This window comes from Paenibacillus athensensis, from assembly GCF_004514475.2.
Taxonomy (GTDB): Bacteria; Bacillota; Bacilli; order Paenibacillales; family NBRC-103111; genus Paenibacillus_AL; species Paenibacillus_AL athensensis.
In genome coordinates, this window is record NZ_MYFO02000010.1 from 115,344 (window position 1) to 209,478 (window position 94,135).

General features: G+C 56.5%; 111 protein-coding genes, 1 pseudogene, 1 CRISPR repeat array and 1 riboswitch (1 of these 114 running past the window's edge). Of the genes and pseudogenes, 88 read left to right on the forward strand and 24 right to left on the reverse strand.

What is annotated here, in order from left to right:
- The 4 genes in view from B5M42_RS17775 to B5M42_RS17790 are tightly spaced (at most 44 nt apart) and all read left to right on the forward strand, a layout consistent with a single transcriptional unit that may run on beyond the window.
- Window positions 1-806 carry the 3' portion of a metal ABC transporter substrate-binding protein gene (locus B5M42_RS17775; protein ID WP_209280714.1) on the forward strand. It extends 226 nt beyond the left edge of the window, so the window shows 806 of its 1,032 coding nt (coding positions 227-1,032); its start codon lies off the left edge, out of view; the stop codon is at window positions 804-806.
- 44 nt (window positions 807-850) lie between these two features.
- Window positions 851-1,627: a metal ABC transporter ATP-binding protein gene (locus tag B5M42_RS17780; RefSeq protein ID WP_134753016.1), complete on the forward strand. Its 777-nt coding sequence runs from the start codon at window positions 851-853 to the stop codon at window positions 1,625-1,627.
- 12 nt (window positions 1,628-1,639) lie between these two features.
- Entirely contained in the window at window positions 1,640-2,443 is an 804-nt protein-coding gene (locus B5M42_RS17785) for a metal ABC transporter permease (RefSeq protein ID WP_134753018.1), read from the forward strand.
- The gene (locus B5M42_RS17790; RefSeq protein WP_134753020.1) at window positions 2,440-3,144 is read left to right on the forward strand and encodes a cytochrome c biogenesis CcdA family protein; all 705 of its coding nucleotides are present in this window, start codon (window positions 2,440-2,442) and stop codon (window positions 3,142-3,144) included. Before B5M42_RS17785 ends, B5M42_RS17790 begins: the two co-directional genes overlap by 4 nt.
- A 46-nt stretch (window positions 3,145-3,190) precedes the next feature.
- On the opposite strand, the gene splB is transcribed toward B5M42_RS17790, so the two are convergent.
- Window positions 3,191-4,252, reverse strand: a complete 1,062-nt coding sequence (gene splB, locus B5M42_RS17795) for a spore photoproduct lyase (protein WP_134753022.1) — start codon at window positions 4,250-4,252, stop codon at window positions 3,191-3,193.
- Window positions 4,253-4,439: 187 nt separating this feature from the next.
- Between splB and mntR the strand changes: the two genes are divergently transcribed.
- From mntR to B5M42_RS17810, 3 genes are all read left to right on the forward strand, one after another.
- Entirely contained in the window at window positions 4,440-4,868 is a 429-nt protein-coding gene (gene mntR, locus B5M42_RS17800; protein ID WP_134753024.1) for a transcriptional regulator MntR, read from the forward strand.
- Between the two features lie 357 nt (window positions 4,869-5,225).
- A CRISPR array of direct repeats spans window positions 5,226-6,192; the repeat unit is 32 nt; unit sequence GTCGCTCCCCGTGCGGGAGCGTGGATTGAAAC.
- Between the two features lie 286 nt (window positions 6,193-6,478).
- Entirely contained in the window at window positions 6,479-6,904 is a 426-nt protein-coding gene (locus B5M42_RS17805) for a hypothetical protein (protein ID WP_134753026.1), read from the forward strand.
- 157 nt (window positions 6,905-7,061) lie between these two features.
- Window positions 7,062-8,033 carry a patatin-like phospholipase family protein gene (locus tag B5M42_RS17810; protein WP_134753028.1) on the forward strand — a complete coding sequence of 324 codons (972 nt, stop codon included), beginning with the start codon at window positions 7,062-7,064 and terminating at the stop codon, window positions 8,031-8,033.
- A 1-nt stretch (window position 8,034) separates the two neighbouring features.
- Here B5M42_RS17810 and B5M42_RS17815 read toward each other — a convergent pair whose 3' ends face one another.
- Both B5M42_RS17815 and B5M42_RS17820 read right to left on the reverse strand, forming a co-directional pair.
- Window positions 8,035-8,301 carry a hypothetical protein gene (locus B5M42_RS17815; protein ID WP_230632986.1) on the reverse strand — a complete coding sequence of 89 codons (267 nt, stop codon included), beginning with the start codon at window positions 8,299-8,301 and terminating at the stop codon, window positions 8,035-8,037.
- Window positions 8,298-9,191: a DUF1385 domain-containing protein gene (locus tag B5M42_RS17820; protein ID WP_268999264.1), complete on the reverse strand. Its 894-nt coding sequence runs from the start codon at window positions 9,189-9,191 to the stop codon at window positions 8,298-8,300. Before B5M42_RS17820 ends, B5M42_RS17815 begins: the two co-directional genes overlap by 4 nt.
- 206 nt (window positions 9,192-9,397) lie before the next feature.
- Here B5M42_RS17820 and B5M42_RS17825 point away from each other — a divergent pair, with 206 nt between their 5' ends.
- The 5 genes from B5M42_RS17825 to B5M42_RS17845 all read left to right on the forward strand — a co-directional run bounded on the left by B5M42_RS17825 (window position 9,398) and on the right by B5M42_RS17845 (window position 13,482).
- The gene (locus tag B5M42_RS17825; RefSeq protein WP_134753032.1) at window positions 9,398-9,886 is read left to right on the forward strand and encodes a YqhR family membrane protein; all 489 of its coding nucleotides are present in this window, start codon (window positions 9,398-9,400) and stop codon (window positions 9,884-9,886) included.
- Between the two features lie 48 nt (window positions 9,887-9,934).
- Window positions 9,935-10,366, forward strand: coding sequence for a type II 3-dehydroquinate dehydratase (aroQ, locus tag B5M42_RS17830; protein WP_134753034.1), 432 nt, complete (start codon window positions 9,935-9,937; stop codon window positions 10,364-10,366).
- 24 nt (window positions 10,367-10,390) lie between these two features.
- A complete protein-coding gene (locus tag B5M42_RS17835) occupies window positions 10,391-11,464 on the forward strand; it encodes a M24 family metallopeptidase (RefSeq protein ID WP_134753035.1) in 1,074 nt (357 codons plus the stop codon).
- A 15-nt stretch (window positions 11,465-11,479) separates the two neighbouring features.
- Window positions 11,480-12,037: an elongation factor P gene (gene efp, locus B5M42_RS17840; RefSeq protein WP_134753037.1), complete on the forward strand. Its 558-nt coding sequence runs from the start codon at window positions 11,480-11,482 to the stop codon at window positions 12,035-12,037.
- Window positions 12,038-12,225: 188 nt separating this feature from the next.
- A complete protein-coding gene (locus B5M42_RS17845) occupies window positions 12,226-13,482 on the forward strand; it encodes an aspartate kinase (protein ID WP_134753039.1) in 1,257 nt (418 codons plus the stop codon).
- A gap of 55 nt (window positions 13,483-13,537) precedes the next feature.
- Here B5M42_RS17845 and B5M42_RS17850 read toward each other — a convergent pair whose 3' ends face one another.
- The 3 genes from B5M42_RS17850 to comA all read right to left on the reverse strand — a co-directional run bounded on the left by B5M42_RS17850 (window position 13,538) and on the right by comA (window position 15,682).
- Window positions 13,538-14,002, reverse strand: a complete 465-nt coding sequence (locus B5M42_RS17850; RefSeq protein WP_134753041.1) for a DUF441 domain-containing protein — start codon at window positions 14,000-14,002, stop codon at window positions 13,538-13,540.
- A 134-nt stretch (window positions 14,003-14,136) separates the two neighbouring features.
- Window positions 14,137-14,871: a 2-phosphosulfolactate phosphatase gene (locus tag B5M42_RS17855; RefSeq protein WP_134753042.1), complete on the reverse strand. Its 735-nt coding sequence runs from the start codon at window positions 14,869-14,871 to the stop codon at window positions 14,137-14,139.
- Window positions 14,872-14,875: 4 nt separating this feature from the next.
- Complete coding sequence (gene comA / locus B5M42_RS17860; protein ID WP_134753045.1) at window positions 14,876-15,682, reverse strand: phosphosulfolactate synthase; 807 nt, start codon at window positions 15,680-15,682, stop codon at window positions 14,876-14,878.
- A 168-nt stretch (window positions 15,683-15,850) separates the two neighbouring features.
- Between comA and B5M42_RS17865 the strand changes: the two genes are divergently transcribed.
- The 27 genes from B5M42_RS17865 (at window position 15,851) to B5M42_RS17995 (ending at window position 39,382) form a co-directional block, all read left to right on the forward strand.
- Window positions 15,851-16,117 (forward strand): YqhV family protein, encoded by a 267-nt coding sequence (locus B5M42_RS17865; RefSeq protein WP_134753047.1) that lies wholly within the window; start codon window positions 15,851-15,853, stop codon window positions 16,115-16,117.
- Window positions 16,118-16,188: 71 nt separating this feature from the next.
- A complete protein-coding gene (locus B5M42_RS17870; RefSeq protein WP_230632988.1) occupies window positions 16,189-17,466 on the forward strand; it encodes a stage III sporulation protein AA in 1,278 nt (425 codons plus the stop codon).
- Window positions 17,467-17,469: 3 nt separating this feature from the next.
- Window positions 17,470-17,988, forward strand: coding sequence for a stage III sporulation protein SpoIIIAB (gene spoIIIAB / locus B5M42_RS17875; protein WP_134753049.1), 519 nt, complete (start codon window positions 17,470-17,472; stop codon window positions 17,986-17,988).
- 14 nt (window positions 17,989-18,002) lie between these two features.
- Window positions 18,003-18,206 (forward strand): stage III sporulation protein AC, encoded by a 204-nt coding sequence (spoIIIAC, locus tag B5M42_RS17880; RefSeq protein WP_029197158.1) that lies wholly within the window; start codon window positions 18,003-18,005, stop codon window positions 18,204-18,206.
- A 15-nt stretch (window positions 18,207-18,221) separates the two neighbouring features.
- Window positions 18,222-18,611, forward strand: coding sequence for a stage III sporulation protein AD (spoIIIAD, locus tag B5M42_RS17885; RefSeq protein ID WP_134753051.1), 390 nt, complete (start codon window positions 18,222-18,224; stop codon window positions 18,609-18,611).
- Window positions 18,612-18,630: 19 nt separating this feature from the next.
- Window positions 18,631-19,830, forward strand: a complete 1,200-nt coding sequence (gene spoIIIAE, locus B5M42_RS17890; RefSeq protein ID WP_134753053.1) for a stage III sporulation protein AE — start codon at window positions 18,631-18,633, stop codon at window positions 19,828-19,830.
- A gap of 441 nt (window positions 19,831-20,271) precedes the next feature.
- Complete coding sequence (gene spoIIIAF, locus B5M42_RS17895; protein ID WP_134753055.1) at window positions 20,272-21,138, forward strand: stage III sporulation protein AF; 867 nt, start codon at window positions 20,272-20,274, stop codon at window positions 21,136-21,138.
- Between the two features lie 50 nt (window positions 21,139-21,188).
- On the forward strand, window positions 21,189-21,827 hold the full coding sequence (spoIIIAG, locus tag B5M42_RS17900; protein WP_134753199.1) for a stage III sporulation protein AG: 639 nt from the start codon (window positions 21,189-21,191) through the stop codon (window positions 21,825-21,827).
- Between the two features lie 67 nt (window positions 21,828-21,894).
- Complete coding sequence (locus B5M42_RS17905; protein ID WP_134753057.1) at window positions 21,895-22,629, forward strand: SpoIIIAH-like family protein; 735 nt, start codon at window positions 21,895-21,897, stop codon at window positions 22,627-22,629.
- Window positions 22,630-22,790: 161 nt separating this feature from the next.
- Window positions 22,791-23,288: an acetyl-CoA carboxylase biotin carboxyl carrier protein gene (gene accB, locus B5M42_RS17910; RefSeq protein ID WP_134753059.1), complete on the forward strand. Its 498-nt coding sequence runs from the start codon at window positions 22,791-22,793 to the stop codon at window positions 23,286-23,288.
- 24 nt (window positions 23,289-23,312) lie between these two features.
- Window positions 23,313-24,671, forward strand: a complete 1,359-nt coding sequence (gene accC, locus B5M42_RS17915; protein WP_134753061.1) for an acetyl-CoA carboxylase biotin carboxylase subunit — start codon at window positions 23,313-23,315, stop codon at window positions 24,669-24,671.
- A gap of 101 nt (window positions 24,672-24,772) precedes the next feature.
- Entirely contained in the window at window positions 24,773-25,183 is a 411-nt protein-coding gene (locus B5M42_RS17920; RefSeq protein ID WP_134753063.1) for an Asp23/Gls24 family envelope stress response protein, read from the forward strand.
- Between the two features lie 79 nt (window positions 25,184-25,262).
- Window positions 25,263-25,823, forward strand: a complete 561-nt coding sequence (gene amaP, locus B5M42_RS17925; protein ID WP_134753065.1) for an alkaline shock response membrane anchor protein AmaP — start codon at window positions 25,263-25,265, stop codon at window positions 25,821-25,823.
- Between the two features lie 22 nt (window positions 25,824-25,845).
- Complete coding sequence (locus B5M42_RS17930) at window positions 25,846-26,073, forward strand: DUF2273 domain-containing protein (RefSeq protein WP_134753067.1); 228 nt, start codon at window positions 25,846-25,848, stop codon at window positions 26,071-26,073.
- A gap of 99 nt (window positions 26,074-26,172) precedes the next feature.
- On the forward strand, window positions 26,173-26,628 hold the full coding sequence (nusB, locus tag B5M42_RS17935; protein ID WP_134753069.1) for a transcription antitermination factor NusB: 456 nt from the start codon (window positions 26,173-26,175) through the stop codon (window positions 26,626-26,628).
- Between the two features lie 63 nt (window positions 26,629-26,691).
- On the forward strand, window positions 26,692-27,558 hold the full coding sequence (gene folD / locus B5M42_RS17940; protein ID WP_134753071.1) for a bifunctional methylenetetrahydrofolate dehydrogenase/methenyltetrahydrofolate cyclohydrolase FolD: 867 nt from the start codon (window positions 26,692-26,694) through the stop codon (window positions 27,556-27,558).
- Between the two features lie 9 nt (window positions 27,559-27,567).
- Window positions 27,568-28,950, forward strand: coding sequence for an exodeoxyribonuclease VII large subunit (gene xseA / locus B5M42_RS17945; RefSeq protein ID WP_134753073.1), 1,383 nt, complete (start codon window positions 27,568-27,570; stop codon window positions 28,948-28,950).
- On the forward strand, window positions 28,925-29,185 hold the full coding sequence (xseB, locus tag B5M42_RS17950; RefSeq protein WP_134753075.1) for an exodeoxyribonuclease VII small subunit: 261 nt from the start codon (window positions 28,925-28,927) through the stop codon (window positions 29,183-29,185). Before xseA ends, xseB begins: the two co-directional genes overlap by 26 nt.
- 22 nt (window positions 29,186-29,207) lie before the next feature.
- Window positions 29,208-30,083 carry a polyprenyl synthetase family protein gene (locus B5M42_RS17955; protein ID WP_134753201.1) on the forward strand — a complete coding sequence of 292 codons (876 nt, stop codon included), beginning with the start codon at window positions 29,208-29,210 and terminating at the stop codon, window positions 30,081-30,083.
- Window positions 30,084-30,165: 82 nt separating this feature from the next.
- Complete coding sequence (dxs, locus tag B5M42_RS17960; protein ID WP_134753077.1) at window positions 30,166-32,052, forward strand: 1-deoxy-D-xylulose-5-phosphate synthase; 1,887 nt, start codon at window positions 30,166-30,168, stop codon at window positions 32,050-32,052.
- A 41-nt stretch (window positions 32,053-32,093) separates the two neighbouring features.
- Entirely contained in the window at window positions 32,094-32,975 is an 882-nt protein-coding gene (locus B5M42_RS17965; RefSeq protein ID WP_134753079.1) for a TlyA family RNA methyltransferase, read from the forward strand.
- Window positions 32,976-33,080: 105 nt separating this feature from the next.
- Window positions 33,081-33,536, forward strand: a complete 456-nt coding sequence (locus B5M42_RS17970) for a hypothetical protein (protein ID WP_134753081.1) — start codon at window positions 33,081-33,083, stop codon at window positions 33,534-33,536.
- A gap of 1 nt (window position 33,537) precedes the next feature.
- Window positions 33,538-33,987, forward strand: a complete 450-nt coding sequence (gene ahrC / locus B5M42_RS17975) for a transcriptional regulator AhrC/ArgR (RefSeq protein WP_134753083.1) — start codon at window positions 33,538-33,540, stop codon at window positions 33,985-33,987.
- A gap of 16 nt (window positions 33,988-34,003) precedes the next feature.
- Window positions 34,004-35,743, forward strand: a complete 1,740-nt coding sequence (recN, locus tag B5M42_RS17980) for a DNA repair protein RecN (RefSeq protein ID WP_134753085.1) — start codon at window positions 34,004-34,006, stop codon at window positions 35,741-35,743.
- 103 nt (window positions 35,744-35,846) lie between these two features.
- Window positions 35,847-37,175, forward strand: coding sequence for a SpoIVB peptidase (spoIVB, locus tag B5M42_RS17985; protein WP_209280717.1), 1,329 nt, complete (start codon window positions 35,847-35,849; stop codon window positions 37,173-37,175).
- A 215-nt stretch (window positions 37,176-37,390) separates the two neighbouring features.
- A complete protein-coding gene (spo0A, locus tag B5M42_RS17990; protein WP_134753089.1) occupies window positions 37,391-38,188 on the forward strand; it encodes a sporulation transcription factor Spo0A in 798 nt (265 codons plus the stop codon).
- Window positions 38,189-38,425: 237 nt separating this feature from the next.
- Complete coding sequence (locus B5M42_RS17995) at window positions 38,426-39,382, forward strand: EcsC family protein (RefSeq protein WP_167689928.1); 957 nt, start codon at window positions 38,426-38,428, stop codon at window positions 39,380-39,382.
- A 10-nt stretch (window positions 39,383-39,392) separates the two neighbouring features.
- Here the strand turns inward: B5M42_RS17995 and B5M42_RS18000 are convergent, their stop codons facing one another.
- From B5M42_RS18000 to B5M42_RS18010, 3 genes are all read right to left on the reverse strand, one after another.
- The gene (locus B5M42_RS18000) at window positions 39,393-39,800 is read right to left on the reverse strand and encodes a DUF4183 domain-containing protein (RefSeq protein ID WP_134753093.1); all 408 of its coding nucleotides are present in this window, start codon (window positions 39,798-39,800) and stop codon (window positions 39,393-39,395) included.
- A gap of 186 nt (window positions 39,801-39,986) precedes the next feature.
- Entirely contained in the window at window positions 39,987-40,610 is a 624-nt protein-coding gene (locus tag B5M42_RS18005) for a glycoside hydrolase domain-containing protein (protein ID WP_167689930.1), read from the reverse strand.
- Window positions 40,611-40,636: 26 nt separating this feature from the next.
- On the reverse strand, window positions 40,637-42,178 hold the full coding sequence (locus B5M42_RS18010; RefSeq protein WP_134753097.1) for a hypothetical protein: 1,542 nt from the start codon (window positions 42,176-42,178) through the stop codon (window positions 40,637-40,639).
- A gap of 139 nt (window positions 42,179-42,317) precedes the next feature.
- Here B5M42_RS18010 and B5M42_RS18015 point away from each other — a divergent pair, with 139 nt between their 5' ends.
- Complete coding sequence (locus B5M42_RS18015) at window positions 42,318-43,055, forward strand: MBL fold metallo-hydrolase (protein ID WP_134753099.1); 738 nt, start codon at window positions 42,318-42,320, stop codon at window positions 43,053-43,055.
- A 70-nt stretch (window positions 43,056-43,125) separates the two neighbouring features.
- On the opposite strand, the gene B5M42_RS18020 is transcribed toward B5M42_RS18015, so the two are convergent.
- Entirely contained in the window at window positions 43,126-43,560 is a 435-nt protein-coding gene (locus tag B5M42_RS18020; RefSeq protein WP_134753101.1) for an Hsp20/alpha crystallin family protein, read from the reverse strand.
- Window positions 43,561-43,647: 87 nt separating this feature from the next.
- Complete coding sequence (locus B5M42_RS18025; RefSeq protein WP_134753103.1) at window positions 43,648-44,229, reverse strand: guanylate kinase; 582 nt, start codon at window positions 44,227-44,229, stop codon at window positions 43,648-43,650.
- 266 nt (window positions 44,230-44,495) lie between these two features.
- Between B5M42_RS18025 and B5M42_RS18030 the strand changes: the two genes are divergently transcribed.
- A complete protein-coding gene (locus B5M42_RS18030; RefSeq protein WP_134753105.1) occupies window positions 44,496-44,726 on the forward strand; it encodes a hypothetical protein in 231 nt (76 codons plus the stop codon).
- 254 nt (window positions 44,727-44,980) lie between these two features.
- Here the strand turns inward: B5M42_RS18030 and B5M42_RS18035 are convergent, their stop codons facing one another.
- Entirely contained in the window at window positions 44,981-45,250 is a 270-nt protein-coding gene (locus B5M42_RS18035; RefSeq protein ID WP_134753107.1) for a hypothetical protein, read from the reverse strand.
- A 104-nt stretch (window positions 45,251-45,354) separates the two neighbouring features.
- Here B5M42_RS18035 and B5M42_RS18040 point away from each other — a divergent pair, with 104 nt between their 5' ends.
- Window positions 45,355-45,612: a hypothetical protein gene (locus B5M42_RS18040; RefSeq protein ID WP_134753109.1), complete on the forward strand. Its 258-nt coding sequence runs from the start codon at window positions 45,355-45,357 to the stop codon at window positions 45,610-45,612.
- 409 nt (window positions 45,613-46,021) lie between these two features.
- Window positions 46,022-46,204 (forward strand): hypothetical protein, encoded by a 183-nt coding sequence (locus B5M42_RS18045; protein ID WP_134753111.1) that lies wholly within the window; start codon window positions 46,022-46,024, stop codon window positions 46,202-46,204.
- 136 nt (window positions 46,205-46,340) lie between these two features.
- Here the strand turns inward: B5M42_RS18045 and B5M42_RS18050 are convergent, their stop codons facing one another.
- Together B5M42_RS18050 and B5M42_RS18055 are read right to left on the reverse strand one after the other, a co-directional pair.
- Window positions 46,341-46,523, reverse strand: coding sequence for a hypothetical protein (locus tag B5M42_RS18050; protein WP_134753113.1), 183 nt, complete (start codon window positions 46,521-46,523; stop codon window positions 46,341-46,343).
- A 176-nt stretch (window positions 46,524-46,699) separates the two neighbouring features.
- Window positions 46,700-46,960, reverse strand: coding sequence for a DUF2627 domain-containing protein (locus B5M42_RS18055; RefSeq protein WP_134753115.1), 261 nt, complete (start codon window positions 46,958-46,960; stop codon window positions 46,700-46,702).
- 165 nt (window positions 46,961-47,125) lie between these two features.
- On the opposite strand from B5M42_RS18055, the gene lpdA reads away from it, so the two are divergent.
- The 4 genes from lpdA to B5M42_RS18075 all read left to right on the forward strand — a co-directional run bounded on the left by lpdA (window position 47,126) and on the right by B5M42_RS18075 (window position 52,211).
- A complete protein-coding gene (gene lpdA, locus B5M42_RS18060) occupies window positions 47,126-48,550 on the forward strand; it encodes a dihydrolipoyl dehydrogenase (protein WP_134753117.1) in 1,425 nt (474 codons plus the stop codon).
- Between the two features lie 151 nt (window positions 48,551-48,701).
- Complete coding sequence (locus tag B5M42_RS18065) at window positions 48,702-49,712, forward strand: thiamine pyrophosphate-dependent dehydrogenase E1 component subunit alpha (RefSeq protein ID WP_134753119.1); 1,011 nt, start codon at window positions 48,702-48,704, stop codon at window positions 49,710-49,712.
- Window positions 49,713-49,715: 3 nt separating this feature from the next.
- Complete coding sequence (locus B5M42_RS18070; protein ID WP_134753121.1) at window positions 49,716-50,696, forward strand: alpha-ketoacid dehydrogenase subunit beta; 981 nt, start codon at window positions 49,716-49,718, stop codon at window positions 50,694-50,696.
- 27 nt (window positions 50,697-50,723) lie between these two features.
- The gene (locus B5M42_RS18075; RefSeq protein WP_134753123.1) at window positions 50,724-52,211 is read left to right on the forward strand and encodes a dihydrolipoamide acetyltransferase family protein; all 1,488 of its coding nucleotides are present in this window, start codon (window positions 50,724-50,726) and stop codon (window positions 52,209-52,211) included.
- A gap of 8 nt (window positions 52,212-52,219) precedes the next feature.
- On the opposite strand, the gene prli42 is transcribed toward B5M42_RS18075, so the two are convergent.
- Window positions 52,220-52,318, reverse strand: a complete 99-nt coding sequence (gene prli42 / locus B5M42_RS18080) for a stressosome-associated protein Prli42 (RefSeq protein ID WP_167689932.1) — start codon at window positions 52,316-52,318, stop codon at window positions 52,220-52,222.
- 75 nt (window positions 52,319-52,393) lie between these two features.
- On the opposite strand from prli42, the gene B5M42_RS18085 reads away from it, so the two are divergent.
- The gene (locus tag B5M42_RS18085) at window positions 52,394-53,536 is read left to right on the forward strand and encodes a M20/M25/M40 family metallo-hydrolase (RefSeq protein ID WP_134753125.1); all 1,143 of its coding nucleotides are present in this window, start codon (window positions 52,394-52,396) and stop codon (window positions 53,534-53,536) included.
- A 202-nt stretch (window positions 53,537-53,738) separates the two neighbouring features.
- Here B5M42_RS18085 and B5M42_RS18090 read toward each other — a convergent pair whose 3' ends face one another.
- On the reverse strand, window positions 53,739-53,945 hold the full coding sequence (locus B5M42_RS18090) for a hypothetical protein (protein ID WP_134753127.1): 207 nt from the start codon (window positions 53,943-53,945) through the stop codon (window positions 53,739-53,741).
- A gap of 176 nt (window positions 53,946-54,121) precedes the next feature.
- Window positions 54,122-54,337 (reverse strand): Z-ring formation inhibitor MciZ, encoded by a 216-nt coding sequence (gene mciZ, locus B5M42_RS18095; RefSeq protein WP_134753129.1) that lies wholly within the window; start codon window positions 54,335-54,337, stop codon window positions 54,122-54,124.
- A 110-nt stretch (window positions 54,338-54,447) separates the two neighbouring features.
- On the opposite strand from mciZ, the gene B5M42_RS18100 reads away from it, so the two are divergent.
- From B5M42_RS18100 to B5M42_RS18150, 11 genes are all read left to right on the forward strand, one after another.
- Window positions 54,448-55,014 (forward strand): NUDIX domain-containing protein, encoded by a 567-nt coding sequence (locus tag B5M42_RS18100; protein WP_134753131.1) that lies wholly within the window; start codon window positions 54,448-54,450, stop codon window positions 55,012-55,014.
- Window positions 55,007-56,209 (forward strand): endonuclease Q family protein, encoded by a 1,203-nt coding sequence (locus B5M42_RS18105; RefSeq protein WP_134753133.1) that lies wholly within the window; start codon window positions 55,007-55,009, stop codon window positions 56,207-56,209. Before B5M42_RS18100 ends, B5M42_RS18105 begins: the two co-directional genes overlap by 8 nt.
- A gap of 75 nt (window positions 56,210-56,284) precedes the next feature.
- Entirely contained in the window at window positions 56,285-56,923 is a 639-nt protein-coding gene (spoIIM, locus tag B5M42_RS18110; RefSeq protein WP_134753135.1) for a stage II sporulation protein M, read from the forward strand.
- Between the two features lie 100 nt (window positions 56,924-57,023).
- Window positions 57,024-57,494: a ferric iron uptake transcriptional regulator gene (gene fur, locus B5M42_RS18115; protein ID WP_134753137.1), complete on the forward strand. Its 471-nt coding sequence runs from the start codon at window positions 57,024-57,026 to the stop codon at window positions 57,492-57,494.
- 333 nt (window positions 57,495-57,827) lie between these two features.
- A complete protein-coding gene (gene ald / locus B5M42_RS18120) occupies window positions 57,828-58,946 on the forward strand; it encodes an alanine dehydrogenase (protein WP_134753139.1) in 1,119 nt (372 codons plus the stop codon).
- 48 nt (window positions 58,947-58,994) lie between these two features.
- Window positions 58,995-59,228 (forward strand): DUF4227 family protein, encoded by a 234-nt coding sequence (locus B5M42_RS18125; RefSeq protein ID WP_134753141.1) that lies wholly within the window; start codon window positions 58,995-58,997, stop codon window positions 59,226-59,228.
- Window positions 59,229-59,309: 81 nt separating this feature from the next.
- Window positions 59,310-60,203 carry a site-specific tyrosine recombinase XerD gene (xerD, locus tag B5M42_RS18130; RefSeq protein WP_134753143.1) on the forward strand — a complete coding sequence of 298 codons (894 nt, stop codon included), beginning with the start codon at window positions 59,310-59,312 and terminating at the stop codon, window positions 60,201-60,203.
- Window positions 60,204-60,328: 125 nt separating this feature from the next.
- A complete protein-coding gene (gene deoB / locus B5M42_RS18135; protein ID WP_134753145.1) occupies window positions 60,329-61,504 on the forward strand; it encodes a phosphopentomutase in 1,176 nt (391 codons plus the stop codon).
- 30 nt (window positions 61,505-61,534) lie between these two features.
- The gene (locus B5M42_RS18140; RefSeq protein WP_134753147.1) at window positions 61,535-62,362 is read left to right on the forward strand and encodes a purine-nucleoside phosphorylase; all 828 of its coding nucleotides are present in this window, start codon (window positions 61,535-61,537) and stop codon (window positions 62,360-62,362) included.
- 15 nt (window positions 62,363-62,377) lie between these two features.
- Window positions 62,378-63,229, forward strand: coding sequence for a purine-nucleoside phosphorylase (locus B5M42_RS18145; protein WP_134753149.1), 852 nt, complete (start codon window positions 62,378-62,380; stop codon window positions 63,227-63,229).
- A 99-nt stretch (window positions 63,230-63,328) separates the two neighbouring features.
- A complete protein-coding gene (locus B5M42_RS18150; protein ID WP_134753151.1) occupies window positions 63,329-64,123 on the forward strand; it encodes a hypothetical protein in 795 nt (264 codons plus the stop codon).
- A 4-nt stretch (window positions 64,124-64,127) separates the two neighbouring features.
- Here B5M42_RS18150 and B5M42_RS18155 read toward each other — a convergent pair whose 3' ends face one another.
- Window positions 64,128-64,730, reverse strand: a complete 603-nt coding sequence (locus B5M42_RS18155; protein WP_134753153.1) for a hypothetical protein — start codon at window positions 64,728-64,730, stop codon at window positions 64,128-64,130.
- A 129-nt stretch (window positions 64,731-64,859) separates the two neighbouring features.
- On the opposite strand from B5M42_RS18155, the gene B5M42_RS18160 reads away from it, so the two are divergent.
- Together B5M42_RS18160 and B5M42_RS18165 are read left to right on the forward strand one after the other, a co-directional pair.
- On the forward strand, window positions 64,860-65,099 hold the full coding sequence (locus B5M42_RS18160; protein WP_134753155.1) for a hypothetical protein: 240 nt from the start codon (window positions 64,860-64,862) through the stop codon (window positions 65,097-65,099).
- Between the two features lie 42 nt (window positions 65,100-65,141).
- On the forward strand, window positions 65,142-65,888 hold the full coding sequence (locus tag B5M42_RS18165; RefSeq protein ID WP_134753157.1) for an NERD domain-containing protein: 747 nt from the start codon (window positions 65,142-65,144) through the stop codon (window positions 65,886-65,888).
- Window positions 65,889-66,132: 244 nt separating this feature from the next.
- On the opposite strand, the gene B5M42_RS18170 is transcribed toward B5M42_RS18165, so the two are convergent.
- Window positions 66,133-66,228 carry a YjcZ family sporulation protein gene (locus B5M42_RS18170; protein ID WP_134753159.1) on the reverse strand — a complete coding sequence of 32 codons (96 nt, stop codon included), beginning with the start codon at window positions 66,226-66,228 and terminating at the stop codon, window positions 66,133-66,135.
- Between the two features lie 121 nt (window positions 66,229-66,349).
- Entirely contained in the window at window positions 66,350-66,445 is a 96-nt protein-coding gene (locus B5M42_RS18175; RefSeq protein WP_209280715.1) for a YjcZ family sporulation protein, read from the reverse strand.
- A 467-nt stretch (window positions 66,446-66,912) separates the two neighbouring features.
- Here B5M42_RS18175 and B5M42_RS18180 point away from each other — a divergent pair, with 467 nt between their 5' ends.
- From B5M42_RS18180 to sigF, 7 genes are all read left to right on the forward strand, one after another.
- Window positions 66,913-67,230, forward strand: a complete 318-nt coding sequence (locus B5M42_RS18180; protein ID WP_134753161.1) for a hypothetical protein — start codon at window positions 66,913-66,915, stop codon at window positions 67,228-67,230.
- A gap of 177 nt (window positions 67,231-67,407) precedes the next feature.
- On the forward strand, window positions 67,408-67,788 hold the full coding sequence (locus tag B5M42_RS18185; protein ID WP_134753162.1) for a hypothetical protein: 381 nt from the start codon (window positions 67,408-67,410) through the stop codon (window positions 67,786-67,788).
- Between the two features lie 76 nt (window positions 67,789-67,864).
- A complete protein-coding gene (locus B5M42_RS18190) occupies window positions 67,865-69,166 on the forward strand; it encodes a pyrimidine-nucleoside phosphorylase (protein WP_134753164.1) in 1,302 nt (433 codons plus the stop codon).
- A 200-nt stretch (window positions 69,167-69,366) separates the two neighbouring features.
- Window positions 69,367-70,545: a D-alanyl-D-alanine carboxypeptidase family protein gene (locus B5M42_RS18195; RefSeq protein WP_134753166.1), complete on the forward strand. Its 1,179-nt coding sequence runs from the start codon at window positions 69,367-69,369 to the stop codon at window positions 70,543-70,545.
- A 128-nt stretch (window positions 70,546-70,673) separates the two neighbouring features.
- On the forward strand, window positions 70,674-71,027 hold the full coding sequence (spoIIAA, locus tag B5M42_RS18200; RefSeq protein WP_134753168.1) for an anti-sigma F factor antagonist: 354 nt from the start codon (window positions 70,674-70,676) through the stop codon (window positions 71,025-71,027).
- Window positions 71,024-71,470 carry an anti-sigma F factor gene (gene spoIIAB / locus B5M42_RS18205; protein WP_134753170.1) on the forward strand — a complete coding sequence of 149 codons (447 nt, stop codon included), beginning with the start codon at window positions 71,024-71,026 and terminating at the stop codon, window positions 71,468-71,470. Before spoIIAA ends, spoIIAB begins: the two co-directional genes overlap by 4 nt.
- Before the next feature lie 12 nt (window positions 71,471-71,482).
- Window positions 71,483-72,238 carry an RNA polymerase sporulation sigma factor SigF gene (gene sigF / locus B5M42_RS18210; RefSeq protein WP_134753172.1) on the forward strand — a complete coding sequence of 252 codons (756 nt, stop codon included), beginning with the start codon at window positions 71,483-71,485 and terminating at the stop codon, window positions 72,236-72,238.
- 125 nt (window positions 72,239-72,363) lie between these two features.
- Here the strand turns inward: sigF and B5M42_RS18215 are convergent, their stop codons facing one another.
- Window positions 72,364-72,573, reverse strand: coding sequence for a DUF378 domain-containing protein (locus tag B5M42_RS18215; protein WP_134753173.1), 210 nt, complete (start codon window positions 72,571-72,573; stop codon window positions 72,364-72,366).
- A 183-nt stretch (window positions 72,574-72,756) separates the two neighbouring features.
- Between B5M42_RS18215 and B5M42_RS18220 the strand changes: the two genes are divergently transcribed.
- From B5M42_RS18220 to ytfJ, 15 genes are all read left to right on the forward strand, one after another.
- The gene (locus B5M42_RS18220; RefSeq protein WP_134753175.1) at window positions 72,757-73,392 is read left to right on the forward strand and encodes a stage V sporulation protein AA; all 636 of its coding nucleotides are present in this window, start codon (window positions 72,757-72,759) and stop codon (window positions 73,390-73,392) included.
- Window positions 73,389-73,811, forward strand: a complete 423-nt coding sequence (locus B5M42_RS18225; RefSeq protein WP_134753177.1) for a stage V sporulation protein AB — start codon at window positions 73,389-73,391, stop codon at window positions 73,809-73,811. The genes B5M42_RS18220 and B5M42_RS18225 overlap by 4 nt, the downstream gene beginning before the upstream one ends.
- A gap of 18 nt (window positions 73,812-73,829) precedes the next feature.
- Window positions 73,830-75,536, forward strand: coding sequence for a spore germination protein (locus tag B5M42_RS18230; RefSeq protein WP_230632990.1), 1,707 nt, complete (start codon window positions 73,830-73,832; stop codon window positions 75,534-75,536).
- Window positions 75,537-75,598: 62 nt separating this feature from the next.
- On the forward strand, window positions 75,599-75,808 hold the full coding sequence (locus B5M42_RS18235; RefSeq protein WP_134753179.1) for a hypothetical protein: 210 nt from the start codon (window positions 75,599-75,601) through the stop codon (window positions 75,806-75,808).
- Window positions 75,781-77,106 carry a diaminopimelate decarboxylase gene (lysA, locus tag B5M42_RS18240; RefSeq protein WP_134753182.1) on the forward strand — a complete coding sequence of 442 codons (1,326 nt, stop codon included), beginning with the start codon at window positions 75,781-75,783 and terminating at the stop codon, window positions 77,104-77,106. Before B5M42_RS18235 ends, lysA begins: the two co-directional genes overlap by 28 nt.
- Before the next feature lie 125 nt (window positions 77,107-77,231).
- Window positions 77,232-77,405, forward strand: coding sequence for a hypothetical protein (locus B5M42_RS18245; protein ID WP_167689935.1), 174 nt, complete (start codon window positions 77,232-77,234; stop codon window positions 77,403-77,405).
- A 186-nt stretch (window positions 77,406-77,591) separates the two neighbouring features.
- On the forward strand, window positions 77,592-78,023 hold the full coding sequence (locus B5M42_RS18250) for a peptidylprolyl isomerase (RefSeq protein WP_134753184.1): 432 nt from the start codon (window positions 77,592-77,594) through the stop codon (window positions 78,021-78,023).
- A gap of 58 nt (window positions 78,024-78,081) precedes the next feature.
- A riboswitch (FMN riboswitch) is annotated at window positions 78,082-78,271 on the forward strand.
- A 229-nt stretch (window positions 78,272-78,500) separates the two neighbouring features.
- Window positions 78,501-79,625 carry a bifunctional diaminohydroxyphosphoribosylaminopyrimidine deaminase/5-amino-6-(5-phosphoribosylamino)uracil reductase RibD gene (gene ribD, locus B5M42_RS18255; RefSeq protein ID WP_230632992.1) on the forward strand — a complete coding sequence of 375 codons (1,125 nt, stop codon included), beginning with the start codon at window positions 78,501-78,503 and terminating at the stop codon, window positions 79,623-79,625.
- A 2-nt stretch (window positions 79,626-79,627) separates the two neighbouring features.
- The gene (gene ribE, locus B5M42_RS18260) at window positions 79,628-80,359 is read left to right on the forward strand and encodes a riboflavin synthase (protein ID WP_134757188.1); all 732 of its coding nucleotides are present in this window, start codon (window positions 79,628-79,630) and stop codon (window positions 80,357-80,359) included.
- A 23-nt stretch (window positions 80,360-80,382) separates the two neighbouring features.
- A complete protein-coding gene (locus B5M42_RS18265; protein ID WP_134757189.1) occupies window positions 80,383-81,615 on the forward strand; it encodes a bifunctional 3,4-dihydroxy-2-butanone-4-phosphate synthase/GTP cyclohydrolase II in 1,233 nt (410 codons plus the stop codon).
- Window positions 81,616-81,658: 43 nt separating this feature from the next.
- A complete protein-coding gene (gene ribH / locus B5M42_RS18270; protein WP_134757191.1) occupies window positions 81,659-82,126 on the forward strand; it encodes a 6,7-dimethyl-8-ribityllumazine synthase in 468 nt (155 codons plus the stop codon).
- A gap of 197 nt (window positions 82,127-82,323) precedes the next feature.
- The gene (locus tag B5M42_RS18275; protein ID WP_134757193.1) at window positions 82,324-83,112 is read left to right on the forward strand and encodes a segregation and condensation protein A; all 789 of its coding nucleotides are present in this window, start codon (window positions 82,324-82,326) and stop codon (window positions 83,110-83,112) included.
- Window positions 83,081-83,716 carry an SMC-Scp complex subunit ScpB gene (scpB, locus tag B5M42_RS18280; protein ID WP_134757227.1) on the forward strand — a complete coding sequence of 212 codons (636 nt, stop codon included), beginning with the start codon at window positions 83,081-83,083 and terminating at the stop codon, window positions 83,714-83,716. Before B5M42_RS18275 ends, scpB begins: the two co-directional genes overlap by 32 nt.
- 117 nt (window positions 83,717-83,833) lie before the next feature.
- Window positions 83,834-84,544: a DUF2953 domain-containing protein gene (locus tag B5M42_RS25610; RefSeq protein WP_134757195.1), complete on the forward strand. Its 711-nt coding sequence runs from the start codon at window positions 83,834-83,836 to the stop codon at window positions 84,542-84,544.
- Window positions 84,545-84,629: 85 nt separating this feature from the next.
- Entirely contained in the window at window positions 84,630-85,133 is a 504-nt protein-coding gene (ytfJ, locus tag B5M42_RS18290; RefSeq protein WP_134757197.1) for a GerW family sporulation protein, read from the forward strand.
- A gap of 257 nt (window positions 85,134-85,390) precedes the next feature.
- On the opposite strand, the gene B5M42_RS18295 is transcribed toward ytfJ, so the two are convergent.
- Window positions 85,391-86,791: an aminotransferase-like domain-containing protein gene (locus B5M42_RS18295; RefSeq protein ID WP_134757199.1), complete on the reverse strand. Its 1,401-nt coding sequence runs from the start codon at window positions 86,789-86,791 to the stop codon at window positions 85,391-85,393.
- 122 nt (window positions 86,792-86,913) lie between these two features.
- On the opposite strand from B5M42_RS18295, the gene B5M42_RS18300 reads away from it, so the two are divergent.
- Complete coding sequence (locus B5M42_RS18300) at window positions 86,914-87,327, forward strand: GNAT family N-acetyltransferase (RefSeq protein ID WP_134757201.1); 414 nt, start codon at window positions 86,914-86,916, stop codon at window positions 87,325-87,327.
- Between the two features lie 90 nt (window positions 87,328-87,417).
- On the opposite strand, the gene B5M42_RS18305 is transcribed toward B5M42_RS18300, so the two are convergent.
- Window positions 87,418-88,713: an ArsB/NhaD family transporter gene (locus B5M42_RS18305; protein ID WP_134757203.1), complete on the reverse strand. Its 1,296-nt coding sequence runs from the start codon at window positions 88,711-88,713 to the stop codon at window positions 87,418-87,420.
- 230 nt (window positions 88,714-88,943) lie between these two features.
- Here B5M42_RS18305 and B5M42_RS18310 point away from each other — a divergent pair, with 230 nt between their 5' ends.
- From B5M42_RS18310 to B5M42_RS18320, 3 genes are read left to right on the forward strand one after another with little or no spacing between them, the layout of a single operon-like run.
- Window positions 88,944-90,134: a D-alanyl-D-alanine carboxypeptidase family protein gene (locus tag B5M42_RS18310; protein ID WP_134757205.1), complete on the forward strand. Its 1,191-nt coding sequence runs from the start codon at window positions 88,944-88,946 to the stop codon at window positions 90,132-90,134.
- 17 nt (window positions 90,135-90,151) lie between these two features.
- Complete coding sequence (locus B5M42_RS18315; protein WP_134757207.1) at window positions 90,152-90,757, forward strand: nucleoside recognition domain-containing protein; 606 nt, start codon at window positions 90,152-90,154, stop codon at window positions 90,755-90,757.
- A gap of 7 nt (window positions 90,758-90,764) precedes the next feature.
- A complete protein-coding gene (locus B5M42_RS18320; protein ID WP_134757209.1) occupies window positions 90,765-91,298 on the forward strand; it encodes a spore maturation protein in 534 nt (177 codons plus the stop codon).
- 519 nt (window positions 91,299-91,817) lie between these two features.
- Here B5M42_RS18320 and B5M42_RS18325 read toward each other — a convergent pair.
- Window positions 91,818-92,966, reverse strand: a pseudogene (locus tag B5M42_RS18325) (IS3 family transposase).
- 281 nt (window positions 92,967-93,247) lie between these two features.
- On the opposite strand from B5M42_RS18325, the gene B5M42_RS18330 reads away from it, so the two are divergent.
- The coding region (locus B5M42_RS18330) for a LamG-like jellyroll fold domain-containing protein (RefSeq protein ID WP_230632994.1) at window positions 93,248-94,135 on the forward strand (888 nt) is incomplete at its 3' end.

Here is a 94,135-nt window from a genome sequence, read left to right on the forward strand (position 1 = left end):
ACGTCCATGCGATTAATCTCGTACCGGCCGGCGTGGAGCCGCACGACTGGTCGCCGAAAAGCCGCGACATGACCAATATGACTAAGGCGCAGCTATTCGTTTATCAAGGCGCGGGATTCGAAGGCTGGGTCGGCGATTTTCTGGACAGTTTGCCAAAAGATTCCCAACTGCAGGTGGTCGAGGCGGGCAAAAACGCTTCGCTGATCCGCACCGCTGACGAAGCCGGCAGCGAAACGGCTGAAACAGCCGACGGAACCGACGCGCATGACCACGACGAGTCACTGGAGTATGATCCGCATGCCTGGCTCAGCCCGGCCAATGCCCGGATCATGGCAGGCGCGATCAAGGATGCGCTGGTCAACGCCGACCCGGCGCATCAAGCCGATTACGAACGCAACTATGCGGCGTACAGCGCCAAGCTGGGCGAGTTGGATACGCGCTTTCGCCAGCAGCTCGCAGCGTTGCCCAAGAAGGAAATCGCCGTCTCGCATCAGGCGTTTGCGTATTTGTGCCGCGATTACGGTTTGACGCAAATGCCGATTATGGGCTTATCCCCCGACGCCGAGCCGACCGCACGCGACATTCAGCGGATGAATGCATTCATTAAAGCGCATGACGTGCAATATATATTTTTTGAGGAGCTTGTTTCCGATAAGCTGGCCAAGACGCTGGCGAAGGACGCGGGCGTCGGCACGATGGTGCTCAGTCCGGTGGAAGGGCTGACCGAAGAGGAGCAGGCAGCGGGCGACGATTATATTTCCGTGATGGACCGGAATTTGAAAAATCTCATGAAAGCTTTACAATAGAAACAGGAACGTTAATTTTGCAAGATACGATAGGGGCAACCGCTATGGAAACCACAAACGCCCAGTGCCATCGCAGCATCGTGTCGATGGACGGCATTTCCTTTGGATACGAGCATAAGAAGGTCGTCGACAACCTGCATTTCGAGGTGCTGGAACGCGACTTTGTCGGCTTGATCGGCGTCAACGGCGCGGGCAAAACGACGCTGCTGAAAATGCTGGTCGGGCTGCTCAAGCCGACACAAGGCGAGATTCGCCTGTTTGACGAGCCAATCGGCCAGTTCAAGGACTGGCAGCGGATCGGTTACGTGCCACAAAAAAACGCCTTCAACCCGCTGTTTCCCGCTACCGTGCGGGAAATTGTCATGTCCGGCCTGTATACGAACAAGCGGATTTATAAGCGGCTGACGAAGGCCGATCTCAAAAAAGCCGACGATGCGCTCTTGGCGCTTGGCATCGAGGATTTGGCCGACCGCCGCATCGGCCGGCTGTCCGGCGGGCAGCAGCAGCGCGCGTTTCTGGCGCGTGCGCTCGTGAACAACCCCGAGCTGCTCATTCTGGACGAGCCTACCGTCGGCATCGACGCCCAGACGCAGGCGGGCTTTTTCCATATGATCCAGCACATGCACCGACACCATCATATTACGTTTATTATGGTGTCGCACGACATGGACATGATGCATGCCTATCTCGGCTCCGAGCCGCAGATGACCAGCGGCGGCTTGAAGTTTTACGTCAAGCATACGCACGATCCCGAAGACTGCCGGGAAACGAATTTGACGCATTCGATCGGGCAGCTTCGCGAAATGATCGGCGTGCAATAAGGAGCGAACGTTGTGGATATATTTGCGGAATATTTTTTTCAGCGGGCGCTGCTCGGCGGCATTCTCATTGCGCTGACGGCTCCGCTGATGGGCATTTTTCTCGTGCTGCGGCGGTTATCGATGATCGGCGATACGCTGGCGCACGTCTCGATTGCGGGCGTGGCGCTCGGCTTTTTGCTGAATGTGTATCCGATTGGCGTCGGGCTGGTGTTTGCGCTGCTGGCGTCGTTTGGCATTGAATGGCTGCGCAGCGCGTACAAGACGTATGCGGAGCTGTCGATTGCGATTATTATGTCCGGCGGCGTGGCGCTCGCTACGCTTTTGTTTACACTGGGCAAAGGCTTTAACATCAACGTGATGAGCTATTTTTTCGGCAGTATTTATACGCTGGACAGCACCGATTTATGGGTTGTGTTTGGTGTATGCGTGCTGGTGGTCGCTGTGATCGCCGTGCATTTTAAAGAGCTGTTTCTGATGTTTTTTGATGAAGACGCAGCGAGCGTCAGCGGTTTGCCTTTGCGTTTTTATAACATTATGATTACGATGCTGACGGCGCTCGTTATTTCCGTGTCGATCAAAATTGTCGGCGCTTTGCTCGTCTCCGCACTGCTGACGATTCCGGTTGCTTGCAGCCTGCTGATTGCCCGCAGCTTCAAGCATTCCGTATTTTGGGCGGTGGTGTTCTCGGAAATTTCCGTCATCGGCGGCCTTGTTGCGGCCGGAGTCTGGGATTTGGCGCCGGGGGCGACCGTCGTGCTAACGTTGATTGCCCTGCTGGCCGTCATTATGATCGTGAAAAGAGGCTTGAAAGCATGAACATCTGGATTGCCCTGTGGGCCGGTATCGCTTCTTTTATTTCGCCCTGCTGCTTGCCCTTGTATCCTTCCTATCTGTCGTACATTTCGGGCATCTCCGTCAGCGAGCTGAAATCCGGTCAGACGACGGCTGCGGCGCGCCGGCAGACGATGCTGCATACGTTAAGCTTTATCGTCGGATTTTCGATCATTTTTTATGCGCTGGGGTTGACTGCGGGTTTTCTCGGCAATTTTTTCCTTGATTATCGCGGCTTGATCCGCCAGCTTGCAGCGATTCTGATTTTCATTATGGGCTTGTTCCTGCTCGGGATTTTTCAGCCGCAATGGCTGATGCGTGAGCGCAAGCTGCAATTGAAATGGCGTCCGGCGGGCTACATCGGATCGGTGCTGATCGGCATGGGCTTTGCGGCCGGCTGGTCGCCGTGCATCGGACCGATTCTTTCGGCCATTCTGGCCCTCGCCACGACGGAGCCGGGGACGTGGTTCCAACTGACGACCGCCTATTCGCTGGGCTTCGCGATTCCGTTTTTCGTCCTGTCGTTTTTCATCGGCTCGACGAAATGGATTTTGCGTTATTCCAACATCATTATGAAAATCGGCGGCGCTTTGATGGTGCTGATTGCGATTCTGCTGTATTCCGGCAAAATGACGCAAATTACGCTGTGGCTGAACGGCGTAACGCCCGATTGGCTAAAATTTTAGCGCCCGGCTGACCCGCGGCGCTTTTTTCTTTTCGATACATGGTGGCTCATGTAAAATATTCGATTTTCGCATCCGGGAATTTGTCAAAAATCCGTTCCGTAATAAACTCGCGCAGCGCGTTCGCCTGCTCGTCGGGATAGACGTATTTGCCTTGGCCCCAGCGGCCCCATTTGTACTTGCGTTTTTCCTCGTCCATTTCCAGCTTGGTTTTCGGGTAACGCTTCTGGATGACGTTTTTCGCCGTTTTTGTAAAGCGGTGCTGAATCATTTCGAAGGTCAGATCGGTGGTCGCCTCCGGCGGCAGCGAAGCGTACAGCTTGTCCAACAGCTCGGCGTAGCCTTGCTCCCAGCCTTCATGCCAGATGATCGGAGCAATGATGAAGCCCAGTGGGTAACCGGCCCGCGCGACTTTCCCCGCCGCCGCAATGCGTTCCTCGAAGCGCGAGGTGCCCGGCTCAAAATGCTTGATCACATAATCGGCGTTGACGCTGAAACGGAACCGGGTATGCTTGTTGTGCTTGGCGTCGAGCAGGGAGTCGACGTGATGGTATTTGGTGACAAAGCGAAGCCGGCCGAGCGGCTGCGTCCCCATAAATTCGATCAGCTCGCGCAACGAGCCGGAAATGTGCTCCAGTCCGACGGGATCGGACGTACATGCCGCTTCGAAGCGGGTAATCTCCGGCGCGCGTTCCTCGATATATTGCTTGGCAGCGCCGATAATATCGTCCGTGTTGACATAGACGCGGATATAGGGCTTGGCGCCAAGCGTGGTTTGCAGGTAGCAGTAATGACAGTGGCCCATGCAGCCCGTGGCGATCGGGATCGCATATTCGGCCGACGGCTTGGACGTATCGAACTTCAAGGTTTTGCGTATGCCGACGACGAGCGTGCGTTTGGCGATCCGGTATTTCTCCAGCTCCGATTCGCCGGGCAAATCGCGAATTTGATTGTGCGATGTGGTCATGTGAATGTCGAGCTTTTGCTCGCGGGCCCATTCGAGAATACGCTGCCCCTTGGGATAATTCAGCGCATCCGGTTCAAAATAAACCAGCTCCGGCACAAACACCAGGGTGCTTGGCGCGGCTGGCGTCAATAGCTGTGTGGACATCGGGCGGGCTCCTTTCGTCATGCGTCTGGAAGTGACGGTTTCCCGCTTAGTGTGCGCTGCGCCGCGCACGGCGAGCCGTGGCAATTATACACTTTGCCGGACAAGTCATTTGACCGCGTCCGTGCTAATGGATTATGATAGTAAGGATATATGGTGGAATAAAGGCTGGCAGGGGGACTTGACGAACATGGCTGCTACTCCTAGCATGGAGGATTATTTAGAGAGAATTTACAAGCTCATTGACGAGAAGGGCTATGCCCGCGTCTCCGACATTGCTGAAGGGCTTGAGGTACACCCCTCGTCCGTAACGAAAATGATTCAGAAGCTCGATAAGGACAACTATTTGATTTATGAAAAATATCGCGGGCTGATGCTCACCTCCAAAGGGAAGAAAATGGGCAAGCGTCTGGTAGACCGTCACCAGCTGCTGGAGGATTTTCTGAACATCATCGGTGTGCAAGCCGATAATATTTACAAGGACGTCGAGGGCATTGAGCATCACTTGAGCTGGGATTCCATCACCTGCATCGAGACGTTGCTCGAATATTTCCGCCGCGACGGCCAGCGGTTGGAGAATTTGCAGCAGCTGCGCCGGGAGTTGGATGCGGACAGCTAAGTCTGCCGTCATCTTGAGAACTGAATAGGGAAGTTGAAAACCTGCGCAAGCAGGTTTTTTGCTGTTTATCAGCTGGGGCTGGGCGGCGGATAAATACGCAGTTGCTGAACGGTTTAACGGTGTGATAGGGTAAGAGAGTAGTCCTGCGCGAACCCCAAGCGCACATGAAAATCCCGGGAGGTTCGCGCAAATGCTGCGGAAGCGGTGAAACGCTTGTCCCGCAAGGGATCATGCGATTGCAGGACGCTCGGAGCGAGAGTTTCGGGCGCGTGATGACCTGTCAAACGGCCCCTCATTGAGAGGTTCGCGCAAATGTCCTTACAAACCCTTGCTGGACAAGGGTTTGTAAGGGGTGCTGTCGCTCCCCGTGCGGGAGCGTGGATTGAAACTGCGCCGATGAGAGAAAACTATCGGCAGCACTTGGGGTCGCTCCCCGTGCGGGAGCGTGGATTGAAACCGTAAGGTTTTGCGTCGTTACCGAACCGTTGAAGTCGCTCCCCGTGCGGGAGCGTGGATTGAAACATGAACGTACGGTAGTTGGTTAAAGGAGTCATCCAGTCGCTCCCCGTGCGGGAGCGTGGATTGAAACGGGTTACAATCTGTAGGGTAACAGGTAATTCATGGTCGCTCCCCGTGCGGGAGCGTGGATTGAAACAATAATTTTGACGGTTTTGTCCCCATTGCTAAGCAGTCGCTCCCCGTGCGGGAGCGTGGATTGAAACTTGTTCGTGTATAATGGGATTCTATCCGTTGCGGGATTCGTCGCTCCCCGTGCGGGAGCGTGGATTGAAACCCCTTGACATTTTGAGTTGATTATGCATTGCGAACCGTCGCTCCCCGTGCGGGAGCGTGGATTGAAACCACGTGAAACATTTTATTTATGGGCAAAAAGATGAGTCGCTCCCCGTGCGGGAGCGTGGATTGAAACTTAGCGAGCTGTTGCGATGATTTGTCAATCGTGACGTCGCTCCCCGTGCGGGAGCGTGGATTGAAACATCGATCTGGACCGCATGACATCCGGCTTCCAGCGTCGCTCCCCGTGCGGGAGCGTGGATTGAAACATCGAAGATCAAACGGTGTTCAAAGGAACTGCGGTCGCTCCCCGTGCGGGAGCGTGGATTGAAACACCTGTAGAATATGACCACGCCGCCCATCTTGGCGTCGCTCCCCGTGCGGGAGCGTGGATTGAAACAGCGCATATCCGTCTGTAAAATAAATGCGCACATGTCGCTCCCCGTGCGGGAGCGTGGATTGAAACGTCCCTATCGACGTAATACGATGTGCTTTCTTTTGTCGCTCCCCGTGCGGGAGCGTGGATTGAAACAAAAACGATGCAGATATTCAGCGATTCATTAATTATCGCTTCCCACGCGGGAGCATGGATTGACCTTGCCCCGAGTGGAAGCTGGAGCGACACGTACACGCGCTGGCGTTTTTTACTATGTCGGTATCCAGTGTGAGCCTAGTCGTCAAGATTTTTATACTATCTAATCTAGCACTTATTTGGTTGGTGCAATTTGTATTTCAATTTACTTTTTTCTTTTTAATGTAATTTAATGAAAAAAGGAATGTGGAGGCGGGAATTATTAGTGAATTCATCAAGTTGTTAGATGGAAAATGGGGCCAGAGCAGATGGCAAACCAATTTCAGATTCGGACATTCCCCAATTAATCGAACTATCGAAAAGAAAGGCTATAGAAAAAGAAAGCAACAGCACAAACCCTAAATTCCATAGTACTAAGCAGGAACAAGAATCCAAGTTTCACTTTTCTCAAAAGTATAATCGAGAGGTCAGTTTTTATAATGATGCAATTTATTTAGAAACCAGTAGAACCAAAAAATTAAAGAACAATCAAGAGAAATTAGAACAATGCAGGAAAGCAGTTCAAATTTACGATGAATTCAAATCCTTTTGCTACAGTAAAGGATTGTATGGACAACTTTACTTTGATAATATGTGGGAGCATTGCCATAACTCCAAACAAGAATGTTACAAGTTTTATCCAGGCAACAAGGAAGCAACTGGATCAGCTTGAAAATAAAAAGACGTAAATGGAAACTTCACACAGTTGAAACGAAACTTACTGATCTCTCCCACAAACCCGACATACGTACAATCCCTTCCCGCATACATAACAAGGGAGCCCAAAAGGGGCGCTGCCAGATGACGGCTTCGGCGGGGAGAGTGGAGCGATGAAAATTAACGGCGTCTTTGAGGGCGGTGGGGTGAAGGGCATTGCGCTGGCCGGAGCGGTAAGCGCGGCGGAAGCGAAGGGATATACGTTTCATCAAGTAGCGGGGACGAGCGCAGGGGCGATCGTGGCCGCTTTTTTGGCTGCGGGCTATAGCGGTACAGAGCTGAAGACGCTGATCATGCAGATGCCATTCACCTCGTTTCTACAGCGCGCGCCGATTTTCAACACGCGGATTATTGGCCCGGCAGCGCGGCTGTGGCTCAAGAAAGGGCTGTATTCCGGCGAAGCGCTGGAGCATTGGGTGCAGCAAAAGCTGCTGCTTAAAGGCGTGCGCACTTTCGCCGATCTGAAGCTGAATCAGCTGCGCATTATCGCTTCTGATATCTCGCAGGGCAAGCTGCTCGTGCTGCCTGACGACATTGCGCAATACGGCATTGATCCGCTCAAGCTGTCGGTAGCCAAAGCGGTGCGGATGAGCACGAGCATTCCGTATTTTTTCGATCCCGTGATGATTCGCAAAGCGCCGATAGGCGCAGAAAAAGGCCCCGGCAAGCCGGAGCCCTTCAAGCAGCAATTCGTCTATATCGTCGACGGAGGATTGCTGAGCAACTTTCCTTTATGGGTGTTTGACCGCGAAACATACGTTGAACGCGTTCCCGTCGTCGGTTTTCAGCTCGTTGGCAAAAGCACGAATGCCATGCACGTAATCAACGGGCCGATTTCGATGTTCCAGGCATTGTTTGAGACGATGCTCAGCGCCCACGACGAACGTTACATCGAGCAGCAGAACCGCTTTCGGACGGTGAAAATTCCAACGTTAGGCGTGCGCAATACCGATTTCAATTTGTCGGAAGAAACCAGTCTGGCGCTGTACGAGTCGGGCTATGCCGCTTCCGATTACTACTTTCAGAAGTGGTCGCGCGAAATGTACGAAAAGCAGTATGAAAAATACGTGCTGCGCAGACCGTAGCTTAATGATATTTCGGGAAATCGTCCGGATCGTTGCCCTTGTTGCCGTTGATGACCCGGAACTTGCCATTTTTGCGCCGGCGCTTATCGCCAGGGGAGCTTCCCTTGAACAGCGAGCTGAGCTGCCAGCGGTTCGGCGGATATTTGTACAGCAGGTAAATCAAGCCTAGCACAAGAATCGGGATGAATATCGTGGCCCAACTGCGCAGCAACCCAATGATCATCAGGGCAAAAATGACGTAGCTGATCCCATTCATTCGCTTTCTCATGCGCGTCCCTCCATAATTCGTTGTTCGGCCTCCCGCATCCGGTTGAAGGAAGCAATGGATACTTCAACCTGTTCGTCGAAAGGCTCCTTGGTCGTCAGCTTTTGCAGCCACAAGCCGGGATAACCGAGATAACGCAGCACCGGCACCTCGCGGAGCGAGTTGGTAAATCGCAATACCTCGTAAGAAACGCCGATGACGACCGGCAGCAGGATCAAGCGCTGCACGACCCGCTCCAGCAAATTGTCATAATGCAGGAACGAATAAATCACGACGCCGATAATGACGGTAAAGACGATAAAGCTGCTGCCGCAGCGGTAATGCAGCGTGTTGAACTTTTGTACGTTCGGCACGGTCAGCTCGACGCCCGCTTCATAAGCGCTGATCACTTTATGCTCGGCGCCGTGGTATTGAAAAAGGCGTTTGATCATCGGCGTCAGCGAGATGAAGTAGATGTAGCCGACGAGCAAAATAATTTTGATCAGGCCCTCTATCAGATTATGAAGAATTTGATTGCTGAATGCATTTTTGAACAGAAATTGCTCAATAACCGCCGGGACAAGCGTAAACACGAATTTACCGAACAAAAACGACAGCACGCCGACCACCGCCACGCCAAGCAGCATCGAAATATTGCCGATCAGCCCTGGCTTCTCGTCTTTCGCCGCGCCTTCCGCGCCGTCTTCCTCCTGATCGGCAAACGCTTCCGCCGAAAAGTTCAAATGCTGCGCGCCTTTGGCGCTCGATTCGATAATGCCGACGATGCCGCGCACGAACGGAATTTTTTTCAATGCCTGGACCCACGGTATATCTTTTCTCGGCACCTCCAGAAAATCCAGAGATCCGTCTTTTTTGCGAACGGCCGTAACGTGTACATTCCTTCCCGCAAACATGACGCCCTCGATCACGGCTTGTCCGCCGTAAATGCTGTTTTGCTCCGACACAAATCCACCTTCTTCACATAAGTACTGTTCGATGAACAACGTTTCTCTATATATTGTAACGGATTCGCGGGTTGAATGCTACCGATAGCCGCAGAACATACTATTCCTGTTAAGGAAACAGCAAGCAGTCTGCGTAGAGAAAGGATAGCGATGCCATGAATGCGACAACCGCGAAACCGATGAAAACCAACCGTTTGCTTTTTGCGCTGTACATCGGCTTTTTTGCTGGCCTGATCTGGGGCGCACTGAAAATCGTTGAGCACTACCTCAAATTCACCGACATCGTCGTCGGCTTGTTCGTCGAACCGTTTTACCGGCACGATTATTTGTCCAACTGGCAGGGCGTGCTGATCGGCTGGGCCGCGTTTATTGGCTTTTCCGTGGTGGCGGCGTTTTTGTACGCGGTGACGATGTGGAAGCTGCCCGGGCCTTGGTGGGGGCTGGGATACGGTGCTTTCTGGTGGGCCGTCATTTATTTGTTCGTAGGGCCGCTGGCCGGGATGGTGTATTGGATTAACGCCTATGATTGGAATACAATTTTGACCGACGGGTGCCTGTTTTTGCTGTGGGGCATGTTTATCGGCTATTCGATTGCCGTGGAGTATACCGACGAAAGGTCAAGAGAACCTATACACAACACATGAAAGTTATGGTAAAATGGCTACGTTAAAATGCGCGTAGGGGGTTTTTTCGTGAAACAGGTGCTCGTCATTAACGGACCCAATCTCAACATGCTCGGTGTGCGCGAGCCGGGGGTATACGGCAGTCTGACGCTGGCGCAAATTACCGAGCGGCTGGAGAGGTTGGCCGGGGAGCTTGGCGTGGAGCTGGAATGTTTCCAGTCGAATCATGAGGGCGCGATCATCGATAAAATCCACGAGGCGTTTGGCGCGAAGAACGGGATTGTGTTCAATCCCGGCGCGTTTACGCATTACAGCTACGCGATCCGCGATGCCTTGGCCACGGTGCAATTGCCGTGCATCGAGGTGCATATTTCCAACATTCACAAACGCGAGGAATTTCGTCACAAATCGGTGATTGCGCCTGTGGTGATCGGGCAAATCGCGGGTCTGGGCGCGAGCGGCTACGAGCTTGCCCTCCGGGCTTTGCTGGAGCATATGTAAACCTGAAGGAACGGGGGGATTCGGATGCAGGAACAGCGCATTCAAAGGCTGCGTGAGCAGCTGTCGCAGCTGGATTTGCCGGCTTTACTTGTGACGAACGCCTACAACCGCCACTATGTGACCGGATTTACGGGAACGGCCGGTTATGTGCTGGTGACGCAGGAGCGGGCGATTCTACTCACCGATTTTCGTTATATGACGCAGGCGCCGCAGCAAGCGCCGTTGTTCGAGGTCATCGAACATAAGCCCAAAGTGCTGGAGACGGTGCTGGAACTGCTGCGCAGCATGGGTATAAGCCGGCTTGGCTTTGAGCAGACCGTCGTTTCGTATGCCGACTATGTCGCTTACGGCGAAGCGCTCCCCGGCATCGAGCTGGTCCCGACAGGCCGGATTGTCGACAAGCTGCGCCAGATCAAGGACGCGGCGGAAATCGCGATCCTGCAGGAAGCCGCCGATCTGGCCGATGCGACGTTCACGCATCTGCTCGGATTGCTGCGTCCAGGCGTGTCCGAACGCGAGCTGGCGCTGGAAATCGAGCTGTTCATTCGCAAAAACGGCGGCACGTCGACCTCGTTTGATACGATCGTTGCTTCGGGGGAACGCTCTGCGCTCCCGCACGGCGTAGCCAGCGACCGTTTGCTGCAAAAGGGCGAGTTTGTCAAAATGGATTTTGGAGCGTATTATAAAGGATATTGCTCCGATATTACCCGCACGGTCGTATTGGGGCAGCCGACGGACAAGCACCGGCTTATTTATGACATTGTGCTGGAAGCACAGCTGCGCTGTCTGGACGGGCTCAAACCCGGCATGACCGGAGCCGAAGGAGACGCTTTGGCCCGCGATGTCATTGCCCGCCACGGCTACGCCGACCATTTCGGTCACGGGACCGGCCACGGACTCGGCATGGAAATTCACGAGTCGCCGCGGCTGTCCCGGACGGACGATACGATTTTAACACCCGGCATGGTTGTAACTGTAGAACCTGGCATCTACCTCCCCGGCTTCGGCGGAGTGCGGATCGAAGACGATGTAGTGCTGACCGACACCGGAATTAAAATACTTACCCATTCTACCAAAGATTTCCTTATCATTGATTAGCGGAGGGACAAACCAGTGATTTCAGTTAACGATTTCAAAACAGGTCTTACCATCGAGGTCGAAGGCGACCTGTTCACGGTGATTGACTTTCAACACGTGAAACCGGGCAAGGGCGCGGCATTCGTGCGCACCAAGCTGAAAAACCTGCGCAACGGCAACACCGTAGAGCGCACATTCCGCGCTGGCGAGAACGTAGGCCGCGCACACATTGAGAACCGCGCGATGCAATACCTGTACGCTGCCGGCGACGAACACACGTTTATGGACAACGAAACGTATGATCAAATCGCGTTGTCGCAGGATCAGCTCAAATGGGAGCTGAACTTCCTGAAAGAAAACATGATGATTCAAATCATGAGCTATCAGGGCGAAATTCTTGGCATCAACCTGCCGAACAGCGTTGAGCTGAAGGTCGCTGAAACCGAGCCGGGCATTAAAGGCAACACGGCGCAAGGCGCAACCAAGAAAGCCAAAATGGAAACGGGCCTGAACGTTCAGGTTCCGCTGTTCATCAATGAAAACGACGTGCTCCTGATCGATACGAGCGACGGCAAATACATTTCCCGCGCGTAAGGTGCGGGCATCGCGAAACTCCGGCTGCGGGCAGCCGGAGTTTTTTTGCATAAACCTAATCAGTTGGGGAACGCGCCGCAAGCCGGACGGTTTGCGGACTGCCGCCGTATTTTGTTGCCAATTGCTGTGGCAAATGTGCTATAATACTGTATTGTTATGCACTAGTATGCGTAGGGAGTGAGTCAGCTTTGTCTCTTGTTGTGATGAAATTCGGCGGAAGCTCTGTTGGTGATGCGGAGCGGATGAAGCGTGTAGCGAAAAGAATTGTGGAACGAAAGCGTGATGGGCATTCGTGCGTCGTGGTCGTCTCGGCGATGGGAGATACAACCGACGACCTGATCGACTTGTCCAAGCAAATATACGACGGCGCTCCCCCGGCCCGCGAAATGGATATGCTGCTGACAACCGGCGAGCAGGTTTCCGTATCGCTGCTGTCGATGGCCATTCAAGCTTTGGGCGAGAAAGCCGTATCCTATACGGGCTGGCAAAGCGGTATTTATACCGAAGCGGTGCATGCGAAGGCGCGGATTACGAATATTCAGCCGCATCGCGTGCTCAAGTCGATTGAAGAAGGCAACGTTGTGATCGTCGCCGGTTTTCAGGGCATGACGGAGGAAGGCGAGATTACGACGCTCGGCCGCGGCGGCTCCGATACGACGGCTGTCGCGCTGGCGGCAGCAATCAAAGCCGATTTATGCGAAATTTATACCGACGTGGACGGCGTGTATTCCACCGACCCGCGCATTGTCAAGGTAGCGCGCAAGCTCAATGAGGTTTCGTATGACGAAATGCTGGAGCTGGCCAATCTGGGCGCAGCCGTGCTGCACCCGCGCGCTGTGGAATATGCCAAGAACTACAATGTCACCCTCGTGGTGCGTTCGAGCTTTACGTACAATGAAGGAACCCATGTCAAGGAGGAAGCTGTGATGGAGCAGGGAATCGTCGTTCGCGGCATTGCTTACGATAAAAATGTGGCGAGAATCAGTATTTTGGGAGTTCCGGAAAAGCCGGGCCAGCTGGCCAGCGTGTTCAGCGCATTGGCGAAAGCGCAAATCGACGTGGACATTATCGTGCAAAGCGGCGTCATCGCTGGCTCAGCCGACTTCTCGTTCACGACCTCCTTGTCCGATCTGGATAAAGCGCTGCAGGTGCTTGAAGGCATTCGCGAGTCGATCGGCTTCCGCGAAGTGACCTCTCAGGTCAATCTCGTGAAGGTGTCGATTGTCGGCGCAGGCATGGTCAGCACGCCGGGCGTCGCAGCTACGATGTTCGAAGTCATTTCCAAGCTGGGTATCAGCATCAGCTTGGTCAGCACGTCTGAAATCAAAATTTCCTGCGTTATCGACGGCTCCCAGCTGTCCGAAGTCGTGCGCGAGCTGCATACAGCGTACGGCCTGGACACCAGCGAGCAGGCGTTCGTCGGCGGACCGTCCGAGCGCCGCTAAGCGCTTGTTGGCATCCGCGGCTTGGCAGGAAACCGGCTATGCAGCAGGCAGGCGGTTAACGGATTTTATCGGCGACAAAATAGGCGAGCTTGAGCAAAAAAGCCGTGATGCCCGCCGCCATCAGCGGACCGACCGGAATGCCGCGCAGGAAGACGATGCCCAGGATCGAACCGATAACAAGACCCACAATTAATTGTGGGTCTATTTTTAGTAGCTCCAGTCCTTTGCCGTTCATATACGTGGCAATCGCTCCGCCGGTCAAGGCAATGATGCCGGGCCAGGTCGTAAATACCGAGACGATGTCTTTAAAAGAAATCCGTTCGCTGGCAAACGGCACAAGCACCCCGAGCGTCAGGAACAACAGCCCCAGCTCCAGACCGCGTCGCTCCATCGACGGCAAATAGCGGTCGAGACCGAGCAGCTTGACGGCCAGCAGCAAGCAGGCGGCGGTTGTAATAATGTGTGAGCGGCCCAGCAAGCCGACTACGATCAGAATGACGAGAACCATTTCGCCGTTCATGGTCCAACCCCTTGTCTCCCAGTATCCATCCTAGTTTATGAGCAGGGGGCTTGTTTAGAACCGCTGGAAAATGCGGTGACCAAGTGGCCGGCGCATCAATAGCGAGTTGGATCAGCGTCAGCGGTCACCAAGCTTTAGAACTGGGGAGCCGTGAACGGCACCATCACATGGCTGCGCAGCATCGGAACGAGCGCTGTGCTGTCGACTTGCGCGCAAAAGTCGACGTCGGAGCGAAAGCCAAGCTTGCACAGCCTTTTGCCGTTGGCGCAGCCGAGCAGCGCATCGAGCAGGCGATGCCGCTCCTGGAGGTAGCAGGCGCGCATGGCCAAGCCGAAGTCGTTGACGTTCGGCGTCGCGTCGCTGCTGCGGGCCGTCGCCAGCAGCGAATCGACGAGCAGTCCGGCGCAAAGGCCGTCCTCCAGCGCAAACACGTCCTGCGTGCCCGCGCAGATGATGACGACATCGCGTTTAAGCGAGACGGCGGCTGCCGCGCACGACGTAGCGTTGACAAGCGCGCCGGCAAGCACATGCTCGGCCTTTTGCGCCTTGTGGATGCCGCGCGTGCCGTTGGTCGTCGTCAGAATGACCCGGCGTCCGCCAACGGCTTGCGCGGTATAATCGGCTGGCGAGTTGCCGAGGTCGAAGTCGGGAATTTTTTTGCAATAACGCTCCCCTCCCAGCACCTCCGCGCCGGTCTGCTGCTCGCGGGCCTGCAATACCGTCTCGGCAGGCAGCACGCCGGTTGCGCCATTGGCCAGCGCCGCGACCATCGTCGTCGTTGCGCGCAGCACGTCAATGACGATCACGGTTTTGTGAAGCAGCTCGTCGGACCGGGCTTCGCCGATCGAGCCGATAACATCGATGTTCATGCGATTAATCCTTTCTTGCGCCAAAAGACAGCGTATCCGAACGCAGTCCTCTCCGTAAGGCTTCGAGAGAAATAATATCCTGCGAGCCGATATTCCCCAGATGTACGTCCGGACCCAGCGTGCGCAGCAAATGCACCTGCTGCTGCTTGAGCGGCGCTTCCCACAGCAGCAGCTGTGGCTTGGGCACCGATTGCAGCACTTGCTCCAGCTCCTCGTCCCGGCAGTTGCCGTTTTCGTCGAAGATGCCGACGCCGACGCCGGATTCCCGCGCTTCGATCGTCACCAGCTGTGCGCCAAGCTCGGCATCGAGCGTAACCGTCTCGATCAGCTCCTCCAGCTCGATCGTCGAGCCCCAGCCCTTTTTACCGTATTCCGTAAGGACCTCCAGCCCTTCCTCCAACCCGCGGCGAATCAGTTCGCTGCGCAAGCTTCGTCTGACTTCAATCGTCCCGTCCGACACCTCTACTCCGGTAAAACCCAGATTCGTGATCATATCGAAAAAAGCGTCAATCGCCTGCTGGGCAATCGCCACCTCCAAAAACGTTCCGCCCGGGTACACCGTGATCCCGAACGAATGGGCCATTTCGATTTTGCGCTTCAGCAGCGGCTGCGGATAGAGCGGCGACGTGCCGAAGCCGATTTTGATCAGATCCATATGCTCGCCGGACGTATGCAGCAAGTCCTCAAAGGCATTCAGACCCAAGCCCTTATCGATGACCATAGTTTTACCGGTCGATCTGGGCTTTGCTTGTCTTCGCCCTGTCGGATCGGCAAGCACGGGATTCCATTGTAAATGAGAGGTCAGTTCCATCGGGTATTCTCCTCGCTATCCCTCGTGGGTAATTTTCTGGATATCATATGCAATTTAGGCGGGCGTGGTGCCGTTATGCCTAAAACCAGACGAGTCCGCATAAGGTAGGGTAACGGCAAGCGGCAGCTTGGCTTGCGCCCGCAACGGCCGTCAAAGGAGGCGACTACCGTGATCAATAAAATTGTGCTCAGCATGGCCGCGCTGCGGCTGTTGTCGGGCAGTCTGGAGCTGCTGGCGGCTATTGTCATGCTGCGCTTCAATCAAATCGACAAAGCGCTGCTGATCAATACCGGGCTTGCCCTTGCAGGTCCGCTCATTCTATTAACTACCACTACCATCGGTTTGGTAGGCATTGCCGAGAAACTGTCATTTGGCAAAATGCTGTGGGTGCTGGTCGGCGTAAGCTGTATCTTTATCGGGATTTTGAAAAAGTAGCGGTCATATTTCTTTCTATCAGGCATACATTTGAAATATAGAAGACTGGACAACTTGGAGGCTTGGAACCCATGCTCATCTCGCTCGCGCCGATTTTACCCCCTTCACTCAAAAAGCTGCTGCTGGCGCTGCCTGAAGACGTACAGGCCGGTTTGGAAGAAATCCGCATCCGCGAGGAGCGGCCGCTGGAAATCGGCTTTGGCGGGGCCGGATTTGCTTTCGTGACTCCGCAGGGCGATCTGGCCGCCGACGCTGGTCAAGCATACCGGCCCGGTCGCGAGGAGTGCCGCGCGCTCCTTGAGCTGCTGACCAATCATTCCGTATATACCTTTGAAGAAGAGCTGCGTCGCGGCTACATTACGATTGCAGGCGGTCATCGGGTTGGACTGGCCGGTCGCACGGTGCTGGAGCATGGCGGCGTCAAGCTGATCCGCGACGTCGGCTCATTCAACATCCGGCTCGCCCGCGAGCTGCCCGGCGCAGCGCGCCCGGTACTGCCGCACCTGATGGACCCGGCGGCGCGCTCGGTGCACCACACGCTGATCATTGCGCCGCCACAAGCCGGCAAGACGACGCTGCTGCGCGACCTCGTCCGGCTGATCAGCCGCGGCGAATGGCCGCAGCCGCCCGCAGCCGCGGGCTTTGCAGGCGGCTTGGACGGCGCGTGGCGTGCGGGTGGAGCAGGCGGCGTGGCGGCGATAGCGTCGCAGGCGGCGGGCGCGGAAGCGGCGGCAGAGCGTCGCAGCGGCGTGCGGCTTGACGGCGACGCAGGCGGAGGCGGCTACGGGGCGGTCGCAAGCGGGCTGAGCGCAGACGGGGCGGTCCGCGTGGCGGTCGCAAGCGGGCTGAGCGCCCGCGTCCCGGCAGCGCCCGCGGCCCCCTTCGCCGGCGATTCCGGCGTGCTGCCCGGCTGGCCGGCGCGCAAGGTCGCCGTCGTCGACGAGCGCTCGGAGCTGGCCGCTTGCGTCAAGGGCGTGCCGCGCTTCGATCTCGGGCCGCGCACCGACGTCATGGACGGCTGTCCGAAGGCCGAGGGGATGATGATGATGATCCGCTCGTTATCGCCGGACGTGCTTGCCGTCGACGAGATCGGCCGCCGCGAGGACGCCGCCGCCGTGCAGGAGGCCGCGCACGCCGGCATCCGCGTCATCGCCACGGCGCACGGCGCAGACGCCGCCGACATCGGCCGCCGGCCCGCGCTGCGCGAGCTGCTCGACGAAGCGCTGTTCACGCGCCTCGTCGTGCTGGAGCGGCGCCGCGAAGGGCGCGCCCCGCTGCGCGTGTGCGACAGCGCCGGGCGGACGCTGTTTGCCGTCGATGCAGCCGTCGCCGCCGGAAGGGGAGGATAAGCGATGCTCAAGCTTATCGGAGCGCTGCTCGTCGTTGCAGCGGCCGCACTGGCCGGCTTCACCGTCGCGCTGCATTACAGCCGCCGGCCGCAGCAAATTCGCCAGCTCATGCACGCGCTGCAGCGGCTGGAGACCGAGATCGCCTACGGGCTCACGCCGCTGCCGGAGGCGTTCCAGTCGGTCGCCCGGCAAATCGCCGATCCGCTGGCTGCGCTGTTCCGGCTGGCCGCCGAGCGTCTGCTCGCTGCCGACGGCAAGCCGACCCGCGACGTCTGGAACGAGTCGGTACGCGAGGTCTGGAAGCGCACCTCACTTCGCGCTCCCGAGCGGGAAGCGGTGCTGCAGCTCGGCGGCGTGCTGGGCTTGTCCGATCGCGACGATCAGATCAAGCATCTGCGCCTGACGGTGAACCAGCTTGCCGCCGAGGAGGAAGAATCGCGCGAAGAACACCGCCGCTACGGCAAGATGTGGAAAAGCCTCGGCGTCCTCATCGGAGCATTGATCGTGATCCTGATGTATTAAGTGAGGTGCCCGGAATGAACGTAGACGTGAACGCCATTTTCCAAATTGCCGGCATCGGCATTATCATCGCGATGATTCATTCGGTGCTCAAGCAAATGGGCAAAGAGGATATGGCGCATTGGGTGACGGTCATCGGCTTTGTAGTCGTGCTGTTTATGGTCGTCAGCATGCTGGATCATTTATTTAAAGAAATCAAAACGATTTTTCTTTTTCAATAGACGGAGCTCTCACCTATGGAAATCATTCAAATTGTCGGTCTCGGGCTGATCGTCACCGTCCTGTCGCTGGTCATCAAAGAACAAAAACCGATGTTCGCTTTCCTGCTCGCCGCCTTCACCGGCATAATCATCTTCCTGTTTCTGATCGGCAAAATTTCCACGGTCATCCACGTGCTGGAAGACCTGGCGCAGCAGTCGGGCATCAACATGGTGTTTCTTAAAACGATTCTCAAAATCATCGGCATCGCCTACATCGCTGAGTTCGGCGCGCAGATCGTGCGCGACGCCGGTCAGGAATCGATTGCTTCAAAAATCGAGCTGTCCGGCAAAATTCTCATCATGGTGATGGCCATTCCGATCATCACGGTCATTATCGAGACGGTAGTCAAGCTGCTGCCGGCTTAACGAAGGAGCTGAAGCGCGCGTGCCGCTGCCACATTCGCACTATTCGCTGCGCCATCGCTGGTGGCTGCTGCTGCTGGTCGCAGCAGGACTGTGGATCGGCTGGAACGGCTCCAGCCAGGCCGAAGGTCCGACCGATGCGATCATCCGCGAGCAGGCCGGACATCTGGATACCGACCAGGTCGAGCAGTACTGGAACAAGCTGATGACCGATTACGGCGGGTATTTCCCGGAGAACCGCACGCCCGGGTTCATGGATTTGCTGCTTGGTAAAATGGGCTTCAGCATTTCCGGCATATTTCGCGGACTGCTCGGCTATTTCTTCCACGAAATATTGAACAACGGCAAGCTGCTCGCTTCCATCGTCGTGCTCACCGTATTCAGCATGATTCTCGAAACGCTGCAAAGCTCCTTTGAAAAAAATACCGTCAGCAAGCTCGGCTACTCGCTTACATACATGGTGCTGATCATCATTGCGATCAACAGCTTCAGCGTCGCTATCGGCTACGCCAAAGCAGCGATTACTTCCATGATCGAGTTCATGATGGCGGTCGTGCCGCTCCTGCTGACGCTGCTGGCGTCGATGGGCAACGTGACGTCGGTGGCGATCCTGCATCCGCTGATCGTCTTTATGGTCCATGCCACCGGCACAGCGATTTACATTTTCGTATTCCCGCTGCTGTTTTTCTCCGCCGTGCTGCACATCGTCAGCTCGCTCAGCGAGCGCTACAAGGTGACGCAGCTGGCGAATCTGCTGCGCACCGTCAGCCTGAGCCTGCTTGGCGTGTTCGTCACCGTGTTCCTCGGCGTGATCTCCGTGCAGGGAGCGGCCGGCTCGGTGCGCGACGGCGTGACGATCCGCACGGCCAAGTATGTGGCAGGCAATTTCGTTCCGGTCGTCGGCCGATTGTTCTCAGATGCGACGGAAACCGTCGTCGGCGCTTCGCTGCTGGTCAAAAACGCGATTGGCTTGACCGGCGTCGTCATCCTGATCCTGCTGTGCGCCTTTCCGGCGATCAAGATTTTGACGCTGGCGCTGATTTATAACGTTTCGGCAGCCATCATGCAGCCGCTGGGCGACAATCCGATCATTGCCTGCCTGCAGACGATCGGCAAAAGCATGGTATACGTGTTCGCTGCGCTGGCGGCTGTCGGATTGATGTTTTTTCTGGCGATTACGATTATGATCGCGGTCAGCAACGTGTCGGTGATGATGCGCTGACAGCGGACGGGCGGGCAAGCAAGGGACAACGGAGCAACGGACCAGACGAGCAAACCGGCAGGCCGGCAAGGAGCACAGAGGAACAATGGGCAGGCGGGTTCAAGTCGGATACCAAAGACTCGTTGGGCAAACCGCACAACGCGATTCCCGGCTGAAAAGCCCGGCAGCAAGCCTGTAAGCAAGTTAGGAAGCAACCTGACAAACTCGCTTGGCAGCAAGCCCGGAAAGCAAGCTCGGCAAGCAAGCTCGGAAAACAAGCCCGGAAAGCAAGTCCGGAAAGCAAGCTCGGCAAGCCGCATGCGGAAACAAAATCCCGCGGTCAGGTCGGGCGGATGAGTCCCGCCGTCACACGCAAAGAAAGAGTTGGACGAGGCGGACGCAGCACGCACAAAGACGGCAGCGGGCGATAAAGAAGCGACGTCGGAAAGGGGGAAGCTTGCGATGGAGTGGTTGGGCGGCTGGCTGCGCAATATCGTCCTGGTCATTATGCTGGCGACGTTCGTCGATATGCTGCTGCCGAGCAGCGCCATGCAGCGTTATGTGAAAACGGTCATGAGCCTGTTCATCCTGCTGACGTTGCTCTCGCCGGTCATCCAACTCCTGCAGCACGGCTGGAGCGTTGACTCGCTGCTGGCGGCAGCCGAGCGCAAGCAGGAGCCGGCAGCCGGCAGCGGCGCACAGGGCGCAGCCGGTTCGGGCAAAGGCGCGCCGCTGCCATCGCTCGCTGAGATCCAGCGCGCCGCCGACCGGCTGAAGGCCGAGGGCGCGAAGCAGTCGCAGCAGCTCGTCGAGACCCAACTGGCCGCCATGATCAAGGACGATTTGCAGGCGCAAACGTCCCTGGGCGTGGCCAGCGTGCAAGCGAGCGTGCAGCTCGCCGGCGACGGTACGCCGTCCGTCGCCGCTGTGCGGGTCGTGCTGCGCGACCCGCCGGATGGCGGCGGCTCCGCAGGCGCCGCTGACGGCGCCGCGCCCGCATCCGGCGGCGGCACGGCCAGCGCCGCCCGCACAGCGGCGGCTCCGCAGGCGCCGCCGCCAAGCCATCGCGTTGACATAGCCGCGATGGAGCCGGTTCGCCCGATCGAGCCGGTGCGGATCGGGCAAGCAGGCGGCGCCTCCGCAGGCGCCGCAAGCTCCGGCAGCGGCTCCGCCGGCGCTGCCGATGCCGCTGCTGCGGCGTCGGGCGCGTCGCTGACGCCGCAGCAGCAAGCCGAGCGCCGCAAGCTGGCCGAGCGGCTGGAGGTGCAGTGGCAGGTCGCGGCCGCAAAGATCGACATCCGCATCGAACGCGGAGCGAGCCGCTGGTAGGCGGGCCACGGCGGGCAACGACATAGCAAGCAGGAAACGGGGTGAACATGATGGGGAAATGGTGGCAATGGATGGAGCACAAGCTGGGCGGCGGCCCGGGTGGCGGCAAGCGCAAAAACACGTTCCTGTGGCTCGTGCTGCTGGGGCTGACGGGAGCGGCGCTGATGCTGATCAATTCGTTTATAACAATCAAGGATGTAGATCCCATCAATGAGGGCCGCGCTTCTCCGCCACCGGCCAGCTCGGCGGCATTCGCCGGGAGCGCGCCCAAGGAACAGTCCGCTTTTCACGATTATGAAGAAGCTTACCAGAACCAGCTCAAGGATATTTTGCAAAAAATCGTCGGCGTCGGCGAGGTCGAGGTGCTGGTCACCATCGAATCGACGGAGGAAGTTACCGTGGACAAAAACTACAACGATCACCAGCAGATGACCACGGAGCGGGACAATAACGGAGCCAACCGCAGCATTTCCGAAGTGACGCGCAGCGGCGAAGTTGTGCTGTACCAGGTATCGGGCGACCAAAAGCCGCTCGTGCTCAAATATATCAAGCCGAAAATTCGGGGAGTCGTCGTCGTCGCCAAAGGCGCCGAGAATCTGACGGTCAAAAAGATGATTACCGAGGCCGTCGAGCGCGGACTGGACGTTGCGCCGCACCGCATTTCCATTTTGCCGCGAAAAACGGGGTAATGCATATTCTAGCCATATCCTACATATGTAATCTATAAATCTCTCATTTTTAAGGAGGAACAAGAAGATGAATGCAAAAAGACAAACGATTTGGCTGGTATCGATGCTTAGCTTGATGGTGGTGCTGTCCGCCTATTATTTGTTTACGGAGGATGTGAATAAGCTGGATCTGGCTTCGACAGAAGCCGTCAGCAATCCGCAAGAAGTGAAAATCGATATGAGCCAGGACGCCGCACTTACAGCCGGCAAAGATGCCGCTTCGGCCGACGCTCAAGCGGGCGCGAAGACCGACGTCAAAGCCACCGACGCGCAAGCCAAAGACCGCCAAGCGACCGACACCCAGGCAGCGGATGCTCCGACGACAGCCAAAGCCGATTCCGACGCGCATGCGAAGGCCGACGCCAAAGCCGACGCTCAGGTGCTGTCCAAGGTGGAAGCGCAAATGACGTCGTCCAGCGACTACTTTACGAATGCCCAAATGCAGCGCCATGAGGATCTGCGCAAGAAAACCGAAGAGCTGATGACGACGATCACCGATCCCAAGCAAAAACCGGAAGCCGTCGCCGCAGCCAATAACGAGCTGGAGCAAATCTCCGGCAATCAAGAGAAAATCGAGCGTCTGGAAGAGGTGCTCTCGCAGGATTTCGACCAAGCCATCATTACGCAGGATGGGAACAAATGGAAAATTACCGTACAAAGCGACAAGCTGGACAAAAGCCAAGGTGTGACAATTGTCGACATGGTGATGAAAGAGCTGGGCGCCGCGCCGGAAAATATCAAAATCCAATACGTGCGTCCTTAAAGGGAAACGAGCCCGCAAAGCGGCGCAAAAAAAGCATGGCGCAAGAAAGAGTCCGGCAAAACTGGACTCTTTCCATTTCTTGCGTTTATGGTTATAATACTAACGTTGCGGGTGTATGAACCGTTACAAGCGGTTCACCAACTTTGAAGGAGTGACTTTGGATGTTCAAATTAAGTGAGATCAAAGAACTGATCAAACTGGTGGATCAGTCTTCTTTACAAGAGCTAGAGATTGAGAATGAAGGCGCTCGCCTGATGATTCGCAAACCGAACAAAACGGAATCCGTGCTGGTGACCTCTGCGCCGGTTCAGCATGCCTATGCGCCTGCGCCAGTTGCCGCGCCAACGCCGCAAGCAGCTGTCGCTGCGGAAGCGCCTGCCGCGCCTGCGGCTGCAGCGTCCAAGCCGGTCGACGCTTCTTTACATACGATCACTTCGCCGATGGTAGGCACATTCTATCAATCCGCTTCGCCTGGCGCTGCTCCTTTCGTGAGCGTGGGCTCCCGGGTGAACGACAAAACCGTCGTCTGCATCGTGGAAGCGATGAAGCTGATGAACGAAATCGAAGCCGAAATCAAAGGAGAGATCGTGGAAATTCTCGTAGACAACGGTCAGCTCGTCGAGTACGGCCAGCCCCTCTTCTTGGTAAAGCCGGAATAAGCTTGTTGACTGGGAGGGACAATCATGAACTTTCATAAAATTCTCGTTGCGAACCGCGGCGAAATCGCCGTTCGCATCATCCGTGCCTGCCGCGAGCTCGGCATCTACTCGGTAGCCGTGTATTCCGAAGCGGACCGCGACGCGCTGCACGTCAGACTTGCCGACGAAGCGTATTGCATCGGACCGACGGCGTCCAAGGACAGCTACCTGAACTTTACGAACCTGATGAGCGTCGCGACGCTGACCGAATGCGACGCCGTTCATCCAGGCTACGGCTTCTTGGCGGAAAACGCCGACTTCGCGGAAATTTGCGAAAGCTGCAACATCACCTTCATCGGCCCTTCGCCGGACGCGATCAGCCGCATGGGGGACAAGTCGGTCGCCAAACAGACGATGAAGGAAGCGCGGGTGCCGATCATTCCCGGCTCCGATGGTCTGGTCGAAAGCGTGGAAGACGCCATGTCGATCGCCCGCGACATCGGCTATCCGGTGATCATCAAAGCAACGGCCGGCGGCGGGGGCAAGGGCATCCGCATTGCCGACAACGAAGAAATGCTCGTTCAGCAGATCACGACGGCGCAGCAAGAGGCGCAGAACGCCTTCGGCAATTCCGGCGTCTATCTGGAGAAGTATTTGACCGGCATGAAGCACGTTGAAATTCAGATCATCGCCGACAAGCACGGCAACGTGGTCCATTTGGGCGAACGCGACTGTTCGGTGCAGCGACGCCGCCAGAAGCTGGTCGAAGAAGCGCCGTGTCCGATTCTGACGCCGGAGATTCGCGCAGCGATGGGACAGGCCGCCGTACGCGCGGCGCAAGCCGTCAATTACTCCGGGGCCGGCACGCTGGAATTTCTGCTCGGACCGGACGGCAACTTTTACTTCATGGAGATGAACACGCGGATCCAAGTTGAGCATCCGGTTACGGAAATGATCACGGGCGTGGATATCATCAAGGAAATGATCCGTGTCGCTGAAGGGCAGCCGCTTTCTTTTACGCAAGATGACGTCAAGATCAACGGCTGGGCCATCGAATGCCGGGTGAATGCCGAAGACCCGAACCGCAATTTCATGCCTTCTGCGGGCCAGATCAAGTTTTACCTGCCTCCGGGCGGCTTTGGCGTTCGCGTCGACAGCGCCGCTTATCAGGGCTATACGATTCCGCCGCATTACGATTCGATGGTGGCCAAGCTGATCGTGTGGGGCAAGGACCGCGAAGACGCGATTGCGCGCACGAAGCGGGCACTAAGCGAATTTGCCGTCGAAGGCGTCCATACGACGATCCCGTTCCATTTGAAGCTGCTGGAGCACAAAGTGTTTATTTCCGGCCAGCATGATATCAAATTCCTCGAAGAACACGACGTGAACGATCCGGAATCGTAAAGACAATCATTTGTCATATTTTCAGCCAAATGGTATAGTAATAAATTAAGACGGCTTATCCCACGTGTGAACAAGCGCGTGAAACTCTAGGGAGGTGCCACATGAGCACAATCGCACCGGATTACGTGAAAACCGATATGGGCAGCATCCAGATCGCACCCGAAGTGATCGAAATCATCGCCGGTCTGGCTACCGTCGAGGTTCAGGGCGTAGCGGGCATGAGCGGCGGATTCGCAGGCGGCATTGCCGAGCTGCTGGGACGCAAGAATTTGTCCAAGGGCGTGAAGGTGGAAGTGGGACACCGTGAAGCGGCGATTGACGTTTCCATTATCGTCGACTACGGACATCGCATCCCGGAGGTAGCCAGCGATATTCAACAGAATGTCAAGCAAGCCATCGAATCGATGACCGGACTGAGCGTGGTGGAAGTGAATGTACACATCCATGACGTGCATTTCAAAGGTCTCGACAAACCGGTTGAAGAAGAAGCGGCCGCACATCGCGTCAAGTAAGCCGCCGGCATAAGAATCCTCAGAAACCCCCTACAGGTTGCAGGGGGTTTCCTCTAATATAGGAAGGGGACGAGCATTCGTGATAAAAATTGTTGACCGTTTCTTGCTGCTTATTTACAGCTTGATCGTCTTCGCTGCTTCCATTGTGGTGCTGTTCGCTACTTTCGGATGGATCGACAAATCGGATGCCGACAGCGTCTTGAGCGATTTGTATACGGATGATCGGGTTGCAGTAACGGCGATTATCATCGCTGCCGTCATTCTGCTGATCAGCGTTCGTTTTCTGTATGTCAGCTTGCGCCGCAGCCGCTCGCAGACGCCTTCGATCGATCAGCGCACCGATTACGGCGATATTCGCATTTCGCTGGAGACGGTGGAGAACCTGTCGCTGAAGGCGGCGGGACGTACGAAGGGCGTCAAGGACCTGCGCGCCCGCGTCAAGGTCAGTCCGGCCGGACTGGAAATTTTGATCCGCACGGTTGTCGACGGCGAAAGCTCGATTCCCGATATGACCGAGGAGATGCAAAACGGAGTCAAGCGTTATATCGAAGACATTACCGGCATTCCGGTCGCGTCTGTTACCGTATACGTCGCCAATATCGTGCAGTCGGCGCCCACCTTTCGAAGCCGGGTTGAATAAGGGGTAAGGGGTGAACCCACTCATGGGAAATGAGCTGTGGGAGCAGCATAAGGGGAAGCTGATCGGGGTCGCAGCGGGGCTTTTATGCGGCGTCATTTATTTGATTTGCGGATTTTGGGATATGCTGGTGTTTGCCGGCATCGTCCTGCTCGGTTATTACATCGGCGGCAAGCTGGATCGCCGCGAGCGTTTTCTGCTGCTGGAGGATATCTGGCGCTATGTGACGCACAAATGGAGAATGTTCCGCTGAAATCCCTGGTTCGTCCAAGGATTTTTTTGTTTGGAGGTCGCCTGCGGCTACAGGAAGGAATAAGCGATTAGCGGGCGCAGCACAATGAGGAGGACCACAATGAAACGCAGAGTCGCCAGGGAACTGGCCATACAGAGCTTGTATCAAATGGAAATGAACGAGGTGGCTGCGCGCGAAGCGGCGCTGACCGTCATCCACGAAGCGGAGAACGACAATGAAGCCCAGCTTGCCGTCGGAGACGAGAAAATTACGCCGGACTACGTCGTCGAGCTGGTGGAAGGGACAAGCGCCCGCAAGGAGCAAATCGACCAGCTGCTCGCCGAATATTTGAAGGGCTGGCAGATCGACAGGCTGTCGCGGGTCGACCGCGAGGTGCTGCGGCTGGCTGCTTATGAAATGATTTTCCGCGATGATGTGCCTCCCAAGGTGGTCGTCAACGAAGCGATTGAGCTGGCCAAGCATTTTGGCACCGAGGATTCCGGCAAGTTCGTGAACGGCGTGCTGGGCAAAATGATCAAGGAACTCGACGTCCTCAAGGAGCGGGCGGCCCGTTAAGATACGGTCCGGCCGACGTTTGGACTCGTTGTTATTTTTATATTACAAAAGGAGGTCGTCCTTATGAGCGGACAAATTATTAATGGCAAGGAAATCGTCGCGTCGATTCGCGCGGAAATTACGGAGCAGGTGCGCGAGCTGACGGAACAAGGCACGCAGCCGGGCCTTGTGGTTATTATCGTCGGAGAAGATCCCGCTTCGCAGGTGTATGTGCGCAATAAAGCGAAGTCATGCGAGCAGGTCGGCATTTATTCCGAGGTGCACGCGCTGCCTGCCAGCACAACCCAGCAGGAGCTGATTGCGCTGATTCATCTGTTTAACAAGGACCAGCGGATTCACGGGATTCTCGTGCAATCGCCGCTGCCCAAGCATATTAACGAGGAAGCGGTCGTCGACGAAATCGATCCGGCCAAGGATGTCGACTGCTTCCATCCGGTGAACGTCGGCAACCTGATGATCGGCAAGGACGGCATGAAGCCTTGCACGCCGGCGGGCGTTATCGAAGTGCTCAAGCGCACGGGCGTAGACATTGCGGGCAAGCACGCCGTCGTTGTCGGCCGCAGCAATATCGTCGGCAAGCCGATGGCTATGCTGCTGCTGCGCGAGCACGCCACGGTCACGGTCTGTCATTCGCGCACGCCGAACATGGCCGAAATTACGCGCCAAGCGGACATTCTGGTCGTTGCCGTCGGCAAAGCGCATTTGATCAAAGCCGAGCACGTCAAGCCGGGCGCTGTGGTCATCGACGTTGGTATGAACCGTCCGGCGGACGGCAAGCTGACCGGCGATGTCGACTTCGAAGCGGTGAAGGAAGTGGCCGGAGCGATTACGCCGGTGCCCGGTACGGTGGGCCCGATGACGATTACGATGCTGCTGCAAAACACGGTTGATTCCGCGCGCCGCGCTTCGCAGGCCAGCGTTCGCGTGTAATAACTGCTTATGGCGCGCAACGACACAAGAATTTTATCCGTCAAGGAACTGAACCGTTATATCAAGTCGCTGCTTGAAGGCGAGCCGCGGCTGCAGGACGTGTGGGTGCGCGGCGAGATTTCCAACTTTACGCATCATTCCAGCGGCCATATGTATTTCACGCTCAAGGATGCGGACGGACGGCTCAAAAGCATCATGTTCGCTTCCTACAACCAGCGGCTCGGCTTTATGCCCAAGGAAGGGACGCGGGTTATTGCCCGCGGCAATATCTCGGTCTACGAGCGGGACGGCGCGTACCAGTTTTATATCACGCACATGCAGCCCGACGGCATCGGCAGCTTGTATCTGGCTTATGAACAGCTGAAAAAGAAGCTCGAAGCCGAAGGCTTGTTCGCGGCCGAGCGCAAAAAGCCGATCCCCCGCTTCCCGCGGGCGATCGGCGTTATTACGTCTCCGACGGGCGCGGCGGTGCGCGACATCATCATCACCCTGCAGCGGCGCTTTCCGTCGGTGCCGGTGCTGCTGTACCCCGTGCTTGTGCAAGGGGCGCAAGCGGCGCCGTCGATCGTCAAGGCGATTGAGGCGATGAACCGGCTCGGCGAAGCCGATGTGCTGATCGTCGGGCGCGGCGGCGGCTCGCTGGAGGAGCTGTGGGCGTTTAACGAGGAAGCGGTCGCGCGGAGCATTGCCGGCTCCGCGATTCCCGTGATCTCGGCCGTCGGCCACGAGACCGACTTCACGATCGCCGACTTCGTCGCCGATCTGCGGGCGGCGACGCCGACCGCGGCAGCCGAGCTCGCTGTGCCCAGCCGCGCCGAGCTGCTGCAGCGCCTGGCGTCGCAGACGCAGCGGCTGCACCGCGGGCTGCGCCAGCAGCTGCGCCGCCAGGAGGAGCGTCTTGCGCGGCTGCGCCGCTCGCCGCTCCTCATGAACCCGCGCCGGCAGCTCCTGCAGGAGCCGGCGCAGCGGCTTGATCGGCTCGCGGAGCAGCTCGGTTACCGCATGCGGCAGCAGCTCGCTCGCGCTGCCGAACGGCGGATGAAGCTGGACCGCAAGCTGTCCGCTTTCAATCCCGCCGAGCAGGCGGCGTTTGCGCGGCATCGGCTCGATGCCGGACAGCGCCGCCTGCTTGCGGCCATGCAAGGACTGACGCGCGGCAAAAAGCAGGAGTGGCAGGCAGCGGTCCGCCACCTCGACGCGCTCAGTCCGCTCAAGGTCATGCAGCGCGGCTACAGCCTCGCTTACGATGAAAGCGAGCGCAAGCTGATCCGCTCGGTCCATGAAGCGCAGATCGGCGATGTCGTCAAGATCCGGCTGCAGGACGGCCGGTTGAATTGTCACGTATGGGGGATGGAGGAGAATCGCAATGGCGAAGAAGGAGACGGAAATTAGCTTCGAACAGGCCATCGAGCTGCTGGAGCGCATCGTCAGCCAGTTGGAAAGCGGTGACGTGCCGCTGGAGCAGGCGATCGAGCTGTATCAGGAAGGCGTGCGTCTGTCGCACCTGTGCGGCGTCAAGCTGGAGCAGGTCGAGAAAAAAATCGAAATGCTGGTCGAAGGCGACGCGGGCGTCATCCGTAAGCCGTTCCAGCCGGCTGGAGAAGATAAGGGGAATTCGTTTGAATAAGACAGACGTTATTCGGGATTATATGGGACAGGAGGCGCAAGCGGTGGAAGCGGCTCTGCGGCTGGCGCTGCCGGCGGCGTGGGACGTGCCGGGCAAGCTGCGCGAGGCGATGGATTATTCGCTGCTGGCCGGCGGCAAGCGACTGCGGCCGATCATGGTGCTCGCTGCGGCCGAAGCGCTCGGCGGATCGCGGGAAGCGGCGCTGCCTGTCGCTTGCGCGATTGAAATGGTGCATACGTATTCGTTGATCCACGACGACTTGCCGGCCATGGACAACGACGATTTCCGCCGGGGCAAGCCGACCAGCCATAAGGTGTTTGGCGAAGCGATGGCGATTCTGGCCGGCGACGCTTTGCTCACCCATGCCTTCCACAGCGTGGCGCAAGCGCATAAGCAACACGGCGTGCCTGCCGACCGGGTGCTGGCGATCAGCGAGGAGCTGGCCGCTTATGCCGGTGCGAAGGGCATGGTGGGCGGACAAGCCGCCGACATGCTCGGCGAGCAGGGCATGACGAAGCTCGAGGAATTGACGTACATCCATACGCACAAGACGAGCGATCTGATCGTCTTCTCGCTGCGTGCCGGAGCGCGCATTGCCGGAGCGGACGAAGCGCAGCTCGAAGCCTTGTCCAGATTCGGTCATAACATCGGACTTGCTTTTCAAATCCAGGACGATATTCTGGATGTGACGGGCGACGAGCGGAAGCTCGGCAAGCCGCTTAACAGCGACGAAAAGCAAATGAAGGTCACCTATCCGTATTTCATCGGGCTGGAGGCGTCGGAGGCCAAGGTGCGCGAGTTGACCGAAGCAGGCAAACAGGCGCTGCTGGCGGCTGGTCTGCCCAAGCCGGAGCGGCTGCTGGAGCTGGCCGATTTCTTGATGGGACGGGACCATTAGCGGCAATTTTACGCGTTGCCCCTCTTTTATGGTATAATGGTGCAAACTCAAGCATTTTACAACGGAAAGCGAGGAAAACAGCGTGCTGCTCGAACAAATCAAACAGCCTGAAGATCTGAAGAGGTTAAGCTCGGCTGACCTTGAGGCGCTGGCCGGAGAAATCCGCCAATTTTTGATCGAAAAGCTGTCCGTGACCGGCGGGCACCTCGCCCCGAATCTGGGTGTCGTCGAGCTGACGATCGCACTGCATGCCCATTTTCACAGCCCCTACGATAAATTGATTTTCGACGTCGGCCATCAGGCTTACGTACATAAAATATTGACCGGCCGCATGGCCCAATTCGATACGCTCCGCAAGTACAAGGGACTTTGCGGGTTCGTCAAGCGCGCGGAAAGCGAGCATGACGTCTGGGAGGCCGGGCACAGCAGCACCTCGCTGTCGGCGGCGATGGGCATGGCGATGGCCCGCGATCTGAAAGGCGAGCATTACAAGGTCGTCGCAGTGATCGGCGACGGTGCCATGACCGGCGGTATGGCGCTGGAAGCGATGAACCATATCGGACACGAGAAAAAGAACCTGATTGTCATTCTCAACGATAATGAAATGTCGATTGCTCCGAACGTGGGGGCGATTCACAACTATTTAAGCAAAATTCGCTCCGACCGCCACTACCTGAAAGCGAAGGAAGAGGTCGAGCACCTGCTCAAGAAAATTCCTGCCATCGGCGACACGCTGGCCAAAACGGCCGAAAAGCTGAAGGACAGTCTCAAATATTTGCTCGTTTCCGGCGTCTGGTTCGAGGAGCTTGGCTTTACGTACATCGGGCCGGTGGACGGCCACAACCTGCCGCTGCTGCTCGATACGCTCAAGCAGGCGGAGAAGGTCAACGGTCCGGTGCTTGTGCACGTGGTTACGACGAAGGGCAAGGGCTACTCCCCGGCAGAGCGGGACTCGCATACGTGGCATGGCCTTGGTCCTTACAAAATCGAATCGGGCCAAGTGCTCAAATCGGTAGGTCCGCCGATGTACACCGAGGTGTTCGGTCGCACGCTGATTGAATTGGCCGAGCAGGACCGGCGCATCGTCGCTGTTACGCCGGCGATGCCGGGCGGCTCCGGACTGTTGAAATTCGCCGAGCGCTTCCCGCAGCGGATGATCGACGTGGGCATTGCCGAGCAGCACGCCGCTACGCTGTGCGCGGGACTGGCCAGCGAAGGGCTGAAGCCCGTGTATGCCGTGTACTCGACGTTCCTGCAGCGCGCCTACGACCAGATCGTACACGATATTTGCCGGCCTAAGCTGAACGTGACGTTTGCCATCGACCGCGCCGGATTCGTCGGACCTGACGGGGAAACGCACCAAGGCGTGTACGATATCGCCTTTCTGCGCACGCTGCCGAACATGGTGCTGATGATGCCAAAGGACGAGCGCGAGCTGCGCGATATGATGCTGACGGCGCACCTGTATAACGACGGGCCGATTGCTTACCGCTACCCGCGCATTAACGGAACGGGCGTCAAGCTGGACGAAGCGCCGCAGCCGATTCCGATCGGCACATGGGAAATCGTGCGCGAGGGCGATCATGCCGCTGTGCTGGCTGTCGGGCCGATGGTGCAGGTGGCGGAGGAAGCCGCTGAGCTGCTTGCCAAGGACGGCATCAACCTGAGGATCGTCAACGCCCGCTTTATCAAGCCGCTGGACGAAGCGTATTTGCTACAGCTGGCCAAGGAGGGCATTCCGGTCATCACGATGGAGGAAGGCTCGATCCAGGGCGGTATGGGCAGCGCTGTGCTGGAGTTTTTTGCGGCGCAAAGCGTGTTTGGTCTTGAAATCAAACAGTTGGGCGTTCCCGACTATTTCGTCGAGCACGGCTCCGTGAAGGAGCAACGTCAAGAGGTCGGGCTGACCGCGCATAATCTCGCCGCCGAGGTGCAGGCGCTGATGCCGCGCAAGCGTCAACGGGCGTAAGCCCGGGGCGAGCAAGCAGGATGAGGAGTTAATGAATACGTATGTCTTCAGATAAAGAACGATTGGATATCCTGCTGGTCGAGATGGGCTATTTCGACAGCAGGGAGAAAGCCAAGGCCGCCATTATGGCTGGCCTTGTTTTTGCCGACGAGGAGCCGGTCGACAAAGCCGGCACCAAGATCAGCCGCAAAGCCGCGCTGAAGGTCAAGGGGGCGATTCACCCTTATGTCAGCCGAGGCGGGCTCAAGCTGGAGAAGGCGATCAGGCAGTTCGGCCTTGATCTGCGGGGAGCGACCATGCTGGATATCGGCGCGTCGACCGGCGGCTTCACCGACTGCGCGCTGCAAAACGGCGCGGCTTACGTTTATGCCATCGATGTCGGCTACAACCAGCTGGACTGGTCCTTGCGCAACGATCCGCGGGTTAACGTGATGGAGCGGACGAATTTCCGCTTCACCAAATCGGAGGATTTGTCGGGGCCGGCACCGGATTTTGCCACCATCGACGTTTCGTTCATTTCGCTGCGGATCATCCTGCCGCCGCTGCGCGCGCTTTTGCCCGAGCACGGGCGCGTCGTTGCCCTGATCAAGCCGCAGTTTGAAGCCGGACGCGAGAAGGTCGGCAAATCCGGCGTCGTTCGCGATTCGGCGGTACACGAAGAGGTGCTGCAGGCGGTGCTCACCTTTGCTGACGAGCTGGGCTTCCGGCTGGAGGGACTGACCTATTCGCCGATCACGGGCGGTGAAGGCAACATCGAGTTTCTGGCCTATTGGTCGTGCGAGACGCGGGCGGAGCCGGCGGAAACGGGCAAATCCGCTGAAAGCGCGGGCGAGGCTGGTGCCGGCTTGCGGCCCGGCGCTGCGGAGCGTTCGGCAACGATCCGCGCCGTCGTGCGCGAATCGGGCAAGCTGCAAGGGAAATAAAGCTCACTTTGCCTTTAGCGCGGCACGCGGAGGCAAAGTGAGTTTTTTGCTGGAAAAAAAGGATTTTCCCGCTAAACCCGCGAAATATTCAAGCGGGGTGAGGGCGTGGAAAAAGGAAATGGCTGGATTGTCCTGATACTTTTTATCGTCTTGATCATGGTCGCGCTGGGACGCTTTGGGCGTTGGCTGGAGAAACCGCCGAAACGCCGCTTGCCGGTGCCCGCCGCTGGTGACATTCCGCAAACCGACGTTGTCGAGCTGCTGGAGGGCGCGGGCTTTGACGTGCTGGCCGGCAAAACAAAGCTGCCGATCACCATCGCGGTCAATGGCGAGGCCACACTCGCCAGCCAGCTGTATATCGATTACCTGGCCGCGAGGGAAGAGAAGCTCTACGTCGTCCGCTTGGCCCGCGAGCGGGTGCCGATCGACTGGGCGGCGGGCAGCTCGGTTCGCGAGAAGCTGCTGCCTTACAGCCTGATTTATCCCGAAACCGAAGGCGTATTATATGTAGATATGGAACAGCGCAAAATCAAAATCATAACGTTTCAAATAGAGGTGTAGCATGAAGGGACAACGACATGTGAAAATCAGAGAAATCATTACGAATCACGAGATCGAAACCCAGGACGAGCTCGTGGAATCTTTGCGCGCCGCGGGCTTCCACGTGACTCAGGCCACGGTGTCGCGCGACATCAAGGAGCTGCATCTGATGAAGGTGCCGCTGGACGACGGGCGGTACAAATACGCGATGCCGGCCGATCAGCGCTACAATCCGATGCAGCGGCTGCGCCGCGCATTAAGCGACCATTTTGTTAGCGTCGATTATACGGACAACCTGGTCGTGATGAAATGCTTGCCCGGCACGGCCAATACGATTTGTGCGCTCGTCGACAATCTCGAATGGAGCGAAGTGATGGGGACGATCGGCGGGGACGATACGATTCTCGTCATCTGCCGCGGCAAGGAGCAAAGCGTATCGTTCGTCAATCAGGTCATGTCGTTACTGTCCTGACCACAAGGAGGCATCCATGTTAACCGAATTGTCCATCCGCAATCTGGCGGTTATTGAACAGGTGCATATTCGCTTCAAGATGGGATTTCATGTGCTGACAGGGGAAACCGGCGCGGGCAAATCGATTATTATCGACGCGCTGTCGCTGATTGTAGGCGGTCGCGGCTCGGCGGAGCTGGTGCGCTACGGCTGCGACAAGGCGGAAATCGAAGCGCTTTTCGAGCTGCCGGCTGAGCATCCGGTCTGGAGCACGCTTGCGGGACTGGGCATCGCCGCCGATCCGGCCGAGCATCTGGTCATTCGCAGGGAAATCACCGCTGCGGGTAAAAGCTCCAGCCGCATCAACGGCCAGCTCGTCAACCTGACGATGCTGCGCGGCGCCGGCGATTGGCTCGTCAACATTCACGGCCAGCACGAGCACCAGTCGCTGCTGAAAATCGACGAGCACGTCCATTGGCTTGACCTGTTCGGCGAAGCGGAAATTCGCGGCGCCAAAGCCGCCTACCACGCGTCCTACGACGCTTACGTCAAGCTGCAAAAGGAGCTGCGCGAGCTGCAGGAGACGAGCAAGCAGTCGCTGCACATGCTCGATTTGTACCGCTTTCAGATCGAAGAGCTGTCTTCGGCTGCGCTGAAGCCGGGCGAAGACGAGACGCTGAGCGACGAGAAGCGCAAGCTCGCGAACGCCGAGAAGCTGTATCAGAACGCCAACGACGCCTATGAGCTGCTGTACGGAGGCAACCGCGCGCTCGATACCGCTGGCAAGGCGCTTTCGCGGCTGCAGGATATCGCCGCGCTGGATCCGTCGCGGCTGCAGCCGCTGCTGGAGCAGGCCCAGTCGGCGTATTACCAGCTGGAGGATGCCGCTTTCCAGCTCCGCGATTACCGCGACGATATCGAATTCAATCCGCTGCGGCTGGACGAGATCGAGCAGCGGCTCGATCTGTTGTCGTCGCTGCGGCGCAAATACGGCGAGTCGATTCCCGACATGCTGGCGTATCTGGAGCAAATCCTTCGCGAGACGGATTTGATCGAGAACAAGGACGAGCATATTCGCAAGCTTGAAGACGCGCTGCGGCTGGAAGAGCAGCGTCTTGGCGCCGCCGCCGCCGAGCTGTCCGCGCTGCGCCGTCAGGTGGCCGAACGGCTCGCCGCGGCCATCGAAACCGAGCTGCGCGACTTGCAGATGGAGCGGACGATGTTCCGCGTCCAGCTGCAGCGCACAGCCGACGAGCGCGGCATCGAGGTCGAAGGCAGCCGCGTGCGCTTTGGCCGGTCCGGCGTCGATCAGGTGGAATTCCTGATGGCTCCGAATCCCGGCGAGCCGCTGCGCGGCTTGAGCCGGATCGCCTCCGGCGGCGAGCTGTCGCGGATCATGCTGGCGATGAAGACGATTTTTGCCCGCATCGACCAGATTCCGGTGCTCGTCTTCGACGAAGTCGATACCGGCGTCAGCGGCCGGGCCGCGCAGGCGATTGCCGAAAAGCTGTCGGTGCTTTCCCGCAGCTGCCAAGTATTTTCGATCACGCATTTGCCGCAGGTGGCCTGCATGGCCGATGTTCATTTTGCCATCCATAAGGAAGTGGATCGCGAGCGGACGTATACGCGGGTAACGGATTTGGACGAGCAGGGACGGATTGCGGAGCTGGCGCGCATGCTCGGCGGAGTGGAAGTAACGGAAACCACGCTGCATCACGCCGGGGAAATGCTCAATCTGGCCCGCGACAAAAAGTCCGAGCTGCAGACACAGATTTAGATATCATTTTCAGTTATAAAACGACGGGAGAGGGGTTAAGTTATAGGTACGCATTTGACGATGCTGTTCGTCAGGGCCAAGGAAGCAAAGGAGCGTGAAGGTATTGCAATCCAACAAAAGAAAAAGATTGATTGGTTTACTGCTCGTCTTCTTCGTTTGTATGGTTAGTTTGTCCGCGCCTTTCCAAAGCTTTGCCTCGTTCCCCCAGGAATTGCGCTTGTTTAGCGGTCAAGGGAAGCAGCTTCAACTCGCTATGCCCGTCAGCGCCCAGGTTACAGTAAGCGATACGGATATTGTGAAGGTGAACGGCAACGCACAGCACTCATTTCAGGTCAATTTGAACGAACCTATTTCCCTCCAGTCGAACCATTCCGGCCAGACGGAAATGAAGCTCAAGCTGTTTGGAGCCATTCCGCTGAAAACCGTGAAGGTCAACGTCGTTCCTGATCTCAAAGTGATACCTGGCGGCCAGACCATCGGCGTCAAAATCAAATCGGCCGGCATTCTCGTAGTCGGACATCATCTGGTCACCGTCGCTTCCGATCAGAAGCTGTCTCCGGGCGAGGAAGCCAAGGTGCAGGTTGGCGATTTAATTACGCAAATCAACGGTAAAGAATCGCGCGATGTCAGCAAAGTGGCCGAGCTGGTAGCCAAAGCCGGCGAAAGCCAAACTCCGCTTGCGCTGACCATCGTCCGCAACAACACCGAGCTTCAAGTCAAGCTGCAGCCCGCTTACGATATCGTGGACAAGTCATACCGTCTTGGCTTGTACATCCGCGATTCCGCAGCAGGCGTAGGCACGCTAACGTTTTATGCTCCCGATCAGGGCGTGTACGGTGCGCTTGGTCACGTGATTACCGACATGGACACCCAGACGCCGATTGCGGTTGGCGACGGCGAGGTCGTTTATTCCAACGTCACCTCGATTTCCAAGAGCCACAACGGCGAGCCCGGCGAGAAGCGGGCGACGTTCTTCAAGGACAGCAAGGTGATCGGCAACATTGAGCGCAATACCGCCTTCGGCATCTTCGGCAAAATGTTTACAGCGCCCGATCACAGTCTGGAAAAGGATACCATTCCCGTTGCTTTTGCTGAAGAGGTCAAGGAAGGTCCGGCGCAGATTTACACCGTCGTCGACGGCCAGAAGGTTGAGAAATTCGATATTGAAGTCGTGCATGTGGCCAAGCAGGATTACCCCGCAACCAAGGGCATGATAATTAAAATTACCGATCCGCGACTCATTGAAAAAACCGGGGGCATCGTGCAGGGCATGAGCGGAAGTCCGATTATTCAGAACGGCAAAATGATCGGCGCCGTCACGCACGTTTTCGTGAACGACCCGACGAGCGGTTACGGCTGCTTCATCGAATGGATGCTGCAGGATGCCGGTATTATGCTGCGGCCTGCAACGGAACAATCAAAGGCAAGCTAACGAGCTGCCTTTGATTTTTTTTGCCCATGAGGAATTATACAAGCTTTTGTCGAATAGTGTAGGATGAACGAGATAAATATACTATTATATAAGATTACGAAAAAAAAGAAAAGAAAAACAATTTTCGACAGAAGGAATTTGAATTGCAATGTCGAATACAGAACGAGGGAAATAAATACCAACTTGTGATAAGTAGCTAAAAGGAGGATATCAAGTTGCAAAAAATTCAGGTGTTGTTAGCAGATGATAATCGGGAGTTTACCCACTTATTATCCGAGTTCATCGGTGAGCAGGAAGATATGGAGATTGTCGGGGTGGCTTATAATGGAAACGAAGTGCTGCGTTTTATCGAACAGCAGCGCGACGTGCCGGATGTCCTGATCCTGGACATCATTATGCCGCATTTGGACGGCCTCGGCGTTCTGGAACGCCTGCGCGAGATGAACCTTAACCCGCAGCCCAAAATCATCATGCTGACCGCCTTCGGTCAAGAAAATATCACCCAGAAGGCCGTGCAGCTCGGCGCGTCCTATTACATACTCAAGCCGTTTGATATGGAGGTTCTGACGAATCGGATCCGTCAGCTTGTGTCCAACTCGACAACCGCCACAACGAGCAGCGCTATGCCGAAAGCCAATGTCGTGCACATGCCCAAGGGGAAAAACCTTGACGCGAACATTACAACGATCATACATGAAATCGGCGTACCTGCGCATATTAAAGGATATCAGTACTTGCGCGAAGCGATCACAATGGTATATAACAATATCGAAATTTTGGGCGCGATTACCAAGACGTTGTACCCGGCCATCGCCGAGAAATACAAAACGACGCCAAGCCGCGTCGAGCGGGCGATTCGTCATGCCATTGAAGTGGCGTGGACGCGCGGCAACATCGACTCGATTTCGTTTATTTTCGGCTACACGATCAATATTTCCAAATCCAAGCCAACCAACTCCGAATTCATCGCGATGGTCGCCGACAAGCTGCGGATCGAGCACAAGGTTTCTTGAAAGGGTAAGGAGTAGTGAGTTCTTCATCACGTATGCGGGATAGACCGATAAGCGGATGATAACACGCATGGATAAACACCTGATCTTTTTTGGGTTGTATAAACTCAATTGAGGGAAGGTGTTTTTATTATTTTGGCATTTCTTGCCTCAATAAAACGTCGCATATATACTAAGAAGTAACGCATCCTCACGTTAGTCGCTGCACCTTACTTGACCACAAGGATGAAAGGAGCCCCTATGCCCGCTCAATTTGAAGAGGACGACTTGCAAATCATCAAGGAAATGGCCCAGCATGAGGCTGAACCCGGCTTTGTTCAAAAGGCGTTGCAAACGATCGGCAAACCGATAGATAAACTGATGGGTTATGTCCAATCGGCCGACAACAAATATATCAAAAAAGCGCTGCAAAAAATCGATTCGGCGATTGTCGAAGCCCTGCGGGGAACGGTAAAAATGGCCAATCAGCTTACGAGCGAAGATAAGGTAAGAAAGGAATACCGCAAGCAATTCGGCATTGAGGTCGGCGATATCCGCGATATTCGCCAGTTGCCGCTCAAGCAAATGGATCGGGTGGCCGATGCTTATGAGGTGAGCAACGGCGTGCTCGTAGCAACCGAAGGAGCGGTGCTCGGCATAGCCTCGACGCTGGCCGAAGGTATTCCGTTTGCACAATTGGCGATACCGGCCATTGTTACGGCCGATGTGACGGCGTCCATGACGCTAATGTCCCGCCACGTGTGCCAAATCGCCACGTCCTACGGGTATTCGTCCTATGATCCGCTCAATATGCCGGATATTCTGTCGGCAATGGCGCCGGTTGCGACTTCGGCGGATGAAGGCTTTTTGATTCTTAAAGCCGGAGCCGTTTATGAGATCCGCGAAGCGGGTAAATTTGCCGCCAAGCATGCCGGCGCACTGCTGGATGACGTGGCAGCGCCGCAATTGATCGCACTGATCAGAGCGGTTGCACAAAGACTCGGCGTCGTTATTACGGAAAAAGAGCTCGGCCTGCTAGTGCCGATTGCCGGAGCTGCCCTGAACGGCGGGCTCAATCTGGCGTTCCAGCAAACGAATCATACGAATGCCAAGGACTATTTCAGACGATTAATTCTGATCGACAGGTACGGCCGCGAAGCGGTATGGAGCGCTTTGGAGGCTGAACGAAATCTTTTGATGAACAAACGGCTCCAATAAAACCGCTCGTTTACGTCTGCACCACATTCAAATTAAAGGTTGTCGTCGAGTTGGACACCGCGGACAACGACACCACCTCCAGCGAGACGGTGGCTCCGATGGCCAGCCCCAGATTGATCGCCAGGCTTGCGGCAGTGAGCGTCGTTAAGCCTCCCATCTGCAGGTTGCCGTTCACAAAAACGTTATAATAACCGTTGCTTCCCGGAGCGGTCAAGCCGTTGGACGCAACAGAGGTACCGGCGTCATTTTTAAAGCTGGTGGCCGGTATGGTTGTCACCCCGCTCAAAATATTGCCAAGCACAACGGTCGCCGTATATCGCCAAACCGTCGGCGTTACGCTGGTCGTTGTTGTCGTCGTAATCGTCCCGGTAATCGCAAAGTTGTCCGGGCAAATCCATTCAAAATAATCCACGCTCATCGCTGCTCCCCCTTGCGCTGAAAGTCGGCAAATAGCCGTCCCGCGGAACGTTTGTACTGCACCCTATGCGCTACAGGATCAGGTTGTCCCGCCATTTGCCGCTCCGTTTGCCAAAAAAGGCTGAAGCCCGTCTCATTCATTCGCCGTCCGTAACCGGGCGGCCGTGAATTGTGGCTTCAGCCTTTGTTATCCGATTTTAAAACCGCCGCCATTGCCGTTGGAAACCACGGTTTCTATATCAATGCCGCTGACGGTTGTACCCGGGCCTTGCTTTAAATTCCATTTTTCGAATTCGCGCGAATCACTCCATCCCGGCGAGGCGGACAGCCAGGCATAGGTAATGTCGGTGAACTGGTTCATCACGGTCTCACACACGGAAGCCGAGCCGTAAATTCCGATGTCGTATTGAACGCCGTGTCGTTCCGTTGCGGCTTTTATGCCTTCGACGATCCCGCGGAAATATTCGCTGATGCAGCCACGGGCATCCTCCAGCGGAGCATCGTAATCGACCGCAAAATAGATCGGGGTAGCCGCCGGCTGACCGATGATCATTTTGGCATAGTTATAAGCCATTTGAGCGTCTTCAAGTCCGGTGTGATACGTAAAATATCCGCTGCTCGACGGGTACCCGTTTTTCCATAAGGCTACGATGTATACGCCGGCTGCGCTGATGGCGCGAGCTTCGGAAGGGGTTAAGAGCTTGGGGTGATCCGTCTGGCAGTAATATCTGCCGGCAAAATGATAGCCTTCTTGAACAATTTGCTTGATGACGCGCTCCAGATTGACGGAGCTGTCCAGTCCGACTGCCATGCGCATTCTCCTTTGCTAATAGGACACTACTTGACGAGATTGACGGTAGCTGTTTTTTTCGCTTCGGTGGCGGCTTTGCGCGGAATGGCCGCTTTGCTGCGCGGTTTCGCCGCTCCGCCTGCAATGCCGATGCTGATGCCCATAATTTCCAGTGAGAAGGTGGTCAGGACGCCTTCCAGACCGGCTGTTTCGTTCAATTGACGGATTGCTTTGTTCCACGTTTGCAGCTGGGTAACCGGCTCTCCGTTCAGGTTGTGCATACTAAAATCGGGATCGGTCAGCACATCGCGGTGGATGTCGCCAATATTCGGAATAATAATGCGCAGCGCTTGCTTCACCCCGTCTTGCGTGAACGTATCCAAAGCGTCAAGTCGCGTGCGGATCATCTGCATCGTATTGCGCAAGCTTGGCTTCAGCTCCAGCGGTTGCGTAGGATCGCCTTTGGAAGTTGACCATTCCACTTTAGAAGGGTCAAAGCCAGGATCTACCGCGCCAAACATGGCAGCCCCGCCTTCAGCGGCAACCGCTGCCGAAGCAGGTGCATTGCCGCCGCCAAAACGCGACTCGATGGTGTGTGTAGTGCCTGTGGTCCGTTTGCCGGTGGCGTCAAGCTTGGCAAGCGTGGTCACGATATCAGCATTGACATAACGGTCATCCAGCGCGGTCGTTGGTTTCAAATCTTCGGTGATGTTCTGGATTTCGACCTCGTAGTACACCCAGTAACCTTTTTCGTTCACCCATTCCTTGGCCCAGCTTTCGACGAATTGCTCGTGCTGCTTGTTCGCTTCGGCCGTAATCGGGAACAGGTTCGCCGCTGTCCCCGGACCGCCGAGATTGTCATTGAGCAGATGGCCTTTGATAAACTTGTCGGTGTTGGCATAGGTCGGGTCTGTCGGCAGCTGGCCCATAATGGTCCTCAGCGCAGCGCCTTGTGGCGGCCCCCCCTGCGGATGGTTCGGGCCGAGCCGCGTAGCGACCATTTTCATCCCGACCGTATCGCCGCCAAGCGCCCCCGTTGTAAAATCGACCTGCTGCGTCAGCATGGTGGAATGGCTCAAATCGCCTGTATTCAGTTCCAGCGTATTAATATCGATTTGTGCGGCAGGGTTGATCTTGATATCAAGTGCCGCCGAAGGCGTACCCAGCCCGGTCCAGCCGATATGCGTCAAGCCGAAATCCTTGGTAAGCTGGGGGAAAAAGGACTCAACCTCGGCAATCGAGGAAGCGCTTTTGACGATTTCGTTCGCTTCGTTAACGGCTTCTGCCAAATCGGCTTCTTTTTGTTCCTTGGTGCGCGTATCCTCGCCGCTGGCAGCAACGGGCGCGGTAGCGGCGTTCTCCGGTTCCTCTTGCTCCGTCTGCTCGCCGGTCGTTTCCTCACGTTGTACGGAGGACGATGCGGCAGAGGACGTATGACTGCGCACGAGCTGCGCGACGCCGCGATTGCCCAGGCTCCGTTGAATGGCAGCAAGCGAATTCGGCGGCGCAGCCTGCTTCACGGCAGGAGCTGCGACTTGTTCGGCAGGCTGAACGGCCGTCTTGAGCTGTGAAGTTTCATTCTGTTTCATGGTGCCACCTCGATCATGATACAATACAAGCAGGAAATAAGCTCTTCCAGGAACGAATCCATATTGTCATAAATGATTCGACGTGATTCACCAGAATCCTCCAAAAAGGAGGATGCATATTCCATAGGAGGTCGTACATATGCACATCACGATCCTTGGCCCCTGGGGCGCTTACCCGCAGGCGGGAGAAGCGACTGCGGGCTATTTGCTGGAGACGGACGACAATCGCGTGCTGCTCGACTGCGGCAGCGGCGTGCTTGCCGGACTGCAAAAGCGGCTGAGCCTTGACGAGCTGACTCATGTAATGATTACTCATGCCCATTACGATCATATCGCCGATCTGGGCTGCTTGCAGTATGCCTGTCTGATCGACAAGGACTTGGAGCGGCGTCAAGCCGATCTGCCAATCTATATGGCCTGCGAGTCGGGACATGCGGAAGCGCTGGGGCACAAGGCGATGCCCGGAACGATTATGGTGCCGGTGGCTGCAGATGATACACTGGAGCTGGGCGGAATGACTTGCTCGTTCATGCGCACCTTGCACGGTGTTTATTGCTTGGCAGTCAAAGTGCGCTGCGGCGGCCGGACGCTTGTGTTTACAGCGGATACCAGCTTCGATGAAGCGCTGATTCCGTTTTGCGCGGGAGCGGATCTGTTGCTTGCGGAAACGTCGTTTTATGCCGATCAGGATGCGCGGCGCTACGGGCATATGAACGCGCGAGAGGTAGGCATGCTGGCGGCGCGGGCCGGGGTGGGCAAGCTGGTGCTGACGCATTTGCCGCATTTTGGCGAGCTGGAGAAGCTCGTGGAGGAAGCGACGGCCGAATTTGACGGAGAAATAACGCTCGCAAGCTGCGGCATGGAGCTTGAGCTTTAGCCGGCGGACATAGAAAAACCGCTTCGCGCGGCAGGCGGCGAAGCGGCGGGTGACGGGCGCGAGCGCCCAATCAATGAAATTCGACATCGATATGCTTTTGCGAATCCTTCCACATCTTGGGCATTCTCACTTCGAGGATGCCGTTTTTGTAAGTAGCTGACGTGCCCTCTACGCTAACGGGCGAAGGCAGCGTGACGGATCGCTGGAATTTGCCGGCAAACCGTTCCCGGCGATGCAGACGTTCCTCTTGAATTTCGTTGCTGCGATGCACAACGCCGTGAATCGTCAGCGTCTGGTCGTCGACGTGCAGGTGCACGTCTTCTTTTTTCTCCAGACCGGGAATTTCGCAATGGGCAATCACTTCATGATCATTTTCAAAAACATCAATGCGGTTGTTAAATTCAGATAAAAAGCCGAAGCTGCCGTGCGGGTCGTTGAAAAACTTGTCGAGGCTCGTTTTCCAATTCTCCAGATTGCGGAACGGCTCATAAGGAATCAGCGGCATGCGGATGTCCCTCCTAGTGGAATAGTTTCGTGGATAGATTTTCCGAAAAGGAGGGCTGTTATGCACCGTTCCAACGGGAAACGGGCTTTAACTGGTCGTCGTTGGCATATGCGACAGCACGGCCTTGCGCACGCCATCGAGCGTATGCGACAATTCCATATTTTCAAACACATGCTCGCATTGCTTGCGATAGGACACTTCCTCGATATAGTGATTCATGTAATGGTCGATCACATCCATCGGCATGCCGCGCGCTTGCAGCCGCTCGACAATCGTCTGCTTGCTGGCGTAAATGAAAATGCGCACGGCTCTATCGCCGTATTCGAATTTAAAACGGTTGGCCGCATAGCGGTTGACGATCACGTAGACGTTGTGATGCGTTGCGAGCGCTCTCTCAATATCGGCTTTGCGGATACCGTAAAAATGGCCGTCGATTTCCACTGTTTGAAAAAACTCCCCGGCAATATCGGCGTCAATGAACGCCCGACGGGACAGAAACCTGTAATCCACGCCTTCAACCTCACGCGGCCGCGGCGTGCGGGTGGTGCAGGACACGATCGGGACGAAACCGAGCTCCTTGGCGATCTGCTTGGCCACGGTTTTGCGTCCGGAGCCGCTGGTGCCGGTAAACACAAAAATCGTTCCTTGTCCTTGGTCGGTGTTCATCATCCATTCCTCCTCGAATACAGCGGATTGAAACGCTTACTTCCTACTTTCATTATAGTACGAAAATTCAGATAATTAAATAGCGATTCCTTAGGGGAAACGTTTTCCGCGTAAACTTTTTAGATCGGCTTGTCCGCTGCCGCTTCGGGATTTGACTTCATCGCTGGAAGGCTGGTATCGTGGGTGCAGCAAGCTCGGGAGGCAGACGTGATCCGCGTTGCGGAACTGCGGTTTTCAGAGCTTCATCGCGAAGCGGGAGGTGAGCTGATATGCCGAGGTTTGCCCATCCAAGCGTGGAGGCAACGGCGTTTTTGCGTCAAAAAACCGGCAGCACCGTGCTGGAATGCTACACGTTTATCGATCCGGACCGGCCGGAGAAGAGCTTCTTTGCCGTCCGTACCGCCAATAATCTGATCCGCGTCGATTTTGCGGAGATTGACTATGATCCGTCCAGCTATGCGAGCCTGCTGGAAGGTCTGTATCGGGCGATTTACGAATAAGCGGGCTTGTCGGCGGGCCCAAGCCAAACCTTGGGCACTTCTATAGCGTTTGTGCGCGCGGGAAGTGCTTTTTTGCATGCGCCTGGATAAAAGCTGTCGGACTCGCGGAAGTTATGCACACAATTCAGTTAGAGCCTATGTGGATAACTATGGAGGGGTGAAAAGTATTTGCAGAGCGCCAAGCGGAGCGTCCTGCAAGCCCTGCGCGTAATAAAAAAAGACCCCTGTGGGGTCTTTGCGCTGCCGTTTGGCGGCTATTGCTGAATCATCGGCAATGCCTGGTCGGCAATTTTATGCATATAGCGGTCGAGGCAGTTGCACAAATAGTCTCTGCGGCAGATCGGGCAAGGCTCCTTCATCAGCCGGTTCAGGTTGGCAATTTTGCCGACGCCTGTTTGCGGGTCTCTTTCGAAAAACAACCGGCATTGGCTGCGGTCTTTCAAAATCGCAACGACCTCGAACAGACCGTTCTTTTTATTGTCACTGACGACTTTTGCCTCTACCACCTGCGGATCATAAGCCATATGTATTCCTCCTCAAACTGGTGTAGCCTTTTTCTTCTAAAGCGCTAACGCATTAGTATATTATATAAATAATGCGTACTTTATTCAATAGGAGGGATCGGACGATGAAGATCGATTATTATGAAGCCGAAACGGACGGTGAAACGCAGGTCGCGCAGGTCGGCGTGCAATTTGAGGACGAGCCCGACGCGCTGTACGTGGCGGAGCTCAAGATGATCGGTGGCGTGGCTCGCACATGGACGCTGTATTACAACGGGTTCGATTGCAGCTATGCGTTCCGTCGCGAGGAGCAGGAGCAGCTATGCGCGTATTTGAACGAGAAGGGCGTGGCCGTCCGTTTGGCGGAGCGGGATGAGGGGTAAAAAGCAAAAGGAATCGTCCCTGTCAGGCAGGCAACGATTCCTTTCGTATTTGCGGCGCTGCCGTTCCCGCGCTTCATGAAGCGTCGGCGTCCGCCGTTCGACGGGCATTACGCCATTCCAGCTGCCGCGGCGGTCGGCCGGGTCGGCATGGCCTTCGCGAATGCGCCGGGCGCGATGTTTATAGGCTGAAGATTGAGCCATCGGGATGGCCTCCTTGCTGGATTGATTCGCCGTAACCGGCGTACAGTTTATGGTACGCGCCTTGCACGTTGGCAGCAACGGAAAGTTTGACTATCAAGGAAAAAAGCCGAGCGCACACAGCTGCTTTGCGCAACCTGGAGGAAAGTTGTTATAATGACGGCATAACTTGCTCAAGCGGCTGAACGCCGGGGCCGGACGGAGGTGCAAGGTGCGCGTACACATTCAGGTTTCGATCGGCGGCGAGCCGGTCAAAACCGATACGATCGTGATCGAAGAGCAGAAGCTTGGCGAGTTGACCGATGAGGAGATCGAAAGCGCGATTGAAATCAACATTCGCAGCTGGGTCGATCGACATGTGCAGGTGGAGTGGGAAGTGGAAGAAGACGAGTAGCGGGCCAACTGCCCGATCGTGGCGCTGGCCGTTGGCGGCTGTCGGAGGTGGAGCGCAAGCTCTTGCAGCCAGCAAGCAACAGCTCCGCATCGGGCCGTTGTAAGGTCCGTGCGGAGCTGCGGGCTTATAGCTAATATCAATGGACGATCGAAACGCCGGTTTTCTGCACGGCATGCTCCCAACTGGGATAGTAGTACAGGGCGTTTTTCATCAAATCGGGATGCTGCTTCTTCACATTTTTTTTCGTCAGTAGTTCTCCGCTGTTGTGAAGCTGCACAATTTGGCTCAGCACTTCATCTGCGCTCATGTTTAGCTCCATCGCTTGTCATCTCCTTTATGGGGGGTTACCAGCAGTTCTCTCCATGAACAAGGAAAATCATACCTGAGCCTGCAGGCCAAACAGCATGCTGGGAAGCAGCACGACCAATAAGCTTGCCCGGCTGCGCTCGCGAACGGAGCGAAGACGGCAAGCGCGCCGGCCGGGGGAACTCCGGCTTATTTGCGTCGTTTGGCTTTGAAGCGCGGCGCGACATAGTTGCGCTTGCGGTCGCGAAAAAACGTCCAGCCGCCGATAAACGCTACGCCCAATGCGAACAATACGAAGCCAAGCGTGAATTTGCCCCACAGCATATGGCGGTCGGGCCCGCCAAACTGCGCGAAAAAGGCGTCCTTCATCGCCAGAAATCCATATGTGGCGGTCAGACCCGGAATGACGAGCATCAGGATGGCGATCAGTCTGAAAAAAGGCGCTTTCATAGGTACTCCTCGATGTTTTTCTATCATCATACCTTGAATCGCTTTTCGTGTCTAATCGCGAAATAAGACTATGATTCCGCCGGTAAAAAAGGGTAATATAGTAGAGATACAGCGTATACATATGAGAATAACTAGGATCGTCAACCCAAGGAGGAGCCGGAAGCGATGAGTGAATATAGATATGATGTAGTGGTGCTGGGCGGAGGCGTCGGCGGGTACACGGCGGCTATTCGCGCTGCGCAGCTGGGCAAAAAGGTGGCGCTTGTCGATCGGGACAAGCTTGGCGGCACGTGCCTGCATCGGGGCTGCATCCCGAGCAAGGCACTGCTGCGCAGCGCCGAGGTGCTGGCCACGATGAAAGAGAGCGAGAGCTACGGCATTGCCGCCACCGGGGTGGAGCTGAATTTCGGTGGGGTGCTGGCGCGCAAGGAGAAAATCGTCGGCCAGCTGCACCAGGGCTTGCAGTTTTTGATGAAAAAACATCAGATCACCGTTCACCACGGCAGCGGGCGGATCATCGGGCCGTCGATCTTTTCGCCGCGCAGCGGAGCGGTTTCGGTTGAGCGCGAGGACGGCGAGCTGGAGATGCTGCTGTCGGACAATCTGATCATTGCCACGGGCTCGCGGCCGCGCAGTCTGCCGGGACTGACGATCGACGACGAGCGGATTCTTTCCAGCGAAGGCGCGCTGAATATGGACAGCCTGCCAGCGTCGATGCTGATTATCGGCGGCGGCGTGATCGGCGTCGAGTGGGCATCGATGCTTTGCGATTTCGGCGTGGAGGTGACGATTGTCGAGCTGGACAAGCGGCTCGTGGCGCAAGAGGACGCGGACGTGTCGCGCGAGCTTGAGCGCGTATTCCGGGGGCGCGGCATCCGTATCGTAACCGGCGCGAAGGTGCTTCCGGATACGCTGCGCTTCGAAGACGGCCGGTTGATTCTGGAAGCCGAGCAGAAGGGCGAGCGGATCGAGCTGTCGGCGGAGAAAGCGCTCGTGTCCGTGGGCCGCGTCGCGAACGTCGAAGGCATCGGGCTGGAGAATACGGACGTCAAGGTCGAGAACGGCTGCGTCAGCGTCAACGGCTTCATGCAAACGGCCGAATCGCATATTTACGCGGTTGGCGACGTGGTCGGCGGGCTGATGCTGGCGCACGTCGCCGGACACGAAGGGATCATCGCCGCCGAGCATATCGCCGGAGGCCAGCCGCATGCGCTGGACGCCCGGCTGGTGCCGCGCTGCACGTACACGCGTCCGGAAATCGCCAGCATCGGCTGGACGGAGCAGCAGGCGAGCGAACGCGGACACAGCGTCAAAACCGGCCGCTTCAGCTTCAAGGCTGTCGGCAAGGCGCTCGTCTACGGCGACGCGGACGGCTTCGTCAAAGTCGTGGCCGACGCCAAGACGAACGATATTCTGGGCGTTCACATGATCGGACCGCACGTGACCGACAACATTACGGAAGCGGCGCTGGCTCAGGTGCTCAATGCGACGCCGTGGGAGGTCGGGCAAACGATTCATCCGCATCCGACGCTGTCGGAGGCGCTGGGCGAAGCGATGCTGGCCGTGGACGGCATGGCGATCAGCGGCTAGGCGGCACGCGGACCCGACGGCTGCGCTGCATATAGCAGGCGTAGCCGTTTCTTCGAAACATAAAATTGTATTCATACGCGATTGCGTTTATAATAAATTTATAGTGCCAAGTATTAGGACCAGGTAATAAAAAATAAAGGAGGCACACTCCATGTCAATCGGTCAACTCTCCAAACACCGAAGCTTGGGTCTGTCGGATGAAGAAGCGGTACGCATGTATGAGATGATGTCGCTGGCCCGCAAGTATGACGATCGCGGCTTGATGCTGCAACGCGCGGGCAAGGTGCCGTTTCATATTTCCGGAATCGGCCAGGAGGCCGGACAAGTGGGTATGGCGTTTGCCATGCAGCCGTATAAAGATTACTTTTTGCCTTACTACCGCGATTTCGCTTTCGTGCTGTCGATCGGCATGACGGTGAAGGATTTGATGCTTTCGCTGTTTTGCAAAGCGGAGGACGTTAACAGCGGCGGGCGGCAGATGCCCGGTCATTTCGGGGCCAAGCGCCTGAATATCGTAACGGGCTCTTCGCCGGTGACGACCCAGGTGCCGCATGCCGTCGGCATTGCGCTGGCCGCCAAGATGAAGAAGCAGGATTTCGTCACGCTAGTGACGTTTGGCGAAGGCTCCAGCAATCAGGGCGATTTCCACGAGGGCTGCAACTTTGCCGGCGTGCACAAGCTGCCGATGATCATTGTCTGCGAAAACAATCAATATGCGATCTCCGTCCCGCTGCACAAGCAGGTATCCGGCAAAATCGCCGACCGCGCGCTGGGCTACGGCTTCCCCGGCTATCAGGTGGACGGGACGGATGCGCTGGAGGTATACCGGGTGACGAAAGAAGCGCGCGAGCGCGCGGTGCGCGGCGAAGGCCCGACGCTGATCGAGCTGGTGACATACCGCATTTCGCCGCATTCGACGTCGGACGACGATATGCTGTACAGGACGCGCGAAGAGGTTGAAGAGATGCGCGGACGCGACGGCTTGCCGAAGTTCAAGCAGTATTTGATCGAGTGCGGCTTGTGGAGCGAGGAGCAGGACAGTCAGCTGCAGGAGCGGCAGAAGCAGGAAGTGAACGAGGCGACGAAATATGCCGATCTCGCGCCTTATCCGAAGCCGGAGGATACGCTCCTCCACGTGTATGCGGAAGGGGAGGGACGATAGGCGATGGCTGTAATCACTTATTTGGAAGCGATTCGATCGGCGATGCAGGAGGAAATGCAAGCTGACGACAACGTATTCGTCCTTGGCGAAGACGTCGGCAAGGGCGGTGTGCTGAACACGACCAAGGGACTGCGCGATTTGTTCGGTGAAGAGCGTGTGCTCGATACGCCGCTGGCCGAGTCGGCCATTGTTGGCGCGGCGATTGGCGCTGCAATGTACGGCATGAAGCCGATTGCCGAAATTCAGTTCGCCGACTTTATTTTTCCGGCTACGAACCAGATCATCAGTGAAGCGGCCAAAATCCGCTACCGCTCCAACAACGACTGGAGCTGTCCGCTCGTCGTGCGCGCGCCATACGGCGCGACGGGCGCAAGCGCGCTGTATCACTCGCAATGTCCGGAATCGGTGTTTTTCGGCACGCCGGGTTTGAAGATCGTCGCTCCGTCGAACCCTTACGATGCGAAGGGACTGCTCAAGGCGGCGATTCGCGACCCGGACCCGGTGCTGTATTTTGAGCATAAAAAATGTTACCTGGCGCTGTCGGCAGACGTGCCGGAGCAGGATTACATCGTGCCGATCGGCAAAGCCGACGTCAAACGCGAAGGCACGGACATTACGGTCATCTCTTACGGCATCACCGTCCATTATGCGTTGCTTGCAGCGGCGGAGCTGGCGAAGGAAGGCATCAGCGCGCATATCCTCGATCTGCGCACGATCCAGCCGCTGGACAAGGAAGCGATTCTTGCCGCTGCGTCGAAGACGGGCAAGGTGCTGATTGTACACGAAGATAACAAGACGGGCGGCGTCGGGGCGGAAGTGTCGGCGATCATCGCCGAGGAGCTGCTGTTCGAGCTCGACGCGCCGATTGCCCGCTTGTGCGGGCCGGACGTGCCGGCCGTGGGCAACAATCCGCCGATGGAGAAATTTTTCCTGCTCAGCCCGGATAAGGTGAAGGATGCAATGTATAAGCTTGCCAGGTTTTAAGAACGTGGACATGTGGGAGGTACGCGCATGAATGCAGCGAACGAACGGATTGCCGAGGTGACGGTTCCCCATTTGGCGGAAAGCCTCGTCTCGGCGCAAATCGGCAAATGGCTCAAGCAGCCGGGCGATTATATCGAGCAATACGAAGTGTTGTGTGAATTGTTCACCGAGAAGGTGAACACGGAAATGCCGTCGCCGGTGGAAGGCCGGCTGGTTAAAATTCTCGTCGGGGAAGGAGAGACCGCTGCAGTCGGGCAGGCGATTTGCCTGGTCGAGCAGCCGGGCGAGGCATCGCCGGCGGCCGATGCGCCGCAGGCAGCGGGTGCGGGCAGCAGCGCGACGCAAAATTACGCGGCGATGGAGACTGGCGGCGGTGAAATGCGCGGCCGTTATTCGCCTGCCGTGCAGCGGCTGGCTGCGGATTACCACGTCGACCTGTCACGCGTGCCGGGCACGGGCCTCGGCGGGCGGATTACGCGCAAGGACGTCGAGCAGTTCGTCGCCGCCGGCTTTGTGGCGGAGGACAAGGCGCGCTACGATGCGCGTGGGGCGCAGGCGCAGCCCGTTGGCGGTGCGTCGGCAGCGGCAGGCGGGCCGGCAGCAGCGGCCGGAGCGTCGCAGCAGCCTTACGGCGGCGGCGGATCGGCACAGCAGCCGAGCCCTCCGGCTTCGTATGCGCCGCAGCCGCAGCAGGCCGCCTTTGGCGGCGGTGAAACCGCGCCGCAGGCCAAGGTGCCGGTGCGCAGCACGGGCATCCATCTGTCGGCGAATCCGCCGACGCCGCTGATTGAAGTCGAAGGTCAGCCTTCCGACTCGCGCAGCGAGTATTTCATCGATGTCACGCCGATCCGCAACACGATTGCCAGCAAAATGCGCCAAAGCGTGACGGAAATTCCACACGCTTGGACGATGATCGAAGTCGACGTGACCAATCTCGTCGTGCTGCGCAACAAGGTCAAGGACGAGTTCATGCGCCGGGAAGGCGTCAATCTGACGTATCTGGCGTTCCTGCTCAAAGCAGTAGTCGGTGCGATCAAGGATTATCCGATTATGAATTCCGTGTGGGCGGTTGATAAAATCATCGTCAAGCGCGACATCAACCTGTCGCTGGCCGTCGGCACAGAGGATTCGGTATTGACCCCGGTGATCAAGAAAGCCGATCAAAAAAATATCGCCGGTCTCGCGCGCGAGATCGACGAGCTGTCGCGCAAGGCGCGGGCGGGCAAGCTGGCTTTGGACGATTTGACGGGCGGCACATTTACGGTGAACAATACCGGCGCGTTTGGTTCGATCCTGTCGTACCCGATCATCAACTACCCGCAGGCGGCCATTTTAACGTTCGAATCCATTGTGAAAAAGCCGGTTGTTATTCAGGATATGATTGCCGTGCGCTCGATGGTCAACTTGTGCTTGTCGCTTGACCATCGGATTCTGGACGGCGTCATTTGCGGAAGATTTTTGCAGCGGGTTAAGGAAAATCTGGAGGCATATAATTCCGATACGAAACTATACTAAGGCAGAAACTACTGGAATAAGCTGACTGTGAACAAAATGGTCGATGCCACGATGGCAAGCAGCATGATGTAGATGACCAGTTTGAACCAAAGCTTGTTGTTATACAAGGCTTGTTCACTCCTTTTTATGGATGGCTTGTCAACCCTTATTGTAACTCATCGCAAGCATCGGAGGAAAGTGTCATGATCGATTCTCAACGTCTGGTTCAGGAGTTTATCGAGCTGGTGCAAATCGACAGCGAAACGAGGTTCGAGCAGCAGATCAGCGCCGTGCTCAAGCTTAAATTCGAAGCGCTGGGCCTGTCGGTGACCGAAGACGATTCGATGGCCCGCAGCGGGCATGGCGCAGGCAATCTGATTTGTACGCTGGCGGCTTCTCCCGGGGCGGCGGATCTGAACGCGATCCCGCGCATTTTCTTTACGTCGCATATGGATACCGTCGCTCCCGGTCAGGGCATCCGCCCGCAAATCGGCGACGACGGCTACATCCGCAGCGACGGCACGACGATTCTCGGCAGCGACGACAAGGCGGGCATTGCCGCTATGCTTGAGGCGCTGCGGGTGCTGCGCGAGAGCGGTGAGCCGCACGGGCAGGTGCAGTTCGTGATCACCGTCGGCGAGGAATCGGGACTCAAGGGCGCACGGGCGATGGCTCCCGGCGTCATTGACGCCGTCTACGGCTTTGCGCTCGACTCCAACGGCGCCATCGGCGATATTGCCACGGCGGCTCCGGGCCGCGCGGAAATCGCGATTACGTTCCACGGCCGCTCGGCTCACGCCGGCGTTAATCCCGAGGACGGCATCAGCGCGATTCAAGTCGCCAGCCGCGCGGTGTCGCGCATGCCGCTGGGGCGCATCGACAAGGAAACGACGGCCAACATCGGCAGCTTCGCCGGCGTCGGGCCGCTGAACGTCGTCTGCGACCGCGTGCGGCTGGAGGCCGAGGCGCGCAGCATCGTGCAGAGCAAGCTGGAAGCGCAGCTGACCGCGATGCGCGAGGCGTGCGAATCGGCGGCGGCCGATGCCGGAACGAGCTGCGAGTTTCAGGCCGATATCGCTTACGCGTCCTACATGCACGAGGATACAGCTCCTGTCGTGCAGCTGGCGTCGCGGGCGCTGGCCCGGCTGGGTTTGACGCCGCGCACGTTCCATTCGGGCGGCGGCAGCGACGCGAATATTTTCAACGGCATGGGGATTCCGACGGTCAATCTGGCGATCGGTTATCTCGACATTCACACGACGAAAGAACGCATTGCGATCAGCGATCTGGTCAAGACGGCCGAGCTGGTCGTGGCGATTGTGCAGGAGGCGGCGTCGGGCGCTTAGTTCGGCGCGTCAGCCTGCGAAGCCTGCGGACGAAGTTAGCCCTGAAGCCAGAGCTCGCTGCTTGGAAGCGCGAGGCGGCTGGCTGTCGTGACAGCAACAAAACCACCCTTCGAATGTGAACTGCCCGTCCTTGCTTGTTGCGTCTGGCAAGGGACGGGCAGTTTCATTCGGTCAGGGTGGTTTTGTTGTTTGCGGGTATGGATTAGAGACGGGCGTTGATTCGACGGTTTATCCGCTGCACACTGACGGCGAGAAATAACGCGATTATTCCCGCAAGGGCGAAAGCGGCGTTCACATGCTCGCCAACGGCAGCATTTTCCGGAAGTACGATCAGCACGGCCAGAATCAATCCAAGCACCAGCAGCGTACGGTTGACAGAGTGGCGGAGGAGAAGCCGTATTCGCAGCATCAGATCATCCCCTTATCTTTTCATTTTTAACATAGGTCCATTATGCCGGAAAAGAGTTACGGGGATATGAGCAAACGATTTGGAGATTGTCAGATTTTTCTCATACATTCCTGACATTAGCCTGCGGCCTGTATCGGGCGCGGGCCAAGCGGGAGAGCAAGTGCACTTCGTGCCAGCTACAGCCGGCCTCCCGGAAACGGAATCAGACGGGCGCTCCGTTCGCGGCCGTCCGGTATATCGGCGGAACGCGTCAACGGCGTGCGGCCTGACTCCAGATAGTCGGCGAGTCTCGTTTCCGCGCCTCCGTTTTGCAGCATGAGCTGCAAATACCGGCGTATTTCCCACGCCTTGCCGACAATGCGCAGCTGATGGTCCGACCAGTAGCTTTTCATGACGATCCCCTCGTTTTCGCGAATAGATTTGTTATAATGAACGATATGCAGCAAGGGGACAAGCTATGACGCAAATGAACATCAAATCAATATCCATGGAGGCATGCCGGATGAGCGAGGCAGGTAAGAAATTTGAAGAAGTGACGGTAAGCACGCAGTCGATTTTTCAGGGCAAAATGATTTCGCTGCAGGTTGATACCGTGCAGCTGCCGGGTGGCGGCACCGCAACGCGGGAAATCGTCAAGCATCCGGGAGCGGTCGCAGTGCTGGCGCTCTTGGACGATAAGCTGATTGTCGTGGAGCAATACCGCAAGCCGCTGGAGAAAAGCCAGGTGGAAATCCCCGCCGGCAAGCTGGATCCGGGCGAGGAGCCGCTGACGGCGGCAAGGCGCGAGCTGGAGGAGGAGACGGGCTATACGACGGAGTCGATCCGCCATGTCTGTTCCTTTTATACGTCGCCGGGGTTTGCCGATGAGATTCTGCACCTGTATGTCGCCGAGCAGTTGGTCAAAGGGGAAGCGCGGCCGGATGAAGACGAGTTCCTTGAATGCGAAGCGATTACGCTCGACGAGGCGCTGCGGTATATTCGCGAGCAGCGAATCAGCGACGCCAAGACGATTCTGGCCGTGTACGCCTGGCAGCTGTACCGCTTGACCGGACAGATCGGTCATGAATAGCTGTTACGCGGATTTGCACATTCATATCGGACGGACGGAGAAGGGGGCGGCGGTGAAAATCAGCGGTTCCCGAGACTTGACGTTCTATAACATCGCCCGCGAAGCGTCGGAGCGCAAGGGCATTGAGCTGATCGGCATTATCGATTGCCACAGCCCGACTGTGCAAGACGAGATTCTGACGTATCTCGACCGCGGCGAGATGAGCGAGCAGCCGGGAGGCGGCATTCGCTACCGCGGGACGACGATTGTGCTTGGCAGCGAGATCGAGGTGCGCGAGCCCGGCATGGGTCCGGCGCACCTGCTTGCTTATTTGCCGGATCTGGCGGCGATGCAAAGCTTCAGCGGCTGGATGCGGCGGTATATGAAAAATATCGAGCTGAGCTCGCAGCGGATTTACGTGCCGGCGCGCGAGCTGCAGGCCGAGGTGCTCGGGCGCGGCGGCATCCTGATTCCGGCGCATATTTTTACGCCGCACAAAAGCGTGTACGGCAGCGCGGCCGAGCGGATGGAGCGGCTGCTGGACCTGGACGGCATCGCTGCCGTCGAGCTGGGCCTGAGCGCCGACTCGGAGATGGCCGGCTTGCTGTCGGAGCTGGACCGTTACACGTACGTGACCAACTCCGACGCCCATTCGCTTGGCAAAATCGGCCGCGAATATAACGAGCTGGCGCTGGCCGAGCCCAGCTACGCCGAGCTGGTCAAGGCGCTGGCGCGCCAGGACGGCCGGGGCGTGCTGGCCAATTACGGCCTCAATCCGCGCCTTGGCAAATACCACCGCACCTATTGCGGTGCGTGCGAATCGATCACCGATGAGGCGGCGATTGCAGCCGAACGCTGCCCGCTATGCGGCAGCGGCAAAATCGTGCGCGGCGTCATGGACCGCATCGCCGCGATTGCCGACCGTGCGGAGCCGGTCGTTCCCGACTACCGCCCGCCGTACCGCTTCCAGGTGCCGCTGGAGTTCATGCCGGGCCTTGGGCGCAAGACGCTGGAGCGTCTCTTGGACCGCTTTGGCACGGAAATGAACATCCTGCACCGCGCCTCGCTCGGCGAGCTGGCCGAGGCCGGCGGCGAGGAGCTGGCCGCGCGCATCGGTCAGGCCCGGGCGGGGACGCTGGCGCTGGAGGCCGGCGGGGGCGGCAAATACGGGCGGGTGGCGCGCGCATCGGCAGTGACGCAGGCGGCGGAGCAGTAATTTTTGATCATAGATCGGGCTCGTCTCTCATATGCTTGTCTTTGTAAAGGTGTTTACGAAGGAAGGAGCAGCGGGATGAACAGGAGCCTATCGCTAAAGCAGGATATGAAGGAGCATTTGTCGCTGTACATTTTCGTCTCGGTGCTGTTTGTGATCGGCGTTGTGTTCGGCGCGGTGATGGTCAATGCGCTGTCGCTGGATCAAAAGCAGGAAATGTCGCGTCATTTGGGCAGTTTTTTTCAGCAAATGAATGAGGGCGTGGCGTTCGACAGCCAGCAGTCGTTCACGCAGTCGTTCGGCATGCATATGAAGTGGCTGCTGCTGATCTGGCTGTTCGGGCTTTCGATCATCGGGCTGCCGCTGATTCTCGTGCTCGACTTCCTCAAGGGCGTACTGATCGGCTTTTCTGTCGGTTATCTCGTCGGGCAGATGTCGTGGCCGGGTTTGCTGTTTGCGCTGGCGTCGATTGCGCCGCAAAACCTGATCATCATTCCGGCGCTGCTGGTATGCAGCGTGGCTGCGATGGCTTTTTCCCTCTATATGATCAAAAATCGGTTCCTCCAGCGTCGGGGCTCGATGTATACGTCCTTTATGCGCTATACGTCGGTGACGCTGGTTATGGCAGTGTTTTTGCTGGGAGCGGCTTTGTATGAGGGGTATTTGTCGCCGGAGCTGATTCGCTGGGTAACGCCAACGCTGGCTGGACTCTATTGAAGCGTTCGTACAAATGTTTGACTTCTTCCCGAACCACGCCCTATAATGAAGAAAGCGGCTGAAATCGGGCATGGGCCCAGCGCATTGAGGGTGAGGGAGTATGGAGACAAGGATTGAGAAGATCAAACAGCAACTGCAATCCCAAGGGTACAAGCTGACCCCTCAACGGGAAGCGACCGTGCGCGTGTTGCTTGAGAACGAAGAGGATCATCTGAGCGCTGAGGACGTATTCATGCTGGTCCGCGATAAGGCACCGGAGATTGGTCTGGCCACGGTATACCGCACGCTGGAGCTGCTGAGCGATTTGCATGTCGTGGAGAAAATGAATTTCGGCGACGGCGTTGCCCGCTACGATTTGCGCAGCGACAGCACCCGCCACCACCATCATCATTTGATTTGCGTCCAATGCGGCGCAGTCGACGAGATTATGGAGGATTGGCTTGGACCGCTGGAGGAGCGGCTGGAGCGCGAGTTTCATTTTCAAGTGCTGGATCACCGGCTGGATTTCCAGGGCATTTGTTACCGCTGCAGCGGCAAAGCCAAGGATGACGGGGAAGGCAAGAAGGAATAAGCGAGTTAGGTTGCGACAACTAATGCCGCGCAAGCGGATGCGATAGACGATTTAGAAGCCGATGCCCTGGGGGTATCGGTGTTTTTTGTTAGGGCGATATTTGCGAACGGAACCAGCGGCAGACGAAGCGTTCGCCGCGAAACGCGCCGGGCAGTCGGCGGTGGCGGTTCGGCCGCCGTGTAAATTCCTTGACAAGCTTGCGGTTTATTTGCTACAAGGAAAGGAAAGGCTGGAATCAGAAACAGCTTCTTCCATAGAGGACCCGGCTTTGCGGGTGTGGCCCGTCGCAGAGAGGTCAGGGGAAGTTCGAGTTGGAGGAGGAGGGGACGTATCATGATTATCGGAGTACCCAAGGAGATCAAAAACAACGAGAATCGCGTCGCCTTGACGCCGGGCGGCGCCGCGATGCTGCAGGCTGCCGGCCACCAGGTGCTGGTGGAGTGCGGGGCTGGAGAAGGCAGCGGCTTCCCCGACGAAGCGTACCGCAGCGAAGGCGCGACGCTGCTGGCCGACGCTGCCGCCGTTTGGAACGGCAGCGAGCTTGTGATGAAGGTGAAGGAGCCGTTGCCGGCCGAATATGGGTATTTCCGGCCGGGGCTGACGTTGTTCACCTATTTGCATTTGGCCGCTGCCGGTGATTTGGCGGCGCGGCTGGTACAGGCAGGCGTCACGGGCATCGCCTACGAGACGATCCAGCTGCCGGGCGGCGCGCTGCCGCTGCTCACGCCGATGAGCGAGGTGGCCGGCCGCATGTCGGTGCAGATTGGCGCGCATCTGCTGGAGAAGTTTTACGGCGGGCGCGGCGTGCTGCTCGGCGGCGTGCCGGGCGTGCCGCCGGCGGACGTCGTCATCCTCGGCGGCGGCATCGTCGGCACGAACGCGGCGAAGATGGCGCTTGGCCTCGGCGCGAACGTCATCGTCATCGAGCGCAGCGCTGAACGGATGCGCGCGCTCGACGACATCTTCGACGGGCGGCTGCGCACGCTGATGTCGAGCCCGCACAATATCGCCGGCGCGGTGCAGCGGGCCGATCTGCTGATCGGCGCCGTGCTCATTCCGGGCGCGCGCGCGCCGCGGCTCGTCACCGAGGCGATGGTGCGGCAGATGAAGCCGGGCGCGGTCATCGTCGACGTGGCCGTCGATCAGGGCGGCTCGATCGAGACGATCGACCGGGTGACGACGCATAGCGAGCCGACGTATGAAAAGCACGGCGTTATCCATTACGCCGTGGCCAATATGCCCGGCGCGGTGCCGCGCACCTCGACGCTGGCGCTGACGAATGTGACGCTGCCTTATGCGCTGGAGCTGGCGAACAAAGGCGTGGCGCAGGCCGTGGCCGCCAATCCGGCGCTCCAGCTTGGCGTCAATACGTTCCACGGCGCGGTTACGCATCCGGCTGTTGCCGAGGCGTTAGGAATGCCCTACGTGCCGCTGCCGCTTGAGCGGTCATAAATACAAAATCGAGATCATATCCTGTCTTAAAGAAACGGAGGACTGGCTATGATCTTTTCTTATCGGAAAACGCTGGCTCGCATGCGGTTTTTGCTGTTTTTTATGGTGCTGACGTTCCTGTTGTATCAATTGATGTCAGCTGTCGACGGCTGGATTGAGCCTACGGAGAAGTACAGGTCTCCGGGCGGCCAAGCGGCCAAGGTGTTTAATCAGCATGTGTCCCTGAACGAAAACGGCAGCATGGGCGACCGGCTGCGCTTGTTTTATTGGTATGGGGAGTAGCTGAATAAAGAGGAATTTGGAAATGTTGTGTGGAATGGTTAGAGCAGAACGAAAGTACGAGGCGAAGGGGTAACGTGGACCGTGAAAAATGACCTGCAGGCTTTTATGCACCATGTGTCCGTGGTGAAGCGTCTATCCCGCAATACGCTGGAATCTTACGAACGCGATCTGCTGCAATATATGGATTATTTGCAGGCTCAGGGCGTACGCGAGTGGCGGGATTCGGGCAAAACGCAGCTGGCCGGCTATGTTGCCGGACTGAAGCAGCGCGGCCGCGCAGCGGCGACGATTTCACGGATGCTGGTGTCCATTCGCGCGTTGTATCAATTTCTGGTTCGCGAACGGGTCATGGAAAGCGATCCTTCCATGTTCATCGAGACGCCCAAGCTGGAGAAAAAAGTACCGACGGTGCTGACCGTTCAGGAAATCGCCACGCTGCTGGATGCGCCGCAAACGGCAACCGTAGGCGGCTTGCGGGATAAGGCGATGCTGGAGCTGCTGTATGCGACAGGCATTCGCGTGTCGGAGCTGATCGCGCTGCCGGTTGACGATCTCAATCTGCAAATGGGCTACATCCGCTGTGTTGGCAAAGCGGGCAAGGAACGGATCATTCCGATCGGGGCAATGGCGGTGCGCTGTCTGGAGGCGTATCTGCAAGGCGGCCGGTCGCGTCTGTTGAAAAATCCTGCGGAGCAGGCCTTGTTTATCGGCCATTTGGGCACGGCAATGACGCGGCAAGGCTTTTGGAAAATCATGAAGCGTTATGCGCGCGAGCTTGGCATCAGCAAGGATATTACGCCGCATACGCTGCGCCATTCGTTCGCTGCGCATTTGCTGGAGAACGGCGCCGATTTGAAATCGGTGCAGGAAATGCTCGGACATGCTGACATTTCCACGACGCAAATTTATACACAGGTGACCCGGACGAAAATGAAGGACGTTTACAACCGCGCGCATCCGCGGGCGCAGATGTAAGCGAAAGAGGGCTTGCTTCCGTGAGGGGGCAAGCCGTTTTTGCCGTCCGGCCATTTTGCAATCATTCCCATGAAATGAGATAATAAACACGGGTAAACACTACCCGTCAGTGAGGGAGGGATACGATGCGCTTTGAGAGAATTTGCCTGATTGTGCTCGACAGCGTCGGAATCGGCGAGCTGCCGGACGCCGCGCGTTTTGGCGATACGGGCTCCCATACGCTCGGGCATATTGCCCAGCGGAATGAAGGCTTTGCGCTACCTGCCATGCAAAAGCTGGGACTTGGCAATATCGCCGAGCTGCGCAACGTTCCGGCGGCCGAAGTGCCCGCGGCGTATTACGGCAAAATGGCCGAGGTCTCCGTTGGCAAGGACACAATGACGGGGCATTGGGAATTGATGGGGCTCAAGGTGACGATCCCCTTTAACGTATATCCGGACGGATTTCCGGAGAAGCTCATTCGCGCCTTCGAGGAAGAGACGGGCCGCAAGGTGATCGGCAACAAGCCCGCGTCGGGCACGGAGATTCTGGATGAGCTGGGCGAGGAGCAGATGCGCACGGGCGCGTGGATCGTCTATACGTCAGCCGACAGCGTGTTCCAGCTTGCCGCTCATGAAGAGGTGATTCCGCTGGAGGAGCTGTATCGCGCCTGCGCGATTGCCCGGCGGTTGACGCTGCAGGACGAATTTGCCGTTGGACGCGTCATTGCCCGGCCGTATGTCGGACAGCCCGGCGCATTCAAGCGGACACCGAACCGGCACGACTACGCGGTGAAGCCGCCGGAAGCAACCGTCATGAACCATGTGAAGGACGCGGGGCTGGACGTGATTGCGATTGGTAAAATCAACGACATTTACTCCGGCGAAGGCGTCACGCGCGCGATGCCGACCAAGAGCAACGAAGACGGCATCGAGAAAACGCTGGAAACGCTGCGTTCGCCGTTCCGCGGGCTGGCGTTTACGAATCTGGTTGACTTTGATTCGCTGTACGGCCATCGCCGCGACCCGCAGGGCTATGCCAAGGCGCTGGAGGATTTCGACGCCCGGCTGCCCGAGCTGATGGCGGCGCTGGGGCCGAACGACCTGCTGATATTGACGGCCGATCACGGCAACGATCCGATTCACGCCGGTACGGACCACACGCGTGAATATGTGCCGGTCCTGCTGTACAGTCCGTCGCTGCAGCAGCCCGCTTCGATCGGGGTGCGCAGCACGTTCGCCGATTTGGGCGCAACGATTGCCGATAATTTCGGCGTCGCTTCGACGGGCAACGGCGAAAGCTTTTTACACTTGTTGAAATAATTAAAGACATAGAGAAACGAGGAATGTGTTGTGTCCACATCGACTGTTATAGAGCAAATTCGCGAGGCGGCAGCCTATATTCGCAAGGAAATCGGCGCCGATCCGCAAATCGGGCTGATTCTGGGCTCGGGGCTGGGCGTTCTGGCCGATCTGATTGAACATCCGACGGTGGTGCCCTACAGCAGCATCCCGCATTTTCCCGTATCGACGGTGGAGGGGCACGCGGGCGAGCTTGTCGCGGGGCAGATTCAGGGCAAGCAAGTGCTGATCATGAAGGGGCGGTTCCATGCCTATGAGGGCTACGGCGTAGAGACGGTTTCGTTTCCCGTGCGGGTAATGAAGGAATTGGGCGTGGCGACGTTGATCGTTACTAATGCGGCGGGCGGCATCAATACATCGTACAACGTTGGCGATTTGATGGTCATCAGTGATCATCTGAACATGACGTTCCGCAACCCGTTGATCGGCCCGAATGACAATGCGCTGGGCGTGCGCTTCCCGGACATGTCCGAGGCGTACAGCCGTCGTTTGCGCACGTTGGCGCACGACGTTGCGGCGAAGATGGATTTTTCGCTGCAAGAAGGCGTCTATGTCGGCTTGCTGGGACCGAATTACGAGACGCCGGCGGAAATTCGCATGTTCCGCACGCTGGGCGCAGACGCCGTGGGCATGTCGACGGTGCCCGAGGTGATTGTGGCGCGCCATGCCGGCATCGAGGTGCTGGGCTTCTCCTGCATTTCCAATATGGCGGCAGGCATTCTCGATCAGCCGTTGTCGCATGCGGAAGTGATGGAGACGACGGAGCGGGTGAAACCGAAATTTTTGAAGCTGGTGCTGGGCATTATCGAAGCGCTGTAGAGGAGGGCTTGTGCCGTGACATTGACATACGTGCAACAAATTCAGGAAGCGGCGGCGTATATCCGCAGCCGTCTGGGCGCGCTTGAGCCAGCCATCGGCCTGGTGCTGGGCTCGGGGCTCGGCGATCTGGCCGAGCAGGTCGAAGCGCCGGTTGGGATTGACTACAGCGATGTGCCGTATTTTCCCGTTTCGACGGTAGAAGGGCATGCCGGGCGTTTTGTCGTCGGGCAACTGGAAGGCAAAACCGTGATCGTGATGCAGGGGCGTTTTCATTATTATGAAGGTTATGCGATGAAAAAAGTCGTGTTCCCCGTCTACGTCATGAAGGCGCTGGGCGTCCACACGGTCGTGATGACCAATGCTGCCGGGGGAATGAACCGCGCGTTCCAACCGGGCGATTTGATGCTGATCCGCGATCATTTGAACCTGACCGGCGATAATCCTCTGATCGGACCGAACGACGATGAGCTGGGCGTGCGCTTCCCGGACATGTCCGAGGCGTACAGCCGTACCTACCGCGAGCTGGCGCACCGGCTGGCGGCGGAGATTCCCGGCGAGGGCGGTGCCCCGCTGCGCTTGCAGGAGGGCGTTTATGCCGGCATTACGGGCCCAACCTATATGACGCCGTCGGAGCTGACGATGCTGGCGCGTCTGGGCGGCGACGCCGTGGGCATGTCGACGGTCGGCGAGGTGATTGCAGCCCGCCATGCGGGACTGGCCGTGCTCGGCATTTCCTGCATTACCGACATGGCGATTGGCGAGGAGCTGGAGCCGCTGACGCATGAGCAGGTGGTCGCTGTGGCGAACCGCACGAAGCCGCGGTTTATTGCGCTGGTGAAGGCGTTTGTCAGGGAAGCGGATGTGTAGGGTGTGAGGTTCAAAATTCAATAGCACTATGACCACTCCTCTCGGATTATCGTTGTCTAAAGAGAAGTGGTCTTTGTGTTATTTTTAGGGGGAAGGGTCATGCTGCCAAAGAAGCTTTTTTCAGCTTTTTTTTCGTCTAGTTACTTCGTTCTTATTCTTTCTAGTCCTATTTTCATTACACGAACTTCATCCGGTTTTTTTGGATATAACAGAAACGATTTATTTGAATATTTATCCAATATTTGGTCGGTGATGTTTGTTTATTTTATGTATACGTTTATCATTGTTTTAGTTTACGGGATCGGTGTCTCTGTTCTTTTGGAGCTTGTATTAAGAAGACTCGGTGCGAAGCTAAAATTAATCGTTTCCGGCATTTTGCACACCTTGCTGGGAGCATTGGGCGGGCTGGTATTCATGACTCCATTAACGATGGTCTATGGTGGCAGTGTAGCTCTGATGTTTTTTATCATTGACGCCATTTATGAAAAACATATTACAGGCAAAAGAATGTTGAAAATAGTATCCTTGATCCCTTTATTATGGGGGCTATTCAGTTTTGGATTACATTATCCTTACTGGTATATACAAGATGGAAAGTATACAGCCGAAGAAGCAGTCAAATTTGTGGTAGCTGGAGCAGGCACGTACGAATCGCTGTTTCCGGATGAACGTACCCAAACTATTGAAACTCGTTCAGATGGGTATCGAATCACTCGCACAACGGATATTGAGCAAGTCGGTAAAGGGAATTTTCGTGTTAAGCTCATTGAACGGTGGGAGAAGGAAGGCGTAAGTGGGGAACATACCAGCTTTTATCGTGTACAAAGGAAAGAAGGTTCAACCTCCTCTTGGGCGGATGGTTCAACAGGAGATATAATCCCGTTTCGGCATTAAAATACTACTCATCACGTAAAACCGGAATAAAGACATTCAACAGCCCATTCAAGCGCGGAAAATGATGCTTATCCATATAAACAAACAACCAGGAGTCATCTACGGAAGCAAAATAAAATCGTTTGCTGCTGCCGCTGCAAGCCAAAATTCGCGAAATATAAAGTAGAAGCGTAATCATCATTCCATTGTGCCCCATATCAAGCTCACATCGATAAGCCTGACCAGAAGCTGTAAAGGAAAGCCAACCTTTGTGTTGCACCAAATCCAATTCCTCCGAGATATGGTTAATCAGCAAGTCAGTTCGTATGATGTCAGCGATTCTTTTCATATTTCGCAGTAAATCTCCGCTTTTATTAATACGTGGATATCCAACAGACCAAATCTGATCAGACAAATATTCACCCGGTTCTTGGGTATTCGGCAGGACCGTTCCAAGGGCAAGTAGCAGATGAATGTACGGTCCTTTCTCGAATAGTTCCTTTTGATCTGGGGCTAGGAGATGGACGAAGTTGCTGTCTTTCAAAATCACGCCAATTTGCATAAGTTCGTGCAATTGATTTTCAAGGGGAATGCGCAAAAGTTTTGCTTTTTTGGCTTGAAACCACATGACGATGACCTCCTGAATCGATTCGTAGCGAAAATAGTTCTTTGCCATTCACCATCTCATACGATATGCCCTGCGTCAATATTCAAAATGTTAAATCATCCATAAATAGTTCAATAAGCCGGAGGCTCCATGCTAATCGAAATTGATGGCTACTTCAAGCAAGCATGGCTGCAAACAACAGCCGCATACACAGTAGCTGAATTACGAGCGCTTTATGACGATTTTCAAGAAAACAAGGGCTCCCTGTCGCTGGAGCTCGACGTTTGGTTATGCCGCGAACACGGCATGTCCATGCTAAAAAATCCCAGCGGCAACGCCGATATAATTATTGATACAGATACGGACCGTATCTACAAGCCGAAATGGTAGTGCATTCATCAGAGTGGCTACAACAGGGAGTGATTGAGCACCATGAACGTTATTCTGATCGCGGTGATCGCACTGCTGATCTGGCTGCTGTTTGCCCGGCGCACGGCCCAAGGAAAAGGGGAGATCGGCGAACGAACGGTCGCTTTTCGTTTGCGCAAGCTGCGCCGCGGCGCTTATTGGGTGCTTGACGATGTGCTGATTCCAGCTCCGCGCGGTACGGCACAAATCGATCATGTCGTGGTTTCGGTCTATGGGATTTTTGTGATTGAGACGAAGCATTACAGCGGTACGATTTATGGACAGGAGCGGTCAGACTACTGGACGCAGCTGATTAACGGACGCAAGGAGGCTTTGTACAATCCTTTACGTCAAAATAATGGCCATATCGTTGCGCTGAAAGCGCTGCTCGGGGAAGCCGCGTCCGGGGTGCCGTGGATTCCGATGGTTTGCTTTAGCGGGGCCGCCGATATTCGCGGCGTGGAAACGGAGTCGGAGGTCGTGACGGCCAAGCAATTGCTGCGAACGATCAAGAGCTACCGCGAGAAGATACTGGATCGCAGCGAAGAGAAGACGTTGTTCGAGCTGCTGGATGAAGCAAGGCTGACAGGCACCGGAGCGCGTCGGCGTCACGTGCGCACGGTGGAGCGGCGGCTGGAGACGCGGGAGCGCGATATTGCCCGGGGATTGTGCCCGCGTTGCGGCGGGGCGCTGATAAACCGTAAGGGCCAATACGGGACGTTTCAGGGCTGCGAGCATTTCCCGCGCTGCCGGTTTGTCCACAGACAGTGAAGCGTAGTTACGCGTGAGTACAAAGCAGGTCGGCACCACGCACCAGGATTGGCGTGCGGTGCGAAAGATAAGCTCCCGCAGGAGCGCTGCAAGCGGGTTGCCCGCTCCGCGATCTAAAGCCTGCGCGCTGCACCGGCATGCGGAAAGCCGCCGCACACGGCAATCAGGCCGCCTGCAGCGCAGACAGCCTGATCGTGACGCCTTGCGGCGCGTCATCTATTTTCGGCAATGAATACAAGGTTGATTAAAGGACAAATGTGCTGGAGATGATGACGAGCAGAATGAAGAGAACGAGAATGGCGGCCGAGGAGGAGTAGCCTACGCCTGCTGGATAACTCATGCGGATCACCCTTTCTGTGCGCATTGGTCTTGCTTGAACAGCTTATGCACAAAGCACTGTCTGTGCTTGGGCCAACGTTACTATTGTGTTCGTGCCCGGTATCCGGGCCGATCCAATGCTCTTACAGCATAAACGTGCTGGAGATAATAACGAGCAAGATGAACAACACCAGAATCGCTGTTGCCGAGGTAAAGCCTGCACCTGCCGGATAAGTCATGATCATCATCCTTTCCGTTTGTCGGGGTGGTTGTTACGAAATTAGCTTATGGCGTTAGCCGCAAAACGCTTGGGCGATTGCAGTGATTGTGCGTATGCCCGGTTCAGGCCATTGCCCGAGAAATAAGATGGGACGGCACGGTCCGACAAGAAATGGGCGAAGGGAGCCGGAGCTGTTGTCGAATTCGACAAGAGTAAAAAGGCATGGGACGGACAGCGTGATTTTTTCCGCATATAGGGAAAAGAACTATTGAAGTAGCAGCAGGCCGCTGTTACAATGTAGTTATATAGAACTATCCAAAGTGCTATCCGACCTACCACAACTCCAAAACAAGGAAGTGATGGAGCATGCCGAGCCCGCAATTAATGGTAGCCAATTGTCCCCGCTGCGGTAAAGTGTTTCAAAAGAACGCAAGAAATATGTGCTCGGACTGCACTCACGATCTCGATGGCGCTCTGATCCGCTGTTTGGATTTTTTACGCAAGAACCACAAAGCGACAGCCGAGCAAGTCAGCGAGGCGACAGGCGTACCGGGCGACCAGCTTCTTGCCTGGATCAAAGAAAACAAAGTGATGATTTCGGATTATCCGAATTTGAACTACCCGTGTGCAACGTGCGCCAAGCCGATTCGCAAGCATAAGATGTGTACGGACTGCTTGAATCGGATCAACAAGGACATTCGCGAGCTGAAGGAGAAAGACAAATCATTCGCCTTTTTACAAGCGCGGCAGGATGCTGGCCGAAGCGGAGCTTTTCAGATCAGCGACCGTTTTCGTCGCGGTTGAAAATAGCCCGATCGGGTTATATTAGGGTGTAAATCCTCCGATAAGGAGGATGTTTTTTTGTCCATATTCACAAAAACGTCACAAAACCTTCATGGATTTGCCATGTCAAGCGTATGGGATTTTGTTCGGTTTTTCAGTAAAATAAATGAAGTGACTTACAATATGGGGGGCTATGACATGCAAAAATGGATTTTCCTTGTACTGTTTCTCGGAGCGGGCGTATTGGGGCTGGGCGTCCTCTTTCAAGATATTTCGGATCGTCAGTCGGAAGCCGCCTCGGAAGCTACAGCTGGGAAACAGCTGAAAATCGTCGCGTCCAACTGGCAGTTTGACCAACCGGAATACACAGCCGCTCAAGGCGAAGCAACGAAGGTTGTTTTCTCGCAAAAAGAAGGCGTACACGCGCTGCACATTTCCGGCTCTGGCGTTGACATCAAGCTGGACAAAAACACGCCGACGCAGGAAGTTACGTTCCAGCCGGGCACTTATGACATCGAGTGCATTTTGCCTTGCGGCGAAGGTCACGCGAAAATGAAGTCGAAATTGGTCGTACAATAATAGCAAATCGTTGGGGAAGGGGTCGCATTGCGGCTCCCTTTTTCCATTTCAGCGTCTTGCCAAGGAGGCTACCGAAATGAGAATGGTTGACGTGATTCATCGCAAGCGAAGCGGCGAAGCGCTAACAGCGGAGGAAATCCGCTTTGTCATTGCAGGCTACACGGCCGGGGACATTCCCGATTATCAGATGTCGGCGCTGCTGATGGCGATTTATTTCAACGGGATGACGGCGGAGGAGATTTCGGAGCTGACGCTGGCGATGGTCGATTCGGGCGACCGGATCGATTTGTCCGAGATTGTCGGTGTTAAGGTCGACAAGCATTCCACAGGCGGCGTTGGCGATAAAATCAGTTTGATCGTCGGGCCGATTGTGGCTGCGCTTGGCGTGCCGGTGGCGAAGATGTCCGGCCGCGGGCTCGGGCATACAGGCGGAACCGTCGACAAGCTCGAAGCGATTCCCGGCTTCAAGATCGAATTAAGCAAGGATGCGTTCGTGGCCGCGGTAAACAGTCATCAAATCGCCATTGTCGGGCAAAGCGGCAATCTGGCCCCGGCGGATAAAAAAATCTACGCACTACGCGACGTAACGGCGACGGTCGAGTCGATTCCGTTGATTGCCAGTTCCATTATGAGTAAAAAAATCGCCTCCGGCGCTGACGCGATCGTGCTCGACGTGAAATTCGGCTCCGGTGCGTTTATGAAAACGGCGGACGATGCCCGCGAGCTGGCGCGGACGATGGTGCGCATCGGCCAAAACCTCGGCCGCCGCACGATTGCGCTAATCACCGATATGGAGCAGCCGCTGGGGCGGGAAATCGGCAACGCGAACGAAATTCGCGAGTCGATTGAGGTACTGCGCGGACAAGGCGAGCGCGACTTGAGCGAGGTCGCGGTTGCCGTTGCCGCGCACATGGCTGATCTGGGCGGCGTTGCAGCCGATTACGCAGCGGCAGAAGCGGCTGTGCGCGGGGTGATCGCCGGCGGGCAGGCGCTGGAGACGTTCCGGCGGTTCGTCGCCGGTCAGGGCGGCAATCCGGCGATTGTCGACGAGCCGGAGCTGCTGCCCCAAGCGGCGCTGCACATCGACGTGCCGGCGGCTGCAAGCGGCTACGTCAGCGCGATTGACGCCGAGCAGGTCGGCGTGGCGGCGATGCTGCTCGGTGCCGGGCGCGCCCGCAAGGAGGATGCGATCGATTATGCGGTCGGCATCACCTTGCACAAAAAGATCGGCGATCCGGTAGCTGCCGGCGAAGCGATCTGCACGCTGCACGCCAATCGTGAGGACGTGCGCGAAGCCGTGGAGCGGGTGACTGCTGCGTACCGTATCGCCGCCGAACCGCCGGCTGCGCCGCAGCTGATTTACGATGTCATCGAATAAATCGCATATCGAAGGCGCGCTGCGCCTGGACTGAACGAACCGTTCCGCTGCTGCTGGCTGCAAGCAGGCGGAGCGGTTTTTTGCATTTTTTATTCCCCAATCTTGGAATATTTTACAGCCGATTCGTCAACACTGAGTAGCAGCAATTCAAGCTGTCATTCGGCTCTTGCTTCAACCATTCACAGGAGGGGTAGATCGTTATGCTGAAAAAAGGGTTCGTAAGCTGGATAAGTTTGCAATTGATGGCGCTGTTATGGCTGCCGGCCGTGTTTGGTCAGGAGGCAACGCCGCCGTCGGTCGATTTGGCGCCCAATGCGCAGTCGGCTGTGCTGATGGACGCGGATACGGGCACCATCATCGTTGACAAAAACAAGGATAAAAAGCTGCCGCCGGCGAGCATTACGAAAATTATGACGATGCTGCTGATTATGGAAGCCGTCGATTCCGGCAAAATCAAAATGGACGAGAAGGTGCGCGTTAGCGAATACGCGGCGTCGATGGGCGGTTCGCAAATTTTCCTGGAACCGGGCGAAGAGATGACCGTGCAGGAAATGCTCAAAGGCATCGCAATGGCGTCGGGCAACGACGCATCGGTGGCGATGGCCGAAAAGCTGGCCGGCTCGGAGGAAAATTTCGTGCAGATGATGAATGAGCGGGCCAAGCAATTGGGCATGACGAATACGCATTTTTCCAATTGTAACGGGCTGCCTGTGGATAACCACTATACAACGGCGCAGGACATTGCCACGATGTCGCGTGAGCTGCTCAAGCATGAAGGCATTACAAAGTTTACCGGGGCCTATCAGGATTACTTGCGCAAGGAGACGCCCAAGCCGTTCTGGCTGGTGAATACGAACAAGCTGGTGCGCTTCTATACCGGAGCGGACGGATTGAAAACAGGCTATACGAGCGAAGCGAAATTTTGCTTGTCGGCAACGGCCAAGCGCGACAACTTCCGCGTCATTGCCGTGGTGCTTGGCGAACCGAATACGAAAACCCGCAATGCCGAAGTGACCAAGCTGTTTGATTACGCCTTCGCGCAATATACGAATTATCCGCTGTTTAAAGTCGGCGACAGTCTCGGCAGCTTCAACGTAGCCAAGGGCGATGTCGCGTCGGTGCCGCTCACAGCTAAGCAAAACTATAGTATTTTGATGAAAAAAGGCGAAGCCGCAGCGAATATTCGTCACGAATTGCAGCTCGATTCGAACCTGAAAGCGCCGATTGCGCAAGGTCAGCCGATTGGCAAAATCATCGTCTATCAAGGCGACGCCGTGCTCAAGGAGTTCCCGCTGGAGTCTCCGGAGGCTGTTGGCAAAGCAGGCTGGTGGAAGCTGTTCAAGCGGACGACAACGAAGCTTTTTACGACCAACGAATGACGGGATGACCCGAATTAGCTCGCTTTTCCGCTGCTTTTAGCGCTTTTCTTCTAGTTTTGTCGGGGGGCAGGATATTCCACTTTCGCCGTAGAATCCTAGTTTTCATGACCTGGAAGGAGTGTGCGAATGTGAGCCTGCAAATTGAATTCGAACAAGGCCGAAGAGCGCTGATTGTCAGACTGAAGGGCGAGCTGGATCATCATACGGCAGACGTCGTAAAGGCCCGCATGGAGGAAGCGATTGCCAAGGAGGATACGCGTCACGTCATATTGAGCCTGCGCGAGCTGAGCTTTATGGACAGCTCCGGGCTGGGCGTGATTCTCGGGCGCTACAAGCAAATTACGGGCAAGGGCGGCAAGATGGTCGTGTGCGACGTGACCCCGCCGGTATATCGGCTGTTCGAGCTGTCGGGTTTGTTTAAAATCGTCTCGATTCAGGACAATGAGCGCTTGGCTCTCTCCAGTCTGGAGGTTGCGTTATGAGCGAGATGAATTTTATGACGCTGCAATTTGCCAGCCGTTCGGAGAACGAGGGCTTTGCCCGCGTCGCGGTCGCTTCGTTCGTGTCCCAGCTGGACCCGACGCTCAACGAGCTGACCGACATCAAAACCGTCGTGTCCGAAGCGGTAACCAATGCGATCATTCACGGCTACGACAACCGCAAGGACGGTGTTATTACGATAGCAACGCGCATTGAAGGCGATAAGGTGTTCATTACCGTTGAAGATAACGGGGCGGGCATCGCCGATCTGGAGCAGGCCAAGCAGCCGCTCTACACCTCCAAGCCGGAGCTGGAGCGTTCCGGCATGGGCTTTACGATCATGGAAAACTTTATGGACGAGGTGGAAGTGGCGACGGCGGTCGGCAGTGGAACGAAAATTACGATGATGAAGCGAATTGAATCGAAAAAAGCTTTATACAATTAGGGGTTTGATCATATGGATGTCGATTTGAAGCATGCCTCTCACAGCTACTTGGACGACAGTGAAGTCAAGCGGCTGATCGCCCTTAGTCAATCCGGTGACCAGGTGGCCCGGGAAACGCTCGTCAGCTGCAACATTCGGCTCGTCTGGTCCGTGGTGCAGCGGTTTTTGAACAGAGGATACGAAGCCGAGGACTTGTTCCAGATCGGCTGTATCGGACTGCTGAAGTCCGTCGATAAATTCGACCTATCGTATGAAGTCAAGTTCTCCACGTACGCCGTGCCGATGATTATCGGCGAAATCCAGCGTTTCCTGCGCGATGACGGCACCTTGAAGGTGTCGCGCTCACTCAAGGAGCTGGCCAACAAGATCCGCAAGACGAAGGATGAGCTGTCCAAGCGGCTCGGCCGGCTCCCGACGATCAAAGAGGTGGCCGAGGAGCTGATGATTACCGCAGAGGAAGTCGTCTTCGCCCAGGAAGCGAACAAGCCGCTGTCTTCGATCCACGAGACTGTGTTTGAGAACGACGGCGATCCGATTACGCTGATCGATCAAATTTCCGATGAGTCGCAGGAAAAATGGTTCGAAAAGCTGGCGCTGAATGAAGCGATTGGCGCGCTCAGCGAGCGGGAACGGCTGATTGTGTATCTGCGTTATTTCCGCGATCAGACCCAGTCCGAGGTGGCCGGGCGGCTGGGGATTTCCCAGGTACAGGTGTCACGGCTGGAAAAGAAAATCTTACAGTCGATCCGGGCGCAAATCGCCCAATAATCGCATATACCGCAAAAAGCCACAGACCGGCTTTCCCCGAAGGGAAGCGCCGCTGTGGCTTTTGTGCGTCTGTACAGCCGCCGGTTCGTTACGGGCCATCCGCCCGCGCCTGTCTGACAATCCGGTTAACGGACGGTCGACCGGTCGTCAAAGTAAAATTTGATGCTGTACAGCCCGCAAAGACCGACGAGCGTGTAGATGACGCGGCTGAGGCCCGAGGATTCGCGGTGCGAGTCCCCGCCGAATAAAGCACTGACCAAATCCCATTCGAAAAGCCCTACCAAAAGCCAATTCAGCGCGCCGATAATGACCAGCGTCAACGCTAATTTTGCCATGTCGTTCACCCTTTCTGTCAGGAATCAGTTTGCTTTTTTCACCGTTAATATGCCTTGAACGATTCCGGGCTATGCGCGGGAAATCCGGTAGGAGGATTTACCACGCAGCGCGGCGTGTATTGGGCTTGAACGATTTGCATACTAACCCTATAAAGGGGCGAATTAGCAGGAGGTGAGGATGGCATGACGCCTGGCGACGCACCTTATTTGTACATCCGGCTGCGCCGCAGAGCTTGCGTGCGCAAGGGCAGCATCGTCCGGCTCGGCGAAATCGCCCAGATGATTGTGGAGCCTTCTTATGAGACGGCGTTGAAGGAGCTGGTCATTCATCAGCCGCAAAATGCCGACGGCAATCGCATTTTAATCGATATGATGCTGATAGTGCGCAAGATCAAGCAGCAATTCCCGCTGCTGCAGATCGAGCATTTTGGCGAGCCGCACGTGCTGCTGGAAATCATTTCCGATAGCAAGAAGCCGCACATCGTGCTGATTGCGCTCGTCTGGCTGCTGCTGTTCATCGGTTCGGGTTTGGCGATTATGAATTTTCATGCCGATGTCAGCATGCTGGCTGTCCACCGTCGCATCTATGAGCTGATTACCGGCGAAGAGCAGGCGCATCCGTTGATTTTGCAAATTCCTTATTCGCTTGGCATTGGCGTGGGTATGGTGATTTTCTTCAATCATCTGTTCAAAAAGAAGTTCAACGAAGAGCCCAGTCCGCTGGAAGTGGAAATGTTCATGTATCAGGAGAATCTGAACCACTACGTCATTACCGAAGAATACAACAAAATTCATGAAGACGAGCGTGAGCCGTCATGACGGCCGATCTGCTCGGCTGGCTGGCTATCGCCTTTATCGGGCTGGCTGGAGGCATTGCCGTCGGCAGCGGGATGGTGGCCTTCCTGGTCGTGCTGGATATCATTCCGCGGCTGTGTCAGCTGACGCGTTCCTGCAAGCAGATTCATATTTACGAAGGAGCGGTGGTGGCAGGCTCGCTTGTTTTTACATGGCTGGATATGTCTGATGTGCACGTGCATTTGTTTGCGCTTGGTGCGGGGGTGTTCGGCTTGTTTGCCGGCTGTTTTGTAGGCATGCTGGCCGCGGCGCTGACTGAGGTCATCAATGTACTGCCGATTCTGGCCAAGCGCGTCGGAATGGGTCCGTACATGCTGTCGCTGTTGATGGCGATGATCTTCGGCAAGGTATTCGGCTCGCTGTTCGAATGGCTGATTTATTAAAGAAAGGAGCGGTATGAGGTGAAGGTGAAAGTAAAAAACGGGGATTCTCAAGAACACAATGACGCAAAGCGCGAGCCCAAGCTGGCTGTAGATGAAGACGGCAACGTATGGCTGCCAGCCGCAAGCGGGCAGGAAACCGGCGAAGGCGACGGGAGCGGCGAGAGCGAACAAACTCAAGAGACAAGCGCAGGGAAGCGGCAAGACCAGGCAGGCAAGGGCACGATTGATAAAATGACCGCTGAAGAGAAGCGGCTCAAGGAAAGCGAAGACATCCCGCCACGAATGGAGGACGTGCAGCGGCAGCTCGAAGAGCGGGTGGGCTTGAACAAAAGCTTTGATCTGGTGTTGCGCCAAATGGTGTTAGGAGACAAGCGCGTTGGTATTTTTTACTGCAACGGCTTTGTCAAGGACGAGGTGCTGACGCAAATTTTGACGCGGCTGACCTATGTGGATGAAGAAACGGTCGAAACGCATACGCTGGAAACGTTCGCTTACCGGCTGATGCCGCATAATCAAGTCAAGATTTATAAGAAGATGTCCGAGATCGTCGGGCAGGTGCTCATGGGCGGTACGGCTTTTTTTATCGAGGGAGAGCGGGCGGCGATTGCGGTCGATGTGAAAAATTATCCCGTGCGCTCGATCGCCGAGCCCGATCTGGAACGGGTCGTGCGCGGCTCGCGCGACGGCTTCGTCGAAACGCTGCTGACCAATGTGACCATGCTGCGCCGGCGTTTGCGCGATGAACGGCTGAAACTGGAAATCGTTCAGGTCGGGCTGCGGACGAAAACCGACATCTGTATCGGCTATATTAATGATGTCGCCGATCCGAATCTGGTGGAAGCGATCAAGGATAAAATCGCCCAAGTGAAAATTGACGGCTTGCCGCTCGCCGAAAAGCAGCTGGAGGAGTCTATTGTCAACAAGGGCTGGAATCCGTATCCGATGGTGCGCTATTCCGAACGCCCGGACGTGGTGGCGGCGCATATGCTCGAAGGGCACGTTGTGGTGTTTGTCGATACGTCGCCGAGTGCGATGATTTTGCCCACGACGTTTTTCCATCACGTTCAGCATGCCGAGGAATACCGCCAGACGCCGTTTATCGGCACGTATTTGCGTTGGGTGCGCTTTGCCGGGATTATGGCTTCGTTGTTCTTGCTGCCGCTGTGGTTCCTGATGGTGATGGAGCCTTCGCTCAAGCCGCCGGGGCTGGAGTTTATCGGGCCGCAAAAGGGGAGTCATCTGCCGGTATTCGTGCAGTTTCTGCTCGCCGATATCGGCGTAGATTTAATGCGGATGGCCGCTGTGCATACGCCAACGCCGCTCGCTACCGCAATGGGTCTTGTGGCGGCGATACTGATCGGCGACATTGCGGTCAAGACGGGACTTTTCATCAACGAAGTCATCCTGTATCTGGCCGTCGCTTCCATCGGGATGTTCGCTACGCCCAGCTATGAGCTGGGGCTGTCCAACCGGATCACACGGCTGCTGCTGCTGATTGCCACCGCGATTTTTCAGGTGCCGGGCCTTGTGGTCGGCAGCACGATCTGGCTGATTTTGCTGGCGACGCGCCGGTCGTACAATTCGCCGTACATGTGGCCGTTTATTCCGTTTAATGCCAAGGGCTTTTTCGCCATTTTAATACGCCGGCCCGCGCTGTCCGGCAAAACCCGGTTGAGCCTGACCAAGCCGATCGACGGCACGCGGCAGCCGGAGCCGCAGCAGTAGCGGGAATTGTAGCAGGAAGCAAGGATTGGGAAGAAAGCAAAGGATCGGGAGGACATCGGAAGATGTCCTTTTTGCTGCGGATCGGGTCGATGCAAGGTGATTTGTGGTACAATGAATATATCCATCCGCGAATGCCTTATTGCCAAAAACGCTTTCCATATGGTACTTTTAATAGTAATGCTTATGGAGCCGCACGTGGCGGATTCCGGCAAGTTCAAGATCAGGAAGAGGGGAAACTAAAGCTATGTATTTACACGGTACGAGCAAAATAAATGACCAAGGCCACCTCGAAATCGGCGGTGTCGACGCTACGAAGCTGACACAGGAATTCGGCACGCCTTTATATGTATTTGACGAAGCGTTGGTCAGACAACGCTGTCGCGAGTTTGTCGAAGCGTTTCAAGCGTCCGGCCTGAAATTCCAGGTCGCCTACGCCAGCAAAGCGTTTTGCGTCATGGCGATGTGCCGCTTGGCGGCCGAAGAAAATATGTCCCTGGACGTCGTTTCCGACGGCGAGCTGTATACAGCGCTGCAAGCGGGCTTCCCGGCCGACCGCATCCATTTCCACGGCAACAACAAAACGATTGAAGAAATCGAAATGGCAATTGACGCCAAAATCGGCTGCTTCGTTGTGGACAACTTCGCCGAGCTGCACACGCTGAACGCTATTGCCGGCGAAAAACGCCAAAAGGTGAAGGTTCTGTTCCGCGTGACGCCGGGCGTTGAAGCTCACACGCATGAGTTCATCTCCACCGGCCAAACCGATTCCAAGTTCGGCTTCGATCTGGGCAACGGCTCGGCTTTCCGCGCGCTGGAAGAAGCGAAGGCGCTGCCGAACGTCGATATTCTGGGCGTGCATTCCCATATCGGCTCGCAAATTTTCGAAGTGGATGGCTTCCGTATGGCAGCTGAGCGTGTAGCCGCGTTTGCCGTTCACGTTCGCAAAGAGCTGGACCTGACGTTCCGCGTGATCAATCTGGGCGGCGGCTTCGGCATCCGTTACATTGAAGGCCACACGCCGTTGCCAATGGCGACGTACGTCAAAGCAATCACCGATGCGATCAAAGAAAACTTCGGCAGCAACGACTACCCGTTGCCGGAGATCTGGATCGAACCGGGCCGCAGCATCGTCGGTGACGCCGGTACGACGCTGTATACCATCGGCAGCACCAAGGAGATCCCGGGCGTGCGCAAATATGTCGCTGTTGACGGCGGCATGTCCGACAACCCGCGCCCTGCGCTGTACGACGCGCAATATGAAGCGATGCTGGCGAACCGCGCTACCGAGCAGCCGGAAGAAGTCGTTTCGATTGCCGGCAAGCTGTGCGAAAGCGGCGATATGCTGATTTGGGACCTGAACCTGCCGAAAGTGCAAACCGGCGACATCCTTGCCGTCTCCTGCACAGGCGCATATAACTATGCGATGGCGAGCAACTACAACCGCGTTCGCCGCCCGGCTGTCGTCTTCGTGAAGGACGGTCAAGCCGATCTCGTCGTCAAGCGCGAAACGTTTGACAATGTGGCGGGCAACGATCTGATTCCGGAAAGAATGAAGCAAGCGAGCAAATAAAGCCAACAGGAGCCTCGGACGATGATGTCCGGGGCTTTTTTCGTCGTTTCCTGCCTCCTGCACATAATCGGCTGCTCCTTCGCGCATAGTAACAAGGCAAAACAGCGAAGGGAGGCCATACGGACATGTCGACAAGCAAAAACCATCAGCAAGCGCACGGCATCGGGCAAATCGAGCAGCAGTTGAACGAGCAGGCGCAAGCGGCGGAAGCGCTGCAAGGCGTTAATGAAACGGACCGGGAGGTTGCCGAAGCGGCGCAGCAGCCGGCCAGCGAGCTGGACGAGACGACGGAAGATTGACCAAAGCCGATCTTTTCCGGCGGCCGTGCCGATTCATTGTGCGCGCATTGCGACGGGCCGTAGAGTGGTCCAGTAGAAGGACAACGCCTTTGATTTATGCGAAGGGGTTGTCTTTTGCCGTTTATTTGTGAAATGAAAGTTTTCATAGTACAATAAGGAAATATTATAGAAGGAGTGAAACGCATAATGGCAAAACAAGCACATATCAAGCTCGCCGGCGGCGGCGAAGTGGTCATCGATCTGTTTGACAAGGACGCGCCGAATACGGTAGCCAATTTCGAAAAGCTGGCTAACTCCGGCTTCTACAACGGTCTGGTATTTCACCGCGTGATTCCCGGCTTCGTGGCGCAAGGCGGTTGCCCGAACGGTACGGGTACTGGTGGCCCTGGCTACACCATCAACTGCGAGATCAATCCGAACAAGCATGAGCGCGGTACGCTTGCAATGGCGCATGCCGGACGCAACACAGGCGGCAGCCAGTTCTACATCTGCTACCAGCCGCAGCCGCATCTGGACGGTCAACATACGGTTTTTGGTAAAGTGGTCAAAGGCATGGAGCTGATCGACGCGTTCAAAGGCCGGGATTTGATGGAAAAGGTCGAAATCGTCGAGGTCTAATCCGAGCTGTCATATAGACAGACGGTGGAATCCTCTGTATACTTATCATGATTGTATGCATTCCTTTCGGGGCGGGGTGTAATTCCCCACCGGCGGTGATAGCGCGGCTTACACAAGCTTATCTTGCAATGCGCTTCAGTCCGTGACCCGTTTTGAAGCTTCTAGCGGCACCTGACGACAGCTTCGCTACGGCTGATCCGGTGAAATTCCGGGACCGACAGTTATAGTCTGGATGGGAGAAAGGAAACGCGAAATCTGGGTTCATCGCGAGTGCTTGTACTTTTTTTCACAATGCCAGCGAAAATTCGGCAGGTCTGTTTATTTGCAGGCCACGGTCGGTCTTCTTTGTTTTGGTTTGAAAAAAAAGCGGCGCTCCCTTGGAGCTTTTTCGTGTTTGCCTGAATGCCAACCACAGCCCCTATCCTGTACAGGATGGGGCTTTTTTGATTCCACGAAGTCGCTGAGCGGGAGGGAGCTATGCAGCTATTGAATGACGAAGCGTACATGCGGCTGGCGCTGCAGATGGCCGCGGGCGCATCGGGGCAAACCGGCATTAATCCGGTTGTCGGGTGCGTCATTGTCAATGACGGTCGCATTGTCGGCATGGGCGCGCATCTCAAGCGCGGCGAAGGCCATGCCGAGGTTCATGCGCTGCGGATGGCCGGCGAAGCCGCGGTCGGCGGAACGGCCTATGTGACGCTGGAGCCGTGCAGCCATTACGGCAAGACGCCGCCATGCGCCGACCGGCTGATCGAAGCGGGCATACGCCGCGTCGTGGTCGCAGCGGGCGACCCGAACCCGCAGGTGGCCGGCTCGGGCATCGCCAAGCTGCGCGCGCACGGCATCGAGGTGACGGAAGGCTTGCTGGCGGCAGAGGCCGAAGCGCTGAACGAGGCGTTCAACAAATACATCGTCACGCGCTTGCCGTTCGTGACGATCAAGACGGCGAGCACGCTGGACGGGCGGATCGCCTCGAAGACGGGCGACAGCCGCTGGATCAGCGGCGAAGCGTCGCGCGCATACGCGCATACCCTGCGCCACAGGCACCAGGGTATCATGGTCGGCGTGGACACGGTCCTCGCCGACGATCCGCAGCTCGACGCGCGTCTGACCGTACCGGCTGTACAGCCGGTACGGATCATCGCGGATTCGAAGCTGCGTACACCGCCGGGCGCACGCGCGCTCCAGCGGCAGGATCGGCAGCGCACGATCCTGCTCGCTGGCGGGCAAGCGCCCGCCGAGCGGCGCGCCGCGCTGGAAGCGTGCGGCGCGGAGGTGCTCACCTGCGGCGACGGGCCGCAGGTGGATTTGGCGCTCGCCATGCGGCTGCTGGGCGAGCGGGAGATTGGCTCCGTCCTCCTCGAAGGCGGAGGACGGCTGAACGGCGCGATGCTGGAGCGCCGTCTGGTCGATAAGCTGGTGCTGATTTTCGCGCCGAAGATTATCGGCGGCGGGGCGGCGGCACCAGCGAACTTTGCGTTCGACGGCTTCGCCCGGATGAACGATGCGCTGACGCTCGACCGCATGAGCGTCGAGCGGTTCGGTCAGGACGTCTGTCTGACCGGGTATCCGCGTTACGAGCGGCAGGAGGAGATGAGCTAGCCGTGTTTACAGGAATTATTGAAGAAATCGGCGTCATGCGCCGCATCCAGCGGCAGGGCCAAGCGATGGTGCTGACGATTGGCGCCCGCAAGGTGCTGGAGGACGTGCAGCTTGGCGACAGCATTGCCGTCAATGGCGTCTGCTTGACCGTCGTCAGCTTTGACAGCGGCTCGTTCGCCGTCGATGTGATGCCGGAGACGTTCCGCAAGACGAATCTGCACGCTCTGCAGACAGGGGCTCGCGTCAATCTGGAGCGGGCGATGGTCGTGAACAGCCGCTTTGGCGGCCACATCGTGCAGGGCCATGTCGATACGACGGCCGCGATCTTATCCCGCGTGCCGGAGGAGAACGCCGTCGTGTTCCGGTTCGCGCCGGAACGCCGGGATATTTTCAAATATGTGCTGCCCGGAGGTTCGATCACGATTGACGGCATCAGCCTGACCGTCGTTGAGGTGACGGATACATACGCGTCCGTCTCGATCATTCCGCATACGCTGGCGCAAACGGTGCTCCAAGACAAAAAGCCGGGCGATACCGTCAACATCGAAACCGATATTCTTGGCAAATACGTCGAGCGGCTGCTGCGCTTTGGCGTTGGCGGCGGAGCGGGCGATGCGGCTGGCGGCAGTGAAGGCGGCGAAGGCAGCCAAGGTGGCCAAGGCGGCGGTAATCAAGGACGCGGCCGGGCAGGCGCGCTGTCGGCGGGATTTTTGGCCGAGCATGGGTTTATGTAAGAGAGAGAAATGGAGGAGCGGATATGGGAAACCAGGACCTACAGTTCCATTTGATTGAGGAAGCGATTTACGATTTGATGCTCGGCAAGGTCATCATCGTCGTTGACGACGAGGACCGCGAGAATGAAGGCGATTTTGTGGCGCTGGCCGATAAAGCGACGCCGGACGTGATCAACTTCATGATCAAGGAGGGCCGCGGGCTCGTCTGCGTGCCGATTACCGAGGAGCGCGCGCTGGAGCTGGACCTGCCGCCGATGGTGTCGCGCAACACCGACTATCACGGCACAGCCTTTACGGTGTCGATTGACCACGTCGAGACGTCGACCGGCATTTCCGCCTATGAGCGTTCGCGCACGATTATGGCGATGATCGACCCGGCGACGCGGGCGCAGGAATTTCGCCGTCCCGGTCATATTTTCCCGCTGATCGCCAAAAAAGGCGGCGTGCTGCGCCGCGCCGGCCACACCGAAGCGGCTGTTGATTTGGCCCGCATGAGCGGCTCCTATCCGGCGGCGGTCATCTGCGAGGTCATCAAGGAAGACGGCACGATGGCCCGTGTGCCCGATCTGATGGAGATTTCCCGCACGCACGGGCTGAAAATCATTACGATTCAGGACCTGATCCATTACCGCAATCAAAAGGAAAAGCTCGTGCAGCGCGAAGTCGACATCAAGCTGCCGACCGATCTGGGCACGTTTCGCGCCATCGCTTACACGAACCAGCTCGACAATAAAGAGCATGTCGCATTGGTCAAGGGCAAAATCGAGCCGGACCAGCCAACGCTCGTGCGCGTCCACTCCGAATGCCTGACCGGCGACGTGTTCCACTCCAACCGCTGCGATTGCGGACCGCAGCTTGACGCTGCGCTCCAGCAGATCGAACGCGAGGGCGCCGGCGTGCTGCTCTACATGCGCCAGGAGGGCCGCGGCATCGGCCTGATCAATAAATTAAAGGCTTATGCCTTGCAGGAGCAGGGATTTGATACCGTCGAAGCGAATATTAAGCTTGGATTTGCTCCCGATCTGCGCGATTACGGCATTGGCGCGCAAATTCTGAAGGATTTGGGCGTGCGGCAAATTCGTCTGTTGACGAACAATCCGCGCAAAATCCGCGGTCTGGAGGGCTATGGGCTCGAAGTCGTCGAGCGCGTGCCGATTCAAATGCCGTCCAAGGAAGACAACATCCACTACTTGCATACGAAAAAGCTCAAGCTCGGCCACATGCTGGAGTTCCACGATTCCGGCAGCGGCATCTGAAGCTTGCAGCGTCTATTTTGCCATATAAAAGGAGAACTGAACCATGCCGCACATTTACGAAGGACATTTGGTTTCGCAAAATCTCAAATACGGAATCGTCGTTGGACGGTTCAACGAATTTATTACATCCAAGCTGCTCGGCGGCGCGCTCGACGGCTTGAAGCGTCACGGCGTTGACGATAGCGAAGTGGAGATCGCCTGGGTACCCGGCGCGTTCGAAATTCCGCTGATTGCCCAAAAAATGGCCGAAAGCGGCAAATACGATGCGGTGATCACGCTTGGCACCGTGATTCGCGGCTCGACGCCGCATTTTGACTACGTCTGCAACGAAGTCGCCAAAGGGGTGTCGGCGATTGCGCTGAAAACCGGCGTACCGACCATTTTCGGCGTACTGACGACTGACTCGATCGAGCAAGCCGTCGAGCGTGCGGGCACGAAAGCCGGCAACAAGGGCTGGGAAGCCGCGGTTACGGCGATTGAAATGGCGAATTTGACGAAGCAGTTTACGTAATACAGAATTCGAGATGAATCCGCTGCCGGAGGCTGGAACGGAGTCGTAACAGCGTAGCGGTCGCCTTTGCCGCCGGATTTTTACCGCTGACAGCCGTTATTTGATCAAATCTGGCGGCAACAGCGAGTGGAGACCCGTGCCGGCTGCAGGTCGACGGGATTTATCCATATTTTCTCCAAGATGGGGGTTCGCCTACTGTGAAAGTCACCTATAAGCTGGAAGCCTTTGAAGGCCCCCTCGACGTGCTGCTGCACTTGATCGACAAAAACGAGCTCGACATATACAACATTCCGATCAAGGAAATCACGGATCAATATCTGGAATTCGTGCAAGCGATGCAGGAGCTGGAGCTGGAGGTCACCAGCGAATTTCTGGTCATGGCGGCGACCCTGCTTTCCATCAAAAGCAAAATGCTGCTGCCCAAGCCGCCGGTCATCGAATTCGACGATTATTACGAATACGACGAGGATTACGATCCACGCGCCGAGCTGGTGCAAAAGCTGATTGAATACCGCAAATATAAAATGATCGCCGACATGCTGCGTGACAAGGAAGTCGAACGCAGTCTGGTCTACACGCGCGAACCGGAGGATTTGACGCCGTTTATGCCCGTCGTGCAGGAGAATCCCGTGAAGGGGCTCGACGTCGGCGACCTGCTGATCGCCTTTCAGCGCACGCTGCGCAAGATGGTCAACCGCAACACGATCGCCAAAATCCGGCGCGACGAAATATCCGTCAAGGACCGGATGAAGGAAGTCGTGCAGCTGCTGCGCCACAAGGGCGGCAAGCTGCTGTTTTCCAAGCTGTTCGATTACGAAATGACGCGCGAGGAAATTGTCGTGACTTTTTTGGCGCTGCTTGAGCTGATGAAGGTGAAAAAAATCGTCTGCTATCAGCACCGGCTGTTCGAGGACATCGTGATTCAGGCTTACGAGGGAGGAACCGTTCTTGACACTGAACTTTCAACAGATGAAATCCGTTATTGAAGGGTTGCTCTTTGCGGCCGGAGACGAGGGGCTTGACGCGAAGCAGCTGGCCGAGGTGCTGGAGCACGACGTGCATCTGGTCACGGATTTGCTTTACGATCTAAAAGGGGATTTGGAGCGCGGAGGCCGCGGCATCCAGATTGTCGAGGTGGCCGGCTCGTTTCAGTTGACGACGCGGGCCGAGCACGCCCCTTATTTTGAAAGGCTGGCCTATACGCCTTCGCGTTCCTCTTTGTCGCAGGCTGCGCTCGAAACGCTTTCGATCATCGCCTACAAGCAGCCGATTACGCGCGTGGAGATCGAAGAGATTCGCGGGGTGAAATGCGATCGCGCCCTGCAGACGCTGATGGGCAAGGACCTGATTGTCGAAACCGGACGGGCTGAAGCGGTCGGTCGGCCGATTTTATATGGCACGTCCAAGCAGTTTCTGGAATATTTCGGCCTGGGTTCGATTGCCGATCTGCCGGAATCGACAAGCTTCCAGATCGAGCTGGATCTGGAGGAGGAGACGCGGATGCTGTTTAACAAGCTGGACGGGCCGGAGCCGGACGACAGCGAGGATCAGCTGACGATGGAGGATGTCGCGTCCGGGGAAGTTGGATGACGCGGCTGTCCGCATGACTATGTATTCCATTTTCATACACGGGCCATACTAAGCTCCGACAGTGAGAAGAGAGTGCTTCTCACGCGGAGTTTTTTTCATGCGGGGAGGAATGTGGCAGTGGTATGGATCGTGGTGACAGCCGTTGTGGCGGTTGCGCTTGCGGCCTTGATAACAGCGGTGATGTTCAGCTATGTGCGCGGCGAGTTTTATTTTTCGCGGGTGCGCGACAACGATCAGCTGACGGTGCAGATCAAGGCGTTGTCGGGGCTGATTCGTTATAAATTTGAGGTGCCGGTCATTCAGTTCAAGAGCTTTTCCCGAGGCGTCCTGGTGAAGGCGGAGGCGGTGAACGAAACCCGTTCGAAGCTGAAAGAGGAGAATCAGGAGCATATTACGAAGCATAAAATCGAGCGCTTTTACCGTCAGGCGCGGGAAATTGTCGAGCATACGCTCAGCTTCAGCGACTGGATGAAGCAGACACTGGCCCATGTGGAATGTACCAGCTTGACATGGAATACGCGGGTTGGCGTCGGCGACGCGCCGGAAACGGCGATTACGACCGGGCTGGTCTGGACGTTAAAATCATCGCTGCTCGGCTTCGTATTTCGCTGGATCGATATGCAGACCAAGCCGCGCGTGATGGTTGAGCCGCTTTACAACGCGCTGGAATTTACGACGATGCTGCGGGTGAGGGGGCGGATCCGGGCCGGAATGGCGCTGTGGTCGGGGCTGCGCTTGCTGGTGCGGATCATTCGCGAAAAGGGCGGCCTGCGCACCTGGTACCGACTGGTCGTGAAGCCGCGGCGGCGCAAGCAGCTCGTTTCGTAAGGGCTACATACTCTGCTGGGACTGCGGGCATGCTAAGCTTGCCAAGCAATTGCATAACCCAAAATCCGTGCCAGGAGGGATTCTGATGACTACACATCCAATCGAAGGCCTGATGAAAGTCGCGATGGAAAACATTAAAGAAATGGTCGACGTCAATACGATTGTCGGCGACCCGGTGGAAACGCCAGACGGCAGCGTGATTATGCCGATCTCGAAGGTGGGCTTCGGCTTCGCCGCAGGCGGCAGCGAGTTCACAACCGATTCGGAAATTGAAATCGAAGGCGGCTCGGTCAGCAAAAGCGATGCCCTGAACGCCAAGGTGGCGTTGCCGTTTGGCGGCGGCAGCGGCGGCGGCGTGTCGATTACGCCGATCGCGTTCCTTGTGGTTGGCAAAAGCGGTGTAAAAGTCGTGCCGCTCGACAACAACACGCACATTCTGGAGCGCCTGATCGATTCGGCTCCGCAGGTGGTCGACAAAATCCAGAACATGCTCAAAAGCACCAAAACGACGTCTCCGCTGCATGCGGGAGCGGCGGCAACGGGTTCGACCAACGTCACGAACATCGAAAACCAAAACTTCATCGTTTAATGCCCGAAAATCGAGCCGTCGCTTGCCTCTGCTGGCAAGCGGCGGCTTGCGTTTTATGGCAGCGCGAGCGGGTGCCATGTGCGATGCTGCCATGCTGCCATGCGCCGGCGAAGCAGCGCCTGATCTTGAACCGCCGCGCTGGCATTCGGCGGTTCGGGGCTTGCGCGCGTGGGCTTACAGCGGCGGGCGACAGCCGCTTCGCTTGCCTCGCGCGCGTCAGCGCGCTGCATGCTGCCCGCCGACGGCTGCGCGCGCCGCTACAGCAGGCCGCCTCGGAGCCGCGGCGGCCGGCCGGGCTTGCGCTGCTGCCGCATGGCGTCGGCCAGCGCAAGCGCCAGAGCGCGGACGCCCGCGACAATCGCGCGGTCGTCCGTGCGGATGACGCTCAAGCGAATGAGCGTCCAGCGGGGCGTGACGGACCGGAAGTGGCGGTCCGTCTCCAGCACGGCGATGCCCTGAGCGGCCAGCTGCGCGGCCAGCGTGCGGGCATCGAGCGCGTCCGGCAAGCGCACGGACGCGAAGATCCCGCCCGCCGGCTCGCACCACAGCGCCGCGCCGGCGGGCAGCAGCTCGCGGCACGTTGCGTTCAGCAGCCGCATCCGCGCCGCGTAAAGCTCGCGCATTCGCTTCGTATGGTGGGCATACAGCCCCGAGCGAATGTAAATTTCCAGCGCGCCCTGCGATAGCGCCGACGTGCTCAGATCGGCAGCCGATTTGTAGCGGGCGAGCGGCGCGACGAGCTGCGGCGGCACCACAGCCGCAGCGAGCCGCAGGCCGGGCAGCATCGTCTTCGAGAAGCTGTGCACGTACAGCACATGGCTCGCGCCGCCATAGGCATAAATCGGATCGGCTTTGCCGTCGGTTTCCAGCTCGGCCAGGTAATCGTCCTCCAGAATAAAAACATCGTAGCGCTTGGCCAACTCGGCCAGGCGCTGTTTGTCGTGGGCCGAATAGGACGCGCCTGTCGGATTGTGAAATCGCGGAATCGTATAAAACAGCTTGACGCCGTTATTGCGGAAATGCCGCTCCAATCCCTCCCAATCCAGCCCATCAGGCCCGCGCTGGACGGTCAGCACGGAATGCCCGTATAGCTCCAAATTGCGCAGCATCCCGGCATAGGTCGGCTCCTCGACAAGAATCGCCGTTTTGCCGTTCGGCATGGGCAGCTGGGCCAGCAAATGCAGCGCCTGCTGACTGCCTGAGCAGACCACAATCCGCTCCGGTCCGACGAAAATTTGCCGCTCGCGAAATAACAGCGAAAGCTGCTCGCGCAGCGGCAGCAGCCCTTGCGGATCGCCGTAGGTAAACAGCGTCTCCTTGTATAAATCGACCGCTTTGTTCATACAGTGGCGGAAATCCTCGTACGGCATGACGGCAGCGTCCGGCGCCGCAGCAGCAAAATCGATCCTCACGCGCGCGATGTTGTCCCCGGCAGGCACAGCGGCGTCGGACGCGACGACATAATAGCCGCTTTTGGCTCTGACATAAATCCGGTGCTCCTGCTCCAGCTTGGCGTATGCGTGAATAACCGTGTTGCGGCTGCAGGCAAAGCGCCGGCTCAGCTCGCGGATCGACGGCAGCTTGCTGCCTGCGGCCAGCCGTCCTTCGGCGATATCCTGCCGCAAGACGGCGCAAATAGCCTCATATTTGGACGTCAATTTAGTTTTCGCTCCTATCTGTATAAACTGTACCCATTCAGATGGGCTTTTCTTGGCTATTAACGTTCGTCTGTATCCATTATAATCCGATCTATAACCAAGTTAAAGGAGCTGATTGTCAGATGGAATGGCGTAGAGAGGGCTATGTGTTGACGGATGAAACGGAGAGGGTCGATCTCGATGCGGTGCACCGGCTGCTGTCGACCACGTATTGGGCCGCTGGCCGCAGTCGCGAGACGGTTGCCCGCAGCGTGCAGGCGTCGCTTTGCTTCAGCTTGTTCGAGCAGGAGCGGCAGATCGGGTTTACGCGCGTTGTGACCGATCGGGCAACGTTTGCTTGGGTGTGCGATGTGATTATAGAGGAAGGCAGCCGCGGCCGCGGCTTGGCCCGCTGGATGCTGACGACGCTGCTGGAGCATGGCGACCTGCAGCTGCGGCTGCTGCTGCTTGGCACCCGCGACGCCGGGGGCTTGTATGAAAAGCTGGGCTTCAGCGAAGCGACTGCCGCGATGTACTGGCGCAGACGTCTGGATTAACAAAAACGAGCCCGCTCCTCGTGCTCGCAGTCAACTGCGCGCGGCGAAGAGTGGGCCTGTTTTTTTGGACAGCCTCTCCGTCATTCGTCCTTACAACAAATACCGGATGTAAATATAGACATGCGCCATCAGCAGTGACAAAATCGTGATCGGCGCGCCGACCTTGAGGAACTCCCAGTAGCTGAAGCTTTTGCCTTCTTTGGCTGCGAGTCCGGCCACAATGACGTTGGCTGACGCCCCGATGATCGTGCCGTTGCCGCCGAGGCAGGCGCCCAGCGCCAGCGACCACCACAGCGTATCGATCTGCGGCGAGCCGGCAGCCAGACCGAGCCCGTCGGCCATGTCGCGGATCAGCGGGATCATCGTGGCGACGAAAGGAATGTTGTCGATGGTCGCTGAAGCAATGCCCGAGCCCCATAGAATCAGCCCGGCCGCATAGCCGGTATCTCCGCCGGTAATTTCCAGCATTTTTTCGGCCATTGTGCGAATGATTCCGACCTGCTGCAAGCCCCCGACCAGCGCAAACAAGCCGGCAAAAAAGAAGATCGTCACCCATTCCACCGCATCAAACGCTTCTTCAACCTCATGCTCCTTCAGACCGATCAGCATGAGCAGGATCGCCCCGCTTACGGCCACAACGGCGGCATCGACGTGAATCACGGCGTGCAGCACGAAGCCGAGCAAGGTCAGCGCGAGCACAATCAAGCTTTTGCGCATGAGCGGGCGATCTTGAATCAGCTCTTTTTCATCGATCGCCATAAGCGCTTTTTGCTGCTCCGGGTTGGCGGTCAGCTGTTTTTTATAGATCAGATACAAATAAAGCAGTGTCACGGCCAGAATCAGCACCGTAATCGGTCCCAGATTGACGAGAAACGCATTGAAGGTCAGGTGCGGGTTGGCCGACCCGATCATAATATTCGGCGGATCGCCGATCAGCGTTGCAGTCCCGCCGATATTGGAAGCAATGATCTCGGCCAGCAGATACGGCACGGGGTTGACGCCCAGCAGCCGGGTGATCGAAAAGGTTACCGGCACGACCAGCAGCACCGTTGTCACGTTATCGAGCAGCGCCGAGCCGACGGCCGTTAACGCCGAGAGCAGCAGCAGGATGCGCAGCGGCTCGCCCTTGGCCCATTTGGCCGCCCGCACGGCGACGTAGGCGAACACGCCGGTTTTGCTGGCAATGCCGACGAGAATCATCATGCCGACGAGCAGCGTGATCGTGCCCCATTCAATATACTCGGTGAACGCCTTGTGTACATCCAGAATACCGGCGAACACCATCAGCGCCGCACCGGCCAAAGCGACGACGGCTCGGTTGATTTTTTCCGAAATAATCAGCGCATAGGTGACGAAAAAGATGGCTAAAGCCAGCCAGGTTAACATGATGCAACTCCTCCTGTCGCACGGGGACAAGTCCCAAAAACATAAAAAAGAGCCCTTGGTGTCAGGCTCCTCCGGTAATCCCCGTATGAAATTCTTTTTCATTATACCCGGAGGGCGGGGGTTTGTAAACTATTCTTGGGCAAAAGGGACAGGACATATCCCACGGCGCGGCGCATATACTTGTACAAAGTTTCGGGCAGGCACCCGCTGCCGCTGTGGGAGGATAACGGATGAAAAGGGCAATCTTGAAATTCAGTCTCTGGTCGCTGCTGGCGGCTTCGCTGCTCCCGGCCGGACAGGCCGCGGCAGCCCCGCCGTCCATAGGCACCAGCGCCGTCGGCGCCGCATTGATCGACGTGCAGTCAGGACGGATTGTGTACAGTCAGAAGGGCGATGTGCCGATGCGCATTGCCAGCTTGACCAAGATCATGACCGCCATCGTGGCGATTGAACACGGCCAGCTCACCGATACGGTCAAGGTGGGCAAGAACGCTTTTGGCAAGGAAGGCTCCTCGATCTATTTGAAGCTGGGCGAAGAGATGAACCTCAAGGATATGCTGTACGGCTTGATGCTCCGCTCCGGCAACGATGCAGCGACGGCGATTGCCGAGCATGTCGGGGGGAGCGTAGAAGGCTTTGTGCATCTGATGAATGAAGAAGCGTTGCTGATCGGCATGAGCCATTCGCATTTTCACAATCCTTCGGGGCTGGACGACGGCAATGAGCATTATGCCAGCGCCAACGACATGGCCAAGCTGACCGCGTATGCACTGAAAAATCCCGTCTTTCGCGAAATCGTCTCCACCAAGCTGAAAAAGGTCCCGAACCCCAACGAAAGCTGGGATTACACCTGGTATAACAAAAATAAAATGCTCACCCTGTTCGAAGGCGCCGACGGCGTCAAAACCGGCTATACGAAGCTCGCCAAGCGCTGTCTCGTTTCGTCGGCGACGCGGGGCGGCCAGCAGTTGGCCGTCGTGACGCTGAACGATCCGAACGATTGGGACGACCATGCCAAGCTGCTGAACTACGGCTTTAACTATTATCCGCTGGCTTCCGTGGCCTCCAAAGGGCAGGCGGTGCCGGACCAGCCGTGGGTCGTCGGGCGTTCGCTGTCCTATCCGCTCGCGGAAGGCGAGCAGGCCGGCTTGTCGAGCAAGCTGGAGCTGACCGATGCCGCGGGTACGGCTTACCGGCTGGGCGAGCGCGGCCAGCTGCATTATTTCCTGAACGGCCAGCCGATCGGCTCCTTGCCGCTGTATGAGAAGGGCAGCCCGCGGATGGCTGAGCCCGACCGCTCAGCGTTTGTTGTCGGGACCGGCGAAGGGGAGCGGGAGACGCTGGCGGCCCGATACTTGTTCATTTGCCGCATGATGTTTTACAAGCTGTTCGCTGTCGCGCCGGAAGCCGGGCTGGATTAAGGGAGGAGGCTGCTGCTGTGGTTAATTTCATCTGGCTGTTTTTTATCGTTGCCGGGTTCGTGTTCGCTGCCGTTAACGGCAATGTCGAAGCCGTTACCCAAGCGGCGTTCGACGGGGCCAAAAGCGGCGTGACCGTCTGCTTTGGCCTGATCAGCATTCTCGTCTTCTGGCTGGGCATGATGCGCATTGCCGAAGACGCAGGCATCCTCAGCAAGCTGGCCGTGCTGCTGCGCCCGGTTGTGCGCTTCCTGTTTCCGAGCGTGCCGCGCAACCATCCGGCGCTTGGCTACATCATGTCCAACATGAGCGCCAACATATTGGGGCTTGGCAACGCCGCCACGCCGATGGGCATTAAAGCGATGCAGGAGCTGCAAAAGCTCAATCCGGACAAGGAAAAGGCCAGCCCGGCCATGTGTACCCTGCTGGCCCTCAACACATCGAGCATCACCTTGATTCCGACCACGCTCATTGCGATCCGCATGAACTACAACTCCGTCAATCCCGCGGAAATCGTTGGCACCACCCTGATCGCCACCATCATCTCGACCGCTGCGGCGATTCTCGTCGACCGCTGGTATCGCAGACCTGGCGCCGCCCTCACGCCGCCGGCGAAGAAAGGATGATCGCCACGTGTATGCCATTGTCACCTTAATTTCGGCTTGGGCCATTCCCGTACTTATCGTCTTCATTCCCTTGTATGCCGCTTACCGCAAGGTGCCCGTCTATGAATCGTTCGTCGACGGCGCCAAGGACGGCTTCGATACCGCGGTCAAAATCATTCCCCACCTCGTCGGCATGATGGTGGCGATATCCGTCTTCCGCGCCTCCGGCGCAATGGACATGCTGACGGGCTGGCTGCGGCCGTTTTTCGAATCGATCGGCGTCCCGACCGAGGTGCTGCCGCTGGCTATCCTGCGCCCGATTACCGGCGCCGGCTCGCTGGCGTTTACAACCGACCTGATCGAGCAGTTCGGCCCCGATTCCATGATCGGCCGTATCGCCTCGACCGTACAGGGCAGCACCGACACGACGCTGTACGTCATTACCGTCTATTTCGGCGCCATCGGCATCCGCAAAGCGGGCTACGCACTCAAAGTAGGTCTCATCTCCGACTTGGTCGGATTTATCGCTTCGATTGTGATTTGCTATTTGGTGTTTGGATAACGAAGGCACGCCCGTGATGTGCGGAGCGGGGCCGCAGGGAGCCAGCCGGGGACGGCTGGCTTTTTGGCGTGGAGATAATTACAATGCTGCTAAATCCCTTGAATGAATAGACGGAACTAAGGCACATTTGTGTCGTGGTAAAGCTAATGAGCTTCACGAAACCACTTAATTTGCCTATACTCGCTTCCACTCAGAAGCAAGCTCATGAGTTCCTTTCATGGGCTTTTGTTAATTTGGTGTTAGTGAGTAGTTACTATATACATCCTGAGTATTAATGTCAACGCAAATTTAGTTGCGTCTTTGTTTTTTTTTATGCACAAAATGGGGAGATGTTTGCATCGATTTTATCTTCTCGTGATGGTATATTTTTCATATTCCTCGACGAAAGGAAGATGGAAAGGTGGATTCAAGTGAAATTCGAATGGTTTGGTATTTTAGCGACCATATGCGTTGTCATAATTGTTATTGTTGCATTCTTTGGTCCTCTGTCAATAAATCAGACACGAAAAAACGAGAAAATTACGCCGTACGTCGATAGATACGTTCGTATTGATTAGGGGTAAGATAGCCGATGGAGGAGTGAAGGCGTTCTCCATTATAAAAGCATGCGATATACTCGAAGATCTTGGTTCGAGCCTCCTGCCGTGTTTTGAACGTTTCCAAGTAGACCCGTTCTTTCTTCAAAACGCTGTGAAAAGATGCAATGCAGGCCTTATCGTAGCAATTGCCTTTACGGCTCATGCTGCCGATCATTTTGTAGATTTGAAGGCGATGCTGGTAATCCTCGGAAGAATATTGGCTCCCACGATCAGAATGATGCAGAAGCCCTGGAACGGGCCGTTGACGGGTGTAGGCCTGATCTAGCGCCTTTACCACCAGTTCCTTCGTCATTCGCTCGTCCACCTGAAAGCCGACGATTTTACGGGTATATAAATCCATCACACTGGCTAAATACAACCAGCCCTCGTTCGTTGTAATATAGGTGATGTCGGTCATCCAGACTTTGTTCGGAGCCTCGACCGTGAAAGTTTGATTCAGCACATGATCCGCTACCGGCAGATGATGTTTCGAGTTCGTTGTTGCTTTGTACTTCTTCACCGTTCGCGATTTCAGGCCCAGCCTGTTCATCGTACGTCCGACGGTTTTTTTAGACACGTGGATCTGTTGCTTTTTCAGGGCATTCCATACCTTGGGACTCCCGTACAGACGTCGGGAATCCAGAAAAATTCGTCGGATCTGTTGATCTAATCGTTCTTGACGTTGGGCGCGGCTGCTTGTCTTACGTCGCGTCCATGCATAATAACCGCTTAGAGAAACTTGAAATACGGCGCACATTTTCGCGACACGGAGCTTGAAGCGATGATCCTGGATGAAAGCGTAGATCAGCGCCGGTCTTTTGCGAAGTCGTGCGTCGCCTTTTTTAGAATTTCATTTTCCTCTCGTAGCTCGCGAAGTTCTTTCTGTAAGTCCCGCAGCGCTTTGTCGTCCGGCTTTAATTGCCCACTGCCTGGAAAGGCATTTGTCCCGTCCTGCTTCAATTCAGATACCCAGCGGTACCGTATTTTCATGAAGATCCAGTTCGCGCGCTACCTGCGCCACGGTTTTCCCTTCTTCTTGAGTAAGACGCACCGTTTCGATTTTAAATTCCTTGTCATACTTTTTTGTCATGTCCGACACCTCGATTTTGAATGCATGTATTGTCGCATTCTCGATTCTCCGTGTCCAGATTTTAGTCTAGCATCACTTGCACCATATAAGAGTGAAGAAGGGGGCGAATCTGCTGTTGCTGCTATCCTAAAACAAAATTGATTAACGCTGTTCTGCTGTCAAGCAAATGCTGCTCATTTTAGGTAATTGCTTTTATGATCTGAGCCAACTGTATAATATTCCATGCCGATTCACTTGCATAGTAAAGATTTGGTTAACAACATATCTGGAGGTCAAGCAATATGAAAAAACGAATCTTATCGCTTATATTTAGTCTCGTTTTGATCTGTATTTTCGCTACACCCATTATTGTAACAGCACAAGGTTCACAGACTCGATATATGTACGATGTCCTTGGTCGCTTATCACAGGTGCAAATTTCTTCCGGTGACACAGTTCGTTACGAATATGATAAAAATGGAAATATGGTGAATAGAACCATTAGAAAATACGGTGGTCTGTATTTCGATGGTCTTGATGATAAAGTAACGGTGGGAAATTGGGGAACTAGATCCACACAGGGAACCGTTGAGTTTTGGATGAATTCTTCGGACGTACGCAATTATCGGAACCCTTTCTCGACCAATACGGGGAATGCGGGGATTAGATTTGAACAGTTTTCTGATGGTTCCCTTGTAGCCATTTTAGGTGACGATATAGGTAACATGACGGTCCATACATATCGCAATAGCAGCAATCCTCTGTTGTCGGGAAACTGGTATCATATTGCGTTAGTATGGGATTCTTCACAAAATAAAGTATGGGGATACGTAAATGGCGAAGCCATGTTTAGCGGTGAATCCCAGACACTATGGAACACTACATTCAATGATGTCAAATTTGGTAGCGGCTTTAATGCTTCTCCAAACAGATGGTTCAAAGGAAATATGAAAGATGTCCGCATCTGGAATGTGGCTCGTTCCCAGAACCAAATTATTGCAGGGATGAATGGCATAAATTCTAATGAACCAGGACTAGCAGGAAGATGGATGTTAAATGAAGGATTTGGAACGACAGTATATGATCAAACCACCAATTCCAAAAATGGAACTATTGTTGGAGCGACATGGGCTCAAGATCCTCAACGGACATTAAGTTTCGATGGCGTAGACGATAAAGTGACGGTAGGC

Coding starts and splice junctions, on each gene's coding strand:
- spoIIM (WP_134753135.1), top strand. CDS start 56,285: ATGAACAGGAGCCTATCGCTAAAGCAGGATATGAAGGAGCATTTGTCG.
- B5M42_RS18085 (WP_134753125.1), top strand. CDS start 52,394: ATGATCGATTCTCAACGTCTGGTTCAGGAGTTTATCGAGCTGGTGCAA.
- B5M42_RS18250 (WP_134753184.1), top strand. CDS start 77,592: ATGGCAAAACAAGCACATATCAAGCTCGCCGGCGGCGGCGAAGTGGTC.
- spoIIIAF (WP_134753055.1), top strand. CDS start 20,272: ATGGAGTGGTTGGGCGGCTGGCTGCGCAATATCGTCCTGGTCATTATG.
- ribD (WP_230632992.1), top strand. CDS start 78,501: ATGCAGCTATTGAATGACGAAGCGTACATGCGGCTGGCGCTGCAGATG.
- B5M42_RS18125 (WP_134753141.1), top strand. CDS start 58,995: ATGATCTTTTCTTATCGGAAAACGCTGGCTCGCATGCGGTTTTTGCTG.
- nusB (WP_134753069.1), top strand. CDS start 26,173: ATGAAACGCAGAGTCGCCAGGGAACTGGCCATACAGAGCTTGTATCAA.
- B5M42_RS18100 (WP_134753131.1), top strand. CDS start 54,448: ATGAGCGAGGCAGGTAAGAAATTTGAAGAAGTGACGGTAAGCACGCAG.
- B5M42_RS18300 (WP_134757201.1), top strand. CDS start 86,914: ATGGAATGGCGTAGAGAGGGCTATGTGTTGACGGATGAAACGGAGAGG.
- B5M42_RS17995 (WP_167689928.1), top strand. CDS start 38,426: ATGCCCGCTCAATTTGAAGAGGACGACTTGCAAATCATCAAGGAAATG.
- B5M42_RS18160 (WP_134753155.1), top strand. CDS start 64,860: ATGCTAATCGAAATTGATGGCTACTTCAAGCAAGCATGGCTGCAAACA.
- B5M42_RS18155 (WP_134753153.1), bottom strand. CDS start 64,730: ATGTGGTTTCAAGCCAAAAAAGCAAAACTTTTGCGCATTCCCCTTGAA.
- mntR (WP_134753024.1), top strand. CDS start 4,440: ATGGCTGCTACTCCTAGCATGGAGGATTATTTAGAGAGAATTTACAAG.
- B5M42_RS18105 (WP_134753133.1), top strand. CDS start 55,007: ATGAATAGCTGTTACGCGGATTTGCACATTCATATCGGACGGACGGAG.
- B5M42_RS17905 (WP_134753057.1), top strand. CDS start 21,895: ATGAATGCAAAAAGACAAACGATTTGGCTGGTATCGATGCTTAGCTTG.
- fur (WP_134753137.1), top strand. CDS start 57,024: ATGGAGACAAGGATTGAGAAGATCAAACAGCAACTGCAATCCCAAGGG.
- B5M42_RS18010 (WP_134753097.1), bottom strand. CDS start 42,178: ATGAAACAGAATGAAACTTCACAGCTCAAGACGGCCGTTCAGCCTGCC.
- ahrC (WP_134753083.1), top strand. CDS start 33,538: ATGAAGGGACAACGACATGTGAAAATCAGAGAAATCATTACGAATCAC.
- xseB (WP_134753075.1), top strand. CDS start 28,925: ATGGCGAAGAAGGAGACGGAAATTAGCTTCGAACAGGCCATCGAGCTG.
- B5M42_RS17855 (WP_134753042.1), bottom strand. CDS start 14,871: ATGAACATCGATGTTATCGGCTCGATCGGCGAAGCCCGGTCCGACGAG.
- B5M42_RS18015 (WP_134753099.1), top strand. CDS start 42,318: ATGCACATCACGATCCTTGGCCCCTGGGGCGCTTACCCGCAGGCGGGA.
- B5M42_RS17825 (WP_134753032.1), top strand. CDS start 9,398: ATGAATGCGACAACCGCGAAACCGATGAAAACCAACCGTTTGCTTTTT.
- B5M42_RS18175 (WP_209280715.1), bottom strand. CDS start 66,445: ATGACTTATCCGGCAGGTGCAGGCTTTACCTCGGCAACAGCGATTCTG.
- spoIIIAB (WP_134753049.1), top strand. CDS start 17,470: ATGCTCAAGCTTATCGGAGCGCTGCTCGTCGTTGCAGCGGCCGCACTG.
- accB (WP_134753059.1), top strand. CDS start 22,791: ATGTTCAAATTAAGTGAGATCAAAGAACTGATCAAACTGGTGGATCAG.
- B5M42_RS18265 (WP_134757189.1), top strand. CDS start 80,383: ATGGGAAACCAGGACCTACAGTTCCATTTGATTGAGGAAGCGATTTAC.
- B5M42_RS18185 (WP_134753162.1), top strand. CDS start 67,408: ATGCAAAAATGGATTTTCCTTGTACTGTTTCTCGGAGCGGGCGTATTG.
- ald (WP_134753139.1), top strand. CDS start 57,828: ATGATTATCGGAGTACCCAAGGAGATCAAAAACAACGAGAATCGCGTC.
- B5M42_RS18035 (WP_134753107.1), bottom strand. CDS start 45,250: ATGGCTTATGATCCGCAGGTGGTAGAGGCAAAAGTCGTCAGTGACAAT.
- B5M42_RS17780 (WP_134753016.1), top strand. CDS start 851: ATGGAAACCACAAACGCCCAGTGCCATCGCAGCATCGTGTCGATGGAC.
- spoIIAB (WP_134753170.1), top strand. CDS start 71,024: ATGAGCGAGATGAATTTTATGACGCTGCAATTTGCCAGCCGTTCGGAG.
- B5M42_RS18025 (WP_134753103.1), bottom strand. CDS start 44,229: ATGATGAACACCGACCAAGGACAAGGAACGATTTTTGTGTTTACCGGC.
- B5M42_RS18215 (WP_134753173.1), bottom strand. CDS start 72,573: ATGGCAAAATTAGCGTTGACGCTGGTCATTATCGGCGCGCTGAATTGG.
- xseA (WP_134753073.1), top strand. CDS start 27,568: ATGGCGCGCAACGACACAAGAATTTTATCCGTCAAGGAACTGAACCGT.
- B5M42_RS18305 (WP_134757203.1), bottom strand. CDS start 88,713: ATGTTAACCTGGCTGGCTTTAGCCATCTTTTTCGTCACCTATGCGCTG.
- B5M42_RS18050 (WP_134753113.1), bottom strand. CDS start 46,523: ATGGAGCTAAACATGAGCGCAGATGAAGTGCTGAGCCAAATTGTGCAG.
- accC (WP_134753061.1), top strand. CDS start 23,313: ATGAACTTTCATAAAATTCTCGTTGCGAACCGCGGCGAAATCGCCGTT.
- B5M42_RS17815 (WP_230632986.1), bottom strand. CDS start 8,301: ATGAGAAAGCGAATGAATGGGATCAGCTACGTCATTTTTGCCCTGATG.
- spoIIIAC (WP_029197158.1), top strand. CDS start 18,003: ATGAACGTAGACGTGAACGCCATTTTCCAAATTGCCGGCATCGGCATT.
- B5M42_RS18245 (WP_167689935.1), top strand. CDS start 77,232: ATGTCGACAAGCAAAAACCATCAGCAAGCGCACGGCATCGGGCAAATC.
- spoIIIAG (WP_134753199.1), top strand. CDS start 21,189: ATGGGGAAATGGTGGCAATGGATGGAGCACAAGCTGGGCGGCGGCCCG.
- B5M42_RS17835 (WP_134753035.1), top strand. CDS start 10,391: ATGCAGGAACAGCGCATTCAAAGGCTGCGTGAGCAGCTGTCGCAGCTG.
- B5M42_RS18000 (WP_134753093.1), bottom strand. CDS start 39,800: ATGAGCGTGGATTATTTTGAATGGATTTGCCCGGACAACTTTGCGATT.
- B5M42_RS17820 (WP_268999264.1), bottom strand. CDS start 9,191: ATGTTTGCGGGAAGGAATGTACACGTTACGGCCGTTCGCAAAAAAGAC.
- B5M42_RS17790 (WP_134753020.1), top strand. CDS start 2,440: ATGAACATCTGGATTGCCCTGTGGGCCGGTATCGCTTCTTTTATTTCG.
- B5M42_RS18040 (WP_134753109.1), top strand. CDS start 45,355: ATGAAGATCGATTATTATGAAGCCGAAACGGACGGTGAAACGCAGGTC.
- B5M42_RS18075 (WP_134753123.1), top strand. CDS start 50,724: ATGAATGCAGCGAACGAACGGATTGCCGAGGTGACGGTTCCCCATTTG.
- ribH (WP_134757191.1), top strand. CDS start 81,659: ATGCCGCACATTTACGAAGGACATTTGGTTTCGCAAAATCTCAAATAC.
- splB (WP_134753022.1), bottom strand. CDS start 4,252: ATGTCCACACAGCTATTGACGCCAGCCGCGCCAAGCACCCTGGTGTTT.
- B5M42_RS18235 (WP_134753179.1), top strand. CDS start 75,599: ATGTCCTTTTTGCTGCGGATCGGGTCGATGCAAGGTGATTTGTGGTAC.
- recN (WP_134753085.1), top strand. CDS start 34,004: ATGTTAACCGAATTGTCCATCCGCAATCTGGCGGTTATTGAACAGGTG.
- B5M42_RS17810 (WP_134753028.1), top strand. CDS start 7,062: ATGAAAATTAACGGCGTCTTTGAGGGCGGTGGGGTGAAGGGCATTGCG.
- B5M42_RS17805 (WP_134753026.1), top strand. CDS start 6,479: ATGGAAAATGGGGCCAGAGCAGATGGCAAACCAATTTCAGATTCGGAC.
- B5M42_RS17930 (WP_134753067.1), top strand. CDS start 25,846: ATGGGAAATGAGCTGTGGGAGCAGCATAAGGGGAAGCTGATCGGGGTC.
- B5M42_RS18225 (WP_134753177.1), top strand. CDS start 73,389: ATGACGGCCGATCTGCTCGGCTGGCTGGCTATCGCCTTTATCGGGCTG.
- B5M42_RS18220 (WP_134753175.1), top strand. CDS start 72,757: ATGACGCCTGGCGACGCACCTTATTTGTACATCCGGCTGCGCCGCAGA.
- mciZ (WP_134753129.1), bottom strand. CDS start 54,337: ATGAAAAGCTACTGGTCGGACCATCAGCTGCGCATTGTCGGCAAGGCG.
- sigF (WP_134753172.1), top strand. CDS start 71,483: ATGGATGTCGATTTGAAGCATGCCTCTCACAGCTACTTGGACGACAGT.
- B5M42_RS17850 (WP_134753041.1), bottom strand. CDS start 14,002: ATGAACGGCGAAATGGTTCTCGTCATTCTGATCGTAGTCGGCTTGCTG.
- B5M42_RS18165 (WP_134753157.1), top strand. CDS start 65,142: ATGAACGTTATTCTGATCGCGGTGATCGCACTGCTGATCTGGCTGCTG.
- deoB (WP_134753145.1), top strand. CDS start 60,329: ATGCGCTTTGAGAGAATTTGCCTGATTGTGCTCGACAGCGTCGGAATC.
- B5M42_RS17955 (WP_134753201.1), top strand. CDS start 29,208: ATGGGACAGGAGGCGCAAGCGGTGGAAGCGGCTCTGCGGCTGGCGCTG.
- B5M42_RS18005 (WP_167689930.1), bottom strand. CDS start 40,610: ATGGCAGTCGGACTGGACAGCTCCGTCAATCTGGAGCGCGTCATCAAG.
- spoIIIAD (WP_134753051.1), top strand. CDS start 18,222: ATGGAAATCATTCAAATTGTCGGTCTCGGGCTGATCGTCACCGTCCTG.
- B5M42_RS18090 (WP_134753127.1), bottom strand. CDS start 53,945: ATGCTGCGAATACGGCTTCTCCTCCGCCACTCTGTCAACCGTACGCTG.
- B5M42_RS18150 (WP_134753151.1), top strand. CDS start 63,329: ATGCTGCCAAAGAAGCTTTTTTCAGCTTTTTTTTCGTCTAGTTACTTC.
- B5M42_RS18195 (WP_134753166.1), top strand. CDS start 69,367: ATGCTGAAAAAAGGGTTCGTAAGCTGGATAAGTTTGCAATTGATGGCG.
- lpdA (WP_134753117.1), top strand. CDS start 47,126: ATGAGTGAATATAGATATGATGTAGTGGTGCTGGGCGGAGGCGTCGGC.
- B5M42_RS18190 (WP_134753164.1), top strand. CDS start 67,865: ATGAGAATGGTTGACGTGATTCATCGCAAGCGAAGCGGCGAAGCGCTA.
- B5M42_RS18055 (WP_134753115.1), bottom strand. CDS start 46,960: ATGAAAGCGCCTTTTTTCAGACTGATCGCCATCCTGATGCTCGTCATT.
- B5M42_RS17870 (WP_230632988.1), top strand. CDS start 16,189: ATGCTCATCTCGCTCGCGCCGATTTTACCCCCTTCACTCAAAAAGCTG.
- B5M42_RS18065 (WP_134753119.1), top strand. CDS start 48,702: ATGTCAATCGGTCAACTCTCCAAACACCGAAGCTTGGGTCTGTCGGAT.
- ytfJ (WP_134757197.1), top strand. CDS start 84,630: ATGACTACACATCCAATCGAAGGCCTGATGAAAGTCGCGATGGAAAAC.
- B5M42_RS18070 (WP_134753121.1), top strand. CDS start 49,716: ATGGCTGTAATCACTTATTTGGAAGCGATTCGATCGGCGATGCAGGAG.
- comA (WP_134753045.1), bottom strand. CDS start 15,682: ATGGAACTGACCTCTCATTTACAATGGAATCCCGTGCTTGCCGATCCG.
- B5M42_RS17965 (WP_134753079.1), top strand. CDS start 32,094: ATGTCTTCAGATAAAGAACGATTGGATATCCTGCTGGTCGAGATGGGC.
- B5M42_RS17920 (WP_134753063.1), top strand. CDS start 24,773: ATGAGCACAATCGCACCGGATTACGTGAAAACCGATATGGGCAGCATC.
- B5M42_RS18310 (WP_134757205.1), top strand. CDS start 88,944: ATGAAAAGGGCAATCTTGAAATTCAGTCTCTGGTCGCTGCTGGCGGCT.
- B5M42_RS18170 (WP_134753159.1), bottom strand. CDS start 66,228: ATGAGTTATCCAGCAGGCGTAGGCTACTCCTCCTCGGCCGCCATTCTC.
- lysA (WP_134753182.1), top strand. CDS start 75,781: ATGTATTTACACGGTACGAGCAAAATAAATGACCAAGGCCACCTCGAA.
- B5M42_RS18020 (WP_134753101.1), bottom strand. CDS start 43,560: ATGCCGCTGATTCCTTATGAGCCGTTCCGCAATCTGGAGAATTGGAAA.
- folD (WP_134753071.1), top strand. CDS start 26,692: ATGAGCGGACAAATTATTAATGGCAAGGAAATCGTCGCGTCGATTCGC.
- B5M42_RS18030 (WP_134753105.1), top strand. CDS start 44,496: ATGCCGAGGTTTGCCCATCCAAGCGTGGAGGCAACGGCGTTTTTGCGT.